Below are 115343 nucleotides of genomic sequence, written 5' to 3'. Positions count from 1 at the left end.
CGAAGTGCGCCCCATGTTTCGCCGCCTTGCCGATGTTGCCGAGCGCACCGGCTGCGCTGTTATCCTTATCGGACACCTCAACAAAGCCGCCGGAGGACAGAGCGCCTACCGGGGCTTAGGTTCTATCGACTTTCGAGCCGCCGCCCGTAGCGTCCTGCTGATCGGGCGCGTGAAGCGGGAGCCGAATGTGCGGGTAATCGTCCATGACAAATCTTCCCTTGCGCCGGAGGGCAAGCCCATAGCCTTTTGCCTTGACCCGGAAACAGGCTTTTCATGGATAGGCGAATATGACATTACCGCCGACGAGCTGCTATCCGGCGCGGGCGGGAACACCGCCACCAAGACCGAACAGGCGGAACGGCTGATACTTGACCTGCTTGCAGACGGGAAAGAGCTTGCCAGCGAGGACATTGTAAAAGCCGCAGCCGAAGCCGGAATATCCGAGAGAACAGTTAAAAATGCCCGCCGCAATCTTGATACCCGGATAGAAGTCATACGCCGGGGAAATCAATGGTACTACCGCAGGAACGAAGCCAAGAGTGCAAAGTAAGAATGCAATCCGTAGATACCTTTGCATTGTTGCACCCTTGCACCCTTACCCGATATGACCGCCTCATGTGCCGACCACATGGGGCTTTATCTTTGAAAGGAGAGCCTATGAACAATGAAACCAGCAAGACCAGCACCCCTGCAACCGCTTCCCCTCTGACCGCCAAACCCGACCTTGTGAAGAACATCGGCGGCACGACCTTTGACATTCATATCCATTTCAGCGAAACCAGCCGGGAAACCTTTACGGACAAGGTTGTGCGCCTTATCAAGAACGACAGCGGCGATGAAACCGCTTAAAAGCAAGATACTTTTTTCTTGTTCCTTATTGACAAAACCCGAAAGGTACGGTTTTGATTGAGTGCGGGAAGCTGCTGCAACGGGCAGGCTACCGCATTAAGGTATTGAATACGATTAACTTCAAAAAATCCATGCACTACAACCCCTTTGTGTATATCCGCAGCGAGAAAGATATTTTGAAGCTGGTAAATACGTTGATAGCGAATACCAAAGGTGAGGGCGAAAAAAGCGCAGAGGATTTTTGGGTAAAGGCAGAACGGCTTTTGTATTGCGCGTTGGTGGGCTACATCTGGTACGAAGCCCCCGCAGCGGAAAAGAACTTTATTACCCTGTTGGAACTTATCAACGCCAGCGAAGCCCGCGAGGACGACGAGGAATATCAAAGCCCCGTCGATCTGCTGTTTGCCGACTTGGAGGAACGCGACCCCGACCATTTCGCGGTGAAGCAGTACCGAAAGTACAAATTAGCGGCGGGCAAGACAGCAAAATCAATCCTTATTTCTTGCGGTGCGCGGCTTGCCCCTTTCGATATAAAGGAACTCCGCGATCTCATGTCCTACGACGAATTAGAACTTGATACGTTAGGCGACAGAAAGACCGCGCTTTTTCTCATAATGAGCGATACGGACAGCACGTTTAATTTTGTTATCGCTATGCTGCAATCGCAGCTTTTCAATTTGCTTTGCGACAAGGCCGACGATGAATACGGCGGCAAACTGCCCGTCCATGTGCGGTGCTTGTTAGACGAGTTTGCAAACATCGGGCAAATCCCGCAGTTTGAAAAATTGATTGCCACAATCCGCAGCCGGGAAATATCGGCTTCTATCATTCTGCAATCGCAGAGCCAGCTAAAAGCCATTTACAAGGACGCGGCAGAAATCATACTTGACAATGCCGACAGCACCTTGTTTTTGGGAGGGCGCGGGAAAAATGCAAAGGATATTTCGGAAAACTTGGGACGGGAAACAATCGACAGTTTCAACACTTCCGAAAATCGCGGCACGCAGGTTTCTCATGGCCTCAATTATCAAAAATTGGGAAAGGATATGACATACTTGTTTGTGAAGAGTTCAGTTGCCTTGAATTTCACACGGACAGGGACACGATCAACTGGATTCTGAAAATTGAATACAGGAGGTCGTCACATGGAAAAACTACCCAAAAGAATCACGGAGAACGGCATAGATTATGTTCTCGCCGGTGACTACTATATCCCCGCTTTACGGCTGACGGAGGAATCCCGCCCTATCGGGCGCTGGGGACGGCTGCACAAAGCCTATCTGGAAGAAGCCCGCCCCGCCCTCTATTTAAGCCTTTTGCTTTCGGGAAATCTTTGGACGTATCTTGCTGACCTGAACGAACAGGCGCAGGAACGCTTGGAGCTAATTATCATACAGATGAAAGCTGCGGAGGGCGTGACGGAAGCATTAAAAGCCAGTGACCAGCTTGCATGGGTGCAGCACATGAACAGCATACGGAACCGGGCGGAGGAAATTATCTTATCGGAACTTGTGTACGGAAAGGAGCCGCTATGAAATACCGCATTGAGCGCATGGAAGGTCAGCATTGCCACTTTGTAAACGGCAGGACGGAGCTTCTCGCCTACTTGGAGCAGGCGCCGGCGGGGACGGTTACGGACATCCGCAAGGTTTACCAAAACGGCGTCACCGATTCCGTGATGGAAATATATCTGCCATATATCAGGGGCAGGAAATCCTTTTAACCATAAAATAAAAAATCTTCACATTGAAAGCCATTCACCGGTCAATCCGGCGGGTGGCTTTTTTATCGCCGCTTCCTGCCGCCGTTCCATGTGGGCGGGATAGGGCTGCCCTTCCCCCGCATACTCTGGAACTTCCTTGCGTGTTTGGATTTCCCCAGAATCCCTAAAAAAGAGGTAAATTCCTCAGAGGTTATCTTATCATAAGGGATTTCCATCTGGTCGCAGAATACCTGAATAAAGGCTTCTTCTCCGCTGGTTCCTGTCTGGATAAGCTGTGCAAACTTCCTCTGTATCTCCGCTACCGTGGGCTGCCGTTCATCGGCGGTTGTGGTGTCGCTTGTGTGCGCCGTCTGGATGTCCTTTACAATCCGGTCAAGGTCTTTGTGGACGATGTGGTTGAAATAATCGTCACTGTCCACCTGTGCCACTTCAAGGGTACGCATATAAAGGTCATCCTCCCCCGGCGCATAGGTTTCCATGACCGTCTGGCGGGCTGCTTCTAAGTCCATGTTGAGCTGGTTGACACGCATACCGGCGATGCGGTCAACGATGATAGTAATGTCTGTCAGGAGCCGTGGAAAATCCTCATGGGTGGCAATCTCGCAGAGCAGCCGGTTGTTGATTCTTCCGCTTTTTAAAAGCTCTATCATGCTGTCGTTTAAGTGCAGCGACTGGACTTCTATGTTCGGGATCTCCTTGTTTTCCGTCAGCCCCATCAGGTAATCGGCAGACACGCCGTAAAAATCAGCCAGCGTTGCAATGGCAAACGGGCTGATGTCCTTATAACCGTCTCCCTCGTATTTTGCAAGGGCAGACCGGGACAGTCCGGTTTCATTTGCAAGCTGCTCTAAGGTCAGGTGCTTGTCTACCACCCTTAAATCCTTTAGCCGTTCCGGTATGGATAGCTTCACATACATAAAAATCAATCCCCTTTCTTCTTTAAAATCCGCTGATACAAGGATTATACCACGATTTCCATAAGCGTGGAAATATCCGGTTTCTGCGGATTTTTCCATCGTCTTGGACATACGGGGAAAGCCGCTTTTTTTCGATAAGATGGAGAGGTCAGAAGGAACATTGAAAACAGAATGACCGGCTGCAAGCGGATATGGCTCTGGGGGAAGTGCCGCCATGACAGGAGCGCACCAACAGGGACGATACGCCGGGAGAGAACCTCCGGGCAGGAACGGCTTGCAGGAAAACGGCAAATGAAACTGGTTGACACAAAAGGGAATCCGGGAGACGGATGCCCTTTCACACCGGGGCAAAAGCCCCAGAAAGAATGAGGTGCAGAATGAAATTAAATATCAAAGAAAAGAAGGCGTTGTATGTGTTTGGCTGCCCCAGCCATAAAAACACGGTGACACGGTTTAAGCTGCTGGTTTCACTGACGGTTGACCCGGAAGCGAAGCACTGGCTTTTGGGGCTTACACGCAAAATTGAGCAGGAAGCCGGTGAAGAATGGTTCCCCGATTTTTACCGCCACCTCCGCATGGAAATGGACGGTTACTTCCGCTGCAAACGCTGCCTGCGGGTCGTGGAAGCCAGCACTGATTATGAGGAGGGAATGTATGAGGAAGCCGTCTAAGTATGAGAAGGAAACGATTGTGAATTTCAACGAAGCCGAACAGGAAGCCACCATTTATACATTCAATGCGGATTTAAAGCGGCGGCTGGCGGAGTTCTCCCAAAAATATCCGCTCCTGTGCCGCATGGAAAGAGCCACGCCGGAAGGAAGCGTGACCTATGTTCTGGATAAATCCCGTCTGTCCATCCGGCTGGTGCCGCCATACAGTGAAGAACGGCGGGCGGCGGCAAGGGCTTATGCAAAGGAACATGGCTTCCAGCCCGTAACAGTAGGAAAGAAAACAGCATGATTTGGGAGCGTTTTCGGTCAAAACAGCGGGTGTGGAACCGGCGTTTTTCCTGCGGGATGATTAGCCGGTATCAGACATCAGGAAAGCCCCGGACGGCGAAAATGCCCGTTCCGGGGGCATTTTCCGGGCTGTCATGCGGCGGCGGGTTAAGGGCGGCAAGCCCTTATCGGGTCAAGGGCGAAGCGCCTTGGCAGGTTGAGGGCGGCAGCCCCATCGGGTCAAGGGCGAAGCGCCTTGGCGGGTTGAGGGCGGCAAGCCCCATCGGGTCAAGGGTGAAACGCCTTGCCCAGCTAGAGTTGATGCTTGCGTCAACTCGTACTGGGTATTACCTGACGCAAAATCACTCAGGTTCGGCAGCTTCGCAGCCCTCCCCCTCACGGGGGAAATCTTCAAACAGGAAGGAGGATGCAAACTTGAAACTGACACGGCACAATGGGCGTTCCGGCAAGAACGGCACTTATAATCCCCGCCACAATGACCGGCGCTTCGATGTGGGAAACAGCGAGCATATTGATTCGGAACGGGCAAAGAAAAATATCTATTGGGACTGTTACCGGGGCTACACGACAGCCGGGAGCCGGGAGGATTCCTCCCAGCCGGATTGCAGCTTTGAACAGGTTGAGCGGATGTATTACACGGAGCATTATTCCGATTTTGTGGATGCCCAGAACGCAAGGAATGAAAAGACCCGGCACACGGAGCGCAACCGCACTGTGGGCGATTTGTTAAAGAACAGCAAGACCTGCCCGGAGGAAACCATCTACCAGATTGGGACGGTGGAGGAATCCGTCCCGCCAGAGGTGTTATTTCAGATTGTAAATGAATTTTACGGGGAGTTTGAGCGGCGTTTCGGCGCTCATGTCCATCTCCTCAACTGGGCGCTTCATCTGGATGAGGGTACGCCCCATATCCACGAACGCCATGTATTCGACTGCCAGAACCGGTACGGCGAATTATGTCCCCAGCAGGAAAAGGCGCTGGAGGAACTGGGGATTCCCCTGCCTGACCCGGATAAGCCAAAAGGCAAGCATAACAACCGCAAGCAGACCTTTGATTCCGTCTGCCGCACCATGCTCTTTGACATCAGCAGGCGGCATGGCGTCCATCTGGAGCAGGAGCCGTCCTATGGGGGACGGGAGTATCTGGAAAAGCAGGACTATATCCTGATGAAGCAGAAGGAAAAGCTGGCGGCGCAGGAGCAGAAGCTGGAAGAACTGACATTGAAAATTGAGGATGTGGAGACGCTTCTGGACGATGTTTCCGATGCCGCCTATGACAAGGCGGTGGAGGTCGTGGCGGATGCCGTCCGGCTGGAAACCCATAAGGAGGACATCCGGCTGGTGGAGGAATCGAAAAAGTGGGTTCTTTCCCCGGAACGGAAAGCCCCGCAAAAAGAGCGGGAATACGCCGCTGCCCGTCTGGATGGGGTGATTGGGAAAATAAAAAATACGATGCAGACCGCCTTTGCCAAAATCCAAAAAGCGCTTATGCAGCCGGAAACCAAACGGGCAGGCAAGGAAAGAATCAAGGAAAAAGCAAGGGAATCCATCCGGGAGCAGCTAAAAAAAGCGCAGGAGGAAATGGAAAGACGGGAAGATATGCGCCGCAGACCGGAACGGAAAAAGCCGGATATGGAACGGTAGGAGATTTTCCCCTTATGGAGATTGGAAGGAGGATTGCGTTTGGATGTATTTGAAGCGGTAAAGCAGGCTGTCACCACAAGGCAGGCTGCGGAGCATTATGGAATCCATGTAGGAAGGAACGGCATGGCGTGCTGCCCCTTCCACAAAGATAAAACGCCCAGCCTGAAAGCGGACAGACGCTTCCACTGCTTCGGCTGTCAGGCAGACGGCGATGTGATTGATTTTGCGGCAAGGCTCTTTGACCTGTCCGGCGTGGAAGCGGCAAAACGGCTGGCTGCGGATTTTGGAATCCCCTATGACAACCGGGGCAGACCTTCGCCAAAGCCTGTAAAACGGAGCATACCGGCGGAGCTTCGCTTCTTGCAGGCGGAGCAGAAATGCTTCCGGGTGCTTAGCGATTATTACCATCTGCTGGGGAGATGGAGAACGGAACACGCCCCCAAATCGCCGGGGGACGCATGGCACCCGCTGTTTGTAGAAGCCTTGCAGAAACAGGAGTATATAGGGTATCTGCTGGACACGCTGCTTACCGGCGGGGCGGAGGAAAAAGCCGATATTATCATCGGGCATGGGAAGGAGGTGGAACTGATTGGAAAAAGAATATCAGAGCTTACCGGCAGCCACAAGGAATGCACTGCAAGCCGCAGCCGACAGCCTTGTCGGTGACAAAACGGTATCCGAAGTCCGGGATATGCTGGAAGTGACCCAGAAGGGGCAGACTGCAAACACGCCGGGGAACTACCGGACAGTGTTCCTCCATGACCCGCTCTTAAAAGGGGCGTTCAGCAACAACTTACTGACCGATCAGGTGGATATTGTGAAGCCCCTCGGCTGGTATCGGGACGGGAACCGGCTGACGGATGTGGACATCCAGTATCTGGTTTTGTATCTGGAAGAACACTATGGACTGACATCGGAAAAGCGGATTGAAGGGGCAATCAAGGTCGCCGCCAATGAATACCGCTACCATCCCATCCGGGATTATTTAAACAGCCTTTCATGGGACGGGACAGAGCGGGTGCGCTTCGCTTTACACCGGTTCCTCGGCGCAGAGATAAGCGATTATAACTATGAGGTTCTCCTGCTGTTCATGCTGGGAGCTATCACACGGGTATTCAAGCCCGGCACAAAGTTTGAGGTCATGCTCTGTCTGGTGGGCGGTCAGGGAGCCGGAAAATCCACCTTTTTCCGGTTCCTTGCCGTCCGGGACGAGTGGTTCTCCGATGATTTACGCAGGCTCGATGATGATAATATCTACCGCAAGCTGCAAGGACACTGGATTATTGAAATGTCAGAAATGATTGCTACCGCAAACGCAAAGAGCATTGAGGACATCAAGGCTTTTTTAAGCCGCCAGAAGGAAACCTATAAGGCTCCTTATGAAGTCCATCCGAAAGACCATAAGCGCCAGTGCGTCTTTGCCGGTACTTCCAACACGCCGGATTTCCTGCCCCTTGACCGTACCGGCAACCGCCGGTTTCTGCCTGTTCTGGTGCAGGCGGAAACAGCAGAGGTTCACATTTTGGAGGATGAACCGGCTTCGAGGGCTTATGTCAGCCAGATGTGGGCGGAGGTCATGGAGGTGTACCGGCGGGGAGAAGGGAAGCTGAAACTAAGCGCAGGCATGGAACGGTATCTGAAAGAACATCAGAAATTATTCATGCCGGAGGACACGTTTGCCGCCCGGATTTTAAACTTCCTTGACGGATATGGAGGAAAGATGGTCTGCTCCCTGCAAATCTACTATGAAGGGCTGGGGCATCCGTCCTATGAGGAACCGAAACAGTATGAAATCCGGGACATCAATTCCGTGATGAAGAATTATGCGGCAGGCTGGAAAGCTTTTGAAAATCCCAGACATTTTCCTGCCCCTTACCACCGGCAGAAAGGATGGGAACGGGCAGCGCCTGACAACGGAGGTCAGGAAAAATCCGGTTTCCAGTTTTTACCGGAACAGGAAGCCGTCCAGCTTGGGCTGCCGGAGGAATGGCTGCAAGGGGAAAAGGCGTAGCCGGTTGTCAGCCGGTTGCCGCCCCCGTTGTCAGCCCCGTTGTCAGGGGGAGAGCCTGCAAACGGCTTATTTTAAGGATTTTTCCCTGCTGACAACGAAAGCAACGAAAAAATCAGAAAAAAAGAAATCAGGAAAGGAAACGGTATGCCGGGGATTGTGTACGGGGTTTTTAAACGCCCGTTGTCAGACTTCGTTGTCAGGCTCCCACCCAACCGGCAGACCGCACGCAGCACCCGGACGGCAACGCTCCGGGTTATTTTATGGAGGTAAATGCCTATGGCAGAAACAAAGCAGAGCAGCTATCCGGCAAAGGCGCCGGAACCGGAACGGAAGCGCAGGGGCGTCCGGTTCATCGTCTCCCGTGAGTTTGCAGGCAGCCAAACCATGCAGCAAGCCTTTGAGCAGCTTATTGAGCGGCAGACCTGTGAACGGTTTGAGGAATGGATGGGGCAAAAAGCCAGTTAAAAGGCTAAAATCCGGCGAAAAACAGTTGAAAGGACGGCGGGGGCATGGTACTATAATAGTATCGTGTCCCTGTTCGTAGAAGGAGAACACTATGAACAGGAATAAAAAAATAGTCAAAAAAGTAACCGCCCTCTATTGCAGGATTTCCCTTGACGATGGCAACGCAAACGAGAGCATGAGCATTTCCAACCAAAAGCTCCTGCTCAAAGATTATGCTGAAAAGAACGGTCTGCTCCCCTATGAATACTATGTGGACGATGGCTACACGGGGCGTAATTTCAACCGCCCTTCGTTTAAACGCATGATTGCCGACATCGAAGCCGGGAAGGTTGGCTGCGTCATTACCAAAGACCTTTCAAGGCTTGGCAGAAACTATATTGAAGCGGGCGGCTATATCGAAGTCTTTTTCCCAAAACACAATGTAAGATATATTGCCGTCACGGACGGCGTGGACAGCCTGACCCGTCAGGAAATGGACATCACGCCCTTTAAAAATATCCTGAATGATATGTATAGCCGGGATATTTCCAAAAAGGTGCTGGCTGGACGCATGACCCGCTCCCGTCAGGGAAAGTTTTGCGGAGGTCAGCCGCCCCTCGGTCTGATGCGTGATCCGGCTGACCGGGGGCATCTGGTGCTTGACCCTCAGACCGCCCCCACAATCCGAAAGATATATGACCTTGCTTTAAACGGCTGGGGCTGTATGCGGATTGCAAAGCAGCTCATGGAGGAAAAAATCCCTATCACACGGGTAAAAAGCAATACGGCTTGTGATGTCAATTATTATTCGTGGGGGAGCGCAAGAATCAGCCATATCCTGCGGAATCCTTTTTATAAGGGCGCACATCTGGTTTGCCGGACACACCAAAAAGGAATCCGCTCCGGCACTGTGGACACCATCCCCCGCAAGGATTGGGAGGTCATAGAGGACTGCCATGAAGCCATTGTAAGCCCGGAAGATTGGGAGAAGGTACAGGAACTGATTGACCGCCGCCCTCCTATCATGCAGGGGAACGCCTGCCCCTTTTACAACCTGTTCCACGGTATGGTTTACTGCGCTACCTGCGGCAAATCCATGCAGGCACGCTATGAAAAGGTCGGAAGGACAGGGAAGAACCGGTTTACCGGTAAGGAACGGGAACCGATTGACAAGGCGTATTATATCTGCCAGACCTATAACCGGCTGGGGAAGGATGCCTGCACCAGCCACAAGATAGAAGCAAGGGACTTGTATAACCTTGTGTTGAAGGATATTCAGGAATTGGCGGAAATGGCGCTGAAGGATGCAGACGCTTTCTACCGGCGGCTGTGCAGCCGCATGGAACGGAGGTATTTGTCGGACGCTTCCGAAATGGAGAAGGAACGGGAACGGCTGGAAAAGCGGAATCAGGAGATTGACGAAATGTTTTTAAATCTCTACACCGACAAGGCAAAAGGAATCCTGTCAGAACAGCGTTTTTTAAAGCTGACGGCGGCGATGGAAAAGGAGCAGGAGGAAAACCAGAGCCGCATAAAGGATTTATCCCTTCTCCTGCACCGTTCCAACGAACAGGAAAACGATGTACGAAGCTTTATCCGGGAAATCCGCCGGTACGCAGCGATTCAGGAACTGGATGAAACTGTCCTGAACCGCCTTATCAGCCGGATTCTGGTAGGCGAGATAAACAAGGTTGATGGCGAAAAGGTTCAGGAAGTCAAAATCATCTATAACTTTGTCGGGGAAATACCGGCGGCGCAATAATGACAGCAGCCCTTCTTCCATTCCGGGAGAAGGGTCTTTTTTTCGGGCATGGAAAAAGCCGGGGCTTTTATTCTCCGGCTTCCGGGATAAATTCCAGATGTTCCAACGCATAGCGCAGAGCCATGCACATAAGTTCATTGCGGGAGCGGTCGCTTTTAGCTGACAGTTTATCAAATTCCTCCTGCAATTCCCTGTCTATCCGAAGCGTCATCACTACGGATTTATCTTCCTTTCTGTCCGGCTTCTTCTGCCTTACCACAAACTTATCCGCCATGTTACACCTCCGTATTACAAATATGCAATCATTATAGACGATTTTTCTTGACTTTTATATATCACATGATAGAATACAAATATGTAATACAAAACTATAATACAAAACAAGGAGGATGGACAAATGAAAAGTGTACTGGAACAGCTTTATGACGGGGAAATCTACCCAGCCGAACAGGTCAATGTCAGGACGGAAGGATACCAGAAAATGCGCCGGGAGCATTACAGCCACTATGAGGATTTCATCGAACAGCTAAAAGCATTTAACCCGCCGCTTAGCGAACGCTTTATAGAGATTATGGACGAGCAGCTTGACGCACTCCCGCTTGAGACAGCAGAAACCTTTATTTTCGGTTTCCGGCTTGGGGCAAAGATTATATTGGAAGTGCTTGAGGACAGGTAAAAGAAATGAGGAAGGCAGCCGTGGGCGGGAAGCGGCTGCCTTTCCTGTCTGTAATAAAAAATATTTCAAAGCCGGGAGTAATGGATTCTTTATTCCGGTATAAATAATTCTTCCACTGTAACGTGTAATTCCCTTGCAAGATTCAATGTTACGATTTTTTTATAATCTCTTCCCGGATTGTTTTTAATTATCCAGAATCATTTTTTCATCAATCTTAGAAAAAATAAAAGGAATACTGTATTTATATTGTTTGCCGTTATCATAATCAGATAATGTCAGGGTAATTGTATCTTCTCTTATTTTTTCATCTTTAGGAACTGTATAAGTAAAAGACATAGCGGATAAATCGGATATTGTTCCATTTGCCGCAGAAACAGTATAATCCCAATTTTCTATGTCCGCAGTAATAATTACAGTTGTTTCTTTTTCTTTTCCCATTTCTAAAGTGGGTTTATCGATTTGCACTTTAAATGGCGAAGATGCCAATGTATCTTCAGTTATTTCAACAGTCTCGCTATTGTTTATGTTTTCTGTAGTTACTTTTGGTTCTTGAATAGATTCAGTGTTTTCTCCATTCGCGTTTGTATCTAAAGTATTTTGGGAACACGCACAAAAAAACAAGGAGCATAATGTCAATATTGCCACCGCTTTATTTACTTTCATATTCGTCCTCCTGAAATCAAATGTTTTTCAATCCTACAAAGATTTTACTTTATTGGAGCATATCTGGTTGTTGAAATAAGTTTAACATATCTATGAACAATCTACAACGTATTTCCTCTTACATGCGAAAAAACCGAATTTACCACTTGACAAGATAGCAAAGAGTTGATGACACAGGACGAAATCGCAGTTATGGACGGAGGAAAATGTATTTTGCAGTTGCGCGGCGTGCGCCCATTTTTCAGCGACAAATACGATATAACGCAGCACCCGAACTACAAGTACCTTTCCGACTTCGACAAGAAAAACGCTTTTGACGTTGAACGGTATATGTCCACCCGTCCGGCAATCGTAAAGCCCGACGAACCTTTTGACATATACGAAATAGATTTGTCCGACGAGGACGCAGCCGCCGAAACGTAACGGCGGCATTTTTATTTCCCACAACATTTTTTGAGCCGTTTTAGCGGCAGAAAGCGAGGTTTATATGGATTTTTTCAACAGCGCAGTTGACGTATTGCAGACTTTGGTAATCGCGCTTGGCGCAGGACTTGGCATTTGGGGCGGCATTAACCTCATGGAGGGGTACGGCAACGATAACCCCGGCGCGAAATCGCAGGGCATGAAACAGCTTATGGCGGGCGGCGGCGTCGCCTTGATTGGCCTTACCCTTGTCCCGCTGCTCTCCGGCCTGTTTGGATAATGCCACAACCTAATACTACCCGCCGCGCCCTCTCGGAAACGGGAGGGCGCGGGAAAGGAGGGATTAGCTTTTGATATGGCAGATGATTGAAGATTGGTTCCGGGGCATTTTGACAGACGGAATACTCTCTAATCTCTCCGGGCTGTTCGACAGCGTAAATACAGAGGTTGGAGAAATCGTAACGCAAGTCGGCACAACCCCCGCCGGGTGGAACGCGGGTATATTCAATATGATACGCAGCCTTTCGGAAAACGTCATTGTGCCGATTGCGGGCGTTATCATTACCTTTGTCATGTGCTACGAACTAATCCAGCTTGTAATTGAGAAAAACAATCTGCACGATCTCGACACTTGGATATTTTTCAAATGGATTTTCAAAACCTTTGTTGCGGTGCTGCTGGTAACAAATACTTGGAACATCGTCATGGGTGTTTTCGACGTTACGCAGAGCGTCGTCAACGACAGCGCGGGCGTTATCCTATCCGACACAAGCATAGATATTGCAACCGTTATCACCGACATAGAAGCAAAGCTGGACGCTATGAGCGTCGGCGGGCTTTTGGGGCTATGGTTTCAATCCCTCTTTGTGGGGCTTACCATGAAAGCCCTCTCTATCTGCATTATGCTTGTGGTGTACGGTCGCATGATTGAAATATACCTTGTAACGAGTATTGCCCCTATCCCCGTTGCGACAATGGTAAATCACGAATGGGGCGGCATGGGACAGAATTATTTGAAATCCTTGCTTGCCCTCGGTTTCCAAGCGTTTTTAATTCTTGTGTGCGTCGGCATTTACGCGGTATTGATACAGACAATCGCAGCAACCGACGACATATCCGGCGCGATCTGGTCTTGCATGGGCTATACCGTCCTCTTGTGTTTTACGCTTTTCAAGACGGGAAGCCTTGCAAAATCCGTATTCAGCGCGCATTAAAGGAGGTGGACTATGGCGTATGTAACCGTCCCAAAGGATTTAACCAAAATCAAAAGCAAGGTAATGTTTAACCTTACCAAAAGACAATTACTCTGTTTCGGCGCGGCGGTGGCTATCGGGCTACCGCTATTCTTTTTGACAAAGGACAGCGCGGGAACGACAACGGCGGCTTTGTGCATGGTGCTTGCCATGCTGCCTATGTTCCTACTCGCTATGTACGAGAAGAACGGGCAACCGCTGGAAGTGATTATACGGCAATTTGTGGAAGTGAAGTTTCTTCGCCCCAAAGAGCGACCTTATCAGACCAACAATTTTTATACTGCCCTTGCGCGGCAGGAGCGATTAGATAAGGAGGTACGGGCGATTGTCAAAGGAAAAGGGAAAGACCCAAAACGAAAAGCGTAAACTTACGCGGCAGGAAAAGAAACAGATCGACGCGCTTATCCGGCAGGCAAAGGGCGACGGGAAGCCCCATACGGCGCAGGACAGCATACCGTTTGAGCGAATGTATAAGGACGGGATTTGCCGCCTTGCAAACGGGCGGTATTCCAAGTGCATTGAGTTTGAAGATATTAACTATCAACTTGCGCAGCCGGACGACAAGACCGCCATTTTTGAAGCCCTTTGCGATATGTATAACTCTTTTGACGCTTCTATCAGCGTGCAGCTTTCCTTAATCAGCCGCCATGCGAACAAGGAAGATTTTAAGAGTAGTATCACGATTGCCCCGCAGAATGACGACTTTGACAGTATCAGAGCCGAATACACCGAAATGCTGCAAACGCAGCTTGAACGCGGCAACAACGGGCTTATCAAGACAAAGTTTCTCACCTTTACCATTGAAGCAAAAGATATTAAATCGGCGCGGGCGCGGCTTGCCCGTATCGAAACGGACACGCTGAACCATTTTAAGGTGATCGGCGCGGCGGCGCGGGTACTGGACGGGAAGCAGCGGCTTGAAGTGCTGCATGGGCTTTTCCACCCGGACGGGGAACGCTTCAATTTTGCATGGGAATGGCTACCCGTAAGCGGCCTTTCCGTCAAAGACTTTATTGCCCCGTCCTCTTTCCGTTTTGGCGACGGGCGAATGTTTCAAATGGGCGGGAAGTTTGGCGCGGTTTCCTTTTTGCAGATTGCCGCGCCGGAACTTTCAGACCGTATGCTTGCCGACTTCATGGAAGCGGAGAACGGGATTGTCGTCAATCTGCACATTCAGAGTATCGACCACAACGAAGCAATCAAGACTATTAAGCGGAAAATCACCGATTTAGACCGCATGAAGATTGAGGAACAGAAAAAGGCAATCCGCAGCGGCTACGACATGGATATAATCCCGTCCGACCTTGCCACCTACGGCGGCGAAGCGAAAAACCTTTTGCGGGATTTGCAGAGCCGGAACGAGCGAATGTTTTTGCTTACGCTGTTAGTTTTGAATGTGGCAGACACAAAGCAGAAATTGGACAACGACGTATTCAGTGCCGCAAGTATCGCGCAGAAATACAACTGTATGCTCACCCGCCTTGACTATCGGCAGGAACAAGGGCTTATGTCCTCTATCCCATTGGGCGAAAACCTAATCCAAATCCAGCGGGGCTTGACGACTTCCAGCACCGCTATTTTCGTCCCCTTTACGGTACAAGAACTGTTCCAAAGCGGCGAAGCGTTGTATTATGGCTTAAACGCATTATCGAATAACATGATTTTGTGCGACAGAAAACGGCTGAAAAACCCAAACGGCCTTATCCTCGGCACACCGGGCAGCGGCAAGAGTTTTTCGGCAAAGCGCGAGATCACCAACGCTTTTCTCATTACCGCAGACGATATTATCATTTGCGACCCGGAAGCGGAGTATTACCCCCTTGTGGAACGGCTGAAAGGACAGGTTATCAAGGTTTCGCAGAACAGCACGCAGTACATTAACCCGATGGACATAAACCTCAATTACAGCGAGGGCGACACGCCCATAGCCTTAAAGAGCGATTTTATCCTTTCCTTTTGCGAACTCATTATGGGCGGCAAAAATGGGCTGGAAGCGGTTGAAAAGACCTTGATTGACCGCGCCGTTATCAGCGTGTACCGCAGCTACCTTGCAGACCCGAAGCCAGAGAATATGCCGATTTTGGGCGACCTCTACAATGAAATCAAGAAGCAGCCGGAAAAGGAAGCGCAGCGTATCGCGTCGGCATTGGAACTCTATGTAAACGGCAGCTTGAATGTGTTTAACCATAGGACAAACGTTGATATTCATAACCGCCTTGTCTGCTTTGATATTAAAGAACTCGGCACCCAGCTACGAAAACTCGGTATGCTCATTGTCCAAGACCAAGTTTGGAACAGAGTTACCATAAACCGCAGCGAGGGTAAGGCGACGCGGTACTACATCGACGAGTTTCATTTGCTGCTCAAAGAGGAACAGACCGCAGCGTACAGCGTTGAGATTTGGAAGCGTTTTCGCAAATGGGGCGGTATTCCAACAGGTATCACCCAAAACGTGAAAGATTTGTTGTCGTCCCGCGAGGTGGAGAACATCTTTGAAAACTCGGACTTTGTGTATATGCTCAACCAAGCGCAGGGCGACAGGGAAATCCTTGCAAAGCAGCTTAATATTTCGCAGCAGCAAATGACCTATGTAACCCATTCCGAAGCGGGCGAGGGGCTTATTTTCTACGGCAACGTGATTTTGCCGTTTATTGACCGTTTCCCGCAGGACACGGAACTGTACCGCGTCATGACGACCAAACCCGGCGAGGTGTCGGCATGAGGATAGAAACGGATAAAATCTATTGCGGCGACAGCTTGCAGGTGCTTCAAACCTTGCCGGATAACTGTATTGATTGTTGCGTAACGTCCCCGCCCTACTATGCCTTGCGAGACTACGGCGCAGCCGGGCAGATCGGGCGGGAAGCAACGCCGGAAGAATATGTTTCCCGCATTACAGCGATTTTCCATGAGGTAAAGCGGGTGCTTGCGCCGGAGGGTACTTGTTGGCTCAATATCGCAGACACTTATTGCGGCACAGGCAGCAAAGCCGGCCACCAAGACCCTAAATATCCCAAAGGCAGGAACGGGCAGCAAGTGGCGTTCAACCACCGCGCCCCCGGCTGCAAGCCGAAAGATTTAATCGGTATTCCGTGGCTTGTAGCCCTTGCCTTGCGGGGCGACGGTTGGTATTTGCGCAGTTCTATTATCTGGTACAAAACAAACCCCATGCCGGAAAGCATGCGGGACAGGCCGACCCGCTGCTATGAATATGTGTTTCTGCTTACCAAGTCAAAGAAGTATTACTACGATTGGCAAGCGGTAGCCGAGCCGATAGCACCCACAACGGCGGGGCGGCTGAAAAGCGGAGTTAGCAAAGGAAACAAGTATAACGTTACTGTTCCGGGGCAAAACCAACCGCAGAAAATCAACCGCCCCCGCGAAAAGGGCGCATACGCCGACGAGTTGATTTCTCCCGTCCGCAGCCGCCGCAACGTTTGGCAGATCAACAATGTCGCGTATCATGGCGGGCATTTCGCAGCATACCCGCCCAAACTTGCGGAAACGTGCATTTTGGCGGGCTGTCCCGTGGGTGGGATTGTCCTTGACCCCTTTTTCGGCAGCGGCACGACGGGCATGGTAGCAAAGCGGCTTAACCGCCGCTATATCGGCATTGAGTTAAACCCCAACTATTGCGAACTTGCAAAACAGCGGATTGGAGGTGATGAAGATTGAGCAAGGAACTGAAAGCCCCCGACAAGGTAACGCAGAAAATGACCCGCGACGGTGCGGTTGCACAAAACCTTACGACGGGCGAAACGTCCAGTATCAGCGAAAGGCCGCAGGAGGAAAACTATTCAGCCCCCGCAGGGGCGGCAGCGGAAAAGGTTGTGCAGCATATCGGCGCAGAGGTTGAACGACACGCGGCAAAAGGCGCGGAGAAAAAAGCCCTTGACGCGGCGCAGCTAAAAAACCATACTTCCCGCTTGCAGTTTTCCGAAGCGGAACGGGCAACGCCGGAACTTCAAAAGGCAATTAAGAAATCGGACAAGGCGGCAGGCCGTTTAGATGCGGCGCGGGCAGCTATCCCCAAGCAGACCAAAATCAAGAAAGAGCGCGTTTTTGACGAAGCGAAAGGCAAGGCAAAAACGCGCCTTTCCTTTGAAAAGACCGATAAGCCCCCAAACGGCAAGTTGCGGCATAACCCCTTATCCCGTCCGGCGCAGGAGTTAAACAGTACCGTACACGGGAAAATCTACGAGGTAGAGAAAGAAAACGTCGGTGTGGAAAGCGGGCACCGGGTAGAACTTGCGGGCGAGAAAGCGGGCGGCATGGCGGCGCGGGCAGCAAAGCGCAGCATACGCAGCCATAAGCTGAAACCCTACCGGGCAGCGGCGGCAGCGGAGAAAAAGGCGGTAAAGGCAAACGCCGATTTCCTCTATCAAAAGGCGTTGCATGATAACCCCGCTCTTGCGCACTCCAACCCCATTTCCCGCTTTTGGCAGAAGCAGCGCATTAAAAAGCAATACGCAAAAACGCTGAAAGCGGGCGGCAAAGTGAAAAAGACCGCCGAAGCCACCGCAAAGGCGGCGAAGAAAACCGCGCAGGAAACCAAACGGGCGACGTTCTTTGTTGTCCGGCACTGGAAAGGCTGCTTGATTGTGGGCGGGATTGCCTTTATCGTGCTGCTGCTTTTCGGCGGGCTGTCCTCTTGTTCCCTTTTTGGCGGCAACAGCGGCAGCGGTTTGATTGCGTCGTCCTATCTCTCCGAGGACGCGGATATAACGGGCGCGGAAAGCGCGTATGCCGCTATGGAAGCCGAGTTACAAGATATGCTGGACAATATCGAAAGCGAATACCCCGGCTACGACGAATACCGGGTAAACGCGGACGAGATCGAGCATGACCCCTATGTGCTAATCTCTATCCTCTCCGCGCTGCATGAGGGCGTGTTTACTCTCGATGAAGCGCAAAGCACCCTTGAAATGCTCTTTGAGAAACAGTATATCTTGACGGTTACGGAGGAAGTCGAGGTACGCTACCGCACCGAAACGCGGACGGACAGCGAGGGCAACGAATACGAAGTTGAAGTACCCTATAACTATTACATTCTTCATGTGGATTTGGAAAACTTCAACCTTTCCCATGTTCCCGTTTATATCATGGGGGAAGAACAGTTGTCCCTATATGCAATCTATATGTCGTCCCTTGGCAACCGTCCCGATCTGTTCCCGCAATCCGGCTATGTTTCAAAATACTATGAAAACCCGCCCGCCGATTACGAAGTACCCACCGCGCTGCTTAATTCCGATGAAAAGTTTGCGCGGCTCATGGAGGAAGCGGATAAATACGTCGGTTTTCCCTATGTGTGGGGCGGCAGCACCCCGGAAACCTCTTTTGATTGCAGCGGATTTGTGAGTTATGTGTTGACGAACAGCGGCCTATACAATACGGGCAGACTTGGGGCGCAAGGGCTTTACAACATCTCAACCCCTGTTTCTAACCCGCAGCCGGGGGATTTGGTTTTCTTTACGGGTACATACGATACCCCCGGCGTTTCCCATGTGGGGATTTATGTGGGCGAGGACGGGGACGGAAGCCCCGTCATGCTGCATTGTGGCGACCCTATCCAGTATTCAAGACTGGACACCAGCTATTGGCAATCCCACTTTTACGCCTACGGGCGGTTACATTACAACTAAAAGGAGTTGAAAAATGAATATTGTATCTTTTGGCGGCGGCACGAATAGTGCCGCCTTACTTATTGGCCTATACAAGCACAAAATCCCGGTTGACCTTATCACCTTTGCCGATACGGGTGCGGAACACCCGCATACCTATCAATTTGTTAAGGTAATCAATCAATGGCTTGCGGAACGCGGTATGCCGCAGATTACCGTTGTGCAGTATGTTGACCGCTACGGCAACCGCCTACCTCTTGAAACCGAGTGCTTGCGCTCTCATACGCTCCCGTCGATTGCCTACGGGCATAAGCGTTGTTCGCAGAAACACAAAATCGCACCGCAGGAAAAGTTTTGCAACCACTATGCGCCTTGCCGCGAAGTATGGCAGCGCGGCGAGAAAGTCAACCGCTATATCGGCTATGACGCGGGAGAAGTGAAACGGTATGAACATTCCCGCAAGTACAACGAAGCCGACAAAAAATATCATAACCGCTACCCTCTCATTGAAGAATGGGGCTGGAACAGGGACGATTGTATTCGGGAAATCAAAGCGGCAGGATTGCCGCAGCCGGGTAAATCGTCCTGTTTCTTTTGTCCGAGCATGAAGAAACAAGAGATTTTATATCTCAAAGAACACTATCCCGATCTATTTAACCGGGCGGCGGCTTTGGAAGAAAACGCTATGCCCTATCTTAAAACCGTTAAGGGATTGGGGCGCAGCTATTCATGGAAAGAACAGTTTGGAAAGGAGTAAATGACTATGGCGAACACGAAACTTGACCGTATCGAAAGGGATATTGAGAAAACGAGGGCAAAAATCCTTGAATACCAAAAGAAGCTGAAAGACCTTGAAGCGCAGAAAGTCGAGGAAGAAAACGCACAGATCGTGCAAATGGTAAAGGCAGTACACCTTGACGGGACGCAGCTTGCCGCGTTCCTCTCCGCTTACGCCAGCGGCGAAATCACCTTGCCGCAGCCGGAAGCCACTTACCCCGCCGAACAGGAGGACAGCGACAATGAAGAATAAAAAGCTAATCCGAAAGTTTACCGTATTGCTTGCCGCGCTGGTTATCATGTGCGGCCTTTCTGTTACCGCATACGCGGGCGGCGGGTCTGAAAGCGACTTGCCGCCTACCCCTGTAACCGAGGAAACGCCCCCACCGGAAACCGAGCCGGAGGAAACGACGGGCGGCTATGAGCCGCAGCCCCTTACCCCGGACGGTAATATGTCCCTTGTGGACGATATTACGGGGGAAGCGTCCGGCGACAAGCAGTTTATCACCGTCGTAACCAAAAGCGGCAACTATTTTTACATCATCATTGACCGCGCCGAGGACGGGGAAAACACCGTCCATTTCCTTAACCAAGTGGACGAAGCGGATTTAACCGCCCTTATGGAGGACGGGCAGACCGAAGCCCCCGTTTGTAGCTGCACCGAAAAATGTATTGTCGGAAGCGTCAACACCGCTTGCCCCGTTTGCAGCGTCAATATGAGCGAGTGCGCGGGCGTGGAAGCCGAGCCGGAGCCGGAAGAAACCGAGCAGCCGCCGGAAGAAGAAAAAGGCGGCGGCATGGGTATTCTGCTTGTCGTGCTGCTTGTTGCCGCAGCGGGCGGCGGCGCGTTCTACTACTTTAAGATTTTGAAGCCCAAAAAGGACGCGGCGAAAGGCAGCAGCAACCTTGACGACCTTGATTTTGACGAGGACGACGAGGAAACGGAAGAAGTAGAAACCGAACAGACCGAGCAGGAGGACGACAATCTATGAAACTTGTAATTGCAGAAAAACCGAGCGTCGGGGCGGCGATTGCCGCCGTTATGGGCGCGAATGAAAAGCGCAGCGGATATTTTGAGGGCAACGGTTATCTTGTGTCGTGGTGTATCGGGCATTTGATTAGCCTTGCAGACGCGGCGACCTACAATGAACAATTCCGTAAATGGAAGTACGACGATCTCCCCATTGTCCCGCAGGAGTGGCGGTTTATTGTTGCCAGCGGCAAGGAGCAGCAGTTTTCCATTCTCAAAGACCTTATGCACCGCAGCGACGTTACCGAGATTGTCAATGCTTGCGACAGCGGACGCGAGGGAGAACTCATTTTCCGCTTTGTCTATGAACAGGTGAATTGCAAAAAGCCCTTTTCCCGCCTTTGGATTAGCAGCATGGAAGAAAGCGCAATCCGCGAGGGCTTCTCTAATCTCAAAGACGGGCGCAGCTACGACAACCTTTATCAATCCGCGCTTTGCAGAGCAAAGGCCGATTGGCTCATTGGCATTAACGCGACCCGCCTTTTCTCTATCCTCTACCATAAAACATTGAATGTCGGCAGAGTGCAAACGCCCACCCTTGCTATGCTGGTAAACCGCGACTATGCAATCAGCAGCTTTAAGAAAGAGAAATATCATGTTGTCCGGCTGGACGTTGGCGGCGTTGCCGCCCTTTCGGAACGGCAGGACGACGAAGCGGCAGCGCAGCAGATGAAAGCGGCTTGCGAGAAATCGCAAGCCGTTTGTACTTCCCTCAAAAAAGAGAAAAAGACCGCAGCCCCGCCGAAACTGTTTGACCTTACCGCGTTGCAGCGCGAAGCTAACCGCCTGTATGGATTTACGGCGAAACAGACCCTTGATTATACGCAAGCCCTCTATGAAAAGCGGCTTTTGACCTATCCCCGCACCGACAGCAAATATATCACTTCCGATATGCAGAGCAGCACAAAGGAACTCATTACCGGGCTTTGTTCGCTGCTTCCCTTTATGCAGGGGGTAAAGCTGCAAGCAGGCCTTACAAGGGTTTGCGATAACAGCAGAGTAACCGACCACCACGCTATTTTGCCGACAGCCGAGTTTTTGAAAGCGGGCTTTTCTTCCCTTGCCGACAGCGAAACAAAACTTATGACCCTTGTGTGCGCGAAGCTGCTTTGCGCCGCAGCCGCGCCCTATGAATATGAAGCGGTTACGGCGGTTATCTCTTGCGGCGGTTATACCTTTACCGCAAAGGGCAGGACGACGCTTTGCGAGGGGTGGCGTGAGATTGAAAAGCTGTCCCGCGCCGCGTCCGAGGAACAGGACGAGGACGCAGAGCTGGAAGCCGTTTTGCCGCCGCTTGCCGAGGGGCAGACCTTTGACAATCCGGCAGCGGAGATCTCCGAGCGTTACACGCAGCCCCCAAAAGCATATACCGAAGATACGTTACTTTCGGCTATGGAGAGCGCGGGCAAGGAGGACACGCCGGAGGACGCGGAGCGCAAAGGGTTAGGCACTACCGCAACGCGGGCGGGTATCATTGAAAAACTCATTAGCGCGGGCTTTGCCGAGCGCAAGGGCAAAAAGCTAATCCCCACAAAGGACGGGTATAACCTTGCCGCTATTCTGCCCGAAGTCCTTACGTCCCCGCAGCTTACGGCAGAATGGGAAACCCGCCTTACCGGGATTGCCAAAGGCAGCGACAGCCCAGACGATTTCATGCGCGGGATTGAGGAAATGACAGCGGGACTTGTCAAAACCTATTCCGCGATTTCCGAAGATAAAGCGAAGCTGTTTGCCCCGCAGCGGGAAGCAATCGGCACTTGTCCCCGTTGCGGCGCGGCGGTTTACGAGGGCAAGAAAAACTACTACTGTTCCGACAGGGCGTGCAGCTTTGTTATGTGGAAAAATGACCGCTTTTTTGAGCAGCGCAAAAAGGCTTTCACAAAGGCGATTGCCGCCGCCCTTTTGAAAGACGGAAAGGTAAAAATCAAAGGTATGTACTCCACCAAAACAGGAAAGACCTTTGACGGGGTTGTGCTGCTTGCCGACACAGGCGGCAAGTATGTAAACTTCCGCGTCGAGCAGAACCGAAAATGATTAGGCTTGATGAAAAGCAGTATCGAGCCGTTAAGAAAATGACCCGCGCCGCGTGCGCCAACAACGATTGCGGGAACTGTCTGCTATTGGACGACGGGGAAACTTGCGTTTGTGTGCAGAGTATCAGCTATTCGCTGTTATGCCGTTATTTCCGCGAAGCGGTTTTACCCGCAGACAGGCAGCTATGCGAACAGATCACCCGCAGCGGGGAAACCGATTTGAAGCGTTGCGCGGTATGCGGCAGCACGTTTGCGGCGGGCAGCAACCGGGCGAAATACTGTCCCGATTGCGCGGCAAAGATACGCCGCAGACAGAAAGCGGAAAGCGAAAGAAACAGGCGTTTACGGATAAAAACAACTACATAGCAAGCACAGCAAACGAGTACCCGTTTGCGAGAAATGCTCGCGCTGCTCTATGGGAAGCGCGGGCATTTTGCTTGTTGGGATAGTCCCAAACCCTTAAAAATCGAGAAAGGACGTGATGAAACAATATGCCGTACACCTCATACGACCATGACAAATTAGAAGCCGCCGAAACCATGCGGATAGAACGCCGGATATATTTTGAAGCAAAGGACGGGGATATTGCCCCTTATGCTTCCTTGCCGATTGCGCAGCTACTTTCCATGCGCAGCGAAAGCGCGGCGGCAGAACAGGCGATTTTTGACAGCTTAAAGGAGCAAGCCGCCGCATGGGAAGAACAGGCGGGGAAAACGCTTTTGCTGGATAAAGCATTGGAATATGTGAGAACGCCGCACGTCCAGCACACCGCGAACGAGTGGCAGGAAAACGAGTATAACCGCCACACCCGCAGCAACCGGGTATATCAGATGAATTACTACATTTACGAAAATACCCGCTACAACCAAGAAGCGCAGAAATCTATCCCGTATTCATGGACGCTTACATGGAGCGTGCGAACCAACAGCCCAAGCAGAACCCAAGCGAAGATCGCCGGACAGGATAGAAAGGTTTTCACCGACAAGGCAGCTATGGAAAAGTATCTGAATGGGCGTATCAAAGCGTATGACCGCTTGTTTACGGAAATCTCCCCGCCTATCCCGCAGGAGTACGCCGACTATTTCAAAGTAAACGGTATGCTCATGCCGGACTACACCATAGAGGGTGAGGAACCCCCGCAGCAGCAACAGGCGGCAGCTATCCCCGATAATACCGGGCAGGAAAAGGAGCGTGAACACATGAGCGAACAGTTTTCTATTATGATAGGCAACCGCAGCCGCTTTGAAGCGGGCGACCCAAGCGGCTATTGGCTGGATATGCCCGCCACAAAGGAGCAGTTACAGGGCGCTATGCAGAGCGTCGGCATTACCGCCGATAACCCGCAGGATTTTTCCATTCGCGGCTATTCCGACGACCCGGAGAAACATATTGCCTTGCCTTATGAAATGGTATGCGCCGCCGACGTGGACGAACTCAATTTCCTTGCGGCGCGGCTCGAACAGCTTGACCCCGCCGAGATCGGCAAGCTGAACGCAGCTTTGCAGCAGAAAAACGGGCTTGCAAATATTGGACAGGTAATTGACTTCACCTACAACGTGGATTTTTACGTCCATATCCCCGAAGTACATACCTACCGCGATTTGGGCGACTATTACTTAAATCAATCCGGCATGGTACAAATGCCCGAAGAATGGAAAGGCGGCATTGACCTTACTACTTTCGGAAGAAATGCCGCCGCGCAGGAAAAAGGCGCGTTTACCGAATATGGTTATATCGTGGAAAGCGGCGACGAGTGGGAACGGCAGTTTGAGGGGCGCGAAGTGCCGGAGGAATACAAGATTATGAGTTACCCGCAGCCGGAGCGCAGCGAACAGGACAAGACCTATATGGACGCAGCCGAAGTGCAGCAAGCAGCCGTACAGACCGCCGAGCCGCAGCAGCCCCGCCCCGTCGTCCCCATTATCCTTACTTCTGAAAAGCCCGCCGAAAAGGTAAAGGAGATTACCGCCCGTTTGGAGCAAGGCGTACAAGCAATTTTTGACAGCGACCGCTATAAAGAGTTTTTAACCGCTATGTCAAAGTTTCATGATTACAGTCTGAACAATACGATTTTGATTGCCATGCAGGGCGGCAATTTGGTAATGGGCTTCCGTCAATGGGAAAAGGAGTTTGACCGCCATGTAAAGAAAGGCGAGAAAGGCATTAAAATCTTTGCCCCCGCACCCTACAAGGTGAAAAAGCTGGTTGATAAAATCGACCCCGAAACGAGAAAGCCCATGCTTGACCGCGAGGGAAAAGCGATTAAGGAAGAAAAGGAAATCACCGTCCCCGCCTTTAAGGTTATAACCGTCTTTGATATTTCGCAGACCGAGGGCAAGGAGTTTCCCGACCTTTCCGTTAAACCGCTGCTTGCCGATGTGGAACAGTACGAGGACTTTTTCGCTGCCCTTGAAAAAGCGTCCCCCGTTCCGATTGCTTTTGAGCAGATCACCAACGGCGCAAACGGATATTTCAGTTTGACCGATAAGCGAATTGCTATCAAAGAGGGCGTGAGCGAGTTACAGGCGGTAAAGACCGCCATTCACGAAATCGCCCATGCGAAGCTGCATGACGTGGACTTAAACGCCCCGCCGGAGGAACAAAACCGCGTTGACCGACGCAGCCGCGAGGTACAGGCTGAAAGCGTTGCCTATACGGTGTGTCAGCATTTCGGGCTTGATACGTCGGATTACTCTTTCGGGTATGTTGCCGGGTGGAGCAGCGGCAAGGAAATGACCGAATTAAAAGCGTCCCTTGAAACGATACAGGCGACCGCAAAGGAACTCATTACCGAGATTGAGGGGCATTTTACCGAATTGCAGCAGCAGCGGCAAGCCGAGCAGGAGCAGCAGCCCCCCGTATTTGACAAGTTACCGCCCGAACAGCAGCAAGCCTTGTCCGATACTGTAAAAGATACCTTGCAAATGCTGGTTGACGCAGACAAGCGGATTTACGGCGACGTTACAGGCAAGACCCTTGAAGCAATCGCGGCGCAAGGCTATTCCTACAAGGACGGGCAGCTTGAAAAGCAGCAGCCGGAAGCGACCCCCGACAGCCTTATGACGGGTGAAACCGTTAGAACGCCGAGGGGCAATTTTCATATTACCGATATGACCCGCGAACAGATCGAAGCGGCGGGCTTTGGTTTTCACCATGCGTCGGAGGACGGGAAGTATCTCATTATGGGGAATGGTACACAGGCGTTTGCCATAGCCGCCGAGCAGCCGCAGCGGGATAATCCCTTAAAGCACGTTGAGGACATTGTAGAGCAGAACGACAACAACTTTGACGGGCTTATCAATAACACGCCGCAAACGCCCACCGTCGCGGATTTGGAGCAGCGGGCAAAGGCGGGCGAAGCGATCTCCGTTACCGACCTTGCAAAAGCGGTAAAAGCCGAGAAACGGGAACAGCCGCAGAAAAAACCGTCCATTTTGAAGAAGCTGGACGAATACAAGAAACAGGCGGCGCAGCAGCCGAAAGATAAACAGAAAGAGCATAAAAAGGATTTGGAGGTTTGATAGCATGAATACCCGCTTTACCATTGAGGAAGAAAACATTGTTGCGATCTACGCCGAGGACAGCCGGGAAACAACGCTTGAAAATATCCTTGCCGCCATGCCCTACATGGACGAGGATATGCGCCAGCTTGCCGCCGCAGCGGTGAACAAGCTGCAAGCCATGACGGACAGCGAGTTTTCCGAAAGGGAGTTTATCTTGACCGACGAGGAATAGCCCATAGAGAACAGGGGCGCGGTTGCCGATTTCCGGCACCGCGCCCCTGTTCTTTTTTTGTCCTTGCGTGGACAATTAGAAAGCCGTTTTTGCGGGTTTGAATATACTTTATCGTCTATGTCGTTTTCATGCGCTGGAAGCCGCAGAAACACAGGCGTTTTCAGCCCTTAACATTCCACTTGCCACCCCATGTTTTGCGCCTTATCGCTCCTGCTCCCGCGCCCTGCTTTGGGACGGGTAAAGAATACTATCGACGTTCTTTTTGACAACGCCGTATTCCTGCATTTGCTTCTTGGCTTGCCGATAATCTTCATACAATTTGGTTTTCCTGTCGTTTAAGCTTCTATACTCCTTGCGCAGCGCGGCGAGATCGGGCAGCTTCTTTATCTGCATTTCCTTTAATGCCCTTGCCGCAGCTTCAAACAGGATAATTTCGCTTTCATGCCCCCGCAGATACTTTTCCTTGTCCGGCGATTTTCGGTATTCATCGTAAATCGGTTTTAACTGTCGGTATGTGGTGGTGTGCTTGATAAGCAGCGACAAATCAGACATACGCTGTTCCACTTCCTTAACCGCCTTTGCCGCCGCGTCATGAGCGGTCATAATATCGGCTATCTTGCTTTCAAGTTCGCTATAATACTCAATCTTGTTTTCGGTTAGGAAGTTCATGCTTTTAGCAGCCTGTTTCAGATTATGGATTTTTGCCCACCGTTCATAGCCCGCCGACTGTTGGGCTTTGATACTGTTTTCAAGATCGACGACAAGCCGGATTTTCTTATCTTCCCGCAGCGTTTTTGTTTTGGCAACATACACGCCCTTGATACGCTCCTTTATCGCTTCCTCCGTATAGGCCGCGCCGAGCGTCTTTGTGCGGGTAAACCGTTCCTGTCCGGCAGCGCGAAAGGAAATGTATTTGCCCTGTTTGATTTCATACCCCATTTCCTGCAAGCGGCGCAGCAGTTCGTCAAAATCTTTCACTTGGGGAATGAGAGTATCTATCGCCGTTTTCAGCTTTGCTTTGTAGCTTGTCCCTTGCTTTTCGGCGGTGTATTCTGCATAGCTTTTTCCCTTGTCCTGTCCCGGTACGACGACGGATAGCCCATGCTCTTTACATATCCTGTCGCTGGTGCGCCGGATAAAGTGATAGCTTTGCTTGTTGGAATGGTACTTTTTGTAGTCAACGAAGCTAACCGCGTTGAAAATCAAGTGATTATGCAGATGGTCTTTATCGACGTGAGTTGTCAAAACAAACTCATACTTGCCGCCTAATACCGCCCCGGCAAGTTCCATGCCGATTTTGTGCGCTTCTTCCGGTGTGGTTTCTCCCACCGCAAAGGATTGTATCAAGTGCCGCCCTAAATGTGTGCCGCGATCTCCGGCAGCTTCCCGCGTCCATGCAAACTCAATATCGGCGGTTTCCAGCCCGCAGCCGAAAGAGGACGCAAGCAGCTTCCCGTCTGTCTTTTCGGGATTTAAGATATAGTCTATCGCAGCCTTTAAGGTTGATTTAATAGGGTGCGTCTTTGTAACCGCCATATCTCGTCCACCGCCTTTTTAATGTCCTCTATATCCTGCCTGTAAACCGTCCCCGTCGCATTGGCGCGTTTTGCAATTTGGTTGATGTTCCGGCTCACCGCTTGCAGTTCCCGGATATATGCTTTTGTGTCGCTTCGGTCAACGACAAGAATATACCCGTCTATCGCCATTTTACGGAAGTATGCCCCATACTGCTTTATGGGAAGCTGCTTCATCTTCTCGTCGATCAGCCGCTTTTCTTCTTCCGTAACGTAAAACTTCATCTGTATATTTCTCTTTCGGTTTTCCATTTCCGCACCGCCTTTCGGTATAAGGGTTTGGGATTATCCCAACAAGCATTTTCCGCAAACGGGTACTCGTTTGCTGTGCTTGCTATCTACTCCATACCCCCACCGAAAGGCGGTATTTGTTGCGCGTTCCTTTGATTTTGGACGCAAAAAAAGATTGCAGCCGCCATGCGCTGCAATCTCCCGATTTCTCATATTGTGAGGTTAATCCTCTGCTTTTTCGACTTCCGTTATCTCCCTTGCTGTTGCGGTTACAATCCGTATGCCTTTATCGCTCATACCGTCCAGCAGCGCGTCAAGCTGCCGCCGCCCGGTGGATTTCTCCGCATTGCTGTTCGGGAAGAAAAATTGATCTACCGAAATATGATACCGGGTTACAAGGTCATAGAATACCTGTAAACTCGGCTGTTGTCCCTTGTTCTCGATATTCGCAAGGTAGCGCGGGGAAATATATAACTCGTCGCTTACCTTTTTGCGGCTCTCGCCGTATTCATTTCTCGCGGCTTTTATAGCTGCCCCGAAAGCCTTAAAGTCGTACAATGGTACGGGTCTTTTTGCCATTTTCATTCACCCTGTTACATTTTACAGTTCACCTTTCTTTTTGGATATGTCCACACAATTCATATCATTAGGTTAAATACTTCCTGTTGTGTATTGACAGTAGACTGATTTTCTGATAAAATAAAATTTATGTAAAAGGAGGCGGCGTTTATGTTGCATAGCATGCGTATTAGATAAGCATTGAAAAAAAGGATTTTCCCATTTTCAACATGGGCTTTTTTGTCATGCTTATTTTGCGGATGCTATACAAAAAACTAACGACGTATAGATATAGTATAGACATAGTGCAAGCTATGCCTTAGTTTTGTTGTACTGCTCTGTGCATTATAAATGCAGGTCAATGCTCATGTTGAGGATTGACCTGCATTTTTTTGTGTAAAAAGGACGAGTGAAATATAATGCTTAAAAAATATTGGATAAAATGTCCGATTTGTAACGGAAAGACGAGAGTTCAAGTATTTCATAATACTGTATTAAAAGATTTTCCTCTTTTCTGCCCTAAATGCAAATTGACGCATATCATTGATGTAGAAAAATTAGAGATTGTAATCAAAAATACAGAAAAACAAACTTTTATTATTTAGAAGAAAGGATATAAAAATGAAACGTTTACCTAAATATACGCCTGCGGAAGTACGGAATGATCCATACGGATTTACTTACAAAGAAATGTCGGAAGTTATTGGCGAGAATGAAGCAAAAGCCTTATATGAAGAATTATATAAGCAATTACCACGCAAAAAAAATCTATCAATGTTGGTAAAAAATATTTGCAAAAGCAGTGATACTGAAAAGTATGTTTACGAACTGAAAGACAACAAATACATTGAAACGGTTTTTATCAAGCGGCGAGATGGTGGAACTGTTTGCGTGAGCACACAAGTCGGTTGTCCTGTTGGTTGTATTTTTTGTGAGTCCGGGCGAAATGGCTTTGTTCGTAATCTAACATCGTCAGAAATCGTACAACAGATTATATTGTTGCGTCGAAAAGTAAACCGTATCGTTTTTATGGGTATGGGAGAGCCTTTATTCAATTATGACAACTTGATAAAAGCAATCCATATTCTCCGAGATAGATATGGGCTCAACTTTCCAACCGACGGCATTACCATATCAACAGTTGGTCCGGTCGATCAATTAAAAAAATTGCGCGAGGAACATCTTAAAATTCAGTTGACAATATCTTTACACGCAGCAACACAATCTGCAAGAAATCGTATTATTCCTCACATGCGCATATATGCTATTGAAGATGTTGTTAAGCAAGCCTTATCCTATTCTGAAAGGCATAATCGCAAAATTGTCTTTGCGTATTTGCTTTTACCGGGTATAAATGACCGGCCCTCAGATGTAAGACAACTTGCAAAATGGTTTCGGGGCAAAAAAGTTATGATTAACGTGTTACAATACAACCCAACAAGCAATTCAAGAATTAAAGCACCACAGAAACGGGAAATAGTTGCATTCAAACATCAATTAGAGCAAGCAGGACTTGAAGTTACTATGAGAGTTTCTCATGGCAGAGAGATTAACGCGGCTTGTGGACAGTTAGCTAACACATATAATAAATTCAAAAAAAAATGATTAAAAGTGCCAGACGCATAGACGCAGAGCCGATAACGCATTAGGTCAAAAAACCTATGTGTTATCGGCTTTTTTATTTAATATTGCGCAAAAGCCGCTGTTCCCTATTATAGAATGGATTGCGGGTAGTGTATTAAAGTCGCCCTTTTTTAAGGATACGGCGGTATCGGGGAGGTATCGCCGTGTCCATTTTTATTTACTGTAACCCGCCTAATGCTTTGCGGTCAAAAAAAGCTATGCTCCGCAAGCGGGATATTCCGGCTATGAATGTGAACTGTCAATACATTTAGCTACTGCTTACATTTCCTTTGCGCCCGTCCGCGTCTTGCGGACGGGCGCATTTTGCTTTTTTCAACTTTTTTCTGAAAAGCGCACTCAAGAGCCATCTCCCGAACGGGTACGGAGCGAAAGGGGCAGAGAGGACAAGCCCTTAACTCCCGTCCTCTACTCCACGCGGGAAGGAGGTGAACTCTATGGAGCTATCTTCTTCCGACAAGGAAAGAATACAACATCAGTACGACGCATTAGCAAAGAAAACTTTGGTCGGCGAAGCGAAAAGCCACCGTCGCACTCTTGCGAAACGCGCAGCACGCGAAGTTACTTTTTCGGATTTGAGCGAAAGCGAACTCGCGCAGCTTTTCACAACGGACGAATACGAAAGCGATTATTTCCGTTTTCAAGTGTCCGGCTTTGATGTACTCGTCAAAAATGAACTGCTTGCCGAAGCCCTTAACGCTTTGCCCGAAAGGAAACGCGACATTATCCTTTTGTCCTACTTCTTGGATATGAGCGACGCGGAAATTGGCGAACTGCTGAATGTTGTACGCACGACGGTTTTCCGGCACAGGAAATCCGCGCTTGCGAAAATCAAACAGTATTTGGAGGGAAAAGCAGATGATGAATACCGTTAGGAAGTCTGAAAATCTGTTGCCGTTCCCTGTCATTTCCGCAGCGGCAAACGGCGACACAACCGCCATGTGCGCGATCTTGAAGCACTACGAGGGTTACATAGCGAAACTTTGTACCCGCACGCTGAAAGACGACGCGGGCAATACCTATTCCTATGTGGACGAGGAAATGCGTAACAGGCTGCAAGTGCGCCTTATTACCCGCACCCTTGCTTTTCATGTAGGATAATCTTTTAGCCCATGCGGGGAGCGTGTCCCCTTTCCACGCTTCCCGTTATGGGCTATTTGTCGTTCCGCAAAAGCATATCCGCTGTTGATGTGCTTTTGCAGGCCGACAAAGCCTATTGTTCTTTGACAAAGAAAGCGGCCTTTGGTGCGCAGCATAACAGGCAACGGGTACATTCCGTCTGTACCGAGCCAGTCGGCGGGTACGCCATGACAGCTTTTCCCCCTACGGGGAAAGCCGAGCGAGAACTACCTCGCCGTAAAACAAGTTTAGCAGCTTGTGGGCGACGACATACAAGGCGGCACAATGATACTCCCGCGTTGAACACCCTCAAAGTATTGCGCGGCGCACCCATAAGCATGGGCCGGGGTGAAACTCCCGTGAGGTTGCAGCTAACAACCGCCCGTTTTTGCCTTTTCAGTTTAATATTCTCTTTCTATCCCACGAAAGGGGGATTTTCTACTATGGAACAAACAAATAAACAAGAAGCAAAATCCCCGATTGTACGCGAATACAAGATCGGGGATATAACCTATATCGTCAAAGCCGTTGTAAAAGACGGTGTAAAAGAGGACGCCGCGACAAAGGTACGCCGCCTAATCCACAATGACCTAAAACGAGAAAAAAGCCCGGTATAATGCCGAAAATACTCTCCTATTGCAGACGGGCGGCGGGTTATGTGGTATAATATATATAACCTGTTTGTCCGGCTGTCGGAATAGGAGGTAACATGAAACAGTCGGATAAATTGACCGCATACTATTTTCGTGCGGCACTTCAAACAGATACTTTGTACCTTGACAATCAAATGCAAAGACTTCTTTACTACGCAAGCCGGAACGGGAACGCTGCACTTGCCGCGAAAGGTGGTGAGCGCAGATGAGTAACACTTTTTCCTTTCAGCAGATTGCAGCCCCCAAAGTGTTAAGCGCGGAAGTCCGCGAAGTCATTTCAAACAATGTCTTGCAATTCTATGTGCGCGATCAGCAGCAGGACACGCAGGACGAGGGTATAACGGCTTTATATGAAAGACTTTCGCAAGAGGACAAATTAGAGGGCGAGAGCAACAGTATTGCAAACCAAAAGAAGATTTTGGAACGGTACTGCCGGGAGCATGGGATTACTGCCTATCGGCACTATGACGAGGACGACGGATATTCCGGTACAAACTTCAACCGCCCCGGCTTTCAGCGTATGTTAGCCGATATTAAGGCGGGGAAAATCAAGCGCGTTATCGTCAAGGATATGTCCCGTTTTGGGCGAGATTATTTGCAAGTCGGTTTTTATACCGATATGCTGTTTCCCGATTTTGGCGTGCATTTTATCGCTGTCAACGACGGAGTAGACAGTACGCGGGGCGAAAATGAGTTTACCGCAATCCGCAACGTGTTCAATGAGATGTACGCCCGCGATACTTCAAAGAAGATACGCGCTACTTGGCAATCAAAAGGTAAATCCGGCGAACATCTTACCACAATCCCGCCTTACGGCTACATGAAAGACCCGGACAACAAAAAGAAGTGGATTATAGACGAGGAAGCCGCAGCCGTTGTGCAGCAGATTTTCGCATTGTGCGTTTCCGGCATGGGACCGACGCAGATTGCAAAATGGTTAGAAAAGCACGAAATCTATAATCCGACAGCTTACTCCCAAGCAAAGGGGCGGCCTGTTACCAACAAGCCAACGGCTAACCCATATAAATGGACAAATGAAACGGTTTCCCGCACTTTAGAACGCATAGAGTATTTAGGGCATACCGTAAACTTCAAGACCCGCAAGCAATCCTACAAGAGCAAAAAGAAGTTGTGGAACGACCCGTCGGAATGGGTGATCTTTGAGAACACGCAGCCGCCGATTGTGGAAGAAAGCGTATTCCTCATTGTGCAGAACATACGCCGATCACGCCGCCGTCCTACCAAAATGGGCGATATGGGTATTTTCTCCGGGCTGCTTTATTGTGCAGAGTGCGGCGGCAAGATGTATCAATGCCGCGCAACGAACTTTACCGAAGAACAGAAGTATTTTATCTGTTCGACCTATCGGAAAGGCAAAGATTTGTGTACGACCCATTCCATTAAAAATGTTGTCCTGCACGAAATTGTTTTGCGGAACTTGCGGGAAGCAATCGAGTATGTAACGCAGTACGAAGCCGAGTTTATCCAAGAAGCAGCGGACAGCCGTTTACGGGAGCGCGACGCGGAGTTTTCTCGCAAGCGCGAAACACTTTCCAGAGCCGAAAGCCGGATTGCCGAATTGGATAACCTGTTCAAGCATTTATACGAGGACAATGTAACCGGGAAATTATCAGATGAACGGTTTATCAAAATGTCCCGTGATTATGAGTTGGAGCAGGAAAACTTAAAATCAATGGCAGAAGTGTTGCGGGAAGAAATCAAGCAGCAGGAAAAGCAAAAAACCAACGTTAAGGCGTTTATCAGCGTCGTAAAGAAGTACACCGATATGCAGGAACTTGACGCTTCCATTTTGCGGGAGTTTATAGACCGTATCGAGGTTTCCCATACCGATAAGAAATCCAAGACAAGGGAAATCACGATTGTTTATAACTTCATCGGTGCATTTGATTTTGAACGGGCAAAAGAAAAAGCCCAAAATACAACTCAAAAACAGCAAAGAACGGCATAGCCGTTTGGCTATACCGTCCCTTGCTTCAATGTTTTCTTAATTCACCGCCCCGTTTGCAAGGTTTTGTTTTTCAGACTTATTTGAAAGATACTGCGCGGTCCAAAGCAGCACAGCCGCCAGCCCGGCTATAAACCAAATATTGCCGCCAGCGGCCGCACAGGCTGACGAATACAGGCATACGGATGCCATCAGCACTTTTCCGGACGATGCAGGGCGGATCCTCCCAATCAGCGCGAACATAAGCCACAGCAGCACAAACAGACAAATGCTGGGCATCAGCCCGCTGTTTGTGCTGAAAGCAAGGCCGTTTTCCCCTGTATATATCCAGGAAAGGTTCAGCAGCGCCGTGCACAGCCATGCACAAAAGCCCGCCTCAACCCATTCCCGGATTTCCGGCTTTCGATAAGGTTTCATTTCACCCTCCTTTTTTCTACATTTGTCGTTTATATGCCTTACATTCACATAGATCACATATTCAGTATTCCCCTCTGCGGCAGACCGCTGTTGCCACAACTTCCGCCGCAGAGCGCTCCCTGGTACCGTCATGCGTCATAGGACACAGGCTGATTACCGCAGCCGGAAAGCGCCTTCCTTAAGCCGCCGCTGTTCCTTTTTCAGCGATATTGATCCAGGGTCCAAGATACCACGGACCGATCACTCCGTCCACATAGACCTCATATCCGCCCTCGGAAAAACGCTGTGCGCAGGCCGCAGCGGATTCAATCATGGTTTCATTCTGCTCTCCGGATCCGTCCAGCCAGGGAGCTATATATCCTTTTCGTATATACTGATAGAAGTCATCCATATGGATATGAACCGCGTGCTCATATGCCGAGGTTTCCGCCAGCAGCCGTGAGACCGAGCTCTTGCCTGTCCCGCACGCACCTGAAATGATAACAATTCGCGCTGTCAATTATTCTTCGTCCTCCTGTCATTCCACCGTAAACGCTGTAACACGGTACGGATTTACTGCCGCCGTCTCTGCCGGATCTTCCGCTCCCGCAACCGTCCCGGCGACAGCGGTTGTCGCCTGCCACATGCCGTCCCCATAGTTTCTCTCTCCGATATCCAGCTGAAACCGCAGGCTGACAGAGCCAAACATCACCGCACAAAGCACAGCGGCGGCAAGGAAACCATATGGGCTCTGCCGTTTCTGACTAAGTATCTCTTCCATCCGCTTTTTCATCCAATGGCTGCCGCTTCGAAAGCCCGTGGAAAAGGCAGTCGCAGAGGACGCCTGTCTGCGCACCACACGTATAATAGCGGTGCAGTATAGTTTGCGTTCCTCCCAGCAAAGATCTTTTACCGCCTCTTCATCACAGGAAATCTCCATATCCCGCTCAAATGCTCTCTTAATCAGATAGACCGCCGGATTAAACCAGTGGAGAACAGCGGCCGCCTCCGCCAGTGTCTTCAGCCACAGATCTTTTCTTTTATAATGGACCAGCTCATGCTTGAGAATCAGTTCTAGCTCCATATTAGGAAATTCCTCACACGGTATCAAAACGAGCGGCCGTAAAAAGCCCACCAGCATGGGCGAACTGATCCCATCGACTGTGCGCACCTCGACCGGCCTGCGGATGCCAAACCTGTGCCGGTATTTTTCCGTAATCGCCAGGACCTGCTCTGAGTCCGACTTTATGCTAAGCCTGCGAATCCTCTCCATAAAACCGCAGTGTCTGATAAGAAGCCCGACTCCCAGCCCAAATGCCGTCAAAAACCATATGATCGCCAGAACCTGTGCCAAAGAAGGCAGATTAAAATAGCTGCCAGCCAGCAGAATCTGCCCGGCTTCCACGGTTTCTTTGGGCATGGAGCCGGCCGGCATGTAGATCTGCCGTGAAACAAAGAGCCCAAAATCCGGTTTCCACGGAAACAGATAGCCCGCTATGATTACCATCCAGGTGTAATATCTCCATTTTGCCTGATACCGTTCTCCCAGTATCAGCACCGCAGAATAATAGATCAGGCCGATCACCGTCATTGTTACGGAACAAACGCATAAATCCAGCAATAATTGTCTCATATCCGCTCCTATCCGCGCGTTATCAGCGCTTCTTCTGTGCCTCCAGCCATTGCTCCAGGTCCAAAATCTCCTCTTCCTTCAGCCGGTCCGCCCCGTACAAAGATCCCACAAAGGAAGCCAGCGAATGGTTACGGTATCTTTTCCTTAACAGAGATGCCTCAAAGGACATGTACTCATCCTCACCCACGACCGGATAATACAGGCGCTCCTTTCCTTCTTTTCTGGAGCGCAGAAATCCTCTTTTTTCCATACGCCCTAAAAGAGTCAGTATTGTCTGCGGCTTCCACTGCAGATCATCGGGCAGCCTGGCGGCCAATTCCATCGATGTTACCGGCGGCGGCATCTCCCAGATCAGTTTCATCAGCTCAAATTCCGCGTCCGGCAGTTTCATCAGTTCTGCCAACACAATCCCCTCCCATTATTATACCGGATCTTCCATTCCTATCCGGCCTGCTGCTTATATTCTACAATTGTCGTTAATTGATGTCAATACCCAATTCTCCATGCTTTTAAAAATGATGTTACTATTCACGGTTGTCGTAAACCTACCGCGAATGGCAGGGCAGAGTATGGTCCTCATTGGGACACGCTCTCGCTCCGTGAAGCGCGCAGCGGTTCTAACGCTGCAAACTACGCAGCGAAAGAACCGGCGGGCTTCAAGGGATCCCTATGAGGACCATACTCTGCCCTGTCATTCGCTGCTTTATCGGCAGCCGTGAACAGTAACAAAATGATCACTCTCCACAGTCCGTAAGCCTCCCGCATATGACAACGATTCGCCCCTCCACCCCTATAGGCGGAAGGGCGAATCGCTGTCATACAAAAGCGCAGTTATCTTCGCAGGGCTGTCCAGATAATAATCCGCCCTGATCTCTTCGGGATGATGGCAGCCCCACAGGGCCAGCGCACAGGCGGTCCCCGCCGCTTCGGCACAAGCCATATCATATCTGCTGTCCCCTATATAGACCACATTGGCGCGGTCCGCCTTGCTCTTTTCCAGATATGCTTCCATGGGATCCGCATAAGGCTTGTGGCGCGGGCTGTCATCCGCACAGATCACAGTATCGAAATAACCGGACAGGCCAAACGGCACGAATTCACGCTCATACTCTTCTCTGGTTTTGGAAGTGATGATGCCGGTCCGGGCGCCCTGATTTTTCAAACCCTCAAGGCATTCCAAGATCCCGTCAAATACATGTACCAGATGCCAGTAGTCCGGTATATAGGTATCCCACAGCTTTACAGCCGTCTGCAGATTTGTGATGCCCAGCTGCTTTACCGCATCCTCGCTGGTTATGCCGAATGCGAAGCGCAGCTCTTCCACTTCCATCTTCCGTCCCTGCAGTTCCTCCACCGCACGGCTCAGCGAACGCAGCATGGTATCTTCCGTGTCCAGCAGCGTACCGTCAATATCAAATACGATATGAGCATATCCCATAAACGCTCCTTTTCTACCAGCGGCCGAATTCCGCCAGTTTTAGTCCGGGGTTTCGATCCAGCACCATGCCCACGCTCCAGCTGTTTACAAACAGAAGCAGGGCGTTATCTTTCAGATCCTTGATGCGCTTCATGTCGGAAGTGCCCTGGATCTTGTTCACATCGATCTCTTTATTCTCAATCCAGCGGATGTGCTCGTAGGGCAGCTTTTCCAGCTTGACTTCCACATTATACTCGTTGCTTAGGCGGTACAGCAGCACATCGAACTGCAGCTCGCCCACCACTCCTACGATGATCTCCTCCATGCCGGTGTTATACTCCTGGAAGATCTGGATCGCGCCCTCCAGCGCAATCTGGCTCACACCCTTGATAAACTGCTTTCTCTTCATCGTATCCACCTGGCGCACCCTGGCAAAATGCTCCGGCGCGAAGGTAGGGATTCCCTCATATTCAAATTTTTTGTTCGGCATGCAGATCGTATCGCCGATGGAAAAGATGCCCGGATCAAACACTCCGATGATGTCGCCGGCATAGGCTTCCTCCACGATCTTTCTCTCCTGCGCCATCAGCTGCTGCGGCTGGGACAGGCGGATTTTCTTACCTCCCTGTACATGGTTAACTTCCATGCCGGCTTCGAATTTGCCGGAGCAGATGCGCATGAACGCGATACGGTCCCTATGGGCCTTGTTCATATTGGCCTGTATCTTAAATACAAAGGCCGAGAACTCTTCCGTCATCGGATCTATGATGCCCACATCCGCTTTTCTCGGAAGCGGCGATGTGGTCATGGACAGAAAATGTTTTAAAAAGGTTTCCACGCCGAAATTCGTGAGGGCGGAGCCGAAAAACACCGGTGACAGTTCTCCGGCGCTGACCGCATCCATGTCAAATTCCTGGCCCGCGCCGTCTAAAAGGTCTATATCATCCATCAGCTGCTTCTGATAGTCGCCGCCGATCAGCCATTCCACCTGGGGATCCTTCACATCCACCTCGGTGGAATCCACCTCTCTGGTTCCGTTGGCTGCCGCCACAAAAGTGGTGATATGATGTGTGTTTCTGTCATAAACGCCTTTAAAATTCTTGCCGCAGCCAATGGGCCAGTTAATCGGACAGGTGCTGATTCCCAGCACATTTTCAATCTCGTCCATCAGCTCAAAGGGATCGTTCGCTTCCCGATCCATCTTATTGATAAATGTAAATATGGGGATATGGCGCATCACACAGACCTTAAACAGCTTGATGGTCTGCGGCTCCACACCTTTGGACGCATCGATGACCATAACCGCGGAATCCGCCGCCATCAGCGTGCGGTAGGTGTCCTCCGAGAAATCCTGGTGGCCCGGTGTGTCCAGAATGTTGATGCAGTAATCGTCATAATGAAACTGCATCACAGAAGAGGTCACCGATATCCCCCTCTCTTTCTCTATCTCCATCCAGTCTGAAACCGCATGGCGCTGTGTCTTTTTGCCCTTAACCGAACCGGCCAGATTAATCGCGCCTCCGTACAGCAGCAGTTTCTCTGTCAGTGTCGTTTTACCCGCATCCGGGTGGGATATAATAGCGAAAGTGCGCCTTTTTTGTATTTCTTCCGTAATTGTTGGCATAAAAACAGTTCCTCCAGTTGATTCTTTATTATGGTCGGCCATCCTTAAAACAGCGGCGCAAACAGTTTCAGCACCACCTGCATGGCTCTGGTATACCAGGGTGTGGCATCGCAGAATTCATTTGTGATTTCAGTGCTGGCATCAAAGGTTTCCATGAAATCCTTCTTCATCTGTTCCAGCGCCTGGCACCGGTACATTAACACGCCGCATTCGAAATGCAGATAGAGGCTGCGGTAATCCATATTGATGGTGCCCACCGTACCCAGCTCATCATCGCACAGGAAACATTTGGCATGTATAAAGCCGGGCGTATACTCCATAATGCGGACTCCCGCTTTCAGCAGCTGCGGATAATAGGATCTGGTGAGCAGAAACACGAATTTTTTATCCGGTATGTGCGGCGTTACAATGCGCACGTCCACACCCGACTTGGCCGCCAGCGTCAGCGCGGTGACCATTTCATTATCGGTGATCAGATACGGTGTAAAGATATAGACATAGCGCCTCGCTCTGTTGATGATATTCAGATAAACGCTTTCCCCGACACATTCCGTATCGAGCGGTGAATCCCCATAAGGCTGTATGAAGCCGTCCGTGGCAAAAGCGGCGCCTTCCGGCCGGATGGGACGGTATTTTATAAAGTCGGTATCCGTAGCCTTCACCGTATTCCACATTTCCAGAAACATCGCAGTCAGACTCCAGACGCCTTCTCCCTTCAGCATGATTCCGGTATCCTTCCAGTGGCCGTGCACCACTTTCACATTGATATACTCATCAGCCAGATTGATGCCGCCGGTAAAGCCCGTGTGTCCGTCGATCACCGCAATCTTTCTGTGGTCCCGGTTGTTCATGACCATGGACAGAAACGGAACAAAGGGATTAAACACCCTGGTTTCTATGCCGTATGCTTTAAGTTTCTCCTCATATCTGGATGGCAGAATCATGATACATCCCATATCATCGTACATGAATCTGACTTCCACGCCTTCTTTGGCCTTCTGAATAAGAATATCCAGGATAGAATCCCACATTTCCCCGCATTCGACGATAAAATATTCCATGAAGATAAAATGCTTCGCGGCCAGCAGTTCCCGCTTCAGTGCTTCAAAATACGCTTCTCCGATCGGAAAGTATTCCGCCGTGGTATTCTGATACACAGGGAAACCCGTGCTGCTGCTGATATAGCGGCTCTGTTTTGCTACGCTGCTGTCTGCGTCAAGAAGCCGGTCAAAAACCTCCGCATCCTGAGTGAGCTCCGGCTGAAGTATCTTATGAATACGATCTCCCTTTACACGCATGGACTTCTGTGCGTTTTTTCTGCCGAAGAGCAGATAGAGCGTCACACCAAATACAGGAACTGCCAAAATCAGCGTGCTCCAGGCCAGCTTATAAGCCGGATTGTCATTCTTGCTGACAATCCGCATCACCACCACAATTCCCAAAACCACCATCAGTATACCGACTGCGTTGGAATAAGCACTCACCTTATACATGGAAATAACAACCCATGTCAGCTGCAGCAAAAGAGCCAGCCCGACAATAATCAGCCGGTTTGTGATTATCTTCAATATATTTTTCATTCGTCTTTACTTCCTTACTCACTCTGTTATAATGGGAGACAGATACTCTCTGTTATTCTATCACAAATACAGGAGTTTTCAAATATTTTCGGAGGTAGTTTATGATAATCGCAATTGATATCGGCAACAGCAGCATCACCATCGGATGCATTGACGCCTGCCGGACTTATTTTGTGGAGCATATCTCCACCAGTCAGTCCAAGACAGATCTGGAGTATGCCATCACCATCAAGAATATTCTGGAGCTTTACAATATACCGGCCGAAAGCCTGGAGGGCGGGATCCTCTCCTCTGTTGTGCCTCCATTAACCGGTCTCATGCGCAAATCGGTGGAAAAGCTCACCCATAAAAGCGTCATGGTCGTTGGCCCCGGAGTCAAGACAGGGCTGAATATCAAAATTGATAACCCGGCGCAGCTGGGCAGTGATCTCGTAGTGGATGCGGTAGCCGCAGTAAAAGAGTACCCCCTGCCGCTGATCATCATAGATATGGGTACCGCCACCGCCTTTTCCGTCATTGACCAAAACGGCGTCTACCTCGGCGGTGCCATTGCTCCCGGCATACGCATATCCGTGGATTCTCTCACCAGCAGTACTTCGCAGCTGCCGCGCATCAGCCTGGATCCCCCGAAATACGTCATCGGGAAAAACACTGTGGACTGTATGAAAAGCGGAGCCGTATTCGGCAGCGCAGCCATGGTGGACGGGATGCTTGAGCGGATGGAGGAAACGCTGCAGGCAAAGCCGTCTGTGGTGGCCACCGGCGGGCTCGCTCCGTTTATTATCCCACATTGCCGCCACAATATTATCTATGACGAAACACTTTCTCTCAAAGGTCTCCGGATCATCTACAGCAAAAATAAAGGATGTTAAAACATGGCAAAAACTGCGGTGCCGTTTACCTGTATGCGGTACCGCAGTTTTTTTCGCACGCTTGTCTGGCGCTAATCCTCTTCCTGATCCGCAGAAGGCTGCCCTGTTGCCTCCATGGCATCCAGCTTTATCATCTGTTCCGCCCGCCTGGCTCCCTTCACCGCCGATCCCTCCGTCTCCGGTTTCGACGCTTCTTTCGCAGCCGGGCCGTCCTTTCGCATAAAATCCTGAATCAGCATCAGTATGAATATAACGGCTATCACTGCCAGTCCGATCCAGCATATTGTTTTGATCATAGGCTCCCCCTTTGCAAAGCTTTCCCCATCTTACTGCCTGCGCACATCTCCTGTCAGTCCGACATCATTTCTTCTGGCCGTAGTATGCATTCTCCCCATGCTTGCGCAGAAAATGTTTATCCAAAATCGCCTGGCTGATCTGCGGTATCTCCGGATTGATCATCCTGGTAAACAGACCCATCTTACATATTTCCTCCAGCACCACCGCGTTGTGCACAGCCTCCGCCGGTGTCTTACCCCAGGAAAACGGCCCGTGGTTCACGGTGAGCACGCCCGGCACATGGATGGGGTTTACCCCCTTTCTGCCGAAGGTTTCACAGATCACAAGGCCCGTATTTTTCTCATAATCCGTGCCTATTTCCTCTTTCGTCATCAGTCTGGTACAGGGCACCTCACCGTAAAAATAATCCGCATGGGTCGTCCCATAGGCAGGAAGCCCCTTGCCGGCCTGCGCCCAGGAAGTGGCATAGGTGGAATGCGTATGTACGATACCACCCAATTCCTCAAACGCGCGGTAGAGCACCAGATGCGTGGGCGTATCCGATGAAGGATTTAATTCCCCCTCCACCTTGTTTCCGTCCAGATCCAGCACCACCAGATCCTCAAGCTTTAATTCATCATATGGCACACCGCTGGGCTTTATCACTATCAGTCCGGCCTCTCTGTCTATGCCGCTGACATTTCCCCATGTATAGGTAACCAGCCCTCTCTTAGGGAGCTCCAGATTTGCTTCCAGCACTTCTTTTTTTAACTGTTCCAGCATACTTTCCATCCTCCTGTTAAATCCGTATATCTGCTATTATAAGCGTTCTTGATGTATTGAGCAACTAAAATATCAGATGCGCCGTCTGTACTGTTACAATGTTACTGTTCACACGCGGGAATTTTTCGATAACTGTGAACAGGTTATTGTTCATGACTGCCGATAAAGCAGCGCATGTCGGTACAGAGTATGGTCCTCATTGGGATCCCTTGAAGCCCGCCGGTTCTTTTGCTGCGTAGTTTGCAGCATTAGAACCGCTGCGAGCTTCACGGAGCGAGAGCGTGTCCCTATGAGGAGCATACTCTGTACCGACATGCGCGGGACGTTTACGGCAGCTGTGAATAGTAACGTGAACAGTAATGTTGCAATTTACTTTTTATAAATTTTTGTTGACATTTTAAACAGCTGTGCTAAAATAGTCGGTGGAGACATAGCTCAGCCGGGAGAGCACTTGCATCACACGCAAGGGGTCAGGGGTTCGAGCCCCCTTGCCTCCATTTTTGATGATTCTTATCAAATACATAACAACATATGGGCTCGTAGCTTAGCTGGGAAAGCGCTGCGTTCGCAACGCAGAGACCGAGGGTTCGAATCCCTTCGGGTCCATTATAGTATTTAACAAGACGATGCCGTCGGGATTTTTCCCGATGGCATCGCTGCTTTTTTCTTACATAGGAAAGTACTCCTATGTAAGAAAAACGCTCCGCGTGGATCGCACTGCGGCGCAGCGGAATCATGTCGCTAAAGCGACCCGCCGCAGGCGGAGAATCCCGCGAGCGGGATTCTTTTTTAAATAGGAAAATTTTTCTGTTTTACTGCGGCCTCCTGGTGCGCATGAGGAAGTTTTCCTTGCGCAGTTCTTCGTACAGCTGGTAAAACTTCCACTTCTTATTGGTATCCGTCACCACCGCTTTCAATTCTATCCTGGGTATCTGCGCCTCTTTTAAGGCCGCCAGAAGATCGTCCAGCCGGGCTCCCCCGATGTCGCTTAGCACCATCACCTCTTCACGGATCTCTGGCAGTTCATCCGGCACCGGTTTCTTTCCAAAACCGGGAAGGCCGGCCAGACAGCCGATCTGCTGGGTGATATCCTGTCTGTTCACAAGGACGGCCGGTATACCAAGGCGCTCAAAGACGGCAAAGGCTCTGCGCGCTCCGGCTTCTTCCAGAGGATGATAGTACAGGATCAGTTCTTTTTTTACTTTCATATTCATACTCCTTCATTGTCAAATTCCGGTATAAAGCTTTCTGATGCGGTCCCGCCTTCCTGGATAAATCCGTTCTCCACACCCAGGCTGATGGCGTAATCCACCAGTTCATCATATTCCTTCTCTGCCACGCGTCGGTTTAACTCCGGGAAATGTTCAAAATGCTTTACCGGTGTGTATTGGTTCATGATGCTGATGTATATAGTATCCCCATAAGTTCGGTACAGATATTCCACGACCTTTTTTGAATCAGCCAGGCCTCCCGGAAGCAGCAGATGGCGCACGATCACTCCGCGGCGCATGATGCCCCGGCCGTCAAAGACCGGCACGGGCTGCTGCCGCACCATCTCTGCGAGAGAAAGCCTGGCCCAGACGGAATAGTCCGGCGCGCCTGAATAGTCCCTGCCCGCCTGTTCCGACATGTATTTAAAGTCCGGAAGCCATACGTCCACGATGCCTTCGTACAGGCGGAGTGTTTCGGGACGCTCGTATCCTCCCAGGTTACAGACGATGGGTATGCTAAGGCCCTGCTCTTTCGCGCGGGACACCGCTTCGATGACCTTAGGAGTATAATGGGTAGGCGTCACCAAATTGATGTTTTCCGCGCCCTTTTGCTGCAGTTCCAGAAATATTTCGCCAAGGCGCTCTGTGCTGATGATTTTCCCGGATTTCCCGCCGGATATGGCCTGGTTCTGACAGTAGATGCAGCCAAGGCCGCAGCCGGAAAAGAAGACGGTGCCGGAACCGCCCTCGCCGGTGATGCAGGGTTCTTCCCACATGTGGAGCGCGGCTCTGGCGACGGTGAGATCGGCCGATGCGTGGCAGCGGCCTGTCCGGCCGGCGGTGCGGTCGACGCGGCAGAGGCGGGGACAGAGGGTACAGGAGGTCAGGAGGGATTGGGGTGAGGGTGAGGGTGAGATTGAAGGCATGGGGATGGCTCCTTTTTGTTTCGGGGTTTTTAGGTATTATAGCATGAGGGGGGCGGGATTGGTAGTGGAAAACGCACTGTTGGTGCGGGAACTGGTGGCTGCCCGCTGGCCCGCAGTGCGCTCGATTCCGCTGCGCTCCATCTCGCTGTAGTGCTTCGCACTATGGGAATAGAACGATGGAAGGGGACGCTTGTGCGAGCACAGCGTCCCCTTCCATCGTTCTATTCCCGCACTGCTCATGCGGTTTCTTCAAATTGTGAATTATACAGCCCTGCGTAAAATCCGTTCTGTTTCATTAAGTCTTCGTGATTGCCTTGCTCGATGATATCTCCGTCTTTCATTACCAGAATCAGGTCGGCGTCGCGGATCGTGGAGAGCCGGTGGGCTATGATGAAACTGGTGCGGCCTTTCATCAGATTGTCCATGGCTTTCTGTATCCGGATCTCGGTTCTGGTGTCGACGGAACTGGTCGCTTCATCCAGGATCAATACTTTATTGTCCGCCAGTATCGCTCTCGCGATGGTCAGCAGCTGCTTCTGGCCCTGGGATACGTTGCTCGCTTCTTCGTTGAGCTCCATCTGATAGCCTCCGGGCAGCGTCTGGATGAAATGATGGGCGTGTGCCGCTTTGGCTGCCTGGATCACTTCCTCATCCGTCGCATTAAGCCTTCCATACCGGATGTTCTCCATGATTGTTCCTTTAAACAGCCAGGTGTCCTGAAGCACCATGCCGAAGGCTTCCCTTAGCTGTCTTCTGTCAAAATCTTTGATGTTGTGGCCGTCCAGCAGGATCGCGCCGCTGTTGACATCGTAAAATCTCATCAGCAGCTTCACCATCGTGGTCTTGCCTGCGCCGGTTGGACCGACGATAGCAATCTTCTGCCCGGGCTTTATATCCGCACTGAAATCATTGATGATGATCTTATCCGGATAATAGCCGAAATGAACATGGTCAAAACGTACCTCTCCGACAATATCCTTCGCCGTCACATTTCTCTTTACCGTTTCTCTTGTGCCGTCCTCGCGGGTAACCGTCTCTTGCAGCATTGCGTGCTCGGCCGCTTCCTGATCCTCTTCCGGCTCTTCTAAAAATTCAAACACACGCTCAGCCGCGGCTGCCGTGGACTGCAGCATGTTGGAAACCTGCGCGATCTGCGTCACCGGCTGGGTGAACTGGCGCACATACTGGATAAAGGACTGGATATCTCCGACCTCAATCACTTTCTTGATGTTTAAATATCCGCCGAGCGCCGCTACCGCCACATAGCCCAGGTTGCCCACAAAGGACATGATCGGCTGCATCATGCCGGACAAAAACTGGGATTTCCAGGCGGACTGATACAGGATTTCATTCGTATCTTCAAATTCTTTGGATACAGCGGCCTCGCGGTTAAAAAGCTTCACCACATTGTGTCCGCCGTACACTTCCTCCACCTGGCCGTTTACATGTCCAAGGTATTCCTGCTGATCCTTGAAATATTTCTGGGAATGCTTTACGATGAAGCCGATCAGCGCCGCGGATATCGGCAGGATTAAGAGGGCTACCAGTGTCATCAGCGGGCTGATACTGATCATCATGATAAATACGCCCACCAGCGTGGTGATGGATGTAATCAGTGTCGTGATGCTCTGGTTTAAGCTCTGTCCCAGCGTATCCACATCGTTGGTGATTCTGGAGAGGACTTCACCGTAGGTTCTCGTATCATAATAATTCATGGGCAACCGGTTGATCTTCTCGGACAGGTCCTTCCGAAACCGGAAGGTCATCTTCTGAGTCACGCCGGTCATGATCCAGTGCTGCGCCCAGGACAGTACCGCGCTGACCACATACAGGCCGAGCAGTATCAGAAGTATCCTGCCGATCGCTTCAAAATCAATGCCTGCGCCTCCGTTTACCTTATCCACCAGACCGTTAAATATCTGTGTGGTGGCTTTGCCCAGCACTTTCGGCCCTATGATGGAAAATACGGTGCTGCCTGCGGCGAAGATCATCACGAAGATCACAGCAATCTTATATTTGCCGACATGCTTTAACAGTTTCCGGATCGTTCCTTTAAAATCCTTGGCCTTTTCTCCGGGCATCATTCCTCTTCCGCCGCCCATGGGGCCGTGGCCTCTGCGCATCGGTCTTGTCTCTGCCATATCAGTCTACCTCCTTCGCTTCGTCTACTCCGGTCTTACCTTCCAGCTCCTTTGCGGATAACTGGCTCATGGCGATCTGGCGGTATACCTCATTGTCCTTTAACAGCTCCTCATGAGTTCCCATTCCCACAATCCTGCCTTCATCCAGCACCAGGATCTTCTCCGCATGGATGATCGTGCTGATTCTCTGTGCCACAATGATTACCGTGCTCTCCGCCACCGCGCTCTTTAACGCCTTGCGCAGCGCTATATCCGTCTTGTAGTCCAGAGCGGAAAAACTGTCGTCAAATACGTAGACCTTCGGATTTTTGGCAATGGCCCGTGCGATGGAAAGCCTCTGCTTCTGGCCGCCGGATACGTTGGTTCCGCCCTGTGCGATGGGGCTGTCATACTTCTCCGGTTTTTCTTCAATGAAATCAGCCGCCTGAGCGATTCTCGCCGCTTCAGCGATCTGCTGATCCGCAGCGTCCTCTGCTCCGAATCTTAAGTTTGAGGCGATGGTTCCCGAGAACAGCACGCCTTTCTGCGGCACATAGCCGATTTCTTCTCTTAGATCGTGCTGGGTCAGATCGCGGATATCCACGCCGTCCATCGTAATGCTGCCCTTCGTCACATCATAGAGCCTGGGGATCAGCTGTACCAATGTGGATTTACCGCTGCCGGTACTGCCGATGATGGCCGTCGTCTCCCCCGGTTTTGCCGTGAAGTCGATATCCTCCAGCACATCTTCATCCGCATTGGGGTAACGGAAGGACACATGGTTGAAACGGATCTCCCCTTTCCCTTTAAGAGGAACCGCCCTGGCGTTCTGCTTATCGCGGATTTCCGGATCTGTTTTCAGTATTTCATCAATACGTTCCGCAGATACCGCAGCTCTGGGAAGCATTATGGAAATCATCGTGATCATTAAAAATGCCATGACAATCTGCATCGTATAAGTGATAAACGCCATCATATCGCCAACCTGCAGATTTCCCAGATCTATGCCGTGGGCGCCGACCCAGACAATCAAAACCGTAATGCCGTTCATAATCAGCATCATTGCCGGCATCATAAAAGACATGGCTCTGTTGGTAAACAGCTGCGTCTTCATCAAATCCTTATTGGCGGCATCAAAGCGCTCTTCTTCGTGCTTCTCTCTGCTGAAGGCGCGGATTACAGGGATACCGGTCAGGATTTCCCTGGCCACCAGATTCAGCCGGTCCACCAGCTTCTGCATCATCTTAAACTTCGGCATCGCCACCGCCATCAGCACCATCACCAGGCAGAAGATGGTTCCCACCGCTACGGCGATAATCCAGGTCATCGAGGTGTTTGTCTGCAGCACCTTAATAATGCCTCCGATTCCGATGATGGGCGCATATGCAACCATCCTTAGAAGCATTACCGTCACCATCTGGATCTGCTGAATATCGTTGGTGCTTCTTGTAATCAGGGAAGCGGTGGAGAATTTATCCATCTCACCGTTGGAAAAACCGATCACCTTATGGAAAACCCGGTTGCGCAGGTCACGGCCGGTCCTTGCCGCCGCCCTGGCTGCCAAAAGTCCCACCAGAACGCTGACCACCATGCCAAGCAGTGCCAGGCCAAGCATCTTCACGCCGGTCTTTCCCAGATAGTTCATCTGATAGTGATCCACATCCACTCCCAGTGCGATGTATTCCGACTTCACAAAGCTCACCGCCATCTGCTTTGCCATGGTATCGGAAACGCCCTGCATCTCTTCCTGTATGCCCGCCTTCATCTGATCCATCGCTTCCTGCGGCAGCATCATGAGCACCTCGAAGATATTATCCACAGCCGCCGGGTCCATGCCCATCCCTGACAGCATCGCATCTCTCATCTGCACCGCTTCTGCGCCGTCCGATGAAAACAGCAGCATCATCATTTCCGCAGGAGTCATGAGCGTGCCAAGCTCCTCCAGCTCCTCTTGGGAGAGGTGATTTCTCACATAGATGTCCTCCGCTGCTGCAGCCGGATATTTCTTTACATATGCGCTGTAATCGTTCTCCGTCATGCTGTCCTTAGAGACCAGCTTATAGTCAGCCTCCATCCGGGCGGCCTCTTCATCGGTCAAAAACAGCTTCATATGCTCCAGTGTGGATGCCCTGACTGCTTCCGGAGCGGCTGTTTCAATACCGCCGGACTGGATGCCCACATCCACGATGTCAGAGGTGTACTGGGGCAGCGCCAGCTCACAGTTTGCCTGTATCACCAGCAGGGCCAGAATTGCCACAATCGCTAACCAAGATTCTTTTGCAAACTTGATAATCTTAACCATACTATACTCCTTTGAACTCCTCTCTAATGTCATGTAAACAGGCTGTTATAAAAGGCCGGGACATCACATTGCCGATATGATGTCATAAAGCTTCGTCAAAAGCCTTGTAAATTCCTTCACATCCTCTTCGCCCATCTGTTCCATCACGCGCATCATCATCTCCACCGAATGGTTCATCACACATTTAAGCATGCCTTCCCCCGCAGGTGTCAGCTTCAGATACACGACTCTGCGGTCATTCGGGCTCATGATCCGCTCAATCAATCCCTTCCTCTCCATGGAACCCAGCACTCTTGACACTGCCGGCATTCTCATATTCATGAGACCTGCGATCTCCGAAACCATAACGGCCGGCTCTTCCTCTCCGCTCTCACGCTTTTCCATCAGTTTCTCTTTAATCGCTCCTAAAATGTAGAACTCCGCCTGCGGAATATCACCGACGATCCGGTGTTTCCTGTTCATCTGCCGGAATTTGCCCAATGCTGTCAGCAATTCCTTCGCAGTCTGTTCATCCACTTCTTCACCCCCAGCCGGGCGGCCGAGGCCGTCCAATTACTTAACATCAGAAATAGTTAACATTGTTAATTATTTCTGATGGGAACTTTTTTTATTATATTCCAATCAAATTTTTTGTCAATGCACTTCATATAATTTTTATAATTAATTCAGATTTCAGACTTTTCTTCCATTTTACTGTTATATTTTTCATATTTCGTGTATAATAGAAGTATCTACATACCACAGACCGTAAATACAGATTTAAGGAGGAAAAAGCCACATGTTAGTAAAAGCCATTATGGTGCCGTCCAACCAGCTGCACTGCATATCCGTCAATGATACGCTTGACGCTGCATTGAGCTTAATTGAGAACAACCGCCTGCTGTCCCTGCCCGTCGTGGATGGCAAGGATTTTGTCGGTGTTTTGTCCAAGCAGTATGTATATGAGTACTATTTCCGGGAATATGAGGGGACAAAGGAAGACTTTCTGAAAAAGAAAGTAAAGGAATTCATAAAGACACAGATCATGACCATCGATAAAAATGTAACCATCGAGGAAGCCGCCGCCATATTTATCACCTCAAAAATACGTTTTATTCCGATCACGGATAAGCACAATGAACTTCTGGGTATCGTAACCCATCAGGCGATCTTTAAGGAATACCAGAAGCTCTTCGGTGACAAGGGGAACGCGCTGACCATATATACCTATGATTTTAAGGGGACTCTGGCGCAGATTGCCAAGAACATAGCGAAAGCCGGCGGCAATATCAAAAATGTCGTTTCCAGAGATACCGATGTGATGGGGCTGCAGGAAGTCTATATCCGGGTGGAAACAGATAACTTTAAGAAAGTCGTCCGCATGCTGCGTGAAAAGGGATTCGATGTGAGAAGTGCGGAATAGATTGAAAGGGAAGGCCTCACGAGTCTTCCCTTTCGTCTGTTACCGTATAAAATTCGTCCGCTCAAATGCCTCAGGCACAGGCGGCTCAATCCCCGCCTGCCGGCCCGCCTCAATGGATTTTAGCAGCCAGGCCATGTTTCTTCCCAGAGTACGCATGATCTGCAGCCCTTCCAGATCCTGTGCGACTTCCTCCGGCGTGTTCCCATGAACCATGTTCCAATATTGGGAAGATACCACCGGCATGCCGGAGATCATCAGATATTTATTCAGCTGATCCAGCGCTGCCGTCGTCCCGGCTCTCCTGGCGGATACGACGCACGCCCCCGGCTTATGGGCAAATACCTTTCCCGCATAAAACAGGCGGTCCATCAATGCCGTCATTGCGCCGTTGGCAGAAGCATAGTACACAGGCGATCCAAAGATGAATCCGGCCGCATCCTCCGCTTTAATGATAATGCGGTTTACAATATCATCGTCAAAGACACAGCGGTTTTCAAGCTGCCTGCACTTTCCGCATGCGATGCAGCCCCGAATGGGCGCAGTGCCGATGGAGACGATCTCTGTTTCTATCCCCTCTTCCTTCAGCACCTTTTCCGCCTCCGCTAATGCGGTATAGGTGCATCCCCTCGCATGGGGGCTGCCGTTTATCAGTAATACTTTCATTTCTGCTTCGCTTCCTTTCCTGCATGTATGTCTAAAGTATAACACAGGTCTGCATCTGTGAAAAGTAACAGCCATGTTACTGCTTGATCGCCGCCCGTGAAATGTACACTGATTTTTACTGAATTTTTTTTTAAAAAGCAGTTGACAAAACCCCATCCTTATAGTATTATAATGCATGTGCTCAAGAACAGAGCAGATGCGCGAGTGGCTCAGTGGTGGAGTATCGCCTTGCCAAGGCGAGGGTCGCGGGTTCGAATCCCGTCTCGCGCTTTTTTTTATTTGTAAAAAGAGTCAAATACGGCGCACATCCTTTTATTGGATGTGCGCCGTACTTTTACTGAAACCTAAAACCCGCGCCCGTAATATTTCAACCACTTCCTCTGCCTTGAGAACTCTCCCGTAAGCAACTACCCTGCCATCAACCACTAATGCCGGAGTAGACATTACTCCATAGGCGGCAATCTGCCAGCCAAAGATACTCATTAACAGTACAAGCGAACCCAGATCAACCATAGAGGACGAAATCAGAAACGAGAACGTGACCCCGACAGGCAGGCCCGCACTTGTAAAGCCCATAAAAATAGGAATAGATGAGCAGGAACAGAATGGGGTGACCGTTCCCAGCAATGCTGCCGCTGAATTCGCCGCAATACCGCTAAAACGTCCCAGAATTTTTCTGGTGCGCTCCGGCGGAAAATAACTCTGAATATATGAAATAAGAAAGATTAAAACCGAAAGCAATACGAATATTTTGATTGTATCATAAATAAAAAACTGTAAGCCTCCGCCGGCAATACCATCCAAATCCAGGCCGAGCGTCTCAAGACCTTTTCCGATTAATGCATTAAGCCATTTCATTCCAAGAATCTGATCCTGGAAAAACAGCCATATGGATCTTATCGCTTCCATAAATCCCCCTCTCTATTGTCCGCAGCCGCTGGAAACGCTATCCTCGTCCTGGTATCGGCAAGTCAGTATTTTCAGCAATTCTCCTGCATATTTACTGCCGCTTTCACTTATGGAATAATACGTCCATTTTCCTTCTTTCCGGCCGACTACCACTCCTGATTCACAAAGTATTTTCATATGGTGAGACAGTGTGGACTGGCCGATCTGCAGTTCATCCAACAATTTGCAGGCACATTTTTCGCCGGTACTCAGCATTTCCAAAATCCGGAGGCGGTTTACATCACAAAAGGCTTTAAATACCTTTGCATCCTCTGAATGATTTCTCATGTTCTTTACCTCACATCTATATTTTTCGATATAGCAATACACCTTATATCGATTTTTGTCAATATGTAAAAAACAAATACAATGAGATTTTCTCTTCCCCTTTCCGTCAGGAAATGATTACAGGGATCTCAATCCTTGTGATATAATCCTCCATCGTATCAATGACTGTCTCATTGATCCCCATCTCATAAGCCCACCCGGTCAGTGTTAATCCCTGTTTGTCCGCATAATGAAGCAGCTGTTCGTAGCGGGCGGGAAGTTTGTCCCAGCTGCCTTTGCAGTAAGCCCTAAGATAGGTTCCTCCTGGCTGTCTGTGAAGTCCCCTGGATGGCAGGGCATGCGGGATCTTCATAAAAAGCTTTGTGTAATTCTCAAACTTTCCCGCATACAGATCCGCTGCGGCGATCATGGAGCCGTATGAGGCATTATACATGCGGGGCAGGTTGTATTTTTTTATTTCACCCACCATCATCTCTATCTCTTTTTCAAACGGCAGGCCGGGAGCTGTCTCCACAGTCACCAAATATTCCTGTTTTTTCTCCACAACGCTGATTTCAGATACATCCAGATTAAGAAGTGAAAGCATATCCTGCCGATTAAGGGACAGCGTCCTGCGTATCGCCTTCAGCCGTGCTATGCTGCGGTCTGCCTCCCCGATCTGGGCCTGCATCAGCTGCTCCATGCCGACAGCGGAACGGTTTTCCATAAAGGCCCGTATCTCATTCAGCGGCACATTCAGATCGCGGAGCATCAGAATCGTTTCCAGCAGCGAGCTCTGATAGTAATTATAATATCTGTATCCGTTCTCTTCATCTATGGCCGCCGGCCTAAACAGCCCGATCTCGTCATACCACATCAGTGTCTTTTTATTGATTCCGTGCAGGGCGGCAAACTGCCCAATTGTAAATAAAGTTTTTTTTGCTGCCGGCATATTCAATTCCCCCTTGACTGTTCAGTAACTGTACGGTTTATTATAATATACACCAAGGACAAAGGCAAGAGAAGGAGGAGGATACCCATGCATCTGACACATAAAACCATCCATTCATCCATGCAGGACTTTCAGGAAGTAAAGGCGTTAAAAGACAGGGCTTTTCCTAAGAATGAACAAATTCCCATGAAGCTGCTGCTACTGTGGGCCAGGCGGTCCTGCGCCAGGTTCACCGCCTATTATGACGGCAGCGCTTTCTGCGGCATGACCTATACCGTGCAGAACAGGGAAGCGGTATTTGTCCTGTATCTGGCGGTCAATGACCGTATGCGCTCTAAGGGGTACGGCAGCGCCATTTTGCGGGAGTTAAAAGCCCTCAATCCCGGCAAGACTATCCTGTTAAACGTGGAACCGGCGGACGAAGCAGCGGATAACTTCCCGCAGCGTCTGCGCCGGATCAACTTTTACAAAAAAAACGGATTTTACGAGACTGGTTACAGAATTGCGGATAAGCGGGACAACTATGATATCCTGTCAACCTCCAATAAATTCTCTGTCAGCTCTTATCAGGATCTGTTAAAACAATTCTCTTTCGGCCTCTACCGCCCGCGGGTGCACCGAATCCGGAAAGGGACCTATTTCAGAGAATACCGTGAACAGGACAGCGCCGTGCTGGAAGACATCGTGAGAATGACCTGGCATTACGATGCGCTCTGCAGTCCGAAAACGGCGGCGAGGCTGGCAAAGGTTTATCTTAGCAGCTGTCTGGCGAACCAGACCTATACACAGGTGGCCTTAATCGACGGCGTGCCGGCCGGCATCATTATGGCCCGCAGCATAAAGCAGCACCGCTGTCCGCTGTATCTGCGCGCAAAGATGACCGCTGCCGTCATATCCCTGTATCTCTCCCGCGAAGGCCGCGCCGTCGCCAAACTATTCGGCTGTGTGAACGGCATTGACAAAGACCTGTTAAAGCAATGCGGCAGGAATTATCAGGGCGAACTGGCTTTTTTCGCAGTCAATGAAAAATACCGAGGCAAAGGCATCGGCAGACAACTGTTTCAAAAGGCGTCCGAATATATGCGCGGTCAGGGAATCAGCGAATTCTTTCTGTTTACCGATACCAGCTGTAACTATCCGTTCTATGAGCATCAGGGGATGATACGGCGCGGTGAAAGGGATCATACCTTTCGGGTGAAAAATCAGACGGGAAAAATGACCTTTTTTATATATGACTGTATCTGCAGCTGAAATCTGTGCTATGATAGAGGCGGAGGTAACAAAGATGTCCGTAAACTTCGATCATTACAAGATATTTTATTATGTGGCCAAATACCAGAATATCACATTTGCCGCGGATCTCTTATTTCTGTCCCAGCCTACCGTCAGCCGCTGTATACAGAACCTGGAGGCCGAAACCGGCTGCCGGCTCTTTGACCGCTCCAAAAAGGGCGTCTCTCTGACGCCGGAGGGCCGTATACTCTATCAGTATGTGTCCCGGGCCTGCGATCAGCTTTTCGCGGCGGAAAAAGAGCTCGAAAGCTACCGCAGCATGTCGGAGGGAAATATCCGCATCGGCTCCAGCGAGATGACCATGCACAACTTCCTGCTGCCCTGCCTGGAGCGTTTTCACAGCGAATACCCGGGCGTTAAGCTCCAGATCTCCACCTATACCACTCCCCGGGCCCTGGAGGCCCTAAAAGAAGGCATGATTGACTTTGCCGTCATTACTTCTCCCATGAGTGCGGAATCCCGTTTCACGGTGCAGAATCTGAGCTGTTTTCAGGATATCGCGGTGGCGGGCACACAGTTTAAGGAACTCGAAGGCCGGCCGGTTTCCCTGCAGGAGCTCACCGGCTATCCGATGATCTGTCTGGAATCCTTCACTTCCACCAGGCAGTTTCTGAATCATTTTTTCTCCACCTGCGGCTGCCTGCTAAGTCCCGATGTGGAACTGGCCACCACAGATCTGGTGGTGCCGGTGGTGAAGCGCAATCTGGGCATCGGCTTTGTTCCCGAAGGCTTTGCCGCCGAAGAACTGGCCAGAGGAAACATCTTTAAAATCGACCTTAGGGAACAGATTCCATCCCGCTATATCTGTGCGGTGACCGACCATACGCGCCCGCAGTCGGAAGCGGGCCGCCGTTTTCTGGACATGCTGCCGGCTTCACAGATGCATTAGGAGGTGCAAACAATGAACATACTGGTAAGCGCCTGTCTGCTGGGCGTTAACTGCCGCTATAACGGCACCGGAGGGCTTAGAGAAGAGCTCCTCAAACTGATGACTGCACACAGCCTGATTCCCATTTGCCCGGAACAGCTGGGCGGGCTGCCCACGCCGCGCCCTCCCGCAGAATGCAGGAGCGGACGGGTAATCACTGATGAGGGAAACGATGTGACCACTGCCTTTCAAACGGGAGCCTGTGAAGCGCTAAAGCTGGCCAGGCTGTATTCCTGTCATTACGCAATCCTCAAGGAAAGGAGCCCGTCCTGCGGGTCCGGCAGGATTTATGACGGCACCTTTTCCGGCGCCCTGACTTATGGGGACGGCATAACCGCCGCACTCCTAAAAAGCCATGGAATCCGTGTATTCGGCGAATCGGAAATCAGTGATCTGAAAAGACTGTTGTAAGCGGATGTGCTGTCAGACAAAGGTCTTACTTTTTGCCGCATTAACATAATATTTACTTGTTTCACCGCCTTATAAATGGTATACTATTATCAATCATATTGAATAAAACAGTCATTAAAAGCGGAAAGAAGGTAACGATTATGAAAATGATCTATGCGATTGTCCACAGCGAGGATGGCAATATCGTCACAGAAGAGCTCACCAAGAAGCAGTTCAGCGTTACAAAGCTGGCCACTACCGGCGGTTTTCTTAGAAAGGGCAACACCACTCTGATCATCGGTACGGAAGCGGAACGCGTGCAGGAAGCGATCGCGGTGATACGCAAGGAGTGCGGTGAACGCCAGCACATCAATTACAATATTCCCTATACCGGAGCAACTACAAATATCGCAGGTGCCAACTTCGTTCCCGTCACCGTGGATGTGGGCGGAGCTACCATCTTTGTTCTGGACGTAGAGCACTACGAGAAAGTATGAATAAGAATCCCGCTCACAGTGCGATCCTTAACGGAGCGCTTTTTGTTCAATAGTTCGTGTTTTCTTATTGGAATCAAATAAACCGGCCGGTAACAAGGGGCTGCCACACTAAAATAGTGCAAAGCCCCTTGTTACCGGCCAATTTATTTGACCGAACGGAGCAGGTTTTTCCTAAGCCCTTTTGGATAATGGTTCTTCATAATCGCGCCTGAGAGCTTTCCCCAGCCCAGGCTATAGCCGTCAACGGTGATCAGGTACCATCCCCGCCCCTCGCAGGCCGGTATGGCTTCCCCGTTTATATAGGCTGTTGTCCTCTTATCTGCGCTCTCCAGATTCAAAATATTCGCCGCCTGACCGGCTCTCATCGACAGAGCCAGCGCATGGGAAGGTTCAAACCGGTTCTTTTTAAGAGTTCCCAGATGCAGTCCAGGCCGCAGCACCTTAAGCCCCTTAAGCGAGGGGGTGGTTTGAGGCACCAGATACAGCTGATCTCCAAACGTCAGGCAGATGCCTTCCGGCGCATACTGAAGATACTGCCTCTTAAACCCCAGATAATCCGGAAAATCTGTCTCCGGCATCCCCTCCTTAAAAGCGGAAGCCGCCTCCGGCATCCCTGGCGCGTCTCCCCCCGTCTTTTCAAAAACAGCGATAAAATGTCCCTCTCCCCTCACATGATGAGGCCACAGCCTAACGGTCTGTTCCAGCCCTTCTGCCGGGCCGTCCGCCCATTCCGGGCAACCCGGATCAAACCCCGGCCACCGGTTAGCACAGGCCAGCGAAAACTCCCCATGGCGCCTTAGAAATCTGCAGGCCGTACCTTCATCTTCTTCCGGTGCAAAGGTGCAGGTGGAATACACCATCCTGCCGCCGGGCTCTAGCATGCCCGCGGCGTAGTCCAGTATCTCATCCTGTCTCGCCGCGCACAGCTTTACATTCGCCTCGCTCCACTGCTCACACGCCTCCGGATTCTTGCGGAACATTCCCTCGCCCGAGCACGGCGCATCCACCAGTATCCGGTCAAAATAATCCGTAAAGCGCTCCGCCAGCCTGTCCGGGCTCTCATTTGTGACTACTGCGTTTACAATCCCCATCCGCTCCACATTCTCCGACAGGATCTTCGCCCTGGCCGGATGTATCTCGTTGCTGATCAGGATTCCGCTGCCTTCCATGGCCGCCGCGATCTGGGTGCTCTTTCCGCCCGGAGCCGCGCACAGATCCAGCACACGCTGTCCCGGTTGTATATCCAGCTGTATAACAGCTGCCATCGCGCTGGGCTCCTGTATATAATAGACCCCCGCCTCATGATAGGGGTGTTTCCCCGGCTGGCTTGCGCTGTCATAATAAAATCCGCTTTGGCTCCACGGAATCGGTTCCAAAGAAAACGGAGCCCTCGTAAGAAAATCCGCCGCTGTCCCCTTCAGCGTATTCACACGCAGCCCCTGTATCCGGTCCTCTTTATAACTCTCAAGAAACGCCGGATATTCCTCCCCAAGCATATCCTGCATTCGTTCTGTAAATTTCTGCGGAAGCATACAATTCTTACTCCTGTTCTTATTATACTGAAGGTCCTGCCATTCGTGGCTTGCGTTCCTCATTAGTAAGGATACCATTTGGAATGCCAATCGGCAAGATATTTTATGCGGCTTTTGTGCGCTGCGCTTTGGGTTTATCGCACCTATAGCCATGCCCATCCGAATCTGCTATAATAGACACGAAAACCATTCAAATAACGGAGGTATTGATCATGGATCATTTCACAAAAATAACACCCGAAGAATATCAAAAAAGCCCCTTCCAAACCATAGGCAAGGAATGGCTGCTGATCACCGCAAAAAAAGATGGAAAGGTGAACACGATGACCGCATCCTGGGGAGGCCTTGGCATCCTGTGGGGCAGGCCTGTAGCCTACATCTTTATCCGTCCCCAGCGCTATACAAAGGAATTTGTAGATGCGTCCTCACACTTTTCCCTGTCCGTGCTCGGGGAGGAACACCGCAAAGCCTTAAACTATTTCGGCACCGTATCCGGCAGGGACGAGGACAAAATCGCGAAATCCGGTCTGAAGCTCTGTTATCAGGAGGATGTTCCCTGCTTTCAGGACGCCAATACCGTCTTCCTCTGCCGCAAGCTCTATGCCCAGCCCCTGAAGCCTGAATGCTTCACCGATGCTGCTGACGATGCGAAATGGTATCCGGAAAAGGACTATCATACCATGTACATCGCAGAAATTGAAGGAATTTATATGAAATAAAGTGTAACGGTTCCCCGATTGCGGCTGTTGCGAATATGATATAGTAAAAACAATCAGGGATCAATATTATGTATCCAATTCTCATATATTTTCTTATTTTCCTGCTAACGATCGCGGCGGCCTGTGCTGCTTATAACTTTTATCAGTCAAGGCATTCCGTTTCCTTGCCGTCACCGCAAAAGGCACTGTCGGATAAGGAAGCGGAGGATGCCTTAAACCGGGACCTGGCCCCCTTTGGCTTCGCATACAACGCCCGCCAGGATATCTTTTACTCTCTGAACGACTGCTGGCAGAGGGATTTCGGCTACTGCCGCCTCTACGACGAGGCATGTGCGCCGCTGGCCATGATCATTGACTGCGAACCGGTCTATTTTCCTTATAACGGAAAAGACTGGCTGATCGAATTCTGGAAAGGGCAGTACGGCCTGTGTACCGGGGCCGAAATCGGAGTATACCATAAGGAATCCGGAGATAGCAGCTCTCTTTTCCAAAGCGCTTCCGATGAAGAGCGGATGCCGATGACCTTTCGTCTCATGAAGGACGGCAAGACGCTGATTTACCGTCATGCGCTTCACTGGTGGCTGACCGCTTTTCTCCTGGGACAGTACTCGGAACCGGAAGATCTCACCATGGAAATTGAGATCACCTTCCCCTCCCTGGCCATGATGCAGGCCTTTGTCAACGGCCTTAAAGAGGCCGGATATGACACCATGGCGATTTCCTTAAACAGCTTCAGCGTCCGATTTATCTACGATACTCCAAAGACATCACAGCCTTACAGCCGCACACCCCTGATCACGGCCACGATGCAGCGGCACAACCGTCAAAACTGCGAGCTGTATCAACATCTGTCAGAAAACCTGACCGGCACTCCGGCCAGGATGGCATACCTGAAAGCGGAATTTCCTTCCCTCTACCGCAAGGCAATCGCGGTCGGAAGGCCAAGGGCCCTCTTTGAAAGCTATGACAAGGAGGAGTACTGATGTCCGTTTCCACGCGCATGTCCCAGGTGCTCTCACAGGCAAAACAGCTGCCCTATGACGCCTCTTCCCGCATTGTGCTGATGAGCGACTGCCATCGGGGGGACGGAACATGGAGCGATAACTTTCTGCGGAATCAAAACCTGTTCTTCGCCGCGCTGACCTATTATTATGATAGCGGATTTACCTATATCGAACTGGGAGACGGAGATGAATTGTGGGAAAACAGGAAGATGGCCCCGATCATAGCAAGCCACAGCGATGCATTCTGGCTTCTGTCGAGGTTTTACCAGGAAGGCCGATTTTACACGCTCTTCGGCAATCACGACATGGTGAAAAGGGATATGAACTACACGCGCTGCCACTGCGGTTCCTTCTACAATGAGAACAGCAGATGCCGCCATCCGCTGTTTCCGGAGCTTTCGGTGCCGGAAGGCATCCTGCTGACTTCGCGGGAAGGAGCGCCCTCCATTCTGCTGGTCCACGGGCACCAGGGAGATCTCATCAATGATACCTTCTGGAAGATCTCCCGTTTCCTGGTCCGCTATCTCTGGAAACCGCTGGAGCTCTTAGGTTTTAACGACCCCACAAGCGCAGCGCGCAATTACAGAAAAAAAGAAAACACCGAGCGCCATCTGGCCAGGTGGTGCGATGAGCACCAGCAGATCCTGGCGGCCGGCCACACACACCGGCCATCCTTTCCCCGGCCGGGGGAGGCGCCTTATTTCAATGACGGCAGCTGTGTGCACCCCCGCTGTATCACCGCCCTGGAAATCGTAAACAATCAGATCTGTCTTGTAAAATGGACGGTGATGACCAAAGAAAACCGGGACCTCTACGTGGGAAGAATGGTGTTGGAGGAGCCGGTCTCTCTGTTCGAATACGCAGGAAAAAGCACTACTGCCGGTTTAAAATCTCCATGAACTCTTCGCCGGTGATAGTCTCCTTCTCCAGCAGATAGGCCGCCAGCTCATGCAGCTTTTCCATGTTCTGGGCCAGTATGCCGGAAGCCTTTTCATGGGCGCTCTTAATCAGCCCTAAAACCTCTTCATCCACCCTGGCCGCCATATCCGCGGAACACATAAGTGCGGTGTCGCCGCCCAGATACTGGTTGGTAACGGTTTCTAAAGCCATCATGTCAAAATCTTTGCTCATGCCATATCTTGTGACCATGGCTCTGGCGATCTTTGTCGCCTGTTCGATATCGTTGGATGCGCCGCTTGTTATGGAACCGAAGATCAGTTCCTCAGCCGCGCGTCCGCCGGTCAGGGTGGCGATCTTGTTATACGCCTCTTCCCTGGACATCAGCGCCTTCTCCCCTTCATCCACCTGCATGGTGTAGCCTAAGGCGCCGGATGTTCTGGGGATGATCGTAATCTTGTGCACCGGGGCGGAATCGGTCTGTTTTGCCGCCACCAGCGCATGTCCGATTTCATGATAAGCGACAATCTGTTTTTCTTTGGGCGAAATCACCGCGTTCTTTCTCTGATAGCCCGCGATCACCACCTCCACGCTCTCTTCCAGGTCACTCTGATTTACAATGCTGCGCCCCATGCGCACGGCGCGCAGCGCCGCCTCATTGACGATGTTGGCCAGCTCCGCACCGGAAGCGCCGGAAGTCGCCCTTGCTATGGCATTGAAATCCACGTTGGAATCCAGCTTAACCTTCTTAGCATGAACCTTGAGGATCGCTTCGCGGCCTGCCAGATCCGGCAGCTCCACAGGAATCCTCCGGTCAAAACGGCCCGGACGCAGCAGCGCCTTGTCCAGTATCTCCGGCCGGTTGGTGGCCGCCAGCAGCATGACGCCCTTCCTCCCGTCAAAACCGTCCATCTCCGTGAGCAGCTGGTTTAAGGTCTGTTCGCGCTCATCATTGCCGCCCACGCCCTGACTGTCACGCTTTTTGCCTATGGTATCAATCTCATCTATGAAAACGATACAGGGAGCCTTTTCATTGGCCTGCTTAAACAGATCGCGCACTTTGGCCGCGCCCATGCCCACGAACATTTCCACAAATTCCGAACCGGAAATAGAGAAAAACGGCACTCCGGCTTCGCCTGCCACCGCCTTGGCCAGCAGCGTTTTACCGGTTCCGGGAGGGCCCACGAGCAGCGCTCCCTTTGGCATGCTGGCCCCGATATCCGCATACTTGCCCGGGTTGTGCAGAAAATCCACGATCTCAGTCAGCGCTTCCTTCGCTTCATCCTCTCCGGCTACATCCGCAAATTTGATGCCGGTGCTGGATTCCACATAGATTTTTGCGTTGCTCTTGCCAAAGGACATGGCTCCGGCGCCGCCGCCCATCTTTTTCATCATAAAGCGCGACAAAAGCTGGCCGATCAGCACAAAGAAAACGACGGGAAGAATCCAGCTCAGTATGAAATTAAGCAGCGGGGAAGGTTCCTTCACCACATTATTGGAAAAGTTGCTCACGCCCGCATCCATCAGGCGGTCGATCAGCTTTGGATCTTCAAACTTAACGGTTTTATAAATCTTCTCCTCTCCGGCCTCATCTTTTCCGATGAATGCCAGATATTCTCCGCTCTGCTGGACCTCGGCCACATCGCCCTTCTTCACCATATTCAGGAAGGTGCCGTAATCCACTTCCGTGATTTGCTGTTCCAGCACCTTCGGGAAAAACAGTGCATTTAACAGCATGATCGCCAGCAGCGCGATCAGATAATAAAATATCAGCGGTTTTTTGGGAGATTTCACTTCTTTCATACTCATTTTGCTCCTTTTCTTTATTGTAAAGCCTAAGCTGTAAACACTATCCTTATCTTAGTTCCAAACTCGTGCCTTGTAAATATCCATCTTCTAATCTTTTTGTTAAATTCGTATAATGAAATTCAGTTACTGTTCACACGCTGCCGATAAAGCAGCGTATGAGAGGGCAGGGTATGGTCCTCATAGGGATCCCTTGAAGCCCGCCGGTACTTATTGCTGTGTATTTTACAGTATTAGTACCGCTGCGCGCTTCACGGAGCGAGAGCGGGTCCCAATGAGGACCGTACCCTGCCCTCTCATACGCGGGAATTTTTCGGTAACTGTGAACAGCAACAAATTCATAACAGAAATTCAGGTTGTATTGACAAGCCTTTCCTGCGGCACTAAACTGTTTATAAGCTCCCGCACCGCGGGCAAATAAACTTTTGGAAGGAATAACGTTCATGGTCTATATTACCGCAGCCCTGTACTGCGAAGCGATGCCCTTTATCCGGCAGCTCGGCTTAAAAAAAGTGACTGCCGAAACAAAATACCAGCTTTTCACCAATGAGCAGTTCCTGCTGATGGTCACCGGAAGCGGCCCTGTGGCTGCTGCAGGAGCTGTAAGCAGGCTTTTTACGCAATACCCTCCGTCGGATTCCGATCTTCTGATTAATTTTGGAATCTGCGCTTCATCAGACAGCGGTGTCCGATATGGCACGCTGTTTTACTGCAACAGGATAAACGATGCGGCCGCCGGCAGGACCTATTATCCAGATATGCTCTGGAAACATCCTTTTACGGAAGGCACAGTCACCACGTTTGGCAGTCCCGTAAAGTATGACGGTCTCCCACGCGACGGTTCTCTTGCGGACATGGAAGCGGCGGCCGTTTATCAGATCGGCAGCCTCTATCTGCATCCGCATCAGATGGCCTTTTTCAAGGCGGTCTCCGATCACGGAGCCGATTCGGACAGGCTTACGCCGCAGGCGGTATCGGATCTGCTCATGCCGCATGTAAAGCCGGTGACGGACTGGGCGGCCGCAGCTGCCTCGTGCCTGCCTGCTCCCTGTATTTTCAGCGGCCAGGACCGGGCTCTGACGGAGGATACGGCGGATAAGCTTTTCCTGTCTGCAGCCATGAAACATCAGCTGTTTTCGCTGCTTTATTATTACAAGCTGGCACATGGGGAGATCGGCGGCCTTCTCTCGGAATTCTGGGCGGACACCGACGCCGGCAAAATCAACTGCCGCAAGAAAGGAAAAAAATATTTTGAACAGCTTAAGCAGAGGATTATTTAATCCATATTTTTCTCACATATATATTGAAGAGGCGCTGGCAGGAAAAGAGGAGACAGAGGAGGTGCTGCGGCATTTCCCCCATGCGGTAAAGGTTAAGATCTCCCATTATAAGGATGTCTTCTGCCGCAGCCGGCAGGACTGCGCCCTTCAGAAGCAGTCTCCCAGTCTGATTCTGGCCGCCAAACAGGAGCATCTGATCTATCCCGGAGCGCCTGTCTGCCAGGATTTCGGCAACCGGCACTTTTACTATACCTCCTGCGTGATGAACTGCGTCTACGACTGTGAGTACTGTTATCTGCAGGGAATGTATCCTTCCTCTCATATGGTGGTATTTTTAAACCTGGAGGATGTGTTCGTTCAAACAGAGATTCTACTTAAGGATCATCCGGTCTATCTGTGCATCTCCTATGATACGGATCTGCTGGCCCTGGAACCGGTGTTTGGCTGTGTGCGGCGGTGGATCTCTTTTGCGGCCGCCCATCCTTCACTCACCATCGAAATACGCACCAAAAGCGCAGGGTTTCATTACATCGGGGATCTCGCTCCCCTCCAGAATGTGATCTTTGCCTGGACGCTTTCGCCGGAAGAGGTCTGCCAGGCCTTTGAGCGGCACACGCCGTCTCTGCATGCCAGGCTGGCATCCGCAGCGGCTGCCGCAGACAGAGGCTGGCCTATCCGCCTGTGCTTTGATCCTCTGCTGTATATAAAGGACTGGAAAAGGCTCTATCAGGAACTGGTCTCCACCGTCTTTCAGACGCTCTCTCCGGACAGCATAAAGGATGCCAGCATCGGTGTTTTCCGTGTATCCTCTGAGTATTTAAAGCGTATGAAGCAGAGAAGGCCCGTCTCCGTGCTGCTCCACTACCCTTATGAAAATGAAAACGGGGTCTGTTATTACGGCAAAGAGCGCACTGAGGAACTCACCCGGGAAATGCAACGCCTTCTGTTAGCATACCTTCCGGAAGAAAAATTATTTATATGGAGGTCTTAATCTTATGAAAACCGCAGTTGTAACCGGAGCTTCCTCCGGCATCGGTAAAGAAATCTGCCGGATGTTAAACGGCCACGGCATACGCGTATACGGCATTGGCCGAACCTTCTGTGAAGATCAAGCCGCACAGACCCCCCTGTTTATTCCCATAATCTGCGATCTTTCCGACACGGCAGCACTGACCGGCCTTATACGCCGTATCCTGTCGGAAACACCGGTGGATATACTGATCAACAATGCAGGAACCGCCTATTACGGCCCCCATGAGGAGCTGAATCCACAGAAGATCCATGAAATGGTGGCGGTCAATCTGGAAGCGCCGCTGATCCTGACCCAGCTGCTGCTTAGAAGCCTGAAGGCACAGCAGGGCGCAGTCATCAATATCTCTTCCGTCACTGCCAAACACAGCGGCAACACTCACGGGTGCGCTTACGGCGCTACCAAAGCGGGACTTTCCAGCTTTACTGCCAGCCTGTTTGAAGAGGTGCGCAAATATGGAGTGAGGGTTGTCGCCATCCATCCGGATATGACCCGGACCGGCCTGTACCGGAACGCGGACTTTTGCTGCGCGGAGGATCAAGAATGCGCTCTGTCCCCAAAAACCGTCGCCCGTGCGGTGGAGACCGCGCTGTTTGCGGACAGCGGATGCGTGATCACGGATATCACGCTGCAGCCTCAGAAGCGAAAAATTCTCCGAAAAGCAAAAGAAAAATAAGCGGGCATCACTGCCCGCTTAACCTGACTACCAATCGTATTGATTTCTCATATAGCTCATAACGCCGCTGCAGACTGCGCTGCTGATCACCACGGCACATATGATTTCCAGGATACCGTTAATCTGCACCACGGCTCCGATCACCGCGCTAAACACCGTCCCGGCATTCATCTCCGGAAAAAACATAAAATACAGGCAGCCCAGCACGCCTGCTGTATGTAGCAGAGATGCAACTGCTGCTGAAATGCCGATCACAACCGGCCTGTTTTTTATTTTTTTATGAAGCAGACGGTATAAAAGAGCGGGTATCACGCCCAATAGTACCCTCGGCACCACGCTCATCACGATGGACTGTAACGGAAGTCCGCTCGCAAAGGGCGAGAACATCAAATCCACCGGCGTTACACCGCGGAAGGTAGCGTTTAGCATGCTCAAGACGCCAAAAATCAGCCCCAAAATGCCTCCGTAATAAGGCCCCATCAGTATAGAACCGATGATGACGGGTATATGCAGTATGGTGATAGAAATCACGCCATAATTGATAAACCCGATGTTAAAGATTGTCAGTACCATCAGCAATGCGGTCAGCAAAGCCAGTTCCGTCAGCTGTACGGTCTTGCGGTTAAGTTTACCTGCTTTATTCATTTTTTCTCCTCCTGCTACTGTTCTTTTTACGGTCCCTGTACAGGGTACAGAAAGCCGCGTTTAAGATACAATGCACTTTACGGCGCTATTATATAATGAATAAAAGCAAAAATCAAGCCGGAAAAGAACTTTCGGGCACTTTTGTCGCAGCCGTTGCAGTTTAAAGCGGCAGCACCACCTTAAACTCTGTGACTTCATCCGCACTGTCCACGCTGATCGTGCCGCCATGGGCTTTCACAATCTCTTTGGCGATCGCAAGGCCAAGGCCCGAGCCTCCGGTATGGCTGGAGCGGGTCTCATCCAGGCGGTAAAATTTCTCAAAAACGGTTTCCAGCTTCCCGGCCGGTATCGTCTTTCCCCTGTTGCGAAAGAGAATACACGCATTTTCCTGATACCGCTTGGCCTCAATCTCGATCGTGGTGTCAGGATAGCTGTACGCAGCGGCATTCTTTAATATATTGTTGAATACACGGGCAATTTTGTCAGGATCGGCGTTAATCTTCAGGTCCTCGTCCGCCGACACGCTGACCTGTTTTCCCTGGGGCGTCAGCATCGGATAAAATTCATCCGCCATCTGCAGCAACATATAGGGGAGGTTGATCTCTTCCTTATCCAGCAATATGGTCTGCAGGTTAAACCTGGTGATATCAAAGAATTCGTTGATCAGCTGCTCCAGACGGCAGGCTTTGTCCAACGTGATGCTCATATATTTCTTGCGCTGTTCTTCCGGCATATCATAAGCCTCTTCCATCAGGCTTAGATAGCCGATCACCGACGTCAGCGGCGTCTTGATATCATGAGCCAGATAAACCACCAGATCGTTCTTTCTCTGCTCCGCCTCCTTCGCGTCAAACGCCCTTTTTTCCAGCGTCTGACGGATCGTATTCAACTGCTTTTCCATAAATTCCAGCTCCGGGCTTAGCTGAATAGGGCCTGCATTTTCCGACAGCAGCTGCTCCACCCCATCCCCGACCTCATTAAAATATCTTGTAAAACGGGACAAAGCCTGATAGCAAATGATCAGCATGAGCAGAAGAAATAATGAAGCCATCCAGAATATCTTATTATCCCGGAACAAAAACCAGTAAATTCTGTGCGCAGTATCATCACTCATTTGAAATACTGTCCTGCAGATCCGGATAAATCCGTCCGCAAAAGGAGCCTGGAAAATGCCGTCCACGAATACATACATGACCACCGCGCAGGCCACTATGGAGAGGAGCAGCACCAGCAGCATCCATACGACCAGCTTCCTCTTCAGTTTACCGTAATTCTTTTTCAAATTGCCCTCATTTCCGCGCATCCGTCCGCGCAAAAATTATTATGCCGGCAGTTCATCTACCCGATCTTATATCCAACTCCCCATACAGTTTTTATATACTTGGGATGTTCGGCCGAATCCTTCATCTTCTCCCTCAAATGCCGGATATGCACCATGACCGTATTGTTGCTGCTGGAAAAATATTTCTCGCCCCAAACCTCATAAAACAGCTTCTCAGAGCTCACCACATGACCTCGGTTCTCACAGAGGCACCACAGGATGGAGAATTCGGTGGGTGTTAGGGAAACCGGCCGCTCATTCAGCGTGCATTCGTGTGTGTCCTTATTCAATACCAGTCCTGAAAAAGCGATGACCTGCTCCTCTTCCTCCTCCGCTTCGCTGTTTTGGTTATACAGTCGGAAGCGCCTAAGCTGGGCCTTTACCCGGGCCACCATCTCCAGCGGGCGAAAGGGCTTTGTGATATAGTCATCCGCCCCTAAAGTCAGGCCGGTGATCTTATCGATTTCCTCCTCCCGGGCCGTCAGCATGATGACCGGAAATGTGTGTTTCTCCCGTATTTTTCGAAGCAGCGCAAAACCGTCCATGCCGGGCATCATCACATCCAGTATGGCCAGGTCCAGCTTTGTCTCGCTGATACACTGCCAGGCATCGCTGCCATTATAATATTTATATACGGTGAAACCTTCATTTTTTAGATATACTTCTATCAAATCGGCAATCTCCTGCTCATCGTCTACAACCAGAATCGTTGCATTCATGACCGTTCCCCTTTCCAGCCTGACAATATCCGAATGCCACATAATGCGCACGCGCCAAGCCTTTAAAATACATAGCACAATGTTCATATTATAACAGATAACTGCAGCCGATTCCTAGCTTTTATCATAAAATTTCTTAAAAAAAGATTAAGGCAGCATACTACCTAAGCAAACAAATATATGCTATGATACAGAAGCACCGCTTCATTATATCCCAAAACAGGAATTGCAAACATATCGAACATCCGCGGTACAGAATCCAAAAGTCTGCGTAAAAAGTTGAAATCTGCTAAGGATGCCGCCATGAATGACCTAAAATTACAGGCATATGAATTGGGAGTAAACGCGATCATTGGTCTGGATCTAGACTATACAATGTTTGGAGATACGATTGTGGGTGTCATTATAAGCGGTACTGCAAATAATTAATCTACTATTCACAAAACTTTCACACCCTCTCCACATTTCGGTCATAATTCTGGGGTATTATATAACCATACAAAACAGAAATGTTTTGTACATTCTTTTTCATATCTTATCCCCCTTTTTTAAAGGAGCCTTCCCCGGGCTCCTTTTTTACGTATCTAATAGTAAAAAAAATCCTTTCAATCAGCATTTGTGTCAAATTCAGCACTTGATTTTTGTACAATTTGCTATTATAATGAACTGCGGAGTAAATTATTACCTGTGAATCCCTGGAGACAGTTAAGCGCTTTTTATTATTGACCACCAATCCGTAACAGGGACATACGATGCGCAGTAAAATGCGTGCAAATAGGGAGGAATCAACATAATGGCAACGAAAACGAAAACAACCGATACGAAAGTGAATACCGCAGCGGAAATGAATACGGCAGATACAACGGCGGCCGCAAAAACCGTTAAACCCGCCGCTGAAAAGAAAACAAAAGCCGCCGCTGCTAAAAAAGAGGCTAAGGCACCTGCCAAAAAGCCCGCGGTAAAAGCCGATGCCCCGGTAAAAGAAGCCGTAAAAGAATCTGTATACCTGCAGTATAACGGCATAGAAGCAGAGACGCAGGAACTGACTGAAAGGGCCAAACAGCACTGGGCAGATGCAGGCAATGATTTAAAGGATATGAAATCAATTGCTATCTATGTCAATGCCAATGAGATGATGGTGTATTATGTGGTGAATGATACGGAAAAGGGACAGTTTTCTCTGGCATAACTCATTTCCACGGAACCTGACATGACGGAATTTGCCGTATCATGTCAGGTTTTTTTTATTGTATTTTTCTTCATTTATCTATACAATAAAGATAGAGAGATATACCTCGCGAAAAAGGAAGGGTGGGTTGCTTATGAAGTTTGCAGATTTTTTTCACCAGCTAAGGGAGCAGTATCTTACCACAGATGTCAGGAACATGAATGACCGCCTGGCCATCCAGATCAATCTCATAGGCACAGAGGAAGAGACCGGTACGTTTTACGTGGAAATCAAGGACGGACATCTGGCCATCGAGCCATACGATTATTATGACCGGGATGCCTCCATCACGATCAGCATGTCAGACTTTCAGCAAGTGCTTTCTCATAAGCTGGATCCCCTGCAAGCCTATACCACAGGCAGAATGACTGTCTTTGGCAATGTGGAAAAAGTGATGGAGCTGCGCAGTATCTTTTACTGATTATTGACATAAAAACATACATAAGGGGCTGGGTGACCCCGCTTTTAGGGTTCCTCCCCCAGAATAAGCATATCCCACAAAGTTCCGTGCTGTTTTCAACACGATTCTCTGCGGGATATGCCTGTTTTTTCTTTTGGCTGCCTTTATTTTTCCAAAAACACCAGTCCATGAAGCCCATACCCCAGCAGATATTTATCTTCACATGTCTGAAAATGCAGCTCCGTCTAGATGATAAAAAGCTCCCATGCAGAGAACTACGTCAAAATATCCCTCCTCATAACCTCTTATGTCGCAGATATCTCCCACAAAAATATCCTGCAAATGCGGTTCACCGGCCTGTTTTTGCCGCATCAGCCCGACATTATGCGGTACGATATCGCCGGCGGATACACATTATAGTAGCCGATTAAGTCTTCCTGCATTCTTTATCCCCTCCCAGCCCCAATTCCGTCAGGCGTCTTCCTGTATTCCGAATCCAAGGGCAGACACATTAATGCTTTAAACGATTCTAACATATGAGATATTTTTAGTAAAGTCTGTATTACCGCAAGCTTCTCTGTTACACAGAAAAAAATCATCACTTCTTCACATTTTCTTAAGGTCTTACTAAGCTCCCTTTAAAGCACTTCTACTTAATCTTCCTTATAATGCAGTTAAAGAAATGAAACAGGAGGAACGCGGATAAGAACCGCGCTTTAAGAAGGAGATTATGAGCAGAAAAAGAGTCACCGAACTATTCCCATTTTTACTTCCGCTTCGCGTGCGTCAAAAAGTCTTCTGTTATTACGCAAAGATGCGTTTTGACTCCAATACCTACGCCCAGGCTATCCAAAAAGAAGAGCTTCCCAACCAGGTCTGCCAGGTCCGATCGCTGCTGCGCAATGAAGAAACCGGATTTGACATGGTTTATCAGGAAAATAAAATTCATAACTTAAAGCTGGCGGCCCAGACCGTAGAGCACCTGCTGATTCATCCCGGCGAGACCTTTTCCTTCTGGCAGAGGGTCCGCCACGCAGAAGATCACGATTCCTACAGAGACGGCCTGGTGATCATAGACGGCCGCCTCACCACGATTCCCGGAGGCGGCATGTGCCAGCTTTCCAATCTTCTGTTTGAACTGTTTTTGCAGACCCCTCTGACCATTACGGAACGGACAGGGCATAAAAAGCGTGAATTTCCTTCCCAGGATGACACCGTGATCGGAGCAGACGCCACAGTTCATGAAGGATGGCTGGATCTGAAGGTCAGAAATTATACGGAATATACATTCCAGATCGCAATCTCCTTTGATCATGAGTTTGTTACGGGCAGGATTCTGTCCTCTAAGCCGCTGCCCTTCCGCTACCGTGTTGTCAATCAAAACCTGCGCTATTACAGAAAAGACGGATGTATATACGAGGAAACGGATGTATGCCGCCAGGCATTTACCAAGGAGGATTCCTCCGAAGACAGCGGCGGACATCCGGCAGAAGAAACCGTACTTTTTACCAACCTGTGCCAGATCTGCTATCCCCTTCCTTCTAACATACCTGTGGAGGAATAATCTGTATCAGAAAGATCGTCAGCATTCATAAATATTGGAGGAAAATCATGAATCCCATTCAAACCATAGAAAACAAAAAGAAAGTCGCCGTGCTCTTCGGCGGCTGTTCCACTGAGTATGAAATTTCCCTGCAATCAGCCTATGCCGTGCTCTGCAGCATAGACCGTGAGCGCTACAAGGTCTATCCTGTGGGAATCACCCGGGACGGCAAATGGTATCTCTATCATGGGCCTGCCGCAAAGCTTGCCGACAACACCTGGGAGCAGGATGAAACCTGTGTCCCCTGCATACTTTCCCCGGACAGAAGCGTTCACGGCCTTACGGTTCTATCCTCAAATAAATGTCTGTCCATCCGCATTGACGCTGTTTTTCCGGTGCTTCACGGGAAAAACGGAGAGGACGGCACTGTGCAGGGCCTAGCGGAGCTGGCCGGCATCCCGGTAATCGGCTGCGGCACGCTGGCCTCCGCGCTCTGTATGGATAAGGATCTGGCCCACACGGTGGCCAGGGCCGCCGGCATTGACGTACCCGAGTCCTTTGTACTGCATGACAGAACGGATATGGCGGATGCCCTGTCCTGGGCTGCCGGCCGTAAGCTGCCTCTGTTCGTTAAGCCGTCCCGTTCCGGCTCTTCCATCGGTATCACCCGTATTGCCGATATCTCCGATCTGGAGGGAGCGGTTGATCTGGCGTTTTCTTATGACAGCAAGGTGCTCATAGAGGAAGGGATCGACGGGAATGAAGTCGGATGCGCCGTCATGGGCGATCAGGAGCTGATCCTGGGAGAAACGGACGAGATCGAGCTTCATGACAACATCTTCTTCGGGTTTGAGGAAAAATACCACACCCAGACTGCCGTCACCCATATGCCCGGCAGATACTCCCGTGAAACCGCAGAACGGATACGCAGAACCGCCGCTATTGTATACCGCGCGCTGGACTGTTCCGGTTTTGCCCGTGTGGATCTGTTTTTGACTCAGCAGGGCCGCATTGTTTTTAATGAGGTCAATACCATCCCAGGTTTTACCGCCCACAGCAGATTTCCCGGCATGATGAAGGGGATCGGCCTATCCTTTGACGGAATCATCGAAAAGCTGATCGCTGCAGCCGTATCCGGTACTTGAAAACCACCGTTAAGCAGGATCAACCACCATGTGAAAGTGAGGAAACTCTTATGAAATATACCTGTACCAACCATCTGCTGCTTGTTAACCGTCATCACCCCCTGCCGGAAAGCTGTACTGCCCCGGATCTGGCTGTGATCTCTCCTGAATTTCCTTCCATACAGATACAGTCTGAAGCGGCAGTCATGCTGACCGACCTTCTGCGCACTTTGCATGCCGAAGACAGGATCGTGCCTGTCAGCGGTTACCGGACAATGGAGGAGCAGAAGCAGATTTTCTCCGATTCTCTCAGGGAAAACGGTGAGGAATTCACCTATCAGTATGTGGCGGTGCCAGGCTGCAGTGAGCATCAGACCGGTCTTGCCATCGATCTGGGCGAAAAGCGGGAGGAAATCGACTTCATCCGGCCTGATTTTCCCTACACCGGAATCTGTCAGACCTTTCGTGAGCTAGCGCCTCAATACGGTTTTGTGGAACGTTATCCAAAAGGGAAGGAAGAGGTGACCGGCATCGCGTGGGAACCCTGGCATTTCCGTTATGTGGGATGTCCCCATGCACAGATCATGACGGAACACGGATGGGTGCTGGAAGAATATCTGGATTATCTGAAAGAAATGCAGCTGTCAGAAGAAAGCGGGGAAGAGGAACAATGAATCAGACGGGAAAGAATAGTATTTACAGTCAGAAATGTACAAACAGGGCATGGATTGAGCTTAATATGGCAAATCTGAAGAAAAATATCCTCTCCATACAGAAACTTCTCCCCCCAGGCTGTGAAATCATGGCAGTTTTAAAAGATAACGCTTACGGCCACGGCGATACTGCCATCGCGGCGGCCTGTTCCGCTTTTGGCATCCGCAGCTTTGCTGCGGCCACCCTGTCTGAGGGCATCCGCCTGCGTGAAAGCGGCGTCACCGGAGAGATCCTCATACTTGGTTTTACGCCACCCGAAGATGCCCATGAGCTCTACTGCTACCGACTGACCCAGACGGTTGTGGATGCGGACTACGCAAAAGAATTGGACGCATACGGACTTGAGATACCGGTACATGTGAAGATAGATACAGGCATGCACCGCATCGGTGAGGATTACCGCAATCTTTCCAAGCTGATTGAAATTTACTCCCTGAAACATCTGAAGGTGACAGGAACCTATACCCATCTCTGCACCTCTGACTGCCTGGATGAAGCGTGCCAGATATATGCGGGCACGCAGATCGATCATTTTTATCAGGCGGTGGACGGCATACGCCGAGCCGGTTTTCGGACCGGCAGGATCCATATCCAGAGCAGCTACGGCATCCTGAACTATCCTTCGCTGAAGTGCGATTATGTCAGAGCGGGCATCCTGCTCTACGGAGCTCACACTGTGGGCAATCCCACCCGTCGCACCATGGAACTCGCGCCTGTGCTGTCCTTAAGATCACGCATCGTCTCTCTGAAAACGCTGGCGCCCGGAGAAAGCGCTGGCTATGGCTGCACCTATACAGCCCCTGATACAGGCGCCGTGCTGGCCACGGCGACCATCGGCTATGGAGACGGGCTGCCCCGAAATCTTTCCTGCGGCCAGGGCTTCGCCCTGGTCCGCGGGGTGCGGGTGCCGATCGTGAGCCGCATCTGCATGGACTCTCTGACGCTGGATGTAAGCGCGGTGCCTCAAGCAGCGGCTGGGGATATCGCCACATTCATCGGAAAAGACGGTCCGGATGAGATAACCGCCCTGGAGCTGTCCACCGCGGCATGCACCATCGCGCCGGAACTATTAGGGCGGCTGGGGCCCCGTCTGGAACGGATTATCCTTTCAGCAGATTCACCCACGTTATGTGGATGCAGAACCTGTCTTCTTCCAGCCCGGCCGTGATTTGTCCGCCAAGACCTTCCACCAGCTTTTTCACAATGGTCAGGCCCAGCCCCGTGTTCTGCCCGGTGCGCATCCTGTCCGATGTGAAAAAGCGGTCAAATATATGCTCCATATCCTCCGGAGCGATTTCATCCGTATCATTCTCCACCGCAGTCACAATCCGGTGATCCGTCATCTTCTGGCTCACCCGGATCCTGCTTCTGCCATGTCGAAACGCATTCTGAAACAGATTTGTAAAGATTCTGGTCACGGCATTGCGGTCAGCTATGACCGGAGGAAGGTTCTCCTCCAGATCCAGCTCCATCTCAATCCCTTTACCCGTGATATCCTGATAAAAAGCCACAAGTACATTGCACAGAATCGTATGCAGGGAAACAGGCTCCAGCTGAAAATCCAGCTCATTGGCTTCCAGCCTGGACAGATCGTAAAAACTGGTGATCAAGGTCTGGAGCGTCTGGGCCTTGCTCTCGATAATATCAACATATTCCATCTTTTCTTCCGCCGTCACGCGGTCGTCCCTAAGAAGCTGTGTATAGCCAATAATGGAAGTCAGCGGCGTGCGCAGATCATGGGAGATATTGGCGATCTGCTTCCTCAAATCCCTCTCCTTCGCTTCATACGCAATGGCCTGCTGCTGTTTTTGCTCCAACAGGCCGTTGATTTCGCACAGCAGTGTTTCCACACTCCCGTCCGGGGAGTGCAGCTTCAGACGCTGGTTTGAATCCTGCGCATTCAACTCCTTCAATTCTTTAATCGCATGCCGTATATTCATCCTGCTTTTCACATACAGAAACAAGAGGGCCGCCGCCAGACATTCCGTTACCATTCCATCACATCCTATTTAATTTCTTTTCTGCTGAAAACCAGCGCACCGATCACCGTATACATCACCACAGCCGCCAGTCCGGTGATCCAGCAGTCCGCCATCAAACTGCCGCTCACCAAAGAAGCGTTGGATACCAGGTTGATTTTAGTCACCACCATCAAATTCTTGATCTCACCGAATATGGGGTATAAAGGACTTATATAGCCAAAAATCATAGGCAGCACCATCGCAACTCCCAGAAAGGCAAACGCCGCGGCTGTATTTTTGAGCAGGAACAGCATCATGGTTCCCATGGCGACCCCGCCCATCCACAGGGGGATAAATGCAAGCAGTTTCGGCAGCATCGTATTCAGAAGATGACCGGAAAATTCTGCATCGGATCCAAATACCAGCAGTGCCGTCACGACGGTCACTGCCACAGTGACCGTCATCACCAGCACACCGGCCATAAGGCCGCTGATCAGTTTGCCCAGATAGATTTTTACACGGCTGATGCCGTAAGAGACTGTATTTTTCAGCGTCTGATGCTTATATTCATCGGAAAATATCATATCGGCTACAATCATGGTCAGATAGTATCCCATCGACAGGCCCGTGGTTACAATTGACAGCAAAAAGGTGCCCATATAATCCGTCATATCATACATTACATCTTCATTTACTTTAAGAAACACCGATGCCAGAATGACAAGCGCACAGAGACATCCTGTGGTTATATATAAATATTTTCTGTGGAACGTTCTGAACCACTCACTTTTCATATAGTTTAACATATTTCTCCTCCAATCAGTTTCACAAAGTAATCCTCCAGGTTTGCCTTCACTTCCTGTATGGATTCCACCCCGACTCCGTTTTCCACAAGGCACTTGCTGATTGAAGAAGAAGTGCCCTCATAATGATAGATCCGAATGGTGCTGTGCGGCAGCACCTCATAAGTGCTGCAGTGAAGTTTTCCTTCCAGAACCTGACTGGCTCTGGGCGCATCCTCCACAACGATTTCTATATAATCCTTACACTTTGAAGTCAGTTCTTCCGCCGAAATCTGCTCTACCACCCTGCCCTTATGAATAAAGCCATAGCAGGTAGCCAGGTTTGACAGTTCGCTTAGGATATGGCTGGAGATCAATATGGTGATTCCGCGTTCTTTATTCAGTTTGATGAGGAGATTTCTCACCATGACAATTCCAAGCGGGTCCAACCCGTTGATCGGCTCATCCAGGATCAGAAAATCCGGATGGTTCATGACCGCCAAAGCCAGCCCCAGTCTCTGCTTCATGCCCAGAGAATAATTTTTAAATTTCTTTCGTCCCGTATCCTGCAGATCCACAATTTCAAGTACTTCATCCACCGCCTGGCGGCCGGCAATACCTCTCTGGATCCTGTAGTACTCCAGATTGTCCCTGCCGGACAGATAGGGGTAAAAACTGGGTGTTTCCACAACAGCGCTGGTCCTCTTTCTGGCCCGGTTAAGATCTCTTAGACCGGACGCGCCGAAAAGCTTAAGTTCTCCCTCGGTTGGAAGGGCCTGGCCGGTCACCATCCGCATCAGCGTGGTTTTTCCGGCCCCGTTATTGCCCACCAGACCGTAAATCGCGCCTTTTTCCACCCTGATATCAGCCCTGGAAAGCGCCTCTGCGCTGCCGTACCTCTTCGTCAGCCCGTTTGTCTCCAAAACGTATTCTTTCATATGTTTTCTTGCGGCTGCTCCCTCCCGCGGTCTGCCAATTTAAATCCCGCCGTCAGGCCGCAGCCTGCCCTCCTTTCTTATATCACCAGCTGAAGGCTGATGACCTGCGCACACTTCCGTGTACTTTCTTTTTTTAGCTGTTATCCGCAAAAGCTGATGCCCTTGCCTTATGAGATAAGAATATCAGGCAAATACCAATATGTACTTAAGAAAATTTAAAGAAAGTTTAAAGACAGAGCCTACTGCTCCGCCATCTTAAAGCCAATTCCCCACACTGTTTTTATATATTCCGTGTCTTTATCGATTCTGGCAAGCTTGGCGCGGAGATTGCTGATATGTACATTTACCGTGTTGTCCTCCACATATACCGAATCCTCCCACACCTGCTGGTAGATATTCTCTCTGGTAAATACGGTTTTCGGATGCTTCATCAGCAATGCCAGGATCTGAAATTCTCTCTGTGTGAGGGACAGTGGCCGCCCTTTTAAGCTGGCTTCCATCGACTGTTCGTTTACTTCCAGATCCTTATAGTGCAGTCTGCTGCCCTCTTCCTTGCCCGTAAACTTCATATACCTGCGCAGCTGCGCCTCCACTCTTGCGGCCACTTCGCCAGTTTCGAAGGGTTTCGTGATATAATCATCCGCTCCCAGCTTCAACAGGCTGATCTTGTCTTCCAGAGCCGTTCTGGCCGAAATCACAATCACAGGCATCGTCTTATCCTTTCGTATCTCTGCAATCAGCTCTTCACCTGTGAGGCCGGGCAGCATCAGATCCAGAAGCACCAGCGCATACTCCTCCTGCACCAGGCACATTCTCGCCTCGCTTCCGGAATAGGCGCTGTGGGTCCGGTATCCTTCCCGTTTTAGTATGCGGGCCAGCAGCGCATTGATCTGCACATCATCTTCCACAATCAGTATCTTCTCATCACATTCCATACTCTTCCTCACTTTTCACGTCCGGATCTTCGTTCCTACGCTCTACCGGTTATTATATATGAGCGCAGGTGAGTCCGCAAGCCCTCGCTTCTTTCATACTGTGATTTTCCGGGAGACTGCAGGAGGATTGTTAAAAACGGCCGAACGGTAACGAAATACAGCAAAAAATACGCAGGATGTATCGTTTGTTGTACTGAATCAACAGAAAAACAGTATTGAAAAAATGGCGGTCAGTCTGTTTCGAAATATAAAGCCCCTGGCAGATTTATTCAGCCCGATGGCAAAAAATAACCAGATAGACGATCACTTTTTCTTTTTTAATGCTCCCATCGCGATTGTAATCTTGGCGAAGGACAGGACAAACGGTATTTAGAGAGGGGATCGGAATGGCAAAAGAATGTGTGGAGACAATACAAAAAATCATCGACGGATTTCGGGAATGCAGAAATGCATTTACCGCCATTGGCGATGAAACAAGGCCTTCTGTTTCCCATCATCTAAAAATTCTGAAAGAATCCGGAATCGTTGCAATGCGGCAGGAAGGCACTAAAAATTTTTGTTATTTGAGCGCGGACAAAACACAGTGGAAAGAAATTGCCAGTTTGACTGATCTTATTTATAAAAGTATTCAGCATATCTGAATTCCATACGCTGCGAGACGTGCTTATAAGGACAGGTGGCGCTGCTCTCTGTATTCGAGAACAGCGCCACAGCTTTTTTATATCATACCCGGCTCCGGATTTCGCTGCTGTATCATTTTTTCAAGTTCCTCCACCGACAGCCCGCTGGCCTGCATCAGCTGGTAGAGCTCTTTCATCTCATTCTCGGCCTTGACCTTCAGTATTTCTTCCCTGTCTTTTTTTAGTGCATCCAGCCTTGCCTGCACTTTGGCAATCTGCTGATCCACTGTCCGGATCTGTTCTTCCAATGACTTTTTCTGTCCCCTGGCCATAGCATCCTCCTGTTTTTTTTGAATTGATGTAGTAAATATACTATATTATAGGACGAGCAATGGATTTTTATTCCATTTATTTCTGATTCTTCAGCAAATCATCATACGACGACGCTTCTACGGCCACCACCGCGCTGATTGGAGGTACAGGAATATACAGATCCTGGGTACGCCTTAATTCAGTAAAACCGGCAGTTCTGCCCTCCGCTATGACTACCCAGCGGTCCTTCTCCTCTCCGACCGCCAGACTGGCCGGCTGCCGGCCCGCATTCATCGCGACTGCCAGCTTTCTCCATTCTCCTGCCGCACTGTTGGTCAGAGTAAATGCAAGATGCGTCCCTGTGTCGGCGTGCTCATAATAATGCAGATTTGCAGTCTCTGCGGAAACCGATAGGCCGTCCCGCAGGTATTCCGTGTAAAATCCGTGAAATGCCCTGCGTATGGCGAGCAGCGTTTTATAGTATTTTGCGACCTCATGATAGGCCTCCAGCCGCCTCCAATCCAGACGGTTGATCTCATCCGGTAGATTATAGCTGTTGGACTGTCCGCGCTTAGTTCTGGCGAATTCCTGTCCTGCCTGCAAAAATAAGGTGCCGTGGGAAAACAGAAGCACGGCCGCTGCCATACAGTATTCGGATATCAAATCCTCATCCTTTGTGTCAAAATCCGCATTTTCTCCCTTTCCGTCCGCCTCTCCCACCAGTTTATCCCACAGCGTCAGGTTGTCGTGAGATGCGAGATAGGTGACCACCTTCTTTGAGGAATCGGCCCATCTCGGCCCCCACTGTCCGCCCTCATCCCCCACCGATGCCTCCATGCCCCCGACCAGCATTTCTGTGACGCCGCGACCGTTTACAAATCCCCGGCTGCCGTCAAATTCATGCCGTCCTGCCACGGCATCCCTTATGGCATCATTAAACATGGCAATTTCTGTTAAACGAGCAATATTGTGTTTGCCGGCCGCTTCGGATTCCGGAATGCCCGGCGCTCCTCCCGCCCATCCTTCGCCATATAACAGGATCCCCGGCCGAATCGCATCCATGCGCGCTCTGATCCGGTTCATCGTCTCCACATCGTGCAGCTTCATCAAATCAAACCGGAATCCGTCGATATGGTACTGCTTTGCCCAATAGGCCAGGGAGTCCAGCATATATCGTCTGAACATCGGCCGTTCGCTGGCCGTTTCGTTGCCGCATCCGCTGCCGTTGGAGTACCTTCCCGAAGGCTTGCGGTCCGGGCCCGTCTTGCGGAAATAATAATCCGGCACGCATTTCTGAAAGCAGGAATTATCCGCATCATAGACATGATTGTATACCACATCCATCACCACGGACAGGCCCGCCCGGTGCATCGCCGCCACCATCTGCTTAAATTCCCGTATCCTGACGCTCCCGTCAAAGGGGTCCGTGGAATAAGACCCCTCAGGCACATTAAAGTTCTGCGGATCATACCCCCAATTATATGCGCTGTGCCCGCCGTTTTTTGATGCCGCCTCATCTACGGACGCGAAATCAAACACCGGCTGCAGATGGACGTGGGTCACGCCCAGTTCACGGATATGGCGAAGCCCCGAAGGAGTCTTTCCCAGCCCGTCCACCGTCGTATCCTCCTCCGTAAAGGCCAGGTATCTGCCGCGTTTATCCTCGCTTATGCCGGAGGACGGATCGACGGAAAAATCGCGCACATGTACTTCCCAAATCACCGGATCCAAACAGGGAGCAGGGCTTTTATCGTCCTCCCAGCCCGGCGGGTCCGTCCGTTTCAAGTCGACCACCATGCTTCGGTTCCCGTTTACGCCTGCGGCGCGGGCGTAAGGATCCGCAGTTTCCCGCTCCCCCCAGGCATTTATGATGCTGTATGTATAATAGATTCCATGGAGATCCCCATACACCCTAAGAAACCAGACACCTCTGTCTTTTTTCTGCATTTCCATCCGGGCAGGCGGCAAATTGCCCTTTTCACCGCCGTCTTTATACAGGTTCAGGATGACTTTCCCGGCGACCGGGGACCACAGCGCAAAATCCGTATGCCATCCGCTGTACTCCGCTCCCAGCATGCCCTCATAGGTAAAGCTATCGGCAAATTCATCCGTCTGATAAAACCATGTGAGGTCTATGGGACATACGGCTTCTTCCCATCTTATACGGTATGCCGCAGAAGCAATCTCTTTAACACTCACAGCATCTGCCAGCTGAATCCTGCAGCCGTCCTCACCGCAGAGGAACCGGCCGTCCAGGCGTACTTTCCTTTCCCCCTGCCAGGATTCCCGATACACATCGGGGACCGAATCGCGAAAGTCACCCTGCGCCTCAATACAAACGGTTCGTTCATCTTCATAGTAAGCTCTGCACACCCTTCGCTCACCGTTCACACACTTTATGCCTCCCAGAATCCTTTACTATTATCTATGAACAATTCCGTCACGGTATGCTACTGAATGCCCTGCCGCCGTAATCCTCATTACTGTCTGTTCACGGCTGCCGATAAAGCAGCGTAAGACAGGCCATATTCTGGCCTGTCTTACGCTGGAATTTTACAGCTGCCGTAAACGGAACAAATCCGCTTTTGTCGCGCATACATTTCCGAATTTTATGTCTGTCAGTCCTCAAAAGGGGAGAGTTCCAGACGGATGAAATATCCCTGGTCATGGCTGCAGACAGGGCACTGCTTGGGAGCCTGTGTGCCTGTATATACATATCCGCAGTTTAAACAGATCCATCCGGTCTCCACATTGGATACAAACAGTTTGTTCTGCTCCAACAGATCTGCAAATCTGCCGAAACGGTCGCCATGGACTTTCTCAATACCTGCAATCATATGGAAGGAGGCCGCAATCTTTGGGAATCCCTCTTCCTGCGCTTTATCCCCGAAAGCCTTATAGACGGGATCATGTTCTTCGTACTCGTTATGCTGGGCATAGCGCAGCAGCTGTGTCACATTATCCGCGATATCCACCGGATATCCTCCGTCAATCATGATGGTCTCTCCCGCCATCTCTTTCAGATGATTGTAGAAAATCTCCGCATGCTCCTTCTCCTGGCCGGCCGTATACTTAAATACCTGCTCGATCACATACAGCTTTTCCTTTTTGGCCTGGGATGCTGCAAATGTATAGCGGTTACGGGCCTGGCTCTCGCCTGCGAATGCCCTCATCAGGTTTGTCTTTGTCTCGCTGTTTTTAAAATCCATTTCATGCCTCCTGTTCTGTCTCTGAACTATCTTTATCCTTACCATTTTTTACAGCGGCTATTCAGTATTTCCCGACAATTTTTCATACAGCTGACATATTTCTTAGACGTTTCTTTCAATATGCTCCGGCAGCTTTACATGGGAGGAAATCTATAGTATTATTACACCAATCAAAGACAAGCAATAGCACACAGAACGTGTACACGGTCATCAACCTGAGGTTGGTGATATAAAAAAAGGAGGCGGTTCTATGATATGTCCCAAATGCGGCAGCAACAATGTCCTTTCCAAGGCTGTTTCAGAAACCACAACGGAAGGAAAAACCAAGGGTTTCGGCTGTATAAAAGCCTGTCTTGGATATCTGATTTTCAGTATTCCCGGCATCCTGTGCGGACTTTGCGGTATGGGCAAGGGAAGGACAAGAACAACCACTACCACAAAGGTAGTCAATATCTGTCAGAATTGCGGACATCATTTTTAGAATGTCAGGAGGTGTGCAGGATGAATGAACGGCTGGCCGCAGTTATCACCGCTTTTAAACGCAGTTTCCTGCAAAAGCTGCTGGAATCCGTCCGGATACTCGGCAACCACAGCGGATGCCATCAGATGCCGGAACGCAGCTTTTTCTATCATGGCAAGCAGTTTCCGGTCTGTGCGCGGTGCACCGGAGTCACCCTGGGGCAGGCCGGCGCACTCCTGGCCGCCGCGTTTAAAATCCCGGTTTCGTTCGGGCTTTCCGTATTTCTCTTAGCAGTCATGGGCGCCGACTGGTGTCTGCAGGCGTTTCGGATCCGTGAATCCACAAACCCCCGCAGATTCATCACCGGTATCTGCGGGGGCTTCGGTTTGTTTTCACTCTATCGGATTGCTGCGGCTAAAGCGCTCGCTTTTCTCCGCAGCTTATGAAACCGCTATCTGTCTGAATTGACCGTCAAACGGGTTTTCTGCATGGAAAGCAGAGAATCCCGGATCTGTTCGTAGCAATCCGCTCTGCCATAAGCTTTCAGTACGAGGCGGTCGAAGCGCTCCCGCACCGGATCGTTCAGCTCCTTTTGAGCATCCATCACCCCTCTTTTCTCCACCTCTTCAAAGGCAGCCAGGATCTCCTCCTTCTGTCCCTCATCCAAAAGATCCGGATCCAGCATATAGATTCTGCGGAAATTGGAGCTGCTGGCATCCAGCACGCCCAGGCCTCTGCCAAATCCCACCGCCTCTATGGCAAACATCCCATAAACCGTATTCAGCAGGGCATGTATCCACCGAAGTTCACTTAAATCCCTTTTCATCAGCAGCCTCGTAAAGCGCTGATCCACAAAGGAGGGTTCCTCAAACCGCGCCACAAACAGGCGCTTATTCGGATTTAAGGCCGTAACCATATCCGCCTTGGCCCCGCTGTCCATCTCATACCACCGGGCATTGGGCTTTTTAAGCGCCTGGGGCGTGGGTACCCCCACCTCGTTGGTGGTGTTCTCAAACTTCTTGATCCACATCAGCGCGCCCAGATCGCCTCTTTTTGCCAGCTCCTCTTCAGACCGGCAGCAGCAGAAGGCCTGGCGGTCCGGCAGGGCTATATAATCTTTCAGATTGCGCGGAGATTTTAACACCGGCCGGATATATTCCGGCTCAATCGTATGTCCCTCTTCCGGATAAAACAGCTCGTTCTTTCCGCGCCGCTCTCCCCGCTTCACTTCCATCACATCCGTGACCGGCACCAAAACCGCCTTCATCTTTTCCAGCCACTCGATGCCATGAAACAGCGCATTCAGCGATATGCCCATTAAGACAGCCTGGCGGATCTCCTCCAGGCGCCATCCCTTCAGCCGAAGCTTTTCATCATCGGTTTCCTGCCTTAAGACAATCTTTGCAATCAGCTCCTGTGCTGTCTCTGCTTTACACTGTGGGCTGCAGATATCCTCCCGAAGGAGACAGAAATCCACCTTCTCCTCAGGATCCGGCTCTCCCGGAGCCTTCTTTTCCATCACCAGCACAGTGGTTACCACATCGGCATTGTGAAACCAGCGCCCGCTGCCGCTTAGCACCACGCTGCGGATATGATAGTAAAAGGTCAGGGCTTCAAAAAAACGGATACCCGAAGCTGTACCCAGCCAGGAATTGGACAAAACCACGCCCAGCCTTCCGCCGTCCTTTAAAAGCCGGTGCAGAGCAAAGGGAATATATGTATAGAGATCCCCCTTTTCATTCAGCGTGACGCCGGAGACAGATTTTACCTCGCTCACAACATTTTTTCTGTTTTGCCGCTCCTCCGCGTCCACCGTGTTGGCGGATACGAACGGCAGATTGGATACGACCGCATCCAGAGCAGGCAGGCTGACGGAAAGATCGCTGCCGTCTAAGGGATTTTTTATCAGAATCTCTTCTCCCGTCCTTAAGTCAAATACATTCTCCCGGAACAGCCGGATCGGTATATTGAGGGCTCTGATATCGGTGAGACCGATATTGGAAATCTGCAGGGGATAAGAATCCTTATCGGATATCCAGGTTGTCCCATAGGCAGCGGCAGCATCGATTCCGCGCCTCTGCTTCTGGTTTAGCAGCGCACGCGCGATGGTGCCGGTGCCGGAGCAGGTATCCATGCAGTGGCCGGTCCAGTCCTCCACCGATATCTGACACAGAAACTCAGCCAGCGGCGGCGGCGTGGTAAACTGACCCCGAATCTCTCTGCGGGACATCAGCACCGTATCCTCCAGCACATGCTGCAGATCGGCCTGTTCGATCCCAGCGATGCCGTTGCCGGTCAGAAAGCTGTTTAACTCCAGTAAATCCTGCCATGCCTCCTCCGGCAGCATCCCATCATAGGGAATGGAGTGGAACACATTGCAGAAATCGCCCCGGGCCATGATATCCTCAAACACTTCATTGGCCATGGCCGGCGTGCAGCCTTCCGTAATTTCCTCAACCCTTCTGGCACAGCTGTGGTATTTCTTTATAATATGGGCAAAGAGGAGGCGGTTGTTCCAGCTAAGCAGTACCGTCTTTGCATAAGCCGAATACATATCGCTCTCCTCTTTCATGTATTCCAGCTTTACCGAGCTCCACCAGCTCTTAAGCCACTGTTCCATCCGCATGCTGCAGAGGCTCCCCTTCTCCAATGCCCGGGCCGTCATCTCCCGGTTCCGTTCGATCAGGCCGGCGAGCAGCCGGTCGGTAAGGGAGGACAATAAAGACGCCGTGCGGATCCTGCCGGTGACAAAGTATTCGTTGATCTCCAGTATCACCTCGCGGATGACCCGCATCCATTCCGCCTTATGAATACCGATCTGAGACCGATCCCGGATATGGGAGGTTTCAGTCCAGGAACGGACCCGTTCAAAGCTTCCGTTTTCTCCCTTAACATAAAAATCTCCCTGGGTGAAATTCCAGAGAAAAAAGCTGTTCAGATTCAGCGCTTCCGCCTTTCTTTTGGCGTCATTTATAAATACCGTATCGGTAATGGGGGTATCCGGGCACTTCAGTTCCCATCCCTGCAGGATCTGGGTCTGTCCCTCATCCGCATACAGCAGCACATCCGGAAACATGCTGGTGCGGTTGACGGACAGGGTGCTCTCCCCGCCCGCCCGCTTCACCTTAAGATCCAGGCCGTTTAACATCAGATTGATCTCACTGATCAGCTCAATGGCCCAGCTGCGTTCATTTCTCCTGACGATGGTGGGCATCCGCTTCGCTCCTTTCCGAATCACTGCTTCTTTTGTGATCTTCGGCTTCCCCGCGCCGAATCGGCGGCCGCTTCAAATTCCGCGATCAGATTTTCCTTCGCCACATGTCTTTTCGTCTTTTTATCCAGTGACAGATACGCCTGATTCAGGCGTTCACGCGCCACCTGTATGTAGTCGATCTCTTCGCGCTTAAAAAGCGCCACATTTTCATTTTTCTCAATACCGATGAAATTACGGCCTTCCATCAGTGCAGCCACGAGAAAGGAACCGCTGCCAAAGGTATTGTCCAGCACGATATCCCCGGGGTTCGTATAGGTGCGCACCATGTAGCGGCCAAGTTCCACCGGTTTTTGTGTCGGATGAAGCACAGGCCCCTCGCACTCCGCGGTCTTTACATAGATGATGTCCGTGGGGTATCTCTCCCCTTCGCTGGATACGCGGGCAGGGGAAAAATCCCCGTAATTGCCGCAGAGCTGGTCCTTGCGCACGCCCTTGTCATAAGGCTCGCCCTGGGTCATCTGCGGATGGTAGACCGGCTGCCTCTTATAGAAGACGCAGATATCCTCATGCTTTCTAAGAGGCTGCTTCTTTGCATTCAGAAAATTGGTGGGCTTGGACTTCTCCCACACCCATTTATACTTATACAGCTTTGGCTGGCTTAGCATCAGCCTGGCCGTAAAAATCCCGTTGGAGGTCAGTACAATCGCTCCGTTCGGCTTGATGATCCTGGTATATTCCTTCCACAGGGCCTCCAGCGGAATATAACAGTCCCACTGATTCTGAGTCATGCCGTAGGGAAGATCGCAGAGGATCATATCCACCGCACCGTCCGGAATCAGCTTCATATATTCCAGGCAGTCGCCTTCAAATAATTTATTTATAATATCTTTCAGTTCTTCCTTGGGGAGTGCTGACATGTGGGGTGCCTCTTTCTCATGTAATATGCGCGATATAATGTCTGCCGACATTATATCATGCCGGCAATCCGGCATGCCCCTCCGGGGGGATGCGCATGATTTTCAGCGGCAACTGTCTGCTTCGCAGACGAAAATCAGCGCGATATAATGTCTGCCGACATTATATCATACAACCGCTGCGAACACAAGTTCACAAATCCGTCGGCACCTGCGAAAATCATGAGCGGTTACTGTCCGAGGCTGCCCCACTTGCCGTTTAAGCAGCATATAACTAATGAAACATTTCTTTTATAACATCATAAGCTATTTTGGGACGGCGGTATTCGTCAACAATCCCCTTATTATTGTGACATCTCGCTCTTGTCGCATACCAGATGCTCTCTTCGGTTATACGGCAGTCCGCGAACTGCCAAATGAATACACCGGATATATTTTCATCATTCATATACACTTCGAGATCGTTGCGGATGATATCCGCCTGGCCTTCCTCGCTCCACTTACAGCGGGAGCGGTCACGATACCCATAGACTGCCGCCGCCCCGAATTCACTTACAATAATGGGCTTGTTCTCACCGCCGGATTTTTTTATCCAGTCAATTTCCCGGTCTTTTCTTTCATCATATGGACATTCCTCATACCAGCCGGTGTACTGATTAAAAGATACGATATCCGGCAAATCAAGGCATATATCTTTAAAATGCTGACAGGTTGCGGAGGTAGTCGGGCGCGATTTGTCCATACTCTTTATCTGTTCATATTGCTTTTTGTATTTTTCCCTTCCTTCCTCTGTATGGCTCGCACATTCGTTCAGAATGCCCCATATAATAATCGAAGGGTGATTATAGTGATTGCCGATCATTTCCCTTATGCAGTCTTCGCATTGCTGATCGAAATTGGGATTGTTCATGCCATCTATTCCAAGGCCCCGGGCATGATTTTCTTCCCATACCATAATGCCCCGTTCATCGCACATGTCAAGAAACAGCTCATCATTGGGATAATGGCAGGTGCGCAGCGCATTCGCTCCCATGTCCTGCATCAGATCCATATCCCGCACCATCAGCTGGAACGGGACAGCGCATCCTAAGGAGGCGTAATCCTCATGACGGTTGAAGCCTTTCAGGAAAATCTCTCTGCCGTTCAGCTTTATTTTTGTCCCGCATATCTCGACGGTTCTAAAACCCACACGGTCTATCAAATCGTCCACTTCTTCGCCGTCAATATATAAAACGGCATTCAGCATATACAGGTTCGGTTCCTCATGTGACCACGGCTTCACGCTGTCAAACGTCTGCTCCAGCACCGCGGTTTTAGTGCTTTGGGCGTCAATTTCAATACTGTGGGAAGCGGTTATACCGGCCACCGTGATCTTTAATTCTGCGGCTGCTTTTTCATTTAATAAATTTGATACTTCCACCTCTATTTTCGCCATCCATACACCGTTTTTTATAAACGGTGTAAAATGTACATTTTCTATATAAACACTTGAAATGCGTTCCATCGCAACGCTTCTTATTATACCGCCGTATGTATAATAATCGTTGGGAACATGGAGCGCGGAATGCACACCGAAGGTGTTGTCTGCTTCGACACGTATATGATGTTCACCCGCCGCCGCGTTTTTTACAACTGCAGAAAAAGGCGTGAACGCGTTATAGTGATGCGCAATTTTTTCACCGTCAAAATAAACGTCTGCCGTATGGCTGACTCCCTTAAATACCAGTCTAACCGCTCCCGATTTTGCTATATATACATCCTTTGTATATACACCGTTTCCACGATATTTTACAAAATCCGGGTGCTGCTCCCAGCAGCCGGGGACCGGCATCCTGTATGTCTGATTAGATCCGTTCATTTTAAAATCCCACATCCCGTCAAGCTCTGTGCATTCCCTGATATAGTGCTGCCTGAATAGTCTTAACATGTTCTTCTCTCCTTTTCGCTCTCGCGTTTCTGGTTATTTATATACAGTATACTATCAGCCTTATCCGCAAAAACAATGTCGCAAATTACTAAATCTTTATCAAAAAGTAATGATATTATTGATAAGTGGAAAGAGCGGTATTATAATACAGGATGAGGAGTGATACTGATGTTTAAGCTTGATATACTGAACGATTTACAGCAGAATGTGAAAATAGGAATGAAACAGAATATGTATGTGACGCACGGCGATGCGTGGTTTGAAGAAAAAACAAAGACCGAATACACAATATGGAGTATTGCACGCGGAAACATTTACATAAAAATAGCAGAAAAAGAATATGCTGCGTCTGCAGGAGACGCAGTGCTGTTTTGTCCCGGCATCAGATACATTGCACACAGCGATGAAAACGGATGCGAGTTTCTTTTTCAGCAATTTTCACTTGAACTCGGTAATGATATAAATCTTCTGGCGGAATTCAACCTTGCAGGGATCGTAAGGGGAAATCATATAATCGCTGACCATCTCAACTATTACAGCAAAGCGAAAAATTTAAAATACATTATTTTAGAAAATTCTCTCGGAGTGTATGCGGAATTTTTCTGCTATATATCAAAAATCATAGAACTGATCGATAACGGCAGGAATGAGCCGTTTTTTGAAGATGCGGCTCATTCTCTGCGCTCTGATTTCTGGAAAGCTATTTCCTATATAAGTGAACATTTCTCCGATCATATTTCTATAAAAGAAATTGCTCAAAATGCGGGGTTTAGCGAAAAATATTTTATACAGCAGTTCAAACGCACGCTTGGGTTACCTCCCAAGCAGTATTTCGTTCAATGCCGTATGCGTTATGCGGCTCACAGGCTCCTGCACTCGAATGATAAAATTCAGGAAATTGCAGAATATCTCGGATATGCGGATATCTATTCCTTCTCCAAAGCATTTAAAAAATATTATGACGAGTCTCCGACAGAGTTTCGAAAAAATTACATATATTGACGCTATTTCAATGCCAGCGCCGCCTCCGCCTCCGCCAATGTCTCCAGCTGGAAAGGATATCTTCCCAGATCCTGATCCAGGGTTTTTCCCTTGTAATAGCCGTCATAATCAAGGACGGTTTCTATCCTGCCGTCCACCTCTTCCGAATAAAAATAGTTCTTATTATGAGAATACCGGCTGATTCTGCGTTCAAATACCAGCCACTGCTTCAGCACGGCCTTCGTATAATAGCGGGCGAAGCGGCAGCAGTCCTCCGGCTCCATCTCCTCCCGGTAGGTCCTTCCCGCCACGCTCACCACAGCATACCTGCCATAGCGCAGGGCATTGCCGTAGGTGGCGGCGCCATAGCGGTTGTTGATTAAATTCCGGTACTTCTTTTCCAGCTCCGTCAGGTACTGGTGGCAGAAATATCCGTACATATATCCGCGGTAGGACAGATCCTCCGTCATGAGCTCATGGAAGCTTTCGGTCCGAAACAGCACATCATCGCCGGTACGCCTGGCTTTGGACGCCTCGTTGTGCATACAGGCCGCCACTCGCAGAAAGACGGAGCGGTCCACCATATTATCTTCGCTGATATAGTTTCTAGTTAATCCGTCATAAAATTCACCGCGTTTGCGGTCATAGAAATAGCCGAAATCCTCATAGATCTTCTGCTGATAATAGATCTGCACCCTCTCGTTGGACCTGCGGTCCGCCTCATGCACCTGGGACTGTTCATTGGTTGCCCGGGACAGCTCTTCAATCAGGTGCAGCCTGGCATCCTCGTCCCGCTGCCCGTCAAACAGCGTGATCACCTTAACCAGCACCTCTTTGCCCTCAAAGAGCTCCGGTTCCTCCAGATGCTCCCGATAGATCTGCGAAAGCGTAAAGGCCGTCTGGCCGCCGTTAATGATCTGCGGATTTGTGATAATCAGCTGAGCGGTATCTTTCATACCGATCTGCGCGTTGCAATGGGTATCATCGGAAAGGATGGTGATGCCATTGTTATACAGCGCAATCTCGTTTGTCTTCTTTTCCACCACGGTCCTCTGGATCTTGGGATTTATGTTATTATCCTCCAGGCCTAAAAAGCACCTCGGGTTGTATTTCAGGATCGAATTTTTGTATTTGTACATTATCTTCGCGATTTCCAGTATCGGTACAAAAACCACAGTGATCTTGCAGCCGGTGTATTCCGTCTCCACACTGTAGCCGATCCTGCCGTCATTGCCCTCTTTATTAGCCAGAGACAGATTAATCCGGATCTCATCCGCCTGGAAACAGCATCCTGCAACCACCGGAAAAACCAGATCGGTATAGCATTTTTCAAAATCAAAGACTTCTGTCGGATATCCTCCGGTAAGCCGCCGCAGCTCAAAATCCCGGTATCTCTTAAGATTGGCCAGAAGTACCACGCAGTAGCTGTATCTGCCGACATCTTCCAGCCCTCGGATGTTCTTCTGCATGTTCAGTATTTTATCGTTATAAGTGATCCCATTTTCATCCACAGTCTCACCGTGCAGTATCCGCCAGGTATCCATGCAGAGGATTTCATCTGAGCTTATCTCCTTAGTTTCGAAATTCGTGCGGTTGGTACGGAATTTGGACTGGATAAATATGATCTGTTTTTGCTCTCTGTTTATGTAATAGGCGTCGATTCCCCCATCTCCGGCATCGTCCGTGATATAATTCTCCCGCTCGTTAAATTCATCCAGCCCATAGCGCACCTTTAAAAACAGATGGATAAAGGTTCTGGATCTGGCATTATCCAGCTTTTCATGCTCATCCGGCGCCGGATAATATCTGCGATAGGTTACAGGCGCCTCATTGCGAAGCTCGTCCAGAATATTCACCAGTATCTCATATTGATTCATACCGTACCTCCTTGCAGTCACAGGCTGATGCCGCCATCCCGCGCGCATTTTTATGTTCTTCTTTAGTACTTCCTCAGGTGTTTATTTTATCAGCAACAGCTGTCAAATTCCGTTTAATGACATTATACCAGCTATTTTCCAATTATTGAAGCGTATTCTGACGAAGAGTAACGCTTCTGTACGCTTCTATGTAAAGCGTCACAATCTTTCGATTCCCATATAGCCAATCCGCCGGAAAAGGTGTATACTCCTCTTATCAGCATGCAATTGCCAAGGAGGATTTATGGAAAGCGATTCTTATGTAATTGGGATCGATGTGGGCGGAACAAATATCCGCATCGGCGCAGTGGGTTCAGATCATTCCATCAGCATATCGGAAATCATCAAAAAGGAAAAGGTGCTCACCTCTTCCGATACCGTATATCAGCTGGCGGAATTTGCACAGGAATTCATACGCGGCAAATGTGCGGGGATGAAGATTTCCGCCATTGTGATCGGAGTGCCGGCAGCGGTAAACAGGCAGAAGACCACGGTGTTAAACGCACCGAACCTGCGCGGATTTAACGGTGTCAATGTGGTGGAAATCTTCCGGCAGTACTTCGAGTGTCCTGTTTATGTGGAAAAAGATGTTAATCTGCTGCTGCGCAAGGACATCCAGTTTCTAAATCTTAATTTAAAACAGGAGCAGGTCATAGTCGGCTGTTATATCGGCACCGGCATCGGGAATGCCGTGGTGATCAACGGTTCTTTTTTAACGGGCAAAAACGGCGTGGCCTGTGAGCTCGCCCATGTTCCGGTCATGGAAAAAAATGACCCCTGCCCCTGCGGAAATTTCGGCTGTCTGGACAATTATGTCTCCGGACGCAGGCTGAAAAGACTGCAGGAAACTTATTTCCCCGACACTCATATCAGCGATGTCTTTGTCTGCCACCGCCAGGAACCCCTGATCATCAAGTATGTGGAACGGCTGGCAGTAGCGATCTCCACAGAGGTCAACCTGTTTGATCCGGACTGTCTGATACTGGGGGGCGGTGTCATACATATGCATGATTTTCCCAGAAGGGATCTGGAGATGCGCATCCGCAGCCATTCCCGCAAACCCTATCCGGCCGAGAATCTCAAAATCTACTATTCCAGCAACACCTCCATCGGCGGATTGATCGGCGCCCGCCTCTATGTGGATACCCTCATGTCCAGGGCGGTCGCCACGCCGGACGGCATTATCGCCGCAGCGTACGATCAATAACAGTATCTGCGCGTGCTGCCTTGCTGATAAACAGCGGATCATACTATATACAACAGGAGGTACTAACTATGTCCAATAATCCCTATGCACCGATTCTGCATACCGGTTATGCCAATACGTATTCGGAGGAAACCGTTGAGAAATTCACTGATTGGTGCGCTAAACAGGGTTTTTCCGGATTTTCCATGGAAGGAAAGAGCAAAGCACCTACGGATGAAATCGATCAGTGGATCGAGACCTATCTAACCAGCACCGCCTATGGGGTAAAACATGCCGCCGAGCACGGGCTGGATGCCTGGCTCTTTGACGAATGGGGCTATCCCACCGGCACGGCCGCGGGCAAGACGATGAAAGATCATCCGGAATTCCAGTCCAAAACCCTGCATTTAAGCATGGATCTGGTGCTGCAGCCAGGGCAGACAATCGCCCTTCCGGTGCCGGAACATTTTCTGGCTGCCGCAGTCTGGCCGACCGGCCGTTTCGGTCCCGCCATGCCTTTACCCGGCACGGCATCCGAACAGCTGCTCCCTGAAAACGGGCAGATCACCCATACGGCTAAGGCCGTAGAACGCCTGGCCGTAGTGACCTGGGAATTTGTCAGCACAAGAACCATCGGTATCTTTAAAAACGATCCGACCAAGCCGGAATACGGCACGCTGGATCTTTTGAGCCGGGAGGCGGTGGCATTTTTCCTGACACAGATGCACGAACGCTATGTACAGCCCTATGAAGGGCATTGGGGAGGCTCCTTTAAGGGATTTTTCTACGATGAACCCTTCCTGTCCTATCCCGTTCCCTATACTTTTGATATCCTGGATGAATTTAAGAAGCAGATGGGCTATGACCTCACGCCGTTTCTGCCGGAGATGATGTGCTCCATCGGCACCATGCGCGCGGACCGGGTTCACCTGTCGGACTACCGCTATGTCTGCACGAAACGGATGGCGGAAGCCTTCATCGGACAGATGGCGGACTGGTGCCACAGCCATGGAGTGGAACTGGTGGGCCATCAGGATCTGGATCATTCCGCCAGAGGGTTAAATACAAACAGCGGCAATTACTTCCACAACTCCGCCTACAGCGATGCGCCGGGCGTGGACTATATCTGGAATCAGATTCACTGCGGAGATTTCTGCGATTATCCCCGTTTTGCCGGTTCCGCCAGAAGGCTTTTGGGCAAGCAGCACGCCATCAGTGAATCCTTCGCCGCCACCGGACGTTCCCTCTATCCGGATCAGATGCGCTATGCCATGGAGCACCAGGCGCTGCGCGGCATCGACCGCTTTTACCTGATGATCGTTGATCCGGACCCCCACGAGGGCGGTTTCTTCGGCCCCTTAAGCCAGGGACATCCGCAGAGCGAGCTCTTTGGGAAAATGTTAAATCATCGCATCGCGGTGACGAACCGCATGCTGAATGAAGCAAACCCCTGTGCGGAAACGGCCGTATATCTGCCGATGCAGGACATCTATCTGCAGAATCTGCTGCTGACAGACCCGGCCTCCACCAGCCTGTACCCTCACATCTGGGACAGGGTTGACGCCATCGCTAAAGCGCTCTGCTACTCACAGTGTGATTATGATTACATCTGGGACGATGCGGTGCTTGAGCTGCCGCTTGAGAACGGGGCCTTTGTCACCCCGAAAGGCCAGAGAATCCGCACGCTGCTGATCAGCCAGGGCACGAATCTGTCCGAACCGATCTCAAACAGGCTGAACGAATTTCTCGCTCAGGGCGGAAAGATTCTAAGTGTAGGAGGACAGATCGCAGCGCTGGCAGGTAAGCTTCCGCTCTATGCCACTGCGAAAGACGCCGCTGCCGCGGTGCCGCACAGGATCACCGCTGAGAATGAATGCGCCGTCAGCCTGACACACAGGAAATCCGATGACCGGGAGTATTTCTTCCTGTTGAACGAAGATAAGGACAGCTGCCAGACCGTTTTTCATTTTCCTGAAGAGGGCAACCTGTCCGAGTTTGATTTTGAATCAGAAGAATTCAGAGCTGTGGAAGGACATCATCCCATGCTCTCTTTCACTCCCATGCAGCTGCGTATCTTCAGCATCACAGCCCGGAAAGAAATGCTTTCCGCTCTGCCGTCCGGCGTCACGGCAGTCAAGCTGACAGATTGGGAGCTGACCCTGTCCGACGGTTCCACCGTAGATGCCGGTGATGTGCTGGGTGACTGGAGAAGATGGGAGGATCCCTGCTACAGCGGTATCCTGACCTACCGCACCGAGTTTCATCTGGATAAAGACTGCCGCATCCGGCTGGATCTGGGCAAGGTGTGCTACGCGGCCAGAATCCGTGTGGACGGCGCTGAACATCTGGTACCTTTTGCTCCATTTACCAAGGTTCTTGAGCTTGCCGCAGGCAGCCACAGCCTGGAGGTGGATGTGCTCAATACAGGCGCCAACGATCTGATCGGCACCCCCGAGCGGGAGCTGGTAAAGGGCGCAGATTCCCGCGCATCCATGTATGAGCATGACCGTTTCCGTCTGGAAAGCGGGCTGTTTGGCCCGGTTACTTATACGGTTATCTAACAAGAAAGAATCCCGCGAGCGGGATTCTCCGCCTGCGGCGGGTCGCTTTGGCGACATAATACCTTTCCGCCGCAGTGCGATCCTACGCGGAGCGTTTTTTGTTCAATAGGCCGTATTTTCCTATTGAACAAGAAAGAATCCCGCGAGCGGGATTCTCCGCCTGCGGCGGGTCGCTTCAGCGACATGATTCCGTTCCGCCGCAGTGCGTTCCTGCCCGGAGGGCTTTTTAATTACATAGGAGAGTTCGGAGAACTTTTCTATGTAATTAAAAAGGGGGCATATCACCAGTGTGATAGCCCCTTCTTCATCTTATTCAATTACAAACTCCTGTCTTCCCATCCCTCCCGGCGCTATCTCATAGGCGTCAAAAACCACCACAGGCTTTCCGGCCTGATTGATGTAGAATTTTGTTCCCGCATCGATGGTTTGAAAGCCGCCTTCCTTTGGATCAAAATACTGGAGGCCGGGATCGGACTTAAGTCTTGACTCCATCTGCCTTACTATGCTCCGGTTGGCGATATCCACATAATCAGCTCCTAACAGGTCATAAAGAGTCAGCACTCTGCCGCTTTTAAGATCCAGGTTATAATAATAGGCCACCGCATTGGCCGAAGTCCAGTTTTCCGTTCCGCAGAGCACGAAAGACGTCATATCCTCCCGCTGGCATTTCACCTCATAATCCACAGTGATGGCCAGCTGGTGCCTCGCAAATTCTTCCTCCGTGCCTCCGGTAGCAAGAAACGCCTCCTTATACTCGGAAAGCCTTTGTTTCGCCCCGGCGATATAGGCATCCGACGCGGCCTGTATGGCCTGATTCACTTCTGCCGACAGCGCGGTATCCGCCTCTATAGCCGGTTCCTTCACGGAAATCTCCCTGTCACGGTTTATATCCGTATAGCTGCGGACGGTAAGTACTCTGGCAATATCCCCAAGCACAGGAATACCATATACTCCCATTGCGAAGGCCTGGCTGGTATTAAGCACCAGTACCAGGCATGCGATGCAGGCCGCCGGTATCAGCATACAGCCGCGGAAAATTCTAAGCTTTCTCTGCTTTTCTTTTATCTTCACTTCTTTTTCTGCCTGTCGGATGGAATGCTCCACCAGCTCTGATAAAGTATCAGGCACCGGAAGTTCCGCATAGATCTTCCTGGCTTCACCCCACTCACTCATGCAAACTCCTCCTCATCCTGTCACCAGCCGCAGGCTGATGACCTGCGCACACTTCAGTGTGCTTCCTCAAGATAGTTTTTCAGTTTTTTTAATCCGGAATAGAGACGGCTCTTTACGGTATTCAGATTCGTATCTGTGATTTCCGCTATCTCCTTAAGGGTCATCTCCTCATAATAGTGCAGCACGATCACGACCCTGATATTTTCCGGCAGCAGCTCCACCTTTTTATACAGCTCCAGTCCCGGCTCATAAGCAGGCTCCTGATAAGAACCCTCTTCCAGGTCAAGAGGCTCATAGAGCACTTCTCTTCCGTTATCTCTGATATAGGTCAGGCTCTCATTGACCAGCACCCGGTAAAACCAGGTTTTCATATATTCACTTTTTCGGATGGTACGGTACTTTTCCAGTGTGGTACACACCGCGTTCTGAACCACATCCAGCGCCGCTTCCCTGTTTCCCGTATAACTGTAGGCAAGGCGGTAAAATCGGGACTGGTTCTCTATAATATAAGATACGATTTCTTCGTATAATTGGTTTTTCATTCCGGCAATCTCCTGCTTTTATCTGCCGTCCATGACAATCTGCGCCGCTTTGGGACAGACTGCATCCGCGCTGCGCGCTATTACAGCGCTAATTTAAAGGCCTCTGATATATTAGATCCCTCTGCACCGGAAAAAGTTTGCGATTTTATAAATTTTCTTTATATTTATTAACCCATGCTTTGCAAAATCTTCAGAATTTAATCAGGATCTTTCATAAAACCGTAAATGAATGATCACACTTTCAACACACTTTCCAGGTATACTATAGACCATAAAGCAAATGCTTTTTCAAATAAACTTTTTCATACTTCACAAAGGCCGGCGAACACAATCGCCGGCCTCCTCCTTTATTACGCGCCAATCTGTCCGCTTCGTCCTGTCACAGTCCGCACGGGCCGTCCATTTCGGTCACCATCAACTTTTCTCCGTGGGGATCCGTTTCTCCGGTCAGATGAAATCCCGCCTGCTCATAGAGGTGCATCGCCCTCTTGTTTTCCTCATAGAGGCTCAAAAATATTTCATTGCGGCCGTATTCCTGACGAATTCTTTCCAGTATCGCGGATAGAGCCGTCCTGCCATATCCCATTCCCTGATACCTTTCATCGATCATAAAACGGTCCAGCCATACCCGGCCGCCTTCACCTTCCTGCTTCCACAGTCCGTACATGGCAAAACCCACCAGCTGCTCTCCGTCGTAGATCCCCACAGGCCGCCACTGCGGACACTGATCCGCCTCCTCCATGCACTGGACGGTTGTTTCAATAAATCCGGCCTGGGAAGGCGCAACCGTAAGTGCCTGTACCTGCTGTCTGTTCTGGCTGTTGACGGGGATAAACCTGATCTTCATTCTCTCTCATTGAACTCCTGTTCTATGTATTGTCTGAAAGCGCCTCTTATCAGCCGGCGCTGCAGCGCCAAACCGGACACGGTTTGACGCTGTTTATCATATTATACACCAACCGGTGCGATCCCGCAAAAACATTAGTGGCTTTACTATACGCTTCATTTAAACCTGCCGGCTTTTCGGATCCACCGCCTCTTTCCTCACATTATGCTCCTGGTTTTGATTTTCCGGCTTCACTTTCTGCGTGATGCTGTTGAATTCTTCCAGGTTCCTTTTCTGTCTGCTTTTTTCCAGCTCTTTTTTATCCATTTTGTCACCTCTTATTGTCTGATAAAGTGTTACTATTATGGTTCGAAAAAAGCAAAAAATTATGCAAAAAAAGTTGACAGAAAACGGCCTCTATGGTATAACTATCTGGCAGGCTTAAATCGGCCTGATGATAGGGGTGTAGTTCAGTCGGTAGAACGTTGGTCTCCAAAACCAAATGTCGAGGGTTCGAGTCCTTCCGCCCCTGTTTAAAAGCCTTCAAAGCCATTGGTTTTGAAGGCTTTTTTGTACTTTTATTTGCCGGTGGGCAGGCAGGGAGCCGCACCATCATCTTTGTCCGCGCAGCCCCGCCGCTTCAATGGCGTCCCGGATGGTTCCCACCCCAATCAGGCGCATCCCCTCCGGGCTTTTCAGGCGGGATAAGTTTACCCGCGGCAGGATGCAGGTGTGAAAGCCCAGCTTTAAAGCCTCCGATACCCTTTGATCGGCGGCAGTGACGGCACGCACCTCACCTGACAGCCCGACCTCACCGAATATAATGGTCTTCTCATCAATCTCGCGGTCATAATAGCTGGATACCAGCGCCAGCATGATGCCCAGATCCAGCGCAGGCTCATTGATCCGCATGCCTCCGGCGATATTCACATAGGCATCGCATTCGGAAAAATGCATCCCCAGCCGCTTCTCCAGCACTGCCAGCAGCAGGTTCAGCCGGTTAAAATCCGTTCCTGCGGCGGTTCTGCGGGGTATGTTGAAATTGGTATGGCATACCAGTGCCTGTATCTCCAGAAGGATCGGTCTGGTTCCTTCCATGGAACAGGCCACCACCGATCCTGAGGCGCCTTCAGGCTTTCCGTTCAGCATATATTCGGAAGGATTTAAGACCTCGGCCAGCCCCTCTTCTCCCATCTCAAATACGCCGATTTCATTGGTGGAGCCGAAACGGTTCTTTACACCTCTAAGAATCCGATAGGATGCGGACCTCTCTCCCTCAAAGTAAAGCACCGTATCCACCATATGTTCCAGCACTCTGGGGCCTGCCACCACGCCTTCCTTGGTCACATGTCCCACGATAAAGATCGAGATGCCGTATCCCTTGGCCAGCTGCAGCAGCACGTTGGTGGATTCCCTTACCTGGCTGACACTGCCCGGCGCACTGCTCACCTCATCCTTATACATGGTCTGGATGGAGTCGATGATCACCACATCCGGCCTGCGCTGTGTGATCACACCGTCGATCACATCCAGGCTCGTCTCACACAGGAATGTGAGATCGCCGGTAAAGCTCCCCATTCGGTTCGCCCTAAGCTTGATCTGGCGGAGCGATTCCTCTCCCGATATGTACAGCACCTTCTTACCGGCTGCCGCCAGATTTTTGCAGACCTGTAAAAGCAGAGTGGATTTACCGATGCCCGGATCGCCTCCTACCAGCAGCAGGGATCCCGGCACAATGCCGCCGCCCAGCACGCGGTCCAGCTCCCCGAAACCCGTGCCGTAACGGTCCGCATCCCCTGTCTCTATCTCATTGAGTGAAGACGGCACAGAGGCGGGAAGCCCCGGCCGGTTAGCTGACGCACCGGCCTTTGTGCTCTTAGGGGCGGCAGGCTCTTCCGTAAAACTGTTCCAGGCCCTGCACCCGGGACACTGCCCCATCCACTTGGTGGATTCGTATCCGCACTCCTTGCAGTAAAATACCGTATTTTTGCCTTTTGCCATATGAACCTCTTTCTTGTCATCTCAAGACAGCTGTGGGGCCGGACAGTCCATGCCTTACAGGCAAAGGAGGCCCGGCCCCACATTGTATGCTGTTTCTTATCTTCTATTTCTCCACTGTAACAGCCAGCGCCTGACCGGCGCTTAGTTCTACGCTGAAGGACAGCTTGCCGCTTCGGTTGGTGGTCATCTCCCCCACCTGTTTCCCGTCCACATAGATCTTATAATCTGTGGCCTCTTCCAGTTCCAGCGTAATCTGGGCATCTTCATTGCCTTCTACCTGAAAGGATACTCCGGTCTCAGTTACTGCGAAATTGGTGACTGCGGTACCCGGTACGGATTCGTACACAAACATGCCGTTCTTTTCCAGTCTTGTGCTCTCCTGGAACGTCTTCACGTAATAGATATCCCCCTGATGTTCGAAATCAGGCATCTTTGCCTTGCTCGTAAGCGTATAGTCCCCAAAGCTTAATCTGCCGTCCGCTTCCGCACGCAGTAATTCTTTAATTGCTGGCATTACATTGCCCTCCCTGATCTATTTCTTTGGTTGCATCCGGAACCGGCATGCCGATTCCGGTTTTTCATGCATATATTATAGTATAGTTCCATGCATTTTTCCAGTACTTGTTTCAATCCATAAGGAATTTTACCTAACGGTTCAGACGGCACTAGAGCGTGTTTTACTGTCAGGCATTTACCGGCTTTGCTGCAGCAAACTTCAGCGCATTCTTTTCCAGTGAAACGGTCACTTTATCTCCGGCCCGGATATTGCCGTCCAGCACCTCTTCCGCCAGCTTATCTTCAATATTGCTCTGAAGTGCCCGGCGCAGCGGTCTGGCTCCGTATTTCTGATCGTATCCCTTGTCGATCAGCCATGATTTGGCTTTGGGCGTCACATGGAGCGTGATATTCATCTGGCTTTCGATCCTGCGGTTGATGGAAGATAACATGATATCCACAATCTCTTCGATGTTGCTTCTGGTCAGGGCATGGAATACGATGATCTCATCGATCCTGTTTAAAAATTCCGGTTTAAACATGCGCTTAACCTCGTCCATCACATTGTTCTTCATGTTGTCATAGTCGGCCTTTTCATCGTTTGCCACGGTAAAGCCCAGGCGCTTCGGCTCGACGATCCGCTCCGCCCCCGCGTTACTGGTCATGATCAAGACCGTGTTCTTAAAATCGATCTTTCTTCCCTGAGCATCTGTGATATGCCCGTCATCCAGCACCTGAAGCAGGATATTAAACACATCGGGGTGGGCCTTTTCAATCTCGTCAAAAAGGATCACCGAATATGGGTTGCGGCGCACCTTTTCGCTTAACTGACCGCCTTCATCGTATCCCACATATCCGGGCGGCGATCCCACCATCTTGGATACGCTGTGCTTTTCCATATACTCCGACATGTCCACACGGATCAGCGCGTTTTCACTGCCAAACATGGCCTCCGCCAGAGCTTTGGACAGCTCCGTCTTGCCGACTCCGGTAGGTCCCAGAAAGAGGAAGGAACCGATGGGGCGCTTGGGATCCTTCAACCCCACACGGCCTCTGCGGATCGCCTTGGATACGGCCACAACGGCCTCTTCCTGCCCTACCACGCGCTCATGCAGGATGGACTCCAGCTTCTTTAAGCGCTCGGTCTCCCCCTCCTCCAGCTTGCGCACAGGGATCTTGGTCCAGACGGATACCACATCGGCTATCTCATTTTCGGTCACCACCAGCTTTTTGCCTGTTTTCTCTTTCTCCCACTTCGCCAGCAGTTTTTCTTTCTTCTCACGCTTCTTTTCCTGTTTTTTCTTTATCTCTCCGGCTTTTTCATAAGCCTCGCTCTTGATGGCCGCTTCCTTGTCCGCATTCAGCGCCTCAATCTCGGATTCCAGCTGCTTGATCTCCGGCGGCGCCACAAAGGCTGCCAGCCGCACCTTGGAGGATGCCTCATCGATCAGGTCAATGGCCTTATCCGGCAGGAACCGGTCGTTGATATATCTGGCAGAAAGCTTAACCGCCGCCTGCAGCGCTTCGTCCGTAATCGTCACCTGATGGTGTTCCTCATAACGTCCCCTAAGGCCCTTCAGGATTTCAAAGGTCTCCTCCTCGGACGGCTCATCCACCATGACCGGCTGAAAACGCCGCTCCAGGGCCGCATCCTTTTCGATATACTTGCGGTATTCGTCCAGGGTTGTAGCGCCGATCAGCTGTATCTCGCCGCGGGCCAGAGAGGGTTTTAAGATATTGGAGGCGTCGATGGCGCCCTCCGCACCTCCGGCCCCGATAATCGTATGAATCTCATCGATGAATAAGAGCACATCTCCGTCATCCCTCACTTCAGATATGACCTTTTTAATCCTTTCCTCGAACTCTCCTCTGTATTTGGAACCGGCCACCATACCGGACAGGTCCAGGGTCAGCACCCGCTTGTTCTTAACGGTATCAGGCACATTGCCTGTGATGATCTGCTCCGCCAGCCCTTCCGCGATAGCTGTTTTACCGACGCCGGGTTCCCCGATCAGACAGGGGTTGTTTTTCGTCCTTCTGCTTAAGATCTGAATCACCCGCTGGATTTCCTCAGTCCTTCCGATGACAGGATCCAGCTTTCCCTCTCTGGCCTGCTGGGTTAAATCCCTGCTGTAGGAATCCAGAGTGGGCGTCTGGGATTTTCCTCTGGCCCCCTGTCTGGCATTGTTCAACTCCTCTTTATAGGAACTGGTGTCCTCACCGATTGTCACCAGCAGATCCACATAGAGCTTCTGAATGTTGATGCGCATGGTGTTTAACAACCGGGCCGCCACACAGTCCCCGTCCTTTATGATCGCGATCAGAATATGCTCCGTACCGATCAGCTGTGATTTCAGGCGCATAGCCTCGCGGTAGCTGTTCTCCAGAACACGCTTGGCCCTGGGGGTATAGCCTTCCGGTTCCGCTGTCTGGACCTGGTTGACCGGCGCGATCAGCTGCCCCACCAGCTCCACCACCCGTTCCTCTTCCACACCGTGGTTTTGCAGGACGGTGGCGGCCACACTGGTGCCCTCATGAAGGATACCGATCAATATATGCTCTGTGCCCACATAGCCATGTTCAAATTCTCCGGCAACCTCTACCGCCAGATTCAGCACTTCCTTCGCTTTATTGGTAAATCTGTCATATAGCATGATTTTTGTGTTCCTTTCTGTGTTCTATTTATTCCCGTCCAGATCCGGCAGCTGGCTTCTGATGTATTCCGCCCGCAGCACATCCAGCTCTTCCTCTTTCACCGGATGCCCCGCGTTTTCCGCCAGATTGGCCGGCTGTATGCCAAGCATGAGTCCGTAAATATTGACGGGGTTCTGCATATGAATATATCCGTCATTTAAGCCTGCCCTGATCTGCGAGAGATAGGTCATGCCCTCCTTCAGTGACAGCCTGCGCGCGTATTTCAGCACGCCGTAGGACTTGTAAGTTTCATCCTCCCGCTCACCGCGGTGCTCCTTCTGCAGAAGCATGCGCGCCTTGCGTTCCTGCGCGGCGATCTGTCCCGCGATCTGATGGACCGTGGCGATGATATTTTCCTCGCTTAAGCCCAGGGTTTTCTGATTGGATATCTGGTACAGGGCGCCGTAGTTCTCCGTCGGCTCTCCATAGGCGCCTTTGATGGTCAGCCCAATTCTGGTAATTTCCTCCAAGAGCTTTCGAAACTGCCTGCCGCTGGCCGTCACCGGCAGATGCAGGAGCACCGATGCCTTCAGCCCCGTCCCCATAGTGGTGGGAAAGGCGGTCAGATAACCGTACTTGCTGTCAAAGGCATATGCAAACTTCTCATTTACCGCATCGTCCAGATCATTGGCCCTGCTCCACAGCTTCTGCAGAGACAGGCCGCCCATGCTGCACTGTATCCGTATATGGTCATCGCCGCAGATGAGTACACTCTCCGACTCATCGTCAGACATGAAAAGTCCCATCTTTCTTCCGCTTTCCGCCATGGCCGAATTGATTACCCTTCGCTCCCGCAGCACATCCTTTTCCGCTTTCTGCCCCGGAGCCAGGCTCTGATATTTAAGGTTTGGAGCCGCATCCTGTATACCGCCCTTAAGCAGACCGATCAGGCCCTCCCGGTCCGCATCCTTAAGCTGCTCCGGAAACGCATAGCCCTTCACATTGCGGTTCAGCCTGATGCGGCTGGAAATGATCACATCCTGCTGCCGATTCGCATCCTCATACCATTTAAGCATCTGCGTTCATCCTTTCTTTTAATTCCTTAATCTGATCGCGGTACTTGGCTGCCGTCTCATACTCCTCTTCTGCAATCGCTTCCCGAAGTCTTGATTCCAGCAGAGACAGCTCTTCTTCCTGGCTCTTTCGGCCCACATCGGCGCGTTCCTTCTCATCCGTCTCTTCCAGGCCGTACTTCGGCCGTTTTCCCACATGGGTATCGCTGCCCTGCAGCTTTTTAATATTATCACTCATGAGCAGATCAAACATCTGATAGCAGTCGGGACATCCGAACCTGGAGTTTTTTATAAATTCCTCATAAGTGGTTTTACAGGTAGGACAGGAAAGCTGTTCCATCCTGGCCTCATCCTCCATCTTGCTCTCGTCCTCGGTCTGAAGCCCCAGAAGGCCGGAAAGCAGCCTGCCGAGCGGAAACTCCGAATCAAAGATCGCCGCATAGGGGCCTCCCAGCTCCATTTCCCTGGCGCACTGGCTGCACAGATTATGCTCTGAGCGCACGCCGTTAATCACTTCTGTATACCGGATATTCGCTTCCCGCTGTCCGCATCTTTCACACAACATATCGGTATCCTCCCATCTATTCTCCGCAATCCTGGCCCGGAGACATATAATTATTAAACAGATTGTCAATCATCGCATGGACTTCATTTCTGCTGATATTCTTGCAGATTGCCTTTGCCAGCACAACCTCCAGTTCCTTCTGCAGCTCTTCCAGCGCCTGGTATTTATCGCTGTCCACCGCCACAACGGCTCCGCGCCGGCGGTCCAGCTTGACAAAGCCCTCCTGCCGCAGCACGGTATACGCCTTATTCACCGTATGCATATTGATGCCGATATGCTCCGCCAGCTGCCTGACGGAAGGAAGCGCATCCCCCTCCCGGATCGAATCCGTAGCGATTCCCAGTATGATCTGATTGCAGAGCTGCACATACAAAGCCTCATCGCTGTTAAAATCAATCTTTAAAATCACCATGTATCACTCCAATCCTGCCCTACGCCCCGCACCGGCCGCAAGGCTTTTCATACCGTGAGAGACTGCCGGGCGCTCCCATGATATAAAAATTGACAAGTCCGTTAAGTTATATCTGTTATATATATGTTATAACAGATGCACACCGTACTTGTCAATGGTAATTTACACCTGGCCTCCGTCCTTCATCAGGCGCAGCAGGGTGGGGGAAAGGTGGAATTCTTCAGTTAGGTTCAGCACTTCGTCCAGCGCTTCCCGGCGCTTTCTGCTGCTGATATCCGAGCGTATGCCACGGATCAGTATATTCTTAGGGGTATGGGCCATATCGATAAATTCCAGCAGCTGTGTCCGGTAGCCGCTGTACTCCAGCAGGTTGCCCCGGATCGCGTCAGTGAACAGCGCCGCCGCCCGCTCCTTGATGATCCCATAGCGCGTGATGGCTGCGAGGCGTTCGCTCTCTATCTGCCCGTTGCATTCATGCTGGCAGCAGGGTACGGAAAAGATCATTTTCGCATTCCAGCGGATTGCGTGATAGAGCGCGTAGTCCGTGGCCGTATCGCAGGCATGCAGCGTGATCACCATATCCACCGGTTCGTCACACCGATAGCCGCCGATATCCCCAATTTCAAAATTCAGGCCGTCATAATGATACTTCGCTGCGGTCTCGCTGCAGCGGCGGATCACATCCTCTTTTAGATCCAGACCGGTCATGCGGACCTGCATGCCGCGGATCTCTGTGAGGTAATAGTAGAGTATAAAGGTCAGATAGGACTTCCCGCACCCGAAATCGATGACCCTCAACTCCCCGCCTTCCTGCCCTTTCAGCGCATCGTCGACCAGCTCCACAAAGCGGTTGATCTGCCTGTATTTATCATACATGGATTTCACAACGGCCCCTTCTTTTGTGAAAACGCCCATATCCACCAGCGGCGGAATTACCGTACCTTCTTTTAACAGGTAATTTTTCTGACGGTTATGGCTTTCCAAAGACGCTGGCTTTGCGGCGGCCCGTGTCCTGTTCACGAGGGCCCTGCCTTTCTTAGAGATCTTTATCTGATATTCATGGATGTCCGTCCAGGCGTTCATCTGCATGTAGCGGTCCTTCAGTTGGCCTGTCAGATAGCCCGGCAGTTCCTGCGCGCTTAAATTCAGATGGAATACCTGCTTCTGCGTATACTGTTCCGCCTGGTAATATTCTTTTTTGCGGCTTACCACAATCCGGCGGTAGGGCTCTGCCTGACTGCGTGGGCCGCTCAAAATATAGCGGTAAGCGCCTGCCTCTATTATCTTATTCACTTCTGACTCGAAATCTTCCATCTCTTTCCTTCCCTGTACAGGCCTTGACCGCCCATTATCCTACAGATCAAATAATTCGATATCGCTGTCCTGACCGTCCGTTTCTTCCTTACCGGCCGCGTCTTCTTCAGGCCTCGGAGTCTCCTGCTCTTCTTCATCAAGATCGATGAGCTCCAGATCCAATAGTTCTATGTCATCCGAATCCCCGGCATTTTCTTCTTCCGCCGCTTTATCCGCCTTCATGGCGCTGTCAGTGTCCGCACGGCTGCCTGCATCCCCTGCGCTGTCCGTGCCGTTGCCCGCTTCACTCACCAGACGGCTTAGAAGCGCGGTGATCTCATCGATCTCCGCTTTGGTCCTGCGGTCTTTCACGCCGTTAAAGCCCACATTGGCAGAAGAATCCTCCTGCCGGGTTTCACCCGCTTCATCGGTTTCACCCAGATCCCATACAGTCTCTGTCTCTTCCTCCAAATCGTCCAGTTCTATGAGATCAAAGTCTGATTCTTCCTCATCCTCTTCCGTTTCTTCGGGTAACGTTTCCTTTTCCTCATCGGCTCCGTCTTCCTCCGGTTCCCCGCCGTCACCGTTCTCCCAGGGATCCTTTGAGGCCTTCACCGACCTGACCGCCATCACAATCAGAATCAGGACAATGATCACCACCAGAGCCAGGAGTGTCAGCCTGACATACTTATTATGCAGAATCTCCAGGATTCGGGCAGTAATGCCGTCTTCTCCCTCCTGGGAGACAGGCTGCTCCGTTCCCATAGTCTGTTCCCCGGAAGGCTGTTCCGGCACACCGGCCGTCTCATTGCCGCCGGCCTGTTCAGTGGAGGCAATGCTTTCCCCCTCGGCCGGACGCACGACATAGAGTGTATAGGTATTGAGCGTCCCGTCACCGGCGGTAACACGGATTGTAATCTCATTATCGCCGACCTGCAGATCCGTATTGGATACAACGAATTTAGCTTCCTCTGCCGCTGTCCGCGCGCTGACCGCAAGACGCGTATCCTTATTCTCCACATAGACCGTATACTCCGTCACTTCCGGCGAAAATTCCGGCTCCATCGTACCTGGAGCGACGGTCAGTGTAACCAGCGTCGCATCGGAGGAAGATCCTCCTTCTCCTGTTGCAAATGCAGTTCCCGGAACCAGTACGGTCATGAGCGCTGCCATAACCGTCATCATAAGCCATCCGATCCATCTTTTTTTCTTCTGTGCCATAACGCTTTCTCTCCTGTCAGATCTATGAAGATACACCTGCCCGTATCCGCAGATTTTCGTCATCCTGTTATAAACTACATTATATAAGGCTTCTGCTGCCGTTGTCAAATATATTGTGAAAAGATTCCGGCATATGGGTTGTCATTGTTACAATTCGCAGCTGCCGCAGATTTTTCACACATAAGAGGACAGGGCATGATCCTCATTGGGACGGATTTCAAGGAATCCCAATGAGGGCCATGCCCTGCCCTCTCATGTGATGCTTTGCCAAAAACTCATTTAGACGTAACAGTTCAGACGGCGGGAAAAATAGTGCAAAAGCAGGCGTTGAGCTTGCTCATAAGACTGTTTTTGTGCTATTTTTCACATCGGATGGACATCCGATGCTTCTTGACCGGTTTTTTCGGTCAAGAAGATGAGCCGTCTGAACTGTTACATTTAGACGGTATTTTATCCAGCCAGCACAGGATATCGTCGCAGACCTCTTCGCGGTTTGTTTCGTTTAGGATCTCATGGCGCGCGCCCTCATACAGTTTGAACTCCACGTCCTTTATGCCCGCCTCTTTATACTGTCTGCAGGCCGCTTCCACGCCTTTTGCATAGCCGCCCACAGGGTCCTCTGCGCCGGAGATAAACAGCACCGGCAGCTCTGCCGGAATCTTGTCCAGATCCTTTTTCTTCATCACATCCGTCAGCAGCGTGAAGAAATCATGATAGGCGGACACGGTGAAGATGAAGGTGCAGAACGGGTCCGCATTGTATTTTGCGACAATCTGCGGGTCCCTGGTCAGCCAGTCGTTGGCGGTGACCAGAGGCTTTATCCTCTTATTATTACTTCCGAGCGTGAGGTTAAAGAGCAGCCTGCTGCGGTAACGTGCGCCCTTAACCTTCATCATAATGCCCGAAAGCCACCGTCCAAAGACCACAGCGGCAAGCGGCTGGCTCCCGGTCCCCATGATGATGGCGCCGTCCAGCTCTTTCCCGTACAGCGTCAGATACCTCCGTGCAAAGAAAGAACCCATGCTGTGCCCCATCAGCACATAGGGGACATTCGGATACTGCCCTTTCATATGAATAAACGTCCGGTGCAGATCCTTTAGCACCAGCGCGGCACCATTTTCATCGGCGAAATATCCCAGATCCTCTTTTAAGACGGCTGTCTTTCCGTGGCCCAGATGATCGTGTCCAACAACGAGGATCCCCTGCGCGGCACACTTAGAGGCAAACCAGTCATAGCGGTCCACATATTCCACCATGCCGTGGGAAATCTGCAGAATCATCCGCACCTCTCCGTCCGGCACCCAGCGCAGCGCGTGGAGACTGGACTTTCCGTCCGAAGACGGAACCGTAAACTCTTCTTTTCTCATAGCCTTCTCCTCCTCATTGATTTACAGAGCATCCGGGCTGTTTTGCCTGGATGAATGCGGCCGGAGATCACTCTCCTCTGCCGCTTAAGTACTCATGTATGCCCTTAGCGCCGTTTCTTCCCGCTTCCATTGCCAGGATAACCGTGGCAGCCCCGGACACCGCATCGCCGCCGGCGTAAACACCTTCCTTAGTCGTCTTTCCGTACTCCTCCTCCGCGATGATGCATCTGCGTTTATTGATTTCCAGACCGTCGGTTGTGGAGGCGATCAGCGGATTAGGGGAAGTTCCGAGAGCCATGATCACCACATCCGCGTCAATGGTAAATTCGGAACCGGGCACTTCCACCGGGCGTCTGCGCCCGCTTGCATCCGGTTCCCCCAGCTCCATGCGGATACAGGTAATGCCCTTCACCCAGCCGTTGTCATCCACCAGGATTTCCACAGGATTGGTCAAAAGCTGGAAGATGATTCCTTCTTCCTGCGCATGATGGACTTCTTCCGCCCTGGCGGGCAGCTCCTGCATGCTTCTGCGGTATACGATATGAGTCTCTGCTCCGAGACGCAGCGCGGTCCTGGCCGCATCCATGGCCACGTTGCCGCCGCCCACCACTACGACACGCTTTCCTGCCACCATGGGGGTATCATAATCGTCTCTTGTCGCCTTCATCAGATTGCTTCTGGTCAGATATTCATTGGCGGAGAATACGCCGTTGGCATTCTCCCCCGGTATGCCCATAAATTTGGGGAGGCCGGCTCCGGAGCCGATAAATACCGCTTTAAAATTCTCCTCCTCCATCAGTTCATCGATGGTGGTGGATTTGCCGATCACCACGTTGGTTTCGATTTTCACGCCCAGACGCTTTACATTTTCAATCTCCGGCTTCACCACGCCGTCCTTGGGCAGACGGAACTCAGGAATGCCATAGGTCAGAACTCCGCCCGGCTCATGCAGCGCTTCAAAAATAGTCACCTCATATCCAAGCTTTGCCAGATCGCCGGCACAGGAGAGCCCTGCAGGGCCGGAACCGATCACCGCTACTTTAATGCCGTTTGTTTCTTTCACAGGCTCCGGGCAGATGCCGTTTTCTCTGGCCCAGTCCGCCACAAAACGCTCCAGCTTTCCGATGGAAACCGGCTCGCCTTTGATTCCGCGGATACATTTCCCCTCGCACTGGCTCTCCTGCGGGCACACGCGGCCGCAGACAGCCGGCAGGGAGGTCGCTTCAGACAATACCTTATATGCCGCCGCAATATCCCCCTTCTCCACCTCTGCGATAAATCCGGGTATATTGATATGTACGGGGCAGCCCTTCATGCACTGGGCATTTTTACATTTGAGACAGCGCTTCGCTTCCTCCATGGCCTCTTCCAGATTATAGCCGTAGCAGACCTCTTCAAAATTAGCCGCACGAACCTTTGGATCCTGCTCTCTGACAGGCACCTTCTTCAACATATCCATTATTCGTCACCTCCGCAATGGCCGCAGCCGCCGTGGTGGGTATCGCCTTCCCGCTCCTTTAGCAGCGCGCGCCCTTCTTCTGTCCTGTACATCTGCTGGCGCTTCATCGCTTCGTCAAAGTTCACCAGGTGTCCGTCAAATTCCGGCCCGTCCACACAGGCAAATTTCACCTCTCCGCCAATCGTGAGCCGGCAGGCTCCGCACATGCCGGTTCCGTCTACCATGATGGGGTTCATGCTGACAACGGTCGGGATTTCCAGTTCTTTGGTGGTAAGACAGGTAAATTTCATCATGATCATCGGACCGATGGCCACGCAGACATCATACCTCCTGCCTTCCTCTTCCACCAGATCCTTGAGCACCTTGGTCACCATGCCGTGGCGCCCGTAACTGCCGTCATCGGTGGTGATGAAGAGATTGCCGGCAACCGCTTCCATCTCTTTTTCCAGGATCAGCAGATCCTTCGTCTTGCAGCCCACAATTACATCCGCCGCAATGCCGTGCTCATGCATCCATTTCACCTGCGGATACACGGGCGCGGCGCCAACGCCGCCGGCCACAAAGATATATTTTTTCTTTTTCAGTTCTTCTAACGGCTCATGAATGAACTCGGACGGACATCCCAGAGGGCCTACAAAATCTTCGAAGCTGTCGCCCGCCTGAAGAGATGCCATGCGTTCCGTAGAAGCGCCGACGCTCTGGAACACGATGGTAATTGTGCCGGCCTCCCGGTTGTAGTCACAGATCGTCAGCGGAATCCTCTCTCCGTGCTCATCCATCTTAACAATGACAAACTGTCCGGGCTCGCAGGCCCTCGCCACTCGTTTCGCTTCCACTTCCATCAGATAAATCTTATCTGCCAGCCGTTTCGCTTTTACTATCCTGTACATAGATCTTTCCTCCTCTTAGCAGTCATCCGATAAACTTTGTCCGGCTGCTCAATGTATCACTATATAATAAGAAGCCTCAAAGGTATCCCCTGCATCCAGCTGCATGATGCCGGTCTTATCCTTCAATTCTCCGGTATAGCCCAGATCATCGCATCTGCCGAACCAGGGTTCCAGACAGATAAAGGGATGGGTGGGTTTCGTCCAAAGGCCGAAATAGGTGAAATCCTCACAGAGTACGGACACATACGGGCTGCCGTCCCCATAACAGATGGATGCCTTGTCGATGATTTCATTTTCAAAAATATAGACGCCTTTATCAAAGAAATGCTCATCTATACTGCAGGTCCCGTTCTCCAGCTTCAGCGTATGTACCTGATCTGCCAGCGCGCATCCGCATCCGGGATCCTCGATATTGATGTAAGGCAGACAAGACTGTCCGTCAAACGCGATCTTCATATCCGTTTTCTTAAGGCCTTCCGGTATACGGAATGCCGGATGAGCGCCGATATTATAATACATCGTGTCCTTTCCGGTATTTTCCACCCGCCATATCACCTGTATCTGATTGTCAAACAGGCGGTGTCCGACCTCCAGCCGGAAATCAAACGGATAGTTCTCCTTTGTCTGCTCCGTGGATTCCAGGGCGTACCATATGCTGCCGCTGTCACAGGAGGTCAGCGTAAAATCCATATCCCTTGCGAAGCCGTGCTGCGTCATCGGATACACCTTGCCGTTCAGGCGGTACTGTCCCTGATTGCTCACCCCTACCATGGGGAATAAAATGGGAGCATGGCGGTTCCATACGGCTGGGTCGGCATTCCAGAGCACTTCCCTGCTGTTTGCCTTATCATAAATGCGGATCAGCTCCGCGCCGGCATCCGCCACTTCCACTGTCAGGCGTTCACTTTCGATTACATTTGTTTTCATATACGCTCCTATCTGCGCGCCCTATGCGCGCCTGCATTGTCTCCGGACCAGGCTGCCGCCTCTCCCGGATCAGCATCACAGCCCCCGTGCGCCGGTATTTACACACTACAGCGTGTTTGAAAACTGCTTTCCGCAGAATGAATTTTCAAACACGCTGTAGGGCTGAATCTATGTTTGCACCGGCAGCGCGCCGCCGCCTTTTGTCTGTACTTACAGGCTCTTTACAGCATTTACAACATTCTCTACAGTGAAGCCGAATTCTTTAAACAGCGTATTGGCCGGAGCACTGGCACCGAAGGTCTGCATCGCGATGATCCTTCCGTCCAGCCCGACATACCTGTCCCATCCGAAACCGGACAGGGCTTCCACGCCGACTCTCTTTCTCACACTCTTTGGAAGAACACTTTCTTTATATTCCTCGGACTGTTCCTCAAACACATCCATGGAAGGCATGCTCACCACTCTGACATCTATGCCGTCCCGGATCAGCTCCGCCTTCGCATCGATTGCCAGGGATACCTCGGAACCGCTGGCTATGATGATCGCATCGGGAGTCTCCTTCTCGGAATCCGCGATCACATATCCGCCCTTTAGGGCCTCCTTGGAGGAACCGGCAATCTGCGGCAGGTTCTGTCTGGTCAGCACAAGAGCGGTCGGCGTCCTGTCTGAAGCCAGCGCGCTGTACCATGCGGCAGCGGTCTCCATGGCGTCGCAGGGACGGAACACATGGAAATTAGGCATCGCCCGAAGCATCGCCAGCTGTTCGATGGGCTCATGGGTGGGGCCGTCTTCCCCCACACCGATGCTGTCATGGGTCAGCACATAGGTGAGCGGAACTCCCATGATGGCTGACAGCCTGGCCATGGGCTTCACATAATCGCTGAACACGAAGAATGTGGAGACAAAACATCTAAGGCCGCCATGCAGCATGATGCCGTTGCCGATCGCCGTCATCGCCAGTTCACGGACGCCGAAATGCAGGTTTCTTCCTTCCGGCGTATCCTTGGAGAAATCTCCTTCGCCGTTCATATAGGTCTTCGTGGACGGAGCCAGATCCGCGGATCCTCCGACTATGTTGGGCGCCAGATCCTTGATCACCTGAATCAGCTTGCCGGACAGGCTTCTCGTAGCTTCCGGTTTGTCCGGGCATGACCAGAACGCTTCGGAGGCTTCGCAGGCCTCTGCCGGATCCCCTTCAAAATATGTCTCCCACAGGGCTTTCATCTCCGGATATTTCTCACAGTACTCATCAAACATCGCGTTCCAGGCATCCTCTGTCTTCGCCTTTTCCTCGCCGATCGCTCTGTAATGGTCATACACTTCCCGGGGCACATAGAACGGCTCTTTGGACGGCCATCCCAGAAAATCCTTCAGCGCGTCCACATTATCCGCGCCCAAAGGCTCCCCGTGGGCGCTGGCTTTTCCCTGTTTGGCCGGACAGCCGTAGCCGATTTCCGTTTTTACTATTATAAATGAAGGTTTGCTCTTCTCCGCCTTCGCCGCTTCAATCGCCGCGCCGATGGCTTCCAGATCGTTGCCGTCTTCCACCGTCAGCACCTGGAATCCGAACGCCTCCATGCGCATGCCCACATTTTCGGTAAATGCGATGTCCGTGGAGCCTTCGATGGAGATCTTATTGGAATCATACAGGATGATCAGCTTGCTAAGCCCCAGCGTGCCCGCCAGTGAGAATGCCTCTGAAGAAATGCCTTCCATCATGCATCCGTCGCCGCCCAGCGCATAGGTGTAGTGATCCATCACAGGATATCCTTCTTTATTAAATACAGCGGCCAAATGCTTCTCCGCAGCCGCCATGCCCACTGCCATCGCCATGCCGGCGCCTAAGGGACCCGTAGTTGCTTCTACGCCAACCGTATGGCGGTATTCCGGATGGCCGGGGGTCAGGGAGCCCCACTGCCTGAACTGTTTTAAATCCTCGATGGACAGATTCCCGTACCCGTACAGATGGAGCAGGGAATAAAGAAGTGTGGAACCGTGTCCGCCGGAAAGGATAAAGCGGTCCCGGTTTTTCCATTCCGGATCCTTCGGATTGTGATTCATGTGATTTGCCCATAATTCGTATGCCATGGCTGCGCTGCCCAAGGGCAGGCCCGGATGGCCGGAATTCGCCTTCTGTACGGCATCCGCGGCCAGAACTCTGATCGCATTTACCGACTGCATCGTAATATTTTCCATTTTCTCCCTCATTTCTGCGACGTACTTCGCGCATCTTAAGTTTATGATTGCGGCGCCGAACCTGCTTTTCCTGTCCTGCCGTCACTCTACGCATTATTATACTGAATACTCTCAAAGCAATCAAGTGGAGTTTTACATTTTTCTTTATGGGTTGCAGTTACCGCAGGGGGCATAACCTTCGTCTACAGCTTGTTTACGGGTTTGGAAATAGACGCGGTTCTGCTCGGCCGGGAGGTTGCTGCAGTCTGGGAGATGGAACTTTTTTGAATTCCTGTTGCCTATGTAGGAGGTGATCTCTCCCAGGCCGCCTTCATCCGTACCGTGCTCACGGTCGCTTTCTATGCCGGGAACGCTGAATACGATTTCTTTGCCGTCGCTCACCACGGTCACGGTTCCCATCCGGTCGGTGCGGTATACGGTGGCGCCCACATCCCGCAGACGGCTTAGGGTTTCCTCATGGGGATGGCCGTAATCGTTGCCGGTCTCACACATAATGACCGCGTATTTAGGGTTCACCTCACGCAGAAACAGATAGGAGGAGGATGTGGCGCTGCCGTGATGGCCCGTCTTTAACAGATCCGCCTTCAGGTCATATCCGTAACTTATCATATCTTTCTCGGCTTCACTGCCGGCGTCTCCGGTAAACAGGAAACGGTTCTCCCCATGGGTCACTTTCAGCACGATGGAATCATCGTTCACATCCTCATAATCTTTCACCGGCCCCAGAAATTCCACGGGACATTCTCCCAGGAGGATCTGATCGCCGGGCCTGGGATGCACCACATTTACCTTCTGCTCCGCCAGGTCCTCGATCAGCTTTCGGTATACGCCGCTGTCAAACTCTTCCGCTCCCATATAAGCGGTTCCCACTTCGAAGGCATTGACAAGGCGGGAACCGGAACCGATGTGGTCCTCATGGGGATGGGTGAACACCACATAATCAAGGCGCGTGGTGCCCAGGTTATCCAGATAC

The 115343-nt window shown here is 50.8% G+C and carries 114 protein-coding genes, 4 tRNA genes and 5 pseudogenes (2 of these 123 running past the window's edge); 64 read left to right on the top strand and 59 right to left on the bottom strand.

Translation table 11 applies throughout. The annotated features are described in order from the left end of the window. The 5 genes and pseudogenes from DWZ56_RS07625 to DWZ56_RS07605 form a co-directional block, all read left to right on the top strand. Positions 1–550 carry the 3' portion of an AAA family ATPase gene (locus tag DWZ56_RS07625; RefSeq protein ID WP_243095120.1) on the top strand. It extends 1343 nt beyond the left edge of the window, so the window shows 550 of its 1893 coding nt (coding positions 1344–1893); the start codon falls outside the window, past its left edge; its stop codon occupies positions 548–550. Positions 551–657: 107 nt separating this feature from the next. Next, on the top strand, positions 658–849 hold the full coding sequence (locus DWZ56_RS07620) for a transposon-encoded TnpW family protein (RefSeq protein WP_118555763.1): 192 nt from the start codon (positions 658–660) through the stop codon (positions 847–849). A 35-nt stretch (positions 850–884) separates the two neighbouring features. Further along, positions 885–1898: pseudogene (locus DWZ56_RS07615) on the top strand (VirD4-like conjugal transfer protein, CD1115 family); the annotation flags it as partial. 96 nt (positions 1899–1994) lie between these two features. Continuing rightward, positions 1995–2384 carry a TnpV protein gene (locus tag DWZ56_RS07610; RefSeq protein ID WP_117553129.1) on the top strand — a complete coding sequence of 130 codons (390 nt, stop codon included), beginning with the start codon at positions 1995–1997 and terminating at the stop codon, positions 2382–2384. Beyond that, the gene (locus DWZ56_RS07605; RefSeq protein ID WP_117553128.1) at positions 2381–2572 is read left to right on the top strand and encodes a hypothetical protein; all 192 of its coding nucleotides are present in this window, start codon (positions 2381–2383) and stop codon (positions 2570–2572) included. The genes DWZ56_RS07610 and DWZ56_RS07605 overlap by 4 nt, the downstream gene beginning before the upstream one ends. Before the next feature lie 62 nt (positions 2573–2634). Here the strand turns inward: DWZ56_RS07605 and DWZ56_RS07600 are convergent, their stop codons facing one another. Further along, positions 2635–3489, bottom strand: coding sequence for a helix-turn-helix domain-containing protein (locus DWZ56_RS07600; RefSeq protein WP_117553133.1), 855 nt, complete (start codon positions 3487–3489; stop codon positions 2635–2637). Between the two features lie 377 nt (positions 3490–3866). On the opposite strand from DWZ56_RS07600, the gene DWZ56_RS07590 reads away from it, so the two are divergent. The 7 genes from DWZ56_RS07590 to DWZ56_RS07560 all read left to right on the top strand — a co-directional run bounded on the left by DWZ56_RS07590 (position 3867) and on the right by DWZ56_RS07560 (position 10309). Further along, the gene (locus DWZ56_RS07590) at positions 3867–4160 is read left to right on the top strand and encodes a hypothetical protein (RefSeq protein WP_117553127.1); all 294 of its coding nucleotides are present in this window, start codon (positions 3867–3869) and stop codon (positions 4158–4160) included. Beyond that, entirely contained in the window at positions 4144–4449 is a 306-nt protein-coding gene (locus tag DWZ56_RS07585) for a molecular chaperone (RefSeq protein WP_117553126.1), read from the top strand. Before DWZ56_RS07590 ends, DWZ56_RS07585 begins: the two co-directional genes overlap by 17 nt. 413 nt (positions 4450–4862) lie before the next feature. Beyond that, complete coding sequence (locus DWZ56_RS07580) at positions 4863–6092, top strand: serine/arginine repetitive matrix protein 2 (protein ID WP_117553125.1); 1230 nt, start codon at positions 4863–4865, stop codon at positions 6090–6092. 39 nt (positions 6093–6131) lie between these two features. Continuing rightward, positions 6132–6758 carry a CHC2 zinc finger domain-containing protein gene (locus tag DWZ56_RS07575; protein ID WP_199679559.1) on the top strand — a complete coding sequence of 209 codons (627 nt, stop codon included), beginning with the start codon at positions 6132–6134 and terminating at the stop codon, positions 6756–6758. 25 nt (positions 6759–6783) lie between these two features. Continuing rightward, a complete protein-coding gene (locus tag DWZ56_RS07570) occupies positions 6784–8103 on the top strand; it encodes a virulence-associated E family protein (protein ID WP_165870734.1) in 1320 nt (439 codons plus the stop codon). Between the two features lie 270 nt (positions 8104–8373). Next, positions 8374–8568: a hypothetical protein gene (locus tag DWZ56_RS07565; RefSeq protein WP_173827424.1), complete on the top strand. Its 195-nt coding sequence runs from the start codon at positions 8374–8376 to the stop codon at positions 8566–8568. 91 nt (positions 8569–8659) lie between these two features. Further along, positions 8660–10309, top strand: coding sequence for a recombinase family protein (locus DWZ56_RS07560; RefSeq protein ID WP_117553123.1), 1650 nt, complete (start codon positions 8660–8662; stop codon positions 10307–10309). 67 nt (positions 10310–10376) lie between these two features. Here the strand turns inward: DWZ56_RS07560 and DWZ56_RS07555 are convergent, their stop codons facing one another. After that, positions 10377–10583, bottom strand: coding sequence for a ribbon-helix-helix protein, CopG family (locus tag DWZ56_RS07555; protein WP_117553122.1), 207 nt, complete (start codon positions 10581–10583; stop codon positions 10377–10379). A 123-nt stretch (positions 10584–10706) separates the two neighbouring features. On the opposite strand from DWZ56_RS07555, the gene DWZ56_RS07550 reads away from it, so the two are divergent. Continuing rightward, on the top strand, positions 10707–10985 hold the full coding sequence (locus DWZ56_RS07550) for a DUF6809 family protein (RefSeq protein WP_117553121.1): 279 nt from the start codon (positions 10707–10709) through the stop codon (positions 10983–10985). Between the two features lie 183 nt (positions 10986–11168). On the opposite strand, the gene DWZ56_RS07545 is transcribed toward DWZ56_RS07550, so the two are convergent. Further along, a complete protein-coding gene (locus DWZ56_RS07545; RefSeq protein WP_117553120.1) occupies positions 11169–11648 on the bottom strand; it encodes a murein transglycosylase in 480 nt (159 codons plus the stop codon). Positions 11649–11807: 159 nt separating this feature from the next. On the opposite strand from DWZ56_RS07545, the pseudogene DWZ56_RS07540 reads away from it, so the two are divergent. From DWZ56_RS07540 to DWZ56_RS07475, 14 genes and pseudogenes are all read left to right on the top strand, one after another. Continuing rightward, positions 11808–12071, top strand: a pseudogene (locus DWZ56_RS07540) (VirD4-like conjugal transfer protein, CD1115 family); the annotation flags it as partial. 64 nt (positions 12072–12135) lie between these two features. Then, the gene (locus tag DWZ56_RS07535) at positions 12136–12351 is read left to right on the top strand and encodes a Maff2 family mobile element protein (protein ID WP_002604482.1); all 216 of its coding nucleotides are present in this window, start codon (positions 12136–12138) and stop codon (positions 12349–12351) included. 82 nt (positions 12352–12433) lie between these two features. Next, positions 12434–13285, top strand: coding sequence for a VirB6/TrbL-like conjugal transfer protein, CD1112 family (locus tag DWZ56_RS07530; protein ID WP_118555928.1), 852 nt, complete (start codon positions 12434–12436; stop codon positions 13283–13285). Between the two features lie 12 nt (positions 13286–13297). Next, the gene (locus tag DWZ56_RS07525) at positions 13298–13690 is read left to right on the top strand and encodes a PrgI family protein (protein ID WP_118555762.1); all 393 of its coding nucleotides are present in this window, start codon (positions 13298–13300) and stop codon (positions 13688–13690) included. Continuing rightward, the gene (locus DWZ56_RS07520; RefSeq protein WP_118555761.1) at positions 13650–16046 is read left to right on the top strand and encodes a VirB4-like conjugal transfer ATPase, CD1110 family; all 2397 of its coding nucleotides are present in this window, start codon (positions 13650–13652) and stop codon (positions 16044–16046) included. Before DWZ56_RS07525 ends, DWZ56_RS07520 begins: the two co-directional genes overlap by 41 nt. Further along, positions 16043–16999 carry a DNA-methyltransferase gene (locus DWZ56_RS07515; RefSeq protein ID WP_118555760.1) on the top strand — a complete coding sequence of 319 codons (957 nt, stop codon included), beginning with the start codon at positions 16043–16045 and terminating at the stop codon, positions 16997–16999. The genes DWZ56_RS07520 and DWZ56_RS07515 overlap by 4 nt, the downstream gene beginning before the upstream one ends. Then, entirely contained in the window at positions 16996–18966 is a 1971-nt protein-coding gene (locus DWZ56_RS07510; protein WP_118555759.1) for a C40 family peptidase, read from the top strand. The genes DWZ56_RS07515 and DWZ56_RS07510 overlap by 4 nt, the downstream gene beginning before the upstream one ends. Before the next feature lie 13 nt (positions 18967–18979). Then, positions 18980–19702: a phosphoadenosine phosphosulfate reductase domain-containing protein gene (locus tag DWZ56_RS07505; protein ID WP_118555758.1), complete on the top strand. Its 723-nt coding sequence runs from the start codon at positions 18980–18982 to the stop codon at positions 19700–19702. 6 nt (positions 19703–19708) lie between these two features. Next, positions 19709–19975, top strand: coding sequence for a DUF4315 family protein (locus tag DWZ56_RS07500; protein WP_118555926.1), 267 nt, complete (start codon positions 19709–19711; stop codon positions 19973–19975). Further along, complete coding sequence (locus tag DWZ56_RS07495) at positions 19965–20714, top strand: DUF4366 domain-containing protein (protein WP_118555757.1); 750 nt, start codon at positions 19965–19967, stop codon at positions 20712–20714. The genes DWZ56_RS07500 and DWZ56_RS07495 overlap by 11 nt, the downstream gene beginning before the upstream one ends. Beyond that, on the top strand, positions 20711–22786 hold the full coding sequence (locus DWZ56_RS07490; RefSeq protein WP_118555756.1) for a type IA DNA topoisomerase: 2076 nt from the start codon (positions 20711–20713) through the stop codon (positions 22784–22786). The genes DWZ56_RS07495 and DWZ56_RS07490 overlap by 4 nt, the downstream gene beginning before the upstream one ends. Further along, positions 22783–23151 carry a cysteine-rich VLP domain-containing protein gene (locus DWZ56_RS07485; protein WP_007860200.1) on the top strand — a complete coding sequence of 123 codons (369 nt, stop codon included), beginning with the start codon at positions 22783–22785 and terminating at the stop codon, positions 23149–23151. The genes DWZ56_RS07490 and DWZ56_RS07485 overlap by 4 nt, the downstream gene beginning before the upstream one ends. Positions 23152–23276: 125 nt before the next feature. Further along, the gene (locus DWZ56_RS07480) at positions 23277–26306 is read left to right on the top strand and encodes an antirestriction protein ArdA (protein ID WP_118555755.1); all 3030 of its coding nucleotides are present in this window, start codon (positions 23277–23279) and stop codon (positions 26304–26306) included. A gap of 4 nt (positions 26307–26310) precedes the next feature. Continuing rightward, positions 26311–26520 carry a transposon-transfer assisting family protein gene (locus DWZ56_RS07475; RefSeq protein WP_002584960.1) on the top strand — a complete coding sequence of 70 codons (210 nt, stop codon included), beginning with the start codon at positions 26311–26313 and terminating at the stop codon, positions 26518–26520. A gap of 201 nt (positions 26521–26721) precedes the next feature. On the opposite strand, the gene DWZ56_RS07470 is transcribed toward DWZ56_RS07475, so the two are convergent. The 3 genes from DWZ56_RS07470 to DWZ56_RS07460 all read right to left on the bottom strand — a co-directional run bounded on the left by DWZ56_RS07470 (position 26722) and on the right by DWZ56_RS07460 (position 28904). Then, complete coding sequence (locus tag DWZ56_RS07470) at positions 26722–28056, bottom strand: relaxase/mobilization nuclease domain-containing protein (protein WP_002584959.1); 1335 nt, start codon at positions 28054–28056, stop codon at positions 26722–26724. Beyond that, positions 28017–28346, bottom strand: coding sequence for a plasmid mobilization protein (locus DWZ56_RS07465; protein ID WP_002584958.1), 330 nt, complete (start codon positions 28344–28346; stop codon positions 28017–28019). Before DWZ56_RS07465 ends, DWZ56_RS07470 begins: the two co-directional genes overlap by 40 nt. 201 nt (positions 28347–28547) lie before the next feature. Beyond that, complete coding sequence (locus DWZ56_RS07460; RefSeq protein WP_002584957.1) at positions 28548–28904, bottom strand: helix-turn-helix transcriptional regulator; 357 nt, start codon at positions 28902–28904, stop codon at positions 28548–28550. 398 nt (positions 28905–29302) lie between these two features. Here DWZ56_RS07460 and DWZ56_RS07455 point away from each other — a divergent pair, with 398 nt between their 5' ends. From DWZ56_RS07455 to DWZ56_RS07425, 7 genes are all read left to right on the top strand, one after another. Further along, positions 29303–29488: a cysteine-rich KTR domain-containing protein gene (locus DWZ56_RS07455; RefSeq protein WP_003431289.1), complete on the top strand. Its 186-nt coding sequence runs from the start codon at positions 29303–29305 to the stop codon at positions 29486–29488. A 16-nt stretch (positions 29489–29504) separates the two neighbouring features. Next, positions 29505–30488 carry a 23S rRNA (adenine(2503)-C(2))-methyltransferase RlmN gene (rlmN, locus tag DWZ56_RS07450; protein ID WP_002584956.1) on the top strand — a complete coding sequence of 328 codons (984 nt, stop codon included), beginning with the start codon at positions 29505–29507 and terminating at the stop codon, positions 30486–30488. Positions 30489–30961: 473 nt separating this feature from the next. Beyond that, the gene (locus DWZ56_RS07445; RefSeq protein ID WP_002604474.1) at positions 30962–31399 is read left to right on the top strand and encodes a sigma-70 family RNA polymerase sigma factor; all 438 of its coding nucleotides are present in this window, start codon (positions 30962–30964) and stop codon (positions 31397–31399) included. Then, positions 31383–31625, top strand: coding sequence for a helix-turn-helix domain-containing protein (locus tag DWZ56_RS07440; protein ID WP_002604473.1), 243 nt, complete (start codon positions 31383–31385; stop codon positions 31623–31625). Before DWZ56_RS07445 ends, DWZ56_RS07440 begins: the two co-directional genes overlap by 17 nt. Before the next feature lie 461 nt (positions 31626–32086). Continuing rightward, entirely contained in the window at positions 32087–32260 is a 174-nt protein-coding gene (locus DWZ56_RS07430) for a transposon-encoded TnpW family protein (protein ID WP_226855230.1), read from the top strand. A 92-nt stretch (positions 32261–32352) separates the two neighbouring features. After that, positions 32353–32505: a hypothetical protein gene (locus DWZ56_RS22695; RefSeq protein WP_158575519.1), complete on the top strand. Its 153-nt coding sequence runs from the start codon at positions 32353–32355 to the stop codon at positions 32503–32505. Then, on the top strand, positions 32502–34265 hold the full coding sequence (locus DWZ56_RS07425) for a recombinase family protein (RefSeq protein WP_118520950.1): 1764 nt from the start codon (positions 32502–32504) through the stop codon (positions 34263–34265). The genes DWZ56_RS22695 and DWZ56_RS07425 overlap by 4 nt, the downstream gene beginning before the upstream one ends. A gap of 36 nt (positions 34266–34301) precedes the next feature. On the opposite strand, the gene DWZ56_RS07420 is transcribed toward DWZ56_RS07425, so the two are convergent. The 7 genes from DWZ56_RS07420 to cls form a co-directional block, all read right to left on the bottom strand. Continuing rightward, positions 34302–34679, bottom strand: a complete 378-nt coding sequence (locus DWZ56_RS07420) for a hypothetical protein (RefSeq protein WP_118555754.1) — start codon at positions 34677–34679, stop codon at positions 34302–34304. Between the two features lie 178 nt (positions 34680–34857). Continuing rightward, positions 34858–35178 carry a zeta toxin family protein gene (locus DWZ56_RS07415; protein ID WP_118555753.1) on the bottom strand — a complete coding sequence of 107 codons (321 nt, stop codon included), beginning with the start codon at positions 35176–35178 and terminating at the stop codon, positions 34858–34860. Positions 35179–35196: 18 nt separating this feature from the next. Next, positions 35197–36291, bottom strand: a complete 1095-nt coding sequence (locus DWZ56_RS07410; protein WP_118555752.1) for a M56 family metallopeptidase — start codon at positions 36289–36291, stop codon at positions 35197–35199. 22 nt (positions 36292–36313) lie between these two features. Continuing rightward, positions 36314–36694 carry a BlaI/MecI/CopY family transcriptional regulator gene (locus DWZ56_RS07405; RefSeq protein ID WP_118555751.1) on the bottom strand — a complete coding sequence of 127 codons (381 nt, stop codon included), beginning with the start codon at positions 36692–36694 and terminating at the stop codon, positions 36314–36316. 387 nt (positions 36695–37081) lie between these two features. After that, complete coding sequence (locus DWZ56_RS07400; protein ID WP_118555750.1) at positions 37082–37729, bottom strand: HAD family hydrolase; 648 nt, start codon at positions 37727–37729, stop codon at positions 37082–37084. Positions 37730–37742: 13 nt separating this feature from the next. Beyond that, entirely contained in the window at positions 37743–39332 is a 1590-nt protein-coding gene (locus tag DWZ56_RS07395) for a peptide chain release factor 3 (protein ID WP_118555749.1), read from the bottom strand. A gap of 44 nt (positions 39333–39376) precedes the next feature. Next, positions 39377–40912, bottom strand: a complete 1536-nt coding sequence (gene cls, locus DWZ56_RS07390; protein WP_118555748.1) for a cardiolipin synthase — start codon at positions 40910–40912, stop codon at positions 39377–39379. Between the two features lie 101 nt (positions 40913–41013). Here cls and DWZ56_RS07385 point away from each other — a divergent pair, with 101 nt between their 5' ends. Then, a complete protein-coding gene (locus tag DWZ56_RS07385) occupies positions 41014–41784 on the top strand; it encodes a type III pantothenate kinase (protein ID WP_118555747.1) in 771 nt (256 codons plus the stop codon). Positions 41785–41855: 71 nt separating this feature from the next. On the opposite strand, the gene DWZ56_RS07380 is transcribed toward DWZ56_RS07385, so the two are convergent. Together DWZ56_RS07380 and DWZ56_RS07375 are read right to left on the bottom strand one after the other, a co-directional pair. Continuing rightward, the gene (locus DWZ56_RS07380; RefSeq protein WP_118555746.1) at positions 41856–42080 is read right to left on the bottom strand and encodes a hypothetical protein; all 225 of its coding nucleotides are present in this window, start codon (positions 42078–42080) and stop codon (positions 41856–41858) included. 64 nt (positions 42081–42144) lie between these two features. Then, a complete protein-coding gene (locus DWZ56_RS07375) occupies positions 42145–42843 on the bottom strand; it encodes an L-ribulose-5-phosphate 4-epimerase (protein ID WP_118555745.1) in 699 nt (232 codons plus the stop codon). 424 nt (positions 42844–43267) lie between these two features. Between DWZ56_RS07375 and DWZ56_RS07370 the strand changes: the two genes are divergently transcribed. Both DWZ56_RS07370 and DWZ56_RS07365 read left to right on the top strand, forming a co-directional pair. Continuing rightward, positions 43268–43340 (top strand) — tRNA-Val (locus tag DWZ56_RS07370). A 36-nt stretch (positions 43341–43376) separates the two neighbouring features. Next, positions 43377–43449, top strand: a tRNA-Ala gene (locus tag DWZ56_RS07365). A gap of 206 nt (positions 43450–43655) precedes the next feature. On the opposite strand, the gene DWZ56_RS07360 is transcribed toward DWZ56_RS07365, so the two are convergent. The 5 genes from DWZ56_RS07360 to DWZ56_RS07340 form a co-directional block, all read right to left on the bottom strand. After that, entirely contained in the window at positions 43656–44051 is a 396-nt protein-coding gene (locus DWZ56_RS07360) for a DUF3783 domain-containing protein (protein ID WP_158584491.1), read from the bottom strand. A 2-nt stretch (positions 44052–44053) separates the two neighbouring features. Further along, on the bottom strand, positions 44054–44980 hold the full coding sequence (locus tag DWZ56_RS07355) for a radical SAM protein (RefSeq protein ID WP_118555743.1): 927 nt from the start codon (positions 44978–44980) through the stop codon (positions 44054–44056). A 236-nt stretch (positions 44981–45216) separates the two neighbouring features. Continuing rightward, the gene (locus tag DWZ56_RS07350; RefSeq protein WP_118555742.1) at positions 45217–47121 is read right to left on the bottom strand and encodes an ABC transporter ATP-binding protein; all 1905 of its coding nucleotides are present in this window, start codon (positions 47119–47121) and stop codon (positions 45217–45219) included. 1 nt (position 47122) lies between these two features. Further along, positions 47123–49402, bottom strand: a complete 2280-nt coding sequence (locus DWZ56_RS07345) for an ABC transporter ATP-binding protein (RefSeq protein WP_118555741.1) — start codon at positions 49400–49402, stop codon at positions 47123–47125. Positions 49403–49465: 63 nt separating this feature from the next. After that, positions 49466–49918: a MarR family winged helix-turn-helix transcriptional regulator gene (locus DWZ56_RS07340; RefSeq protein ID WP_118555740.1), complete on the bottom strand. Its 453-nt coding sequence runs from the start codon at positions 49916–49918 to the stop codon at positions 49466–49468. 262 nt (positions 49919–50180) lie between these two features. Here DWZ56_RS07340 and DWZ56_RS07335 point away from each other — a divergent pair, with 262 nt between their 5' ends. Further along, the gene (locus DWZ56_RS07335) at positions 50181–50804 is read left to right on the top strand and encodes a CBS domain-containing protein (RefSeq protein WP_118555739.1); all 624 of its coding nucleotides are present in this window, start codon (positions 50181–50183) and stop codon (positions 50802–50804) included. A 39-nt stretch (positions 50805–50843) separates the two neighbouring features. On the opposite strand, the gene DWZ56_RS07330 is transcribed toward DWZ56_RS07335, so the two are convergent. Next, entirely contained in the window at positions 50844–51467 is a 624-nt protein-coding gene (locus DWZ56_RS07330) for a flavodoxin family protein (RefSeq protein WP_118555738.1), read from the bottom strand. A 198-nt stretch (positions 51468–51665) separates the two neighbouring features. On the opposite strand from DWZ56_RS07330, the gene DWZ56_RS07325 reads away from it, so the two are divergent. Further along, positions 51666–51737: transfer RNA gene (locus DWZ56_RS07325), tRNA-Gly, on the top strand. A 96-nt stretch (positions 51738–51833) separates the two neighbouring features. Here the strand turns inward: DWZ56_RS07325 and DWZ56_RS07320 are convergent. From DWZ56_RS07320 to DWZ56_RS07310, 3 genes and pseudogenes are all read right to left on the bottom strand, one after another. Further along, positions 51834–52376 (bottom strand): annotated as a pseudogene (locus DWZ56_RS07320) (permease); the annotation flags it as partial. Between the two features lie 12 nt (positions 52377–52388). Continuing rightward, positions 52389–52703, bottom strand: coding sequence for an ArsR/SmtB family transcription factor (locus DWZ56_RS07315; protein WP_118555736.1), 315 nt, complete (start codon positions 52701–52703; stop codon positions 52389–52391). Between the two features lie 106 nt (positions 52704–52809). Continuing rightward, a complete protein-coding gene (locus DWZ56_RS07310; RefSeq protein ID WP_118555735.1) occupies positions 52810–53634 on the bottom strand; it encodes a MerR family transcriptional regulator in 825 nt (274 codons plus the stop codon). A gap of 87 nt (positions 53635–53721) precedes the next feature. On the opposite strand from DWZ56_RS07310, the gene DWZ56_RS23440 reads away from it, so the two are divergent. From DWZ56_RS23440 to DWZ56_RS07290, 4 genes are all read left to right on the top strand, one after another. Further along, complete coding sequence (locus DWZ56_RS23440; RefSeq protein ID WP_118555734.1) at positions 53722–54885, top strand: GNAT family N-acetyltransferase; 1164 nt, start codon at positions 53722–53724, stop codon at positions 54883–54885. 34 nt (positions 54886–54919) lie between these two features. Further along, on the top strand, positions 54920–55816 hold the full coding sequence (locus tag DWZ56_RS07300) for a LysR family transcriptional regulator (RefSeq protein WP_158584490.1): 897 nt from the start codon (positions 54920–54922) through the stop codon (positions 55814–55816). Positions 55817–55828: 12 nt separating this feature from the next. Further along, positions 55829–56266, top strand: a complete 438-nt coding sequence (locus tag DWZ56_RS07295; RefSeq protein WP_118555732.1) for a DUF523 domain-containing protein — start codon at positions 55829–55831, stop codon at positions 56264–56266. Between the two features lie 140 nt (positions 56267–56406). Then, positions 56407–56742, top strand: a complete 336-nt coding sequence (locus DWZ56_RS07290; RefSeq protein ID WP_118555731.1) for a cyclic-di-AMP receptor — start codon at positions 56407–56409, stop codon at positions 56740–56742. A gap of 143 nt (positions 56743–56885) precedes the next feature. Here DWZ56_RS07290 and DWZ56_RS07285 read toward each other — a convergent pair whose 3' ends face one another. Beyond that, the gene (locus tag DWZ56_RS07285; RefSeq protein WP_118555730.1) at positions 56886–58274 is read right to left on the bottom strand and encodes an RsmF rRNA methyltransferase first C-terminal domain-containing protein; all 1389 of its coding nucleotides are present in this window, start codon (positions 58272–58274) and stop codon (positions 56886–56888) included. 212 nt (positions 58275–58486) lie between these two features. On the opposite strand from DWZ56_RS07285, the gene DWZ56_RS07280 reads away from it, so the two are divergent. The 3 genes from DWZ56_RS07280 to DWZ56_RS07270 all read left to right on the top strand — a co-directional run bounded on the left by DWZ56_RS07280 (position 58487) and on the right by DWZ56_RS07270 (position 60896). Continuing rightward, on the top strand, positions 58487–58993 hold the full coding sequence (locus DWZ56_RS07280; protein WP_118555729.1) for a flavin reductase family protein: 507 nt from the start codon (positions 58487–58489) through the stop codon (positions 58991–58993). Between the two features lie 68 nt (positions 58994–59061). Further along, complete coding sequence (locus DWZ56_RS07275; RefSeq protein WP_118555728.1) at positions 59062–59976, top strand: DUF4474 domain-containing protein; 915 nt, start codon at positions 59062–59064, stop codon at positions 59974–59976. After that, positions 59976–60896, top strand: coding sequence for a metallophosphoesterase (locus DWZ56_RS07270; protein WP_118555727.1), 921 nt, complete (start codon positions 59976–59978; stop codon positions 60894–60896). Before DWZ56_RS07275 ends, DWZ56_RS07270 begins: the two co-directional genes overlap by 1 nt. On the opposite strand, the gene ftsH is transcribed toward DWZ56_RS07270, so the two are convergent. Continuing rightward, on the bottom strand, positions 60871–62697 hold the full coding sequence (ftsH, locus tag DWZ56_RS07265; RefSeq protein ID WP_118555726.1) for an ATP-dependent zinc metalloprotease FtsH: 1827 nt from the start codon (positions 62695–62697) through the stop codon (positions 60871–60873). The genes DWZ56_RS07270 and ftsH overlap by 26 nt on opposite strands. A gap of 446 nt (positions 62698–63143) precedes the next feature. Here ftsH and DWZ56_RS07260 point away from each other — a divergent pair, with 446 nt between their 5' ends. From DWZ56_RS07260 to DWZ56_RS07250, 3 genes are read left to right on the top strand one after another with little or no spacing between them, the layout of a single operon-like run. Further along, positions 63144–63980, top strand: a complete 837-nt coding sequence (locus DWZ56_RS07260) for a 5'-methylthioadenosine/S-adenosylhomocysteine nucleosidase family protein (protein WP_118555725.1) — start codon at positions 63144–63146, stop codon at positions 63978–63980. Continuing rightward, on the top strand, positions 63952–64971 hold the full coding sequence (locus DWZ56_RS07255; protein ID WP_118555724.1) for an SPL family radical SAM protein: 1020 nt from the start codon (positions 63952–63954) through the stop codon (positions 64969–64971). The genes DWZ56_RS07260 and DWZ56_RS07255 overlap by 29 nt, the downstream gene beginning before the upstream one ends. A 4-nt stretch (positions 64972–64975) precedes the next feature. Further along, positions 64976–65686: an SDR family NAD(P)-dependent oxidoreductase gene (locus DWZ56_RS07250; protein WP_118555723.1), complete on the top strand. Its 711-nt coding sequence runs from the start codon at positions 64976–64978 to the stop codon at positions 65684–65686. A 27-nt stretch (positions 65687–65713) separates the two neighbouring features. Here DWZ56_RS07250 and DWZ56_RS07245 read toward each other — a convergent pair whose 3' ends face one another. The 3 genes from DWZ56_RS07245 to vanR all read right to left on the bottom strand — a co-directional run bounded on the left by DWZ56_RS07245 (position 65714) and on the right by vanR (position 68371). Then, positions 65714–66331, bottom strand: coding sequence for an ECF transporter S component (locus tag DWZ56_RS07245; RefSeq protein WP_118555722.1), 618 nt, complete (start codon positions 66329–66331; stop codon positions 65714–65716). Between the two features lie 160 nt (positions 66332–66491). After that, positions 66492–67634 carry a sensor histidine kinase gene (locus DWZ56_RS07240; protein WP_199679558.1) on the bottom strand — a complete coding sequence of 381 codons (1143 nt, stop codon included), beginning with the start codon at positions 67632–67634 and terminating at the stop codon, positions 66492–66494. 35 nt (positions 67635–67669) lie between these two features. Then, positions 67670–68371 carry a VanR-ABDEGLN family response regulator transcription factor gene (gene vanR, locus DWZ56_RS07235; protein WP_118555924.1) on the bottom strand — a complete coding sequence of 234 codons (702 nt, stop codon included), beginning with the start codon at positions 68369–68371 and terminating at the stop codon, positions 67670–67672. Positions 68372–68596: 225 nt separating this feature from the next. Here vanR and DWZ56_RS23755 point away from each other — a divergent pair, with 225 nt between their 5' ends. From DWZ56_RS23755 to DWZ56_RS07220, 3 genes are all read left to right on the top strand, one after another. Further along, complete coding sequence (locus tag DWZ56_RS23755; RefSeq protein WP_118555720.1) at positions 68597–68800, top strand: heavy metal-binding domain-containing protein; 204 nt, start codon at positions 68597–68599, stop codon at positions 68798–68800. 364 nt (positions 68801–69164) lie between these two features. Then, positions 69165–69560 carry a DUF6465 family protein gene (locus tag DWZ56_RS07225; protein ID WP_118555719.1) on the top strand — a complete coding sequence of 132 codons (396 nt, stop codon included), beginning with the start codon at positions 69165–69167 and terminating at the stop codon, positions 69558–69560. A 133-nt stretch (positions 69561–69693) separates the two neighbouring features. Next, a complete protein-coding gene (locus DWZ56_RS07220) occupies positions 69694–70020 on the top strand; it encodes an SCP2 sterol-binding domain-containing protein (protein ID WP_118555718.1) in 327 nt (108 codons plus the stop codon). A 198-nt stretch (positions 70021–70218) separates the two neighbouring features. On the opposite strand, the gene DWZ56_RS23750 is transcribed toward DWZ56_RS07220, so the two are convergent. Further along, entirely contained in the window at positions 70219–70395 is a 177-nt protein-coding gene (locus DWZ56_RS23750; protein WP_442911439.1) for a methyltransferase domain-containing protein, read from the bottom strand. A 334-nt stretch (positions 70396–70729) separates the two neighbouring features. Here DWZ56_RS23750 and vanW point away from each other — a divergent pair, with 334 nt between their 5' ends. From vanW to vanT, 4 genes and pseudogenes are all read left to right on the top strand, one after another. Beyond that, the gene (gene vanW / locus DWZ56_RS07210; RefSeq protein ID WP_118555716.1) at positions 70730–71563 is read left to right on the top strand and encodes a glycopeptide resistance accessory protein VanW; all 834 of its coding nucleotides are present in this window, start codon (positions 70730–70732) and stop codon (positions 71561–71563) included. A gap of 47 nt (positions 71564–71610) precedes the next feature. After that, positions 71611–72687, top strand: a complete 1077-nt coding sequence (gene vanG, locus DWZ56_RS07205; RefSeq protein ID WP_118555715.1) for a D-alanine--D-serine ligase VanG — start codon at positions 71611–71613, stop codon at positions 72685–72687. A 50-nt stretch (positions 72688–72737) separates the two neighbouring features. Beyond that, a pseudogene (locus DWZ56_RS07200) lies at positions 72738–73301 on the top strand (M15 family metallopeptidase); the annotation flags it as partial. A gap of 35 nt (positions 73302–73336) precedes the next feature. Next, positions 73337–74548: a serine racemase VanT catalytic subunit gene (gene vanT / locus DWZ56_RS07195; RefSeq protein WP_158584489.1), complete on the top strand. Its 1212-nt coding sequence runs from the start codon at positions 73337–73339 to the stop codon at positions 74546–74548. Here vanT and DWZ56_RS07190 read toward each other — a convergent pair. The 4 genes from DWZ56_RS07190 to DWZ56_RS07175 form a co-directional block, all read right to left on the bottom strand. Beyond that, positions 74481–75374, bottom strand: a complete 894-nt coding sequence (locus DWZ56_RS07190; protein ID WP_243095118.1) for a sensor histidine kinase — start codon at positions 75372–75374, stop codon at positions 74481–74483. The two genes, vanT and DWZ56_RS07190, sit on opposite strands and share 68 nt — an antisense overlap. An 11-nt stretch (positions 75375–75385) precedes the next feature. Beyond that, a complete protein-coding gene (locus tag DWZ56_RS07185) occupies positions 75386–76147 on the bottom strand; it encodes an ABC transporter permease (RefSeq protein ID WP_118555712.1) in 762 nt (253 codons plus the stop codon). Continuing rightward, a complete protein-coding gene (locus DWZ56_RS07180) occupies positions 76141–77061 on the bottom strand; it encodes an ABC transporter ATP-binding protein (protein ID WP_118555711.1) in 921 nt (306 codons plus the stop codon). Before DWZ56_RS07180 ends, DWZ56_RS07185 begins: the two co-directional genes overlap by 7 nt. Before the next feature lie 239 nt (positions 77062–77300). Then, a complete protein-coding gene (locus DWZ56_RS07175; RefSeq protein ID WP_118555710.1) occupies positions 77301–77996 on the bottom strand; it encodes a response regulator transcription factor in 696 nt (231 codons plus the stop codon). Positions 77997–78150: 154 nt separating this feature from the next. Here DWZ56_RS07175 and DWZ56_RS23745 point away from each other — a divergent pair. Together DWZ56_RS23745 and DWZ56_RS07165 are read left to right on the top strand one after the other, a co-directional pair. Continuing rightward, positions 78151–78366: pseudogene (locus tag DWZ56_RS23745) on the top strand (nitroreductase family protein); the annotation flags it as partial. A 16-nt stretch (positions 78367–78382) separates the two neighbouring features. After that, positions 78383–78637 (top strand): ArsR/SmtB family transcription factor, encoded by a 255-nt coding sequence (locus DWZ56_RS07165; protein ID WP_118555709.1) that lies wholly within the window; start codon positions 78383–78385, stop codon positions 78635–78637. 77 nt (positions 78638–78714) lie between these two features. Here DWZ56_RS07165 and DWZ56_RS07160 read toward each other — a convergent pair whose 3' ends face one another. The 3 genes from DWZ56_RS07160 to rbr form a co-directional block, all read right to left on the bottom strand. Beyond that, a complete protein-coding gene (locus tag DWZ56_RS07160; RefSeq protein ID WP_118555708.1) occupies positions 78715–78948 on the bottom strand; it encodes a hypothetical protein in 234 nt (77 codons plus the stop codon). A 76-nt stretch (positions 78949–79024) separates the two neighbouring features. After that, the gene (gene pulA / locus DWZ56_RS07155; protein WP_118555707.1) at positions 79025–81319 is read right to left on the bottom strand and encodes a type I pullulanase; all 2295 of its coding nucleotides are present in this window, start codon (positions 81317–81319) and stop codon (positions 79025–79027) included. 227 nt (positions 81320–81546) lie between these two features. After that, on the bottom strand, positions 81547–82137 hold the full coding sequence (gene rbr / locus DWZ56_RS07150; RefSeq protein WP_118555706.1) for a rubrerythrin: 591 nt from the start codon (positions 82135–82137) through the stop codon (positions 81547–81549). A gap of 250 nt (positions 82138–82387) precedes the next feature. Here rbr and DWZ56_RS07145 point away from each other — a divergent pair, with 250 nt between their 5' ends. Together DWZ56_RS07145 and DWZ56_RS07140 are read left to right on the top strand one after the other, a co-directional pair. Beyond that, complete coding sequence (locus DWZ56_RS07145; RefSeq protein ID WP_118555705.1) at positions 82388–82618, top strand: hypothetical protein; 231 nt, start codon at positions 82388–82390, stop codon at positions 82616–82618. Between the two features lie 20 nt (positions 82619–82638). Next, positions 82639–83043, top strand: a complete 405-nt coding sequence (locus tag DWZ56_RS07140) for a DUF2085 domain-containing protein (protein WP_118555704.1) — start codon at positions 82639–82641, stop codon at positions 83041–83043. Positions 83044–83048: 5 nt separating this feature from the next. Here DWZ56_RS07140 and DWZ56_RS07135 read toward each other — a convergent pair whose 3' ends face one another. From DWZ56_RS07135 to DWZ56_RS07125, 3 genes are all read right to left on the bottom strand, one after another. Beyond that, complete coding sequence (locus DWZ56_RS07135) at positions 83049–85811, bottom strand: N-6 DNA methylase (RefSeq protein ID WP_118555703.1); 2763 nt, start codon at positions 85809–85811, stop codon at positions 83049–83051. Between the two features lie 20 nt (positions 85812–85831). After that, on the bottom strand, positions 85832–86728 hold the full coding sequence (locus tag DWZ56_RS07130) for a DNA-methyltransferase (protein ID WP_118555702.1): 897 nt from the start codon (positions 86726–86728) through the stop codon (positions 85832–85834). Between the two features lie 271 nt (positions 86729–86999). Then, on the bottom strand, positions 87000–88652 hold the full coding sequence (locus DWZ56_RS07125; RefSeq protein WP_118555701.1) for a glycoside hydrolase family 2 protein: 1653 nt from the start codon (positions 88650–88652) through the stop codon (positions 87000–87002). 168 nt (positions 88653–88820) lie between these two features. Here DWZ56_RS07125 and DWZ56_RS07120 point away from each other — a divergent pair, with 168 nt between their 5' ends. Further along, on the top strand, positions 88821–89654 hold the full coding sequence (locus DWZ56_RS07120; protein WP_118555700.1) for an AraC family transcriptional regulator: 834 nt from the start codon (positions 88821–88823) through the stop codon (positions 89652–89654). 2 nt (positions 89655–89656) lie between these two features. Here DWZ56_RS07120 and DWZ56_RS07115 read toward each other — a convergent pair whose 3' ends face one another. Next, positions 89657–91510, bottom strand: coding sequence for an AIPR family protein (locus DWZ56_RS07115; RefSeq protein ID WP_158584488.1), 1854 nt, complete (start codon positions 91508–91510; stop codon positions 89657–89659). Positions 91511–91793: 283 nt separating this feature from the next. Here DWZ56_RS07115 and alsK point away from each other — a divergent pair, with 283 nt between their 5' ends. Next, entirely contained in the window at positions 91794–92756 is a 963-nt protein-coding gene (gene alsK / locus DWZ56_RS07110; RefSeq protein ID WP_118555698.1) for an allose kinase, read from the top strand. Positions 92757–92824: 68 nt separating this feature from the next. Further along, positions 92825–95296: a glycosyl hydrolase gene (locus DWZ56_RS07105; RefSeq protein ID WP_118555697.1), complete on the top strand. Its 2472-nt coding sequence runs from the start codon at positions 92825–92827 to the stop codon at positions 95294–95296. 309 nt (positions 95297–95605) lie between these two features. Here DWZ56_RS07105 and DWZ56_RS07100 read toward each other — a convergent pair whose 3' ends face one another. The 4 genes from DWZ56_RS07100 to DWZ56_RS22875 form a co-directional block, all read right to left on the bottom strand. Then, positions 95606–96469 (bottom strand): DUF3298 and DUF4163 domain-containing protein, encoded by an 864-nt coding sequence (locus tag DWZ56_RS07100; RefSeq protein WP_243095117.1) that lies wholly within the window; start codon positions 96467–96469, stop codon positions 95606–95608. A 53-nt stretch (positions 96470–96522) separates the two neighbouring features. Then, positions 96523–97011 (bottom strand): RNA polymerase sigma factor, encoded by a 489-nt coding sequence (locus tag DWZ56_RS07095; RefSeq protein WP_118555696.1) that lies wholly within the window; start codon positions 97009–97011, stop codon positions 96523–96525. 379 nt (positions 97012–97390) lie between these two features. Beyond that, positions 97391–97858, bottom strand: coding sequence for a GNAT family N-acetyltransferase (locus tag DWZ56_RS07090; protein WP_118555695.1), 468 nt, complete (start codon positions 97856–97858; stop codon positions 97391–97393). A 159-nt stretch (positions 97859–98017) separates the two neighbouring features. Next, positions 98018–98164, bottom strand: coding sequence for a hypothetical protein (locus DWZ56_RS22875; protein WP_199679557.1), 147 nt, complete (start codon positions 98162–98164; stop codon positions 98018–98020). A gap of 132 nt (positions 98165–98296) precedes the next feature. Between DWZ56_RS22875 and DWZ56_RS07080 the strand changes: the two genes are divergently transcribed. After that, positions 98297–98369 (top strand) — tRNA-Trp (locus DWZ56_RS07080). A gap of 80 nt (positions 98370–98449) precedes the next feature. Here DWZ56_RS07080 and radA read toward each other — a convergent pair. The 14 genes from radA to DWZ56_RS07010 all read right to left on the bottom strand — a co-directional run. Next, a complete protein-coding gene (radA, locus tag DWZ56_RS07075; RefSeq protein ID WP_118555693.1) occupies positions 98450–99838 on the bottom strand; it encodes a DNA repair protein RadA in 1389 nt (462 codons plus the stop codon). A gap of 103 nt (positions 99839–99941) precedes the next feature. Continuing rightward, complete coding sequence (locus DWZ56_RS07070; protein WP_118555692.1) at positions 99942–100352, bottom strand: endosialidase; 411 nt, start codon at positions 100350–100352, stop codon at positions 99942–99944. Positions 100353–100521: 169 nt separating this feature from the next. After that, entirely contained in the window at positions 100522–102987 is a 2466-nt protein-coding gene (locus tag DWZ56_RS07065) for an ATP-dependent Clp protease ATP-binding subunit (protein ID WP_118555691.1), read from the bottom strand. 24 nt (positions 102988–103011) lie between these two features. Further along, positions 103012–104043, bottom strand: coding sequence for an ATP--guanido phosphotransferase (locus DWZ56_RS07060; protein WP_118555690.1), 1032 nt, complete (start codon positions 104041–104043; stop codon positions 103012–103014). After that, the gene (locus tag DWZ56_RS07055; RefSeq protein WP_118555689.1) at positions 104036–104605 is read right to left on the bottom strand and encodes a UvrB/UvrC motif-containing protein; all 570 of its coding nucleotides are present in this window, start codon (positions 104603–104605) and stop codon (positions 104036–104038) included. The genes DWZ56_RS07060 and DWZ56_RS07055 overlap by 8 nt, the downstream gene beginning before the upstream one ends. A gap of 16 nt (positions 104606–104621) precedes the next feature. Continuing rightward, complete coding sequence (locus tag DWZ56_RS07050; protein WP_118555918.1) at positions 104622–105014, bottom strand: GntR family transcriptional regulator; 393 nt, start codon at positions 105012–105014, stop codon at positions 104622–104624. Between the two features lie 165 nt (positions 105015–105179). After that, entirely contained in the window at positions 105180–106331 is a 1152-nt protein-coding gene (locus tag DWZ56_RS07045; protein WP_118555688.1) for a class I SAM-dependent methyltransferase, read from the bottom strand. Between the two features lie 39 nt (positions 106332–106370). Beyond that, complete coding sequence (locus DWZ56_RS07040) at positions 106371–107531, bottom strand: cadherin-like beta sandwich domain-containing protein (RefSeq protein ID WP_158584487.1); 1161 nt, start codon at positions 107529–107531, stop codon at positions 106371–106373. Between the two features lie 407 nt (positions 107532–107938). Beyond that, positions 107939–108898, bottom strand: a complete 960-nt coding sequence (locus DWZ56_RS07035; RefSeq protein WP_118555686.1) for an alpha/beta fold hydrolase — start codon at positions 108896–108898, stop codon at positions 107939–107941. 67 nt (positions 108899–108965) lie between these two features. Then, positions 108966–110357, bottom strand: a complete 1392-nt coding sequence (gene gltA, locus DWZ56_RS07030) for an NADPH-dependent glutamate synthase (protein ID WP_118555685.1) — start codon at positions 110355–110357, stop codon at positions 108966–108968. Then, positions 110357–111247 (bottom strand): sulfide/dihydroorotate dehydrogenase-like FAD/NAD-binding protein, encoded by an 891-nt coding sequence (locus DWZ56_RS07025; RefSeq protein ID WP_118555684.1) that lies wholly within the window; start codon positions 111245–111247, stop codon positions 110357–110359. Before DWZ56_RS07025 ends, gltA begins: the two co-directional genes overlap by 1 nt. A 48-nt stretch (positions 111248–111295) precedes the next feature. Beyond that, positions 111296–112174, bottom strand: coding sequence for an aldose 1-epimerase family protein (locus DWZ56_RS07020; protein WP_118555683.1), 879 nt, complete (start codon positions 112172–112174; stop codon positions 111296–111298). 210 nt (positions 112175–112384) lie between these two features. Next, positions 112385–114370: a transketolase gene (gene tkt / locus DWZ56_RS07015; protein WP_118555682.1), complete on the bottom strand. Its 1986-nt coding sequence runs from the start codon at positions 114368–114370 to the stop codon at positions 112385–112387. Positions 114371–114514: 144 nt separating this feature from the next. Beyond that, a protein-coding gene (locus DWZ56_RS07010; RefSeq protein ID WP_158584486.1) for a ComEC/Rec2 family competence protein crosses the window boundary here: on the bottom strand, positions 114515–115343 show its 3' portion. 251 nt of this gene lie beyond the right edge of the window; the window shows 829 of its 1080 coding nt (coding positions 252–1080); its start codon lies beyond the right edge, outside the window; the stop codon is at positions 114515–114517.

The sequence above is a fragment of the Lachnotalea sp. AF33-28 genome (assembly GCF_003477885.1).
Lineage (GTDB): Bacteria > Bacillota > Clostridia > Lachnospirales > Lachnospiraceae > AF33-28.
Note: the sequence above shows the minus strand (reverse complement) of the source record. Positions and strands in the feature narration are given on the sequence as shown.

Bases quoted from the DNA above. Each gene is read 5' to 3' on its own strand.
- DWZ56_RS07620 (WP_118555763.1), top strand. From the start codon at position 658: ATGAACAATGAAACCAGCAAGACCAGCACCCCTGCAACCGCTTCCCCT.
- DWZ56_RS07610 (WP_117553129.1), top strand. From the start codon at position 1,995: ATGGAAAAACTACCCAAAAGAATCACGGAGAACGGCATAGATTATGTT.
- DWZ56_RS07605 (WP_117553128.1), top strand. From the start codon at position 2,381: ATGAAATACCGCATTGAGCGCATGGAAGGTCAGCATTGCCACTTTGTA.
- DWZ56_RS07600 (WP_117553133.1), bottom strand. From the start codon at position 3,489: ATGTATGTGAAGCTATCCATACCGGAACGGCTAAAGGATTTAAGGGTG.
- DWZ56_RS07590 (WP_117553127.1), top strand. From the start codon at position 3,867: ATGAAATTAAATATCAAAGAAAAGAAGGCGTTGTATGTGTTTGGCTGC.
- DWZ56_RS07585 (WP_117553126.1), top strand. From the start codon at position 4,144: ATGAGGAAGCCGTCTAAGTATGAGAAGGAAACGATTGTGAATTTCAAC.
- DWZ56_RS07570 (WP_165870734.1), top strand. From the start codon at position 6,784: ATGCTGGAAGTGACCCAGAAGGGGCAGACTGCAAACACGCCGGGGAAC.
- DWZ56_RS07565 (WP_173827424.1), top strand. From the start codon at position 8,374: ATGCCTATGGCAGAAACAAAGCAGAGCAGCTATCCGGCAAAGGCGCCG.
- DWZ56_RS07560 (WP_117553123.1), top strand. From the start codon at position 8,660: ATGAACAGGAATAAAAAAATAGTCAAAAAAGTAACCGCCCTCTATTGC.
- DWZ56_RS07555 (WP_117553122.1), bottom strand. From the start codon at position 10,583: ATGGCGGATAAGTTTGTGGTAAGGCAGAAGAAGCCGGACAGAAAGGAA.
- DWZ56_RS07550 (WP_117553121.1), top strand. From the start codon at position 10,707: ATGAAAAGTGTACTGGAACAGCTTTATGACGGGGAAATCTACCCAGCC.
- DWZ56_RS07545 (WP_117553120.1), bottom strand. From the start codon at position 11,648: ATGAAAGTAAATAAAGCGGTGGCAATATTGACATTATGCTCCTTGTTT.
- DWZ56_RS07535 (WP_002604482.1), top strand. From the start codon at position 12,136: ATGGATTTTTTCAACAGCGCAGTTGACGTATTGCAGACTTTGGTAATC.
- DWZ56_RS07530 (WP_118555928.1), top strand. From the start codon at position 12,434: ATGATTGAAGATTGGTTCCGGGGCATTTTGACAGACGGAATACTCTCT.
- DWZ56_RS07525 (WP_118555762.1), top strand. From the start codon at position 13,298: ATGGCGTATGTAACCGTCCCAAAGGATTTAACCAAAATCAAAAGCAAG.
- DWZ56_RS07515 (WP_118555760.1), top strand. From the start codon at position 16,043: ATGAGGATAGAAACGGATAAAATCTATTGCGGCGACAGCTTGCAGGTG.
- DWZ56_RS07505 (WP_118555758.1), top strand. From the start codon at position 18,980: ATGAATATTGTATCTTTTGGCGGCGGCACGAATAGTGCCGCCTTACTT.
- DWZ56_RS07500 (WP_118555926.1), top strand. From the start codon at position 19,709: ATGGCGAACACGAAACTTGACCGTATCGAAAGGGATATTGAGAAAACG.
- DWZ56_RS07495 (WP_118555757.1), top strand. From the start codon at position 19,965: ATGAAGAATAAAAAGCTAATCCGAAAGTTTACCGTATTGCTTGCCGCG.
- DWZ56_RS07490 (WP_118555756.1), top strand. From the start codon at position 20,711: ATGAAACTTGTAATTGCAGAAAAACCGAGCGTCGGGGCGGCGATTGCC.
- DWZ56_RS07485 (WP_007860200.1), top strand. From the start codon at position 22,783: ATGATTAGGCTTGATGAAAAGCAGTATCGAGCCGTTAAGAAAATGACC.
- DWZ56_RS07480 (WP_118555755.1), top strand. From the start codon at position 23,277: ATGCCGTACACCTCATACGACCATGACAAATTAGAAGCCGCCGAAACC.
- DWZ56_RS07475 (WP_002584960.1), top strand. From the start codon at position 26,311: ATGAATACCCGCTTTACCATTGAGGAAGAAAACATTGTTGCGATCTAC.
- DWZ56_RS07470 (WP_002584959.1), bottom strand. From the start codon at position 28,056: ATGGCGGTTACAAAGACGCACCCTATTAAATCAACCTTAAAGGCTGCG.
- DWZ56_RS07465 (WP_002584958.1), bottom strand. From the start codon at position 28,346: ATGGAAAACCGAAAGAGAAATATACAGATGAAGTTTTACGTTACGGAA.
- DWZ56_RS07460 (WP_002584957.1), bottom strand. From the start codon at position 28,904: ATGGCAAAAAGACCCGTACCATTGTACGACTTTAAGGCTTTCGGGGCA.
- DWZ56_RS07455 (WP_003431289.1), top strand. From the start codon at position 29,303: ATGCTTAAAAAATATTGGATAAAATGTCCGATTTGTAACGGAAAGACG.
- rlmN (WP_002584956.1), top strand. From the start codon at position 29,505: ATGAAACGTTTACCTAAATATACGCCTGCGGAAGTACGGAATGATCCA.
- DWZ56_RS07445 (WP_002604474.1), top strand. From the start codon at position 30,962: ATGGAGCTATCTTCTTCCGACAAGGAAAGAATACAACATCAGTACGAC.
- DWZ56_RS07440 (WP_002604473.1), top strand. From the start codon at position 31,383: ATGATGAATACCGTTAGGAAGTCTGAAAATCTGTTGCCGTTCCCTGTC.
- DWZ56_RS07430 (WP_226855230.1), top strand. From the start codon at position 32,087: ATGGAACAAACAAATAAACAAGAAGCAAAATCCCCGATTGTACGCGAA.
- DWZ56_RS22695 (WP_158575519.1), top strand. From the start codon at position 32,353: ATGAAACAGTCGGATAAATTGACCGCATACTATTTTCGTGCGGCACTT.
- DWZ56_RS07425 (WP_118520950.1), top strand. From the start codon at position 32,502: ATGAGTAACACTTTTTCCTTTCAGCAGATTGCAGCCCCCAAAGTGTTA.
- DWZ56_RS07420 (WP_118555754.1), bottom strand. From the start codon at position 34,679: ATGAAACCTTATCGAAAGCCGGAAATCCGGGAATGGGTTGAGGCGGGC.
- DWZ56_RS07410 (WP_118555752.1), bottom strand. From the start codon at position 36,291: ATGAGACAATTATTGCTGGATTTATGCGTTTGTTCCGTAACAATGACG.
- DWZ56_RS07400 (WP_118555750.1), bottom strand. From the start codon at position 37,729: ATGGGATATGCTCATATCGTATTTGATATTGACGGTACGCTGCTGGAC.
- DWZ56_RS07395 (WP_118555749.1), bottom strand. From the start codon at position 39,332: ATGCCAACAATTACGGAAGAAATACAAAAAAGGCGCACTTTCGCTATT.
- cls (WP_118555748.1), bottom strand. From the start codon at position 40,912: ATGAAAAATATATTGAAGATAATCACAAACCGGCTGATTATTGTCGGG.
- DWZ56_RS07385 (WP_118555747.1), top strand. From the start codon at position 41,014: ATGATAATCGCAATTGATATCGGCAACAGCAGCATCACCATCGGATGC.
- DWZ56_RS07380 (WP_118555746.1), bottom strand. From the start codon at position 42,080: ATGATCAAAACAATATGCTGGATCGGACTGGCAGTGATAGCCGTTATA.
- DWZ56_RS07375 (WP_118555745.1), bottom strand. From the start codon at position 42,843: ATGCTGGAACAGTTAAAAAAAGAAGTGCTGGAAGCAAATCTGGAGCTC.
- DWZ56_RS07360 (WP_158584491.1), bottom strand. From the start codon at position 44,051: ATGAAAGTAAAAAAAGAACTGATCCTGTACTATCATCCTCTGGAAGAA.
- DWZ56_RS07355 (WP_118555743.1), bottom strand. From the start codon at position 44,980: ATGCCTTCAATCTCACCCTCACCCTCACCCCAATCCCTCCTGACCTCC.
- DWZ56_RS07350 (WP_118555742.1), bottom strand. From the start codon at position 47,121: ATGGCAGAGACAAGACCGATGCGCAGAGGCCACGGCCCCATGGGCGGC.
- DWZ56_RS07345 (WP_118555741.1), bottom strand. From the start codon at position 49,402: ATGGTTAAGATTATCAAGTTTGCAAAAGAATCTTGGTTAGCGATTGTG.
- DWZ56_RS07335 (WP_118555739.1), top strand. From the start codon at position 50,181: ATGTTAGTAAAAGCCATTATGGTGCCGTCCAACCAGCTGCACTGCATA.
- DWZ56_RS07330 (WP_118555738.1), bottom strand. From the start codon at position 51,467: ATGAAAGTATTACTGATAAACGGCAGCCCCCATGCGAGGGGATGCACC.
- DWZ56_RS07315 (WP_118555736.1), bottom strand. From the start codon at position 52,703: ATGAGAAATCATTCAGAGGATGCAAAGGTATTTAAAGCCTTTTGTGAT.
- DWZ56_RS07310 (WP_118555735.1), bottom strand. From the start codon at position 53,634: ATGCCGGCAGCAAAAAAAACTTTATTTACAATTGGGCAGTTTGCCGCC.
- DWZ56_RS23440 (WP_118555734.1), top strand. From the start codon at position 53,722: ATGCATCTGACACATAAAACCATCCATTCATCCATGCAGGACTTTCAG.
- DWZ56_RS07300 (WP_158584490.1), top strand. From the start codon at position 54,920: ATGTCCGTAAACTTCGATCATTACAAGATATTTTATTATGTGGCCAAA.
- DWZ56_RS07295 (WP_118555732.1), top strand. From the start codon at position 55,829: ATGAACATACTGGTAAGCGCCTGTCTGCTGGGCGTTAACTGCCGCTAT.
- DWZ56_RS07290 (WP_118555731.1), top strand. From the start codon at position 56,407: ATGAAAATGATCTATGCGATTGTCCACAGCGAGGATGGCAATATCGTC.
- DWZ56_RS07285 (WP_118555730.1), bottom strand. From the start codon at position 58,274: ATGCTTCCGCAGAAATTTACAGAACGAATGCAGGATATGCTTGGGGAG.
- DWZ56_RS07280 (WP_118555729.1), top strand. From the start codon at position 58,487: ATGGATCATTTCACAAAAATAACACCCGAAGAATATCAAAAAAGCCCC.
- DWZ56_RS07275 (WP_118555728.1), top strand. From the start codon at position 59,062: ATGTATCCAATTCTCATATATTTTCTTATTTTCCTGCTAACGATCGCG.
- DWZ56_RS07270 (WP_118555727.1), top strand. From the start codon at position 59,976: ATGTCCGTTTCCACGCGCATGTCCCAGGTGCTCTCACAGGCAAAACAG.
- ftsH (WP_118555726.1), bottom strand. From the start codon at position 62,697: ATGAAAGAAGTGAAATCTCCCAAAAAACCGCTGATATTTTATTATCTG.
- DWZ56_RS07260 (WP_118555725.1), top strand. From the start codon at position 63,144: ATGGTCTATATTACCGCAGCCCTGTACTGCGAAGCGATGCCCTTTATC.
- DWZ56_RS07250 (WP_118555723.1), top strand. From the start codon at position 64,976: ATGAAAACCGCAGTTGTAACCGGAGCTTCCTCCGGCATCGGTAAAGAA.
- DWZ56_RS07245 (WP_118555722.1), bottom strand. From the start codon at position 66,331: ATGAATAAAGCAGGTAAACTTAACCGCAAGACCGTACAGCTGACGGAA.
- DWZ56_RS07240 (WP_199679558.1), bottom strand. From the start codon at position 67,634: ATGCGCGGAAATGAGGGCAATTTGAAAAAGAATTACGGTAAACTGAAG.
- vanR (WP_118555924.1), bottom strand. From the start codon at position 68,371: ATGAATGCAACGATTCTGGTTGTAGACGATGAGCAGGAGATTGCCGAT.
- DWZ56_RS07225 (WP_118555719.1), top strand. From the start codon at position 69,165: ATGGCAACGAAAACGAAAACAACCGATACGAAAGTGAATACCGCAGCG.
- DWZ56_RS07220 (WP_118555718.1), top strand. From the start codon at position 69,694: ATGAAGTTTGCAGATTTTTTTCACCAGCTAAGGGAGCAGTATCTTACC.
- vanW (WP_118555716.1), top strand. From the start codon at position 70,730: ATGAGCAGAAAAAGAGTCACCGAACTATTCCCATTTTTACTTCCGCTT.
- vanG (WP_118555715.1), top strand. From the start codon at position 71,611: ATGAATCCCATTCAAACCATAGAAAACAAAAAGAAAGTCGCCGTGCTC.
- vanT (WP_158584489.1), top strand. From the start codon at position 73,337: ATGAATCAGACGGGAAAGAATAGTATTTACAGTCAGAAATGTACAAAC.
- DWZ56_RS07190 (WP_243095118.1), bottom strand. From the start codon at position 75,374: ATGGTAACGGAATGTCTGGCGGCGGCCCTCTTGTTTCTGTATGTGAAA.
- DWZ56_RS07185 (WP_118555712.1), bottom strand. From the start codon at position 76,147: ATGTTAAACTATATGAAAAGTGAGTGGTTCAGAACGTTCCACAGAAAA.
- DWZ56_RS07180 (WP_118555711.1), bottom strand. From the start codon at position 77,061: ATGAAAGAATACGTTTTGGAGACAAACGGGCTGACGAAGAGGTACGGC.
- DWZ56_RS07175 (WP_118555710.1), bottom strand. From the start codon at position 77,996: ATGGAATGTGATGAGAAGATACTGATTGTGGAAGATGATGTGCAGATC.
- DWZ56_RS07165 (WP_118555709.1), top strand. From the start codon at position 78,383: ATGGCAAAAGAATGTGTGGAGACAATACAAAAAATCATCGACGGATTT.
- DWZ56_RS07160 (WP_118555708.1), bottom strand. From the start codon at position 78,948: ATGGCCAGGGGACAGAAAAAGTCATTGGAAGAACAGATCCGGACAGTG.
- rbr (WP_118555706.1), bottom strand. From the start codon at position 82,137: ATGGATTTTAAAAACAGCGAGACAAAGACAAACCTGATGAGGGCATTC.
- DWZ56_RS07145 (WP_118555705.1), top strand. From the start codon at position 82,388: ATGATATGTCCCAAATGCGGCAGCAACAATGTCCTTTCCAAGGCTGTT.
- DWZ56_RS07140 (WP_118555704.1), top strand. From the start codon at position 82,639: ATGAATGAACGGCTGGCCGCAGTTATCACCGCTTTTAAACGCAGTTTC.
- DWZ56_RS07135 (WP_118555703.1), bottom strand. From the start codon at position 85,811: ATGCCCACCATCGTCAGGAGAAATGAACGCAGCTGGGCCATTGAGCTG.
- DWZ56_RS07130 (WP_118555702.1), bottom strand. From the start codon at position 86,728: ATGTCAGCACTCCCCAAGGAAGAACTGAAAGATATTATAAATAAATTA.
- DWZ56_RS07125 (WP_118555701.1), bottom strand. From the start codon at position 88,652: ATGTTAAGACTATTCAGGCAGCACTATATCAGGGAATGCACAGAGCTT.
- DWZ56_RS07120 (WP_118555700.1), top strand. From the start codon at position 88,821: ATGTTTAAGCTTGATATACTGAACGATTTACAGCAGAATGTGAAAATA.
- DWZ56_RS07115 (WP_158584488.1), bottom strand. From the start codon at position 91,510: ATGAATCAATATGAGATACTGGTGAATATTCTGGACGAGCTTCGCAAT.
- alsK (WP_118555698.1), top strand. From the start codon at position 91,794: ATGGAAAGCGATTCTTATGTAATTGGGATCGATGTGGGCGGAACAAAT.
- DWZ56_RS07105 (WP_118555697.1), top strand. From the start codon at position 92,825: ATGTCCAATAATCCCTATGCACCGATTCTGCATACCGGTTATGCCAAT.
- DWZ56_RS07100 (WP_243095117.1), bottom strand. From the start codon at position 96,469: ATGAGTGAGTGGGGTGAAGCCAGGAAGATCTATGCGGAACTTCCGGTG.
- DWZ56_RS07095 (WP_118555696.1), bottom strand. From the start codon at position 97,011: ATGAAAAACCAATTATACGAAGAAATCGTATCTTATATTATAGAGAAC.
- DWZ56_RS07090 (WP_118555695.1), bottom strand. From the start codon at position 97,858: ATGAAGATCAGGTTTATCCCCGTCAACAGCCAGAACAGACAGCAGGTA.
- DWZ56_RS22875 (WP_199679557.1), bottom strand. From the start codon at position 98,164: ATGGATAAAAAAGAGCTGGAAAAAAGCAGACAGAAAAGGAACCTGGAA.
- radA (WP_118555693.1), bottom strand. From the start codon at position 99,838: ATGGCAAAAGGCAAAAATACGGTATTTTACTGCAAGGAGTGCGGATAC.
- DWZ56_RS07070 (WP_118555692.1), bottom strand. From the start codon at position 100,352: ATGCCAGCAATTAAAGAATTACTGCGTGCGGAAGCGGACGGCAGATTA.
- DWZ56_RS07065 (WP_118555691.1), bottom strand. From the start codon at position 102,987: ATGCTATATGACAGATTTACCAATAAAGCGAAGGAAGTGCTGAATCTG.
- DWZ56_RS07060 (WP_118555690.1), bottom strand. From the start codon at position 104,043: ATGCTTAAATGGTATGAGGATGCGAATCGGCAGCAGGATGTGATCATT.
- DWZ56_RS07055 (WP_118555689.1), bottom strand. From the start codon at position 104,605: ATGTTGTGTGAAAGATGCGGACAGCGGGAAGCGAATATCCGGTATACA.
- DWZ56_RS07045 (WP_118555688.1), bottom strand. From the start codon at position 106,331: ATGGAAGATTTCGAGTCAGAAGTGAATAAGATAATAGAGGCAGGCGCT.
- DWZ56_RS07040 (WP_158584487.1), bottom strand. From the start codon at position 107,531: ATGGCACAGAAGAAAAAAAGATGGATCGGATGGCTTATGATGACGGTT.
- DWZ56_RS07035 (WP_118555686.1), bottom strand. From the start codon at position 108,898: ATGAGAAAAGAAGAGTTTACGGTTCCGTCTTCGGACGGAAAGTCCAGT.
- gltA (WP_118555685.1), bottom strand. From the start codon at position 110,357: ATGGATATGTTGAAGAAGGTGCCTGTCAGAGAGCAGGATCCAAAGGTT.
- DWZ56_RS07025 (WP_118555684.1), bottom strand. From the start codon at position 111,247: ATGTACAGGATAGTAAAAGCGAAACGGCTGGCAGATAAGATTTATCTG.
- DWZ56_RS07020 (WP_118555683.1), bottom strand. From the start codon at position 112,174: ATGAAAACAAATGTAATCGAAAGTGAACGCCTGACAGTGGAAGTGGCG.
- tkt (WP_118555682.1), bottom strand. From the start codon at position 114,370: ATGGAAAATATTACGATGCAGTCGGTAAATGCGATCAGAGTTCTGGCC.